This window comes from Pseudomonas sp. TKO26 (genome assembly GCF_003225665.1).
Taxonomy (GTDB): Bacteria; Pseudomonadota; Gammaproteobacteria; order Pseudomonadales; family Pseudomonadaceae; genus Aquipseudomonas; species Aquipseudomonas saponiphila.
The window spans coordinates 390153-500918 of record NZ_QKLN01000001.1; the positions used below are offsets into that span (position 1 = coordinate 390153).

Genomic DNA, 110766 nt, shown 5'->3' on the forward strand with positions numbered 1-110766 from the left:
TGGCCATTGACGGTCAGGTAGCCGTGGACGTTGATGCCGGTCGGCTTGCGGTAGCCGGCGCCTTCCAGCATCGCGGGCCAGAACAGGGCGTGGAAGTTGACGATGTCCTTGCCGATGAAGTGGTACAGCTCGGCGGTGGAGTCCTTGCCCCAGAACGCGTCGAAATCCAGCTCCGGACGACGGTCGCAGAGGTTCTTGAAGCTGGCCATGTAGCCGATTGGCGCATCCAGCCACACGTAGAAGTATTTACCCGGCTCGCCCGGGATCTCGAAGCCGAAGTACGGCGCGTCGCGGGAGATGTCCCACTGCTGCAGGCCGGCATCCAGCCACTCGGCAATCTTGTTGGCCACGGCGTCCTGCAAGGTGCCGCTGCGAGTCCAGCTTTGCAGCATCTGCTGGAAGTCCGGCAGCTTGAAGAAGAAGTGCTGGGAATCCTTGAGCACCGGGGTGGCGCCGGAGATCGCCGACTTCGGATCCTTCAGATCGGTGGGGGCATAGGTGGCGCCGCATTTTTCGCAGTTGTCGCCGTACTGGTCCTCAGTGCCGCATTTCGGGCAGGTGCCCTTGATGAAGCGGTCGGCCAGGAACATTTTCTTTTCCGGGTCGAAATACTGGGTGATGGAGCGCGTGGCGATGTGCCCGGCGTCGCGCAGCTTGAGGTAGATCTGGCTCGACAGCTCGCGGTTTTCTTCGGCGTGGGTCGAGTGGAAGTTGTCGAAGTCCACCAGGAAGTCGGCAAAGTCGGCGCTGTGTTCGGCCTGGACGTTGGCGATCAACTGTTCCGGGGTAATGCCTTCCTTTTCCGCGCGCAACATGATGGCCGAGCCGTGTGCGTCGTCGGCGCAGACATAGATGCATTGATTGCCGCGATGCTTCTGGAAGCGCACCCACATGTCGGTCTGGATGTACTCAAGCATGTGGCCAAGGTGGATGGAACCATTGGCATAGGGCAGGGCGCTGGTGACGAGGATCTTGCGTGGCTCGGACATGGGGCTCGGCTACTTGATGAAACGGAGGTCGGCCACTATAAAGCGCCGAGAAATATATTTCACCCTGTGAGCCCGGTTTTCCACGGCTGTCGTGGCCAGTGACGAGGGCCCCGCATGTTGTTTTGGCATCCCGCCCGCGCCACGGAACAGGTAGGATAGCCGCCTGATTTTCCAGTCTTGTTATCGGAGTTGCCCATGAGCGCCGTCAATCGCGCAGCGGTGGAAGCCGTCCTTCGCCAGTACACCGACCCTTACCTGAACCAGGACCCGGTCAGCGCCGGCTGTGTGCGGGATATCGACGTCCAGGGTGAGCGGGTTACGGTCCGCATGGAACTGGGTTATGCCGCCGGTCTGTTCAAGAGCGGCTGGGCGCAGATGCTGCAACTGGCCATCGAAGGCCTGGATGGCGTCAGTGCGGCCAAGGTCGAGATCACCAGCGTGATCGCAGCGCACAAGGCCCAGGCGCAGATCCCCGGCCTGGCCAACGTCAAGAACGTGGTGGCAGTGGCCTCCGGCAAGGGCGGCGTGGGCAAGTCCACCACCGCCGCCAACCTGGCCCTGGCCCTGGCCCGCGAAGGCGCCAAGGTGGGGATTCTCGACGCTGATATCTATGGGCCGAGCCAGGGCATCATGTTCGGCATCGCCGAAGGCACCCGGCCGAAGATCAAGGACCAGAAGTGGTTCGTGCCGATCGAGTCCCACGGGGTCGAGGTCATGTCCATGGCCTTTCTGACCGACGACAACACGCCGATGGTCTGGCGCGGGCCGATGGTTTCCGGGGCCCTGCTGCAACTGGTGACCCAGACCGACTGGGGCAACCTCGACTACCTGGTGATCGACATGCCGCCAGGCACCGGCGACATCCAGTTGACCCTGGCGCAGAAAGTCCCGGTGGCCGGCGCGGTGATCGTCACCACGCCCCAGGACCTGGCCCTGCTGGATGCGCGCAAGGGAGTGGAGATGTTCCGCAAGGTCAACATCCCGGTGTTGGGCGTGGTGGAAAACATGGCGGTGCACATCTGCTCCAACTGCGGTCATGCCGAGCATCTGTTCGGTGAGGGCGGCGGTGAGAAGCTGGCCAGCCAGTACGGTGTCGAGCTGCTGGCCTCGCTGCCGCTGTCGATGCTGATCCGCGAGCAGGCCGACGGTGGCAAGCCGACGGTGATCGCCGAGCCGGAAAGCCAGATCGCCATGGTCTATCAGGAACTGGCGCGGCACGTCGGCGCGCGCATCGTATTGCAGGAAGCCGCAGCGCCGGCGATGCCCAACATCACCATCAGCGACGACTGAAACCCCAGGCGAGGGCGTCATGTAGGAGCCGGCTTGCCGGCGAAGGCGCCCTCAAGATCGCTTTCGCCGGCAAGCCGGCTCCTACCGTTGCGATGACAGGATCAGACCCGCAGGCCGCCGTCCAACTCCAGGATGCGTCCGGTGTAGTAGTCGTTCTCGAAGATGTACGCCGCCGAGTGGGCGATCTCTTGCGGCTTGCCCATGCGCTTGAGGGGAATCCCCGAGGTCATTTTCTCCAGGGCTTCGGGCTTCATTCCCAAGGTCATCTCGGTTTCGATGAAGCCCGGGGCAATGCCGGCCACGCGGATGCCATAGCGCGCCAGTTCCTTGGCCCAGGTCACGGTGGCCGCCGCGACCCCGGCCTTGGCCGCGGAATAGTTGGTCTGGCCGATATTGCCGGCGCGGGAGATCGACGAGATGTTGATGATCGCGCCGCTGTTGTTCAGCTCGATCATTTTCGCCGCCACCTCACGGGTGCAGAGGAAAACCCCGGTCAGGTTGACGTCGATCACCGCTTGCCACTGGGCCAGGCTCATCTTGGTCATCTCGCCGTCCTTGACCTTGACCAGCAGGCCGTCGCGCAGGATCCCGGCATTGTTGATCAGGCCGTGGATGGCGCCGAAGTCCTCGGCCACCTGGGCCACCGTGTGGCTCACCTGTTCTTCATTGGCGACGTTGCACAGATAGGCGCGGGCCTCGACGCCGAGGGCCTGGCAGGCGGCAACCGCCTGGTCGAGTTTTTCCTGGTTGAGGTCGACCAGGGCCAGTCGCGCGCCCTTGGCCGCGAAATACTCGGCCATGGAGCGGCCCAGACCTTGGCAACCGCCGGTGATAATGATTACTTTGTCAGTGAGTTGCATTCGCATGTCCCGCTAGCAGGTTTTGAGAGGTTGTCCTTTTGGCAGAGCCTCGACCGACTGCCGGGCCTGGCCTGGCTGCAGACGAGAATTGCCCCACTGGCGTAGCTGGAACAATGCCCCAGGCGCCCGTCCGTTTTCGACGGATTTTACAGAAGGAGTCATAAAGTGAGCGTTGAAGCTGCGAAGAATGCACGAGAATTGCTGCTCAAGGAATACCGCGGCGTGTTGTCGACGCACTCCAAGGCCATGCCGGGTTTTCCCTTTGGCTCCGTGGTGCCCTACTGCCTGGATGCCGAGGGGCGGCCACTGATTCTGATCAGTCGCATTGCCCAACACACCCATAATCTGCAGAAGGACTCCAAGTGTTCATTGCTGGTGGGTGAGCGCGACGCCGACGATGTGCAGGCGGTCGGGCGCCTGACCTACCTGGCCGAAGCCGAGAAGCTTGAAGACGATGCAGCCATCGAGGCCGCCGCCGAGCGCTACTACCGCTACTTCCCCGAATCGCAGAACTATCACAAGGCTCACGATTTCGACTTCTGGGTACTCAAGCCGGTCCGGCATCGTTACATCGGCGGCTTTGGCGCGATCCACTGGATTGATCAGGTGACCCTGGCCAACCCGTTCGCCGGCAAGGCCGAGTCGAGCATGGTGGATCACATGAACAGCGATCATGCCAAGGCCATTGCCCATTACGTCGAGCTGAGCGGGCTGCCGCACAGCGAGCCGGCGCAACTGGCTGGAATCGACACCGAAGGCATGCACCTGCGCATTGGCCAAGCGTTGTATTGGCTGCCGTTCCAGGCGCCTTGCAATACGCCGACACAAGTACGCGAAGCCCTGGTTTTCCTGGCTCACGCCGATCAATGGCCGAAAAATCCGGCCGTTGGCGCTTGAATTCACGAATTGGCGACGTCATTTACGGTCTATTGGAAGGCATTCTTCCGCAGAGGAAACCATTTGATGCGCCCTTTTCTGTTGCTCTTTTTACTGTTCCCGGTGCTGGAACTGTTCGTCTTCGTCAAGGTCAGCGCGGCCATCGGGTTCTTCCCGGCGCTGCTGCTGATCATTCTCGGTTCGATGCTCGGTGTGCTGGTGTTGCGCGTGGCTGGCCTGGCCACGGCACTGCGTGCCCGTGAAAGTCTCAACCGCGGCGAACTGCCGGCCCAGCAGATGCTCGAAGGGCTGATGCTGGCCCTGGGCGGCGGCCTGCTGATCCTGCCCGGCTTCATCAGTGATGTGTTCGGTCTGTTGATGCTGCTGCCAATCAGCCGCCGCTTGCTGGCCAACAAGATGCGCCAGCGCGCCGAGGAACAGGCCCTGCGCCAACGCGCCTTCGCCGACGACATGCGCGCGGCCCGCGGCGGCCCCGCGCCGCAACAGCCGTTGGGTCGCGAGCCCAATGTCATCGAAGGTGAGTTCGAGCACCGCGATTCATGAGTTTTCAGCCTTAAAGCACGGCACCTTCGGGTGCCGTGTTCGTTTTGGCGCGGGCAATGTAAAAAAATTCATCAGCCAGCCCTTGTAATAACCTTATGCGCCCTTATGTAACGGTCACCGCAAGGTTTCTGGTGCTGACACCAGACAGACTTCCGCGGCTCGCTTGTCGAGTCGCACCCGGCAAAGCCGGATTTGTTAACCCGCCGGTGTCGACACCGGCCGTTGAAAACCACAATTAGGAGAGATCGACAATGAAGCTTCGTCCTCTGCATGACCGCGTCGTCATCCGTCGCAGCGAAGAAGAATCGAAAACTGCCGGCGGCATCGTTCTGCCTGGTTCGGCTGCTGAAAAACCTAACCGCGGCGAAATCGTCGCTGTAGGTACCGGCCGTGTGCTGGACAACGGTGAAGTACGTGCGCTGGCCGTGAAAGTGGGTGACAAAGTGGTGTTTGGCCCTTACTCCGGCAGCAACACCGTGAAAGTCGATGGCGAAGATCTGCTGGTAATGGCCGAGAACGAGATTCTCGCTGTTATCGAAGGCTGATTTCCCGCGTATTTTCCCGCTACTACACAGTATTTAAGGAATATCGATCATGGCTGCTAAAGAAGTTAAATTCGGCGATTCCGCCCGCAAGAAAATGCTCACCGGTGTCAACGTTCTGGCTGACGCGGTAAAAGCGACCCTGGGCCCGAAAGGCCGTAACGTGATCATCGAGAAGAGCTTCGGCGCTCCGACCATCACCAAGGACGGCGTTTCCGTTGCCAAAGAAATCGAGCTGAAAGATCGCTTCGAAAACATGGGCGCGCAGCTGGTCAAAGACGTTGCCTCCCGTGCCAACGATGACGCTGGCGACGGCACCACCACCGCTACCGTTCTGGCTCAGTCGATCGTCAACGAGGGCCTGAAAGCCGTCGCTGCCGGCATGAACCCGATGGACCTGAAGCGCGGTATCGACAAGGCCACCATCGCCATCGTCAAAGAGCTGAAGGGTCTGTCCAAGCCTTGCGCTGATTCCCGCGCTATCGCCCAGGTTGGCACCATCTCCGCCAACTCCGACAACTCCATCGGCGACATCATTGCCGAAGCCATGGAAAAAGTCGGCAAAGAAGGCGTGATCACCGTTGAAGAAGGCTCGGGCCTGGAAAACGAACTGTCGGTTGTTGAAGGCATGCAGTTCGACCGTGGCTACCTGTCCCCTTACTTCATCAACAAGCCGGACACCATGGTCGCCGAACTCGACGGCCCGCTGATCCTGCTGGTGGACAAGAAGATCTCCAACATCCGCGAAATGCTGCCAGTGCTGGAAGCCGTTGCCAAAGCCGGCCGCCCACTGCTGATCGTGGCTGAAGACGTTGAAGGCGAAGCCCTGGCGACTCTGGTTGTGAACAACATGCGTGGCATCGTCAAAGTCGCTGCCGTCAAGGCACCAGGCTTCGGCGACCGTCGTAAGGCCATGCTGCAGGACATCGCCGTTCTGACCGGCGGTACCGTGATCTCCGAAGAGATCGGCCTGAGCCTGGAAAGCACCACCCTGGAGCACCTGGGTAACGCCAAGCGCGTGATCCTGTCCAAAGAAAACACCACCATCATCGACGGTGCTGGCGTTGAAGCGGACATCCAGGCTCGTGTGACTCAGATCCGTCAACAAGTGGCCGACACTTCGTCCGACTACGACCGTGAAAAACTGCAAGAGCGTCTGGCCAAGCTGTCCGGCGGCGTTGCAGTGATCAAGGTTGGCGCTGGCTCCGAAGTTGAAATGAAAGAGAAGAAAGCCCGCGTTGAAGACGCCCTGCACGCTACTCGCGCAGCCGTTGAAGAAGGCGTGGTACCTGGCGGTGGCGTAGCCCTGATCCGTGCTCTGCAAGGCATCAGCGAACTGAAAGGCGACAACGCCGATCAGGACGTGGGTATCGCTGTACTGCGTCGCGCTATCGAAGCGCCGCTGCGCCAGATCGTTGCCAACTCCGGCGACGAGCCAAGCGTGGTGGTGGACAAGGTCAAGCAAGGCGCCGGCAACTTCGGCTACAACGCTGCTACCAGCGAATACGGCGACATGATCGAAATGGGCATCCTGGATCCAACCAAGGTGACCCGTTCCGCGCTGCAAGCTGCATCGTCCATCGGCGGTCTGATCCTGACCACCGAAGCCGCTGTTGCTGAAATCGTGGAAGACAAGCCTGCAGCTGGCGGCATGCCAGACATGGGCGGCATGGGTGGCATGGGCGGCATGATGTAAGCCAGCCTTACCCCTGTACTGAAAAAGCCCCGCCGGTGAAAGCCGGCGGGGCTTTTTTATGCCCGGGATATGGGGTATCTGAATCTTCGCGGGCCAGCCCGCTCCTACAACGATGGACCTCTGTAGGAGCGGGCTGGCCCGCGAACCGCTTCAGCGCAGGCTCAGCTCATCCGCCGCTGCCTTGGGCGCTTTCCAGCCCAGCAACTGCTGCTTGAAGCCATAACTGGCGCTCTGGTAGTAACTGATCCCGCGCTGGATCAGCGGGTCGCTGTCCGGCACTCGGGATTCCCGGCTGGCGCCCAGCGCCTGGTCATGGCGGCGCAGACCCTGGCGCGGGCTGAGAATCGCCAGGTCCTGTCCGTCGAACAGTCCCAGGTGCTGGTAGTTGCCCACCAGCACCCGAGGCGCTAGCGGGTTGTCCTGCAGCAGGTTGCGGCCGAAAAAGGTCGATTCGTAGTCCAGGTTCAACAAGCCCAGCAGGGTTGGCGCCAGGTCGATCTGACTGGCCAGCTGTGCACTTTCCCGTGCTGGAACCAGCTTGGGTGAATAGATGAACAGCGGAATCTGATAGTTGCTGATGGGCAGGTCTTCCTTGCCCGCGCTGCCCGCCGTGTGGTCGGCGACGAACACGAAGATCGTGTTGTCGAACCAGGGCTTTTGCCGTGCAGCCTTGAGGAACTCGCCGATGGCGTAGTCGGTGTATTTCACCGCGCCATCACGGCCATTGCCGGACTTGATGTCGATCCGCCCATCGGGGTAGGTGTACGGCCGATGGTTGGAGGTGGTCATCAGTTGCAGCAGGAACGGCCGCTGTTGCGCGTAGTCGGCATCGGCCAGCTTCAGGGTCTGGCTATAGAGGTCTTCGTCAGCCATGCCCCAGGCGTTCTTGAAGTGGATTTCGGATTCCTCGACGCTGCTCTGGTCCACCACCCGGTAGCCGTTGCCGCTGAAAAAGGCATTCATGTTATCGAAATAGCCGCGCCCGCCGTACACGAACACGCTGTCGTAGCCCACGGCGCGCAGTTGCTGGCCCAGGCTGGCGAAGCCGCTTTCACGGCCGATGCGTTTGACGATCGAACGCCCGGGAGTGGGCGGGATCGCCAGGGTAATGGCTTCCAGGCCACGGTCGGTGCGGGTCCCGGTGGCGTAGAAATTGTTGAAGTACAGGCTCTGTGCGCGCAACGCATCCAGGTTCGGGGTCAGGTTGCGGTCGTCGCCGTTGCTACCCATGTACTTGGCGCTGAAGCTTTCCAGGGTCACCAGGACGATATTGGGCGTGCGTGGGGTGCCCGGGTTATCGATGGCGCGGCGGATATCCAGCGGGTCCTGGCCGATGAAGCGGGCATTGGGCTCGTTCAACTCGGCACGCATCTGGCGGGCCACCACGTCGGCGGGCAGGCTGCGATAGAACTGTGAATAGTCCAGTTCGTTGTTGCGAAAGGCCGCAAAGAATTGATAGGGGCCGTTGCTCGCCAGCTCATTCTGATAGGCGTTGCCGCCCTGGGCTCGCGGACTGTCCTGGCTGAGCAGTTGCAGACTGGCAGCGGCCACCAGCAACAGGCTCAGGGTGCTGAGCAGGCGACCGCGCAGGGACGGCAAAGGCGCGTTCAGCGCGGCCTGCAGTGGCCTGCGCAGGACCAGGCTGAGGGTCACCGCCGCCAGGGCCAGCAGGCCCATCAGCAGGCCGATGGGGTAGGACTCGAGGATGTTGTTCATGACCTCGTCGGAATACACCAGGTAATCGACGGCGATGAAGTTGAAACGCACGCCGAACTCGTCCCAGAACAACCATTCCGCCATGGCGGTGAAGAGCATGGCGAACAAGCTGATGCTGAACAGGCCCTGTATCAGCCAGCGCAGGCCGCGTCGGCGCCAGAGGCTTGTCGGGCACAGCAACAGGCCCAGCCCCAGAGGCAGGGCGGCGTAGGCCAGGAAGCCCAGGTCATAGAGCAGGCCGACGCCGAACACCGGCAGCCAGCCGCTACCGGCTTCGTTGAGGTGGGTCAGCAGGAGGATGCTGCGGGTCAGCAGGAAAATCGCCAGCCAGGTGCCGGTCAGTAGCAGTACCAGGCGCGCGGGCGCGGTCTTGAGAAGGTCCATCGAGGGGGTGTTCCTTGTGGGCAAACGGTCCGTAGTCTGAGCTTGTCCCTGTGCTCAGGTTGTGAACCCACAGTGAAAAACTCGTCAAGGCATTGATCGGGCAACAGGCCTGCGGCAGCGGTCAGACAGTGCTGGCGGCGAGTCGGACTTGGCCTTAAGCTGCGCGGGCCAAGACGGCCGTAACTGTGTAGGGAGAGAGTTCCGATGCGAATTCTACTGGTTGAAGACAACCGCGATATTCTCGCCAACCTGGCTGACTACCTGGGGCTCAAGGGCTACACCGTGGACTGCGCCCAGGATGGTCTGTCCGGCCTGCACCTGGCGGCCACCGAGCACTACGACCTGATCGTGCTCGACATCATGCTGCCGGGAATCGATGGCTACACCCTGTGCAAGCGCCTGCGTGAAGATGCCCGGCGCGACACCCCGGTGATCATGCTCACCGCCCGCGACCAGCTGGATGACCGGCTGCAGGGCTTCAAGTCCGGTGCCGACGACTACTTGCTCAAGCCTTTTGCCCTCTCGGAACTGGCAGCGCGAATCGAGGCGGTGATGCGCCGTACCCAGGGCGGTGGTCGTCGAGCGCTGCAGGTCGGTGACCTCAGTTATGACCTCGATACCCTCGAAGTCACCCGCGAAGGGCGTCTGCTCAAGCTCAACCCGGTGGGCCTCAAGCTGTTGGCGGTGTTGATGCAGAAAAGCCCCCATGTCTTGCGCCGGGAAATTCTCGAAGAGGCCCTGTGGGGCGATGATTGTCCGGACAGTGACAGCCTGCGCAGCCATGTTCACCAACTGCGCCAGGTGATCGACAAGCCATTCGCCAAGCCGCTGCTGCATACCGTGCACGGTGTCGGCTACCGGCTGGCCGAGGGGCGTGATGGAGTTTAAGCAAAGCCTGGCCCAGCGCATCATCATCGCCTTTGCCTTGATGAGCGCATTGGTGGCGGGGGCCTTTGCCATGGGCATCGTGGCGACCGTGCATCTGGTGGAGGAAAAACTCATCTCCGCCGGCCTCGGGGGCGACCTGCAACGCTTGCTGCTGATGGACAACGTGGCGGACTGGAGCCACCGTCCCGAGCCCGACCAACTGTTCTACTACAGCGGCGGTCGCGGCGATTTCGAATTGCCCAAGGACCTGCGCCATCTCGACCCGGGCTTCCATGAAGTGTTCCGCGAGCAGCTGTCCTACCACGCCATGGTCGAAGTGGTGGATGGCCGGCGTTACGTGCTGCTGCAGGATCAGAGCGATTTCGAAGAGCGTGAGCGGGTGCTGTTCGCCGTGGTACTGGTGGGGTTTGTCCTGAGCCTGGCGCTGGCGGTGTTCCTGGGCTGGATCCTGGCGCGCCGGGTGATGGCGCCTGTGGTGCGTCTGGCCCGCCAGGTACGGCATCGTGATCAGTTACTGGGTCTGGCGCCGCCGTTGGCGCCGGATTATGCCGCGGATGAAGTGGGCGAATTGGCCATCGCCTTCGACGCCACCCTGGGGCGCTTGCGTCAGGCCTTGAGTCGCGAACGGCTGTTCACCAGTGACGTCAGCCATGAATTGCGCACGCCGTTGATGGTGTTGGCCACCTCCTGTGAGCTGCTCCTGGAAAACCCCGGGCTGGACCAGCGCGGACGGGCTCAGGTGGAACGGATTGCCCGGGCCTGCGAGGAGATGCGCGAGCTGGTGCAGACCTTCCTGATGCTCGCGCGTGCCCAGCGAGAAGACGCCGGCATGTCGCCGCAACTGACCCTGACGCAAGCGGCCACCGATTTGATCGGCCTGTGGCGCGAGTCCATCGAGGGCAAAGGCATCGAGTTGATCTTCGAACCCGGCCAGCCCGGCGACGATCGCTACAACGCCACCTTCCTGCATGCGGTGATGGGCAATCTTCTGCGCAACGCCTTGCACTACACCGAGCGGGGCTTTATCCGCCTGAGCCTCGAACCGGGCGGGTTTGTGGTGGAAGACAGCGGTGTGGGCATTCCCGAGGAGAAACGCGAGGCGATGTTCCAGCCCTTCGTGCGCGGCGATGAAAAGCGTGGTGAAGGCTTGGGCTTGGGGTTGTCCCTGGTTCAACGCATCTGCGAGAACCAGGGCTGGAGCGTCAGCCTCACCACCATGATCCCCAATGGCTGTCGTTTTCACGTGCGGCTGCAACCAGCCAATAGCTGAGTTTCCTGATCCGGCCCTGCCATGCAGGGCCTGTCACTTGTCGTTTTTTGTTCCTCTGTGGCCCTAGGCCATTGCCGGCAGCCTGTAAAAATCTGAAATATCTTCCCGTCGGACGGTACGAAGTTTTCACACCGGGATGACCTGTCGCTGACATGCCGCTGCCTAAGGTGGCGTCATCAGCTACAGGAGACCTTGATGATGGCCAAGCCGATCAAGCTGGAATTTTCCGACAAGTACGATGCCCAACACGCCCAGGAATACCTGCAGAAACATCAGGATGGCCTGGCCCGTCGTTTGTCCCATTGGCGTGATGAACACCTGGCCCGCGCGGCCCTGGCCGCTGCCGGCGAGCCCGGGCTGGTGCTGGACCTGCCCTGTGGTGCGGGGCGCTTCTGGCCGTTGCTGGCGCAGAAGGCCAACCGGGTCATCATTGGCGCGGACAATTCTTCGGCTATGCTGAGCACCGCCCTGGCGGCACAGCCTGTCGAAGTGGTAAGACGGGTACGGCCTTTGCAGACCTCCGCCTTTGCCATTGATTTGCCGGACAACGCCGTGGACTGCATTTTTTCCATGCGCCTGTTGCACCATGTGGGCCAGGCCGAGCATCGGATGGCCTTGTTGCGGGAGTTCCAGCGAGTGACCCGCGACAGCGTGATCATCTCGCTGTGGGTTGATGGCAATTTCAAGGCCTGGAGGCGCAAGCGCCTGGAGCGCAAGCGCTTGCCTGAAATGGGCGCTGAGGCTTACCAGAATCGTTTCGTGTTACCGGCGGCCACCGTCGAAAAAGAGTTCAGGCAAGCCGGTTTTCGTGTCCAGGAGCACCTGGATTTTGTTCCGCTCTACGCCATGTGGCGAGTGTACGTATTACGCAAGAGGTAAGGGATGGTTGTTGAATCTGCTTCGCAAATGGATGCTGCGCCCTCGGATCGCTTCGATGATTTCTGGAACAGGCAAGGTGAATGGGTCGAGGAACCCAATCAGCGTCGAGGCGGTGAAAGCGGCGTGCAGCGCATTGTGAGCAGCAGCGGGCGGCTGCTCTATGCCAAGCGCCAGATCGGGCACATTTATCGAAGCGTGCTGCACCCTTTCGGGCGACCGACCGTCTTGCGCGAACTCGCCGCGTTGCAAGGCCTGCGGTTGCTCGATGTGGGGGTTCCGGAACTGGTGTTCTGCGGCGCTCGGCGCGATCCGCAGAATCGCTGGCAAGCCTTGCTGGTGACGGCGGCGCTCGATGGCTATGTTGAAATCGACAACTGGTACGCCGCCGGTGAGCGGGAGCGCCATGGCGAAGTGTTCCATGAGCGCTTGCTGGAGACACTGGCGGTGACCCTGGCGCGCATGCACAAGGGGCGCTGGCAGCATGGGTGCCTGTACGCCAAGCATATTTTCGTGCGGGTGGAAGGCGAGGGCGAGCAGGCCCGGCCACAGATCGCCTTGCTGGATTTCGAGAAGTGCCGGCAGCGCCTGAGCAGCCAACGCGCGGCGGCCCACGACCTCAAGCAACTGCGCCGCCATTCGTCGTGGAACGACACCGATTGGCAAAAGCTCTACTACTTTTACAAAACGGCGTTTGGCAGCTCCATCAAAGGTTTATAGCTATGAAGCTAGAAATTGCACGAGGTGTTTTCCTGGCAGGAGCCTTGGCAGTTGCTTCCTTGGCGCTGGTTGTCTGGGAGCAGCCGCGAACGCAGGTGCTCAGTGCCGTTCAAGGGGAACATTGTCCTTTGCCGCGGGTTGCCAAATCGACAACCGCCGCCCGGCCCGATCATGACCTGCTGTTGTTCATGTTCGGCATGAGCCAGGGCTTGAAACCCCAGAGCTGAACCTATTCCCCCGCCCAGCCAAAGGCCTCGCCATGCGAGGCCTTTGGCTTCTCTGACGCTTGGGCATTGGCGCCGGCCGCGGGCTGGTCAGACCAGATGCAAATGGTTGTCCCAGAGCCCGGCAGGCAGTTCCAGGGGCTTTGCCACAATCTGCTGCTGGCGACAGTCATAGAAGCGGCAACGGCCTTGGCCCGAGGTCACCACGAAGCCATCGGCCACGGCGCCGACCCCGGCGCAGTCCGGCAGCGGGGCATCGACCCGCACCGCGCCGCTGTCCAGATCCCAGATGAAGAAGCGGTTGCCCCGTGGGGCGGTCAGGGCCACCAGTCGCAAGTCGCTGTGCACGGCAACGCTGGCGGTGTAGTGCCCCATGGCCTGCAACTGCTGTTCGGGGACCGGGAAAGCCGTGAAGGGCTGGCCCGGACGCTTGATCGCCAGCAGCTCCGAGGATTCGTGGGCGGCACCCATGAACTGCTGGCCGGTGACAATGGTGCCGTCGCTGGCGATGCCCATGTGGCGCACGCTGTTCATCTGCTGGGCCAGGGTTTCCTTGCTCAGCAGGGTGCCATCACGCTGCATCAGCACCAGGCTCGGCTCCATGGCGTCGAGGTTCATCTCCACCCGGCTTTCGGCCTCGGTGCGGATACCACCGTTGGCCACCACCAGGGTTTCGCCGTCGGGCATCCAGGACACCTGGTGCGGGCCGATGCCATGGGTGGACAACTCGTCGCTGTGCACCAGGCGTTCGCCTTCAAAACGGTAGACCCCCAGCAGGCCGCGCCCCGGATCACGGGTGTCGTTCTCGGTGGCGTACAGCCACTGGCCGTCCTTGTGGATCACCGCGTGGCCGTAGAAATGCCGGTCAGGCTGCGAGCTCAGGGTTTGCAGCAGGGTGCCGTCCCGCAGGTCGATCAGGTAGCTTTCGGTGCCCGGACGCCGGGCCACGAACAGCGCGATCGGCAGTTGTGGGTGGTTGATGATGTCATGGCAACGCTGGCCGACCTGGGTGGCAAACACCTGTTTACCGTCCAGCTGATAACCGACGGCGTAGTGCTTGCCGTCACCATCGTCCCTGGCCGACAGCAGCAGGGGCTGCTTGTCCTTTTGCTTGAACAGCGTCCAGCCACCCAAGGTCACCGCACTGAGCAGCAGGCTGCCCAGTGCCAAAGCCTGACGTCGCAGCATCATCAGTCACCGTCGTTGGCGTTGAAGCCCAGTTGGATGCCCAGCGCCTTGGCCAGTTCGCCTTCGTGCAGGCGGTGGACCACGTTGAGGCTGTCGTACAGATCGTTGAGTTGCTGGCGCCCGGCGTCGTCATTGAGCATTTCAGTGAGCGAGCGCTGGGTGCTGGCAAAGAGTTTCAGCGAGGCGGCGTAGGCGGCGTCGATCTTGTCGGCCAATGGCTTCTGGTCGGCCGGCAACAGGCCCCGCAGGCCCTTGTTGTCGACCCCGGCCCAGACGGTCTGGGCGGCGCTGAGGCTGGCTTCCAGGCCCTGCAGGGACGATTGGCTACGCCAGGCGTCGGCCTGGAACGGCTGGGGGATGCCCTTGGTCTGGCGGCCCATCGGCGTGCCGAGTTTCTTCTTCAGGGTATCCAGGGCGGTGACCTGAACCCGCAGCAGGTCGGCGATGGCCTCGTGGGAGTCGGCGTAGCGCTGATTGGGGAACTTGCTCATCTGCGCGAGCATGCCGTCGTTGGTGTTCCAACTCGACAGGATCTCTTCGGCCAGTTGCTTCTGGCGTTCACCGATGGCGGTCAGCAGCGGGCAGTAGCGGGCTTTCTGCGCGCTGTCGGCCATGTCGATCTTGCTGTCGAAGAGGATGTATTCGTAGGCCGACAGGCCTTGTACCACCACGCTGGACTTGGCCAGGGCCGCGGCATCGATCTGCGGGGTGGCGCTGACCAGTTGCTCGACCTGACGGCCCACCAGGTTCTTCTTGTCCGGCCAGAACTGCACCTGCCAGGAGCGGTTGCCTTCGGCCAGCGGACCGATCAGCAGCGGCTGCAGCTCGGCCCAGGCCTTCTGCGCGTGGAGGAAATCGGCACGGGCGGTGTCCAGGCTTTGCTTGCCTTCACAGAACGCCAGGGCGCTGATGGCCAGCTGGCGGTCGGCATCGACCCAGCGGCTGTAGGTCGGCAGGATGACCTGCTTGGCGATGGCCGCCGAGGTCACGGCTTGTGGATCCTGGGGGGCGCAGGCGCCCAGAGCGAGTGCAGCCAGGCTGGTGAACAGCAGTTTGGGGCGGAACATGTTCGGGCTCCCTTTATTGTGGAAAAACGGTTGAGTCGAGCGTTATAGAGAATTCAGGAAGGCCAGCAGCGCGGCGCGCTGCTCGGCGTTGAACGCGAGCACCTGTTGCTTCGCGCCTTCGGCCTCGCCGCCATGCCAGAGCACTGCTTCCATCAGGTTGCGGGCACGGCCGTCATGCAGGAACTGGGTGTGGCCACTGACGGTTTCAGTCAGGCCAATGCCCCACAGGGGGGCGGTGCGCCAGTCGCGGCCACTGGCCTTGAACTCCGTGCGCTGGTCGGCCAGGCCTTCACCCATGTCATGCAGCAGCAAGTCGCTATAGGGGCGTATGACCTGGTTGGCCAATTCGGGTTCGGCGGCATCGGCTGCCGTGGTGAAACTCGGGGTGTGGCAGGACTGGCAACCGGCCTGGAAGAACAGGTTCTTGCCGGCCAGGACCTGGGGCGAGTCGACGTCGCGGCGCGCCGGTACCGCCAGGTTGCGGGTATAGAACAGCACCAGGCGCAGGATGTTGTCACTGACCTCCGGCTCGCCGTCCGGGCCGTTGCCGTTGGGCGCCTGCTTGCACGCGGTTTGCGCCTCGGTGCAGTCGTCGAAGGGCCGCAGGCTGGTGGTCAGGCCCATGTCGCCGGAAAACGCATGAACATTTTGTTGATTGAGATTGGGTTGTCCGGCTTTCCAGCCAAAGCGCCCGAGCACGGTCTTTTGCTGGGCGTCATCCCAGACCCAGTTGGGGCGCCCGGCGATGGCCCGGGTGCCGGCAGCTGGTTGGGCGTTGGCGAGGATCGCCGCTTCGGGAATGGCTTCCAGCAGCCCCAGGCCGATCATCGGCGGCGCCACTCGGGCGGAGAACCGCGTCTCGGGGTGCATCGGGCCGTAACCCAGATCGGTGATCTGCAGCCTGGGCTTGCGCAGCTCCACCTGGGTGCCGTCCTTGAACCGTACCGGCACGCTGTCGTAATCGACCCGGACCCGGCCTTCGGGAGCGACGCCGGGAATCGCCATGTCCTGCAACTGGCCGCCGTATACCGGTTCGGGCACTACGCCAAGCTGTTCGATGACCTTGGCGTAGGCCGGGGCATCCGGGATCGACAGGCGCACCAGCATGGACACCGCGTTCAGGGCATCCGGCGCGGGCGGATGGCCGCGGCCGTCCTTGATGTGGCAGTTCTGGCAGGCGTTGGTGTTGAACAGCGGGCCCAGGCCGTCGCGGGCGGTGGTGGTGGAGGGGGCGATGACCCAGGGGTTGCGAAAGAAACTGTTGCCCACGCTGAAGTCCAGGCGTCGGGTGGCCGGCAGATTGGCCGAGGGCAGGGAAAACGCGTTGCGATCCGCCTTGTTGACCGTGGTGGCGCCGCCGGCGCGGGCTTCACCGGGTTCGGCCCGGGTAAAGCGTGGAGCGTCATCGCAGGCACTCAGGCCCAGGGCCATGATCAGAGCGAACCAGCGAAGCTGCGACGAAGGCATCGGACATCCTGCAAGACGAGCAAAACAAGGGCGCAAAGTCTAACAGGCTGATGAAGTTTGAATAAGAGGAATTATCGTTTGGTTTGACGCAGGACAAGCTTGCCGAGGGACGGCTCAGCCAAGGCGCTGCAGTCTCGCTGCGACAAAAAAGGCGACCCGAAGGTCGCCTTTTTGGCTCATGCGGTGCTGATCAGAACTCGTGATCGGCGTTGTCCGGGTTCAGGTCGCTGATCCCCAGTTTGCCGGCGGCCTGTTCGATCGAACCGGTCTGCTTGACCAGGGCGGCGATGGCATCGCGCACGATCTGGTTGCCGGACTCGTTGCCTGCGGCGATCAACTGGTCGTAGTGCTCACCCTTGTTGGCGTGGTCGACCATGATCTGGATCTTGGCTTCGGTAGCGGCCAGATCGGCTTTCAGGGCGGCGTCGGCTGCGGGGTCGGCCTTGGCCACCAGGGACGACAGGCTGGCGCCGGTCATCTTGGTGCCGTCGACACGGGTGTATTCGCCCAGGTAGACGTTGCGGATGCCCTTGGCGTCGTAGAAGTGCGAGTTGTGGGTGTTGTCGCTGAAGCAGTCCTGTTCGTCTTCAGGCGAGTTGGCCTCCAGGGACACTTTCATCCGCTCGCCGGCCAATTCGCCCAGGGACAGGCTGCCCATGCCGAAGAGCATCTTGCGCAGGCCGGTTTCGGCCGGTTCCGCTTCCAGGGTGGCGCGGTAGTTGTCGGCCACGTCCGGTTTCCAGTTGCCGACCATTTCTTCCAGGTCGTTGACCAGCAGTTGGGTCACGGCTTTCAGATAGGCGCGACGACGATCGTTGTGGCCGCCGGTAGCACCTGCGCCTTCCAGATAGTCGGACGCCGGACGCGCGCCGGCGCCGGGACCGGTGCCGTTGAGATCCTGGCCCCAGAGCAGGAATTCGATGGCGTGGTAGCCGGTGGCGACGTTGGCCTCGGCACCGCCCAGCTCGTTCAGGCTGGCCAGGGTTTCCGGGGTGATGTCCTTCACGTCGATCTTGTCTTCGCCGACCTGGATCTGGGTGTTGGCGATGATGTTGGCGGTGGCGCCGGGGTTGCCCAGGGCGTGTTCATAGCTCTTGTCGACGTAGTCGATCAGGCCTTCGTCCAGCGGCCAGGCGTTCACCTGGCCTTCCCAGTCATCGATGATGGTGTTGCCGAAGCGGAACACTTCGCTCTGCAGGTAAGGTACGCGAGCGGCCACCCAGGCAGCCTTGGCGGCTTTCAGGGTTTCGTCGTTGGGCTTGGCGAGGAAGGCGTCGATGGCGGTTTGCAGGGTTTTCGCGGTGGATTCGGCATCGCTGTAGACGGCAAATACCATGTCGGCGTAATGCGCGACCACGGCCTTGGCTGCGGCTTCGTCGACCTTGCCGGCGGCGTCGTTGGCCGGGGTGGCGGTGCTGGCAGCCGGGGTCGGCGCTTGAGCGGCAGCCTTGTCGTCTTTGCCTTCGCCACAGCCGGCGAGGGAAATAGCGATGGCCAACAGACTGGCGGTAGCCAGAGGCATACGAATCATGGCGAACATCCTGCTTCGAGAGGGGGAGTGGACGGCGCGTGGGGCGCGCAAAACTGCGACATAATGCGAAAGATTTGCATTATGTGTAAAGGGTCGCGCCTGTAAATATTTCTTATTCAGCGGGGGATTGCGTCAGCCGAGGGGCCGGCGCAATGCCTGTTCAGAGGATGGCCGCGTTACTGCGCTGCGCCTGTTTCAGGTAGGCGCTCAACTCCCGGGCCGGCAGGGGTTTGCTGTAGTGGTAGCCCTGACCTTCATGACAGCCTTCGGAGATGATGTAGGCCTCCTGTTCGGCGGTTTCCACGCCTTCGGCAATCACTTGCATGCCCAGGCTTTTGCCCAGTTGGATGATGGCGCGCACGATGGTGGCATCGTCGTCGTCATCCAGCAGGTCCTGCACGAAGCTCTTGTCGATCTTGATCTTGTCCAGAGGCAGGCTTTTCAGGTAGCTCAGGGACGAATAGCCGGTGCCGAAGTCGTCGATGGCGATCAGCGCCCCGGAGCGACGCAGGCTCAGCAGGTGCTGGGCGGCGGTGCTGATGTCTTCCATCAGGCCGGTTTCGGTCACTTCCAGTTCCAGGCTGCGGGGCGGTAGGCGGTAGATCTGCAGTAGGTTGTTGACCACCCGCGGCAGTTCGGCGTGGTGCAGTTGCACCGTGGACAGGTTGACCGCCATGCGCAGGTCGGTGAAGCCCATGTCGTGCCATTCCCGCAGTTGGCGACAGGCCTGGTCCAGCACCCATTCACCGATGGCGATGATGGTGCCGTTCTGTTCCGCCAGGGGGATGAACAGGTCCGGCGGCACCATGCCGTGCTCGGGGTGCTGCCAGCGGATCAGGGCCTCGACCCCCACTACCCGATGGTCGCGATAGCTGATCTGCGGCTGATAGACCAGAAAGAACTGTTCCCGGATCAGGGCCTCGCGCAGGTCCTTTTCCAGTTCCCGGCGCCGGCGCATCTCGCTGTCGACGCTGGCGATGTAGAACTGATAACGGTTGCGTGAGCGGCTCTTGGCCAGGGTCATGGTCTGTTCGGCTTTCTGCAGGAGTTTTTCCGTGCTGTCGCCGTCTTCCGGGAACAGGGTGATGCCAATGGTGGCGCGCAGGCGGATTTCCTGATGATCCAGAGCAAAGGTGGCTTCCAGGTCGTCGAGGATGCTTTGTGCCAGTTCCGCCGCTTCATAGGGCTGTTCGATATCGGCCTGGACCAGGGCGAATTGATCGCCGCCCAAACGTGCCAGGGCGCCGAGACGGCCGCTGTGACCCCGCAGGCGGTCGGCCAGGGCCAGCAGCAATTGGTCGCCGGTCTGGTAACTGAACTGTTCATTGATGCCCTTGAAGTCGTCCAGACCGACACAGAGCACGGCGACCCTGCGTTGCAGGCGGCCGGCGTCCACCAGGATCTTGTCCAGTTGCTGTTGCAGTTGCTGGCGATTGGGCAGGCCGGTGAGGAAGTCGTATTGGGCCATGCGCAGCAGGCTGTTTTCCGCTTCGTGGCGCAAATGGGTGTTGCGCTCGATGGAGGCCAGCAACTGGTTGGCGGTGTTGATCCAGATGCCCAGCTCGTTCTTTTCGTGGCCCTTGAGCAGGGGTAACTGGTGTTCACTGGGGCGGTCGGGATTGATGTTGGTCAGGTGCTCGATGATTCGTGACAGCGGCTTGGTCAGCAGCCAGTGATAGACCAGGTACAGCACCAGGCCCATGGCCAGGGCGCGCAGGACTCCCGAGACAAAGATGATCACCGAGCTGATGATGAAATCCTGACCATAGGTGGCGGTGTCCAGGGTAATGCTCAGGTCGCCGTAATACTCGCTGTAGGGCCCACGGCCAACCAGTTGGGTGGTGAAGGTACGTTCCTGGCCAAGGATCAGATCCGTGAGCCAGCGACTGGGGGAATGCTGCAGTTCGCGGGTTTTCTCCGCCAGCATGGTTTCGTTGGGGTGGCCAATGGAGGCCATGCGCACCGCGTCATCCTGGAACAGGCCTTCAATGACTTGCATGCCCATTTCCCGATCCAGGCTGTAGACAGCCTGTGTCGATGGGTCGCGAAACATGTCGAGAATGCGCTGGGCATCGTTAGCGACCGCCTGCCGGGTCTTGTAGGCGTCGAAGACGATCTGGGCGCAGCTCAGAACCACGCCGACGATGAGTGCCGACAGCAGCACAACCCGGAGCAACTTCACCGACAAGCTGTTTTTGAGTTCCAGCTTCAAAGGGCTATTCCTTGTTCCGTGCGTGTAGCGTCAAGTTGCCATGAGTATTGGCAATCCCGTGATAGCCGTCAAAGTGACATCAGCGCCGAAAACAGGACGTCTGCGGGCCAGGCCCGGGTGATCAGATTCAGGATTGCGCCAGCTGTGGATAGTGTGTCGGTAGCGACGCCTTGCAACTTGAGGGGCGGCGTTGTTTTTTGCATCAGATTAATCTTAGCGTCTCGGCTGGGCGGGACAAGATGCCAGCTTTGCCAGAGGCAAAAAAAACCCGGCCAGGCCGGGTTTTTTGTACTGCAAACGGACTTAAGCGACGAAGTTCTTGCCTTCGAACTGCTCAGCCACGAATTTCCAGTTGACCAGGTTCCAGAACGCTTCGACGTACTTGGGACGAACGTTGCGGTAGTCGATGTAGTAGGCGTGTTCCCAGACGTCGCAGGTCAGCAGCGGGGTGTCGCCGCTGGTCAGCGGGTTGCCGGCACCGATGGTGCTGGCCAGGGCCAGGGAACCGTCGGCTTTTTTCACCAGCCAGCCCCAGCCGGAACCGAAAGTGCCAACCGAAGTCTTGGTGAATTCTTCTTTGAACTTGTCGAACGAACCGAATGCCGCGTTGATGGCATCAGCCAGGGCGCCGGTTGGTTGGCCGCCGGCGTTTGGCGCGAGGCAGTTCCAGTAGAAAGTGTGGTTCCAGACCTGTGCTGCGTTGTTGAAAATGCCGCCCGAAGAGGTTTTGACGATCTCTTCCAGAGTCTTGCCTTCGAACTCAGTGCCTGGCACCAGGTTGTTCAGGTTCACGACATAGGTGTTGTGGTGCTTGTCGTGGTGGTATTCCAGGGTTTCCTTGGAAATGTGCGGCTGCAGGGCGTCGTGTGCATAAGGCAGCGGCGGCAATTCGAAAGCCATGATGATTCTCCTAATCAGGTCAGTTGCGGTGAGCGCAAGGCCGATCACGGGCGGCCGGACATGCGCCGGGGAGTTTGTACTCTTTGCGGCGCAGGGATCGGATCATAGCACCGGGGGTGCGGCTTAACCACGCAACAACTGTGTGGGATAGAGGTTCCAGAGCCTTTTGCAATAAGTCATGCAGCGCTGATCAACTGCAACGCCACGCTGAACATCATCACCGCCACCAGCAGGTCGAGTATCCTCCAGGTGCTCGGTCGGGCGAGCCAGGGAGCCAGCCAGGCAGCACCCAGGGCCAGGGTGAAGAACCACAGCAGCGAAGCGCTGGCAGCGCCGACCACATAGGCGCCCGGTTCGGTCTGCTGAGCCCCCAGCGAGCCGATCAGCAGCACGGTGTCCAGGTACACGTGGGGGTTGAGCAGGGTTACCGCCAGGGCGCTGAGCATCACTGCCCGCAGGGAGCGCGCAGTCTGGCCTTCGCCCTGCTGCAGGCTTTGCCTGGCGCAGGCCCGGCGCAGCGCCTGGGCCCCATACCAGATCAGGAACGCCGCGCCGCCCCAGCGCGCCACGGCCAGCAGCATCGGGCTCTGGGCGAGCACCGTGGCCAGGCCGAATACGCCGGCGGCCACCAGCAGGGCATCACAGGTGACGCACAGTGCCGCCACCGGCAGGTGGTGCTCACGGCGCAGACTCTGGGCCAGGACGAAAGCGTTTTGCGTACCGATGGCCATGATCAGGCCGGCGGCCACCAACAGGCCGTTGACATAGCTTTGCCACATGATTACTGCTCCTCGCCGGCGGCCAGTTGCTGCAGCACCTGCATCGCCCGCTGGGCATCGGCCTGGCCGACAAACAGGTGATCGTGGTAGTAGCCGGCGATCACGTTGCAACTGATCCCGGCCCGGCCCAGAGCGCCGGCAAAGGCGGCGGTCAGGCCCACCGCTTCGAGTGCCGAATGCACATTGAGGGTGATCCAGGCGGCGACATAATCGAAGACCAGTCCCAGGCGTTCGGCCTCCTGCCGCTGGATGATCACCGTCAGACCTTCCTGTTCGCGAAAGCTGCCCAGCACCTCGGAGCCCTGCAGCAGGCTGTGGTCAGCGAGGCTACAGAACACGTATTCGCCGTCGTTGAGCTGCGGGCTCATGCTGCGCAGCAGGGTTGTGAGGGAAGTTTCACCGGCCATGAACAAAAATCCTTGAACTAAGAGGTATTACCGAGGCTTGAGGCTGGCTATTTTCCGGTTGCATGCCGTATAAGAAAAACCAATATTGCTGATCACTCATTAGGAAAATTGATGTTCGACTACAAGCTGCTTTCTGCCCTGGCTGCGGTGATCGAACAGGCAGGTTTCGAGCGGGCGGCCCAGGTGCTGGGGCTGTCGCAGTCGGCGATTTCCCAGCGCATCAAGCTGCTGGAGGCCCGGGTCGGGCAGCCGGTGCTGGTGCGGGCGACACCGCCGGCGCCCACGGAAATCGGCCGACGCCTGCTCAACCATGTGCAGCAAGTGCGTCTGCTGGAGCGGGACCTGCAAAGCCTGGTGCCGACCCTGGATGAAGAAGGGCTGCCGGAGCGCTTGCGCATCGCCCTCAACGCCGACAGCCTGGCCACCTGGTGGGCCCAGGCCGTGGGGGACTTCTGCGCTGAGCAGCACCTGCTGCTGGACCTGGTGGTGGAGGACCAGACCGTGGGCCTCAAGCGTATGCGGGCCGGGGAAGTGGCCGCCTGTGTCTGCGCCAGCGAGCGTCCAGTGGCGGGTGCCCGCAGCCTGCTGCTGGGGGCCATGCGCTACCGGGCCCTGGCCAGCCCGGCATTTATCGCCCGGCACTTTCCCCATGGCGTGCATGCCGAGCAACTGGCTCGGACCCCGGCGCTGGTGTTCGGTCCCGACGACTTCCTGCAGCATCGCTACCTCGCTTCCCTGGGCGTCAACGGCGGTTTCGAGCATCATCTGTGTCCGTCATCCGAGGGGTTCATCCGCCTCACCGAAGCCGGTCTAGGCTGGGGCCTGGTGCCCGAGCTGCAGGTTCGCGAGCAACTGCAGCGCGGTTCGCTGGTGGAGCTTTTGCCGGATAAACCCATCGATGTGCCGTTGTACTGGCATCATTGGCGCAACGGCGGGCAACTGCTCGGGTTGTTGACCGAGCACCTGGCCCGTCTATCTGCGCAATGGCTGGTGCCCTGGGAGCAGCCATGAGCGTCAAGCGACAAGCCGCAAGTAGACAGCTTGCGCACTGATTTTTAACTTGCAGCCTGTAGCTCCGGGCTCGTCACTGCTTTCTTAGGAAGATTTCATGAAGATTCTGGTTACCGGCGCAAGCGGCTTTATCGGCGGGCGCTTCGCTCGCTTTGCCCTTGAGCAGGGCCTGGAGGTGCGGGTCAATGGCCGGCGTGCCGAAGCGGTGGAGCATCTGGTGCGCCGTGGCGCGCAGTTCATCCCGGGCGACCTGAGCGATGCCGATCTGGTCCGCGAGTTGTGCCGCGACGTTGATACCGTGGTGCATTGCGCCGGTGCCGTGGGCCTGTGGGGGCGCTATCAGGACTTCCACCTGGGCAATGTGCTGGTCACCGAGAACGTGGTCGAAGCCTGCCTCAAACAGCGGGTGCAACGCCTGGTGCACCTGTCTTCGCCGTCGGTCTATTTTGATGGTCGCGATCATCTGGGGCTGACCGAGGAACAGGTGCCCAAGCGCTTCAAGCACCCGTATGCGGCCACCAAGTACCTGGCCGAGCAGAAGGTCTTCGGCGCCCAGGAGTTCGGCCTGGAGGTGATTGCCTTGCGCCCGCGCTTTGTCACGGGGGCCGGCGACATGAGCATCTTTCCGCGGCTGTTGAAGATGCAGCGCAAAGGTCGCCTGGCCATCGTCGGCAATGGCCTGAACAAGGTCGACTTCACCAGTGTGCACAACCTCAACGAGGCCCTGTTCAGCAGCCTGCAGGTCGGCGGCTCGGCCTTGGGCAAGGTCTACAACATCAGCAACGGCGCGCCGGTGCCGCTGTGGGACGTGGTCAACTACGTGATGCGCCAGATGCAGGTGTCGCAAGTCACCCGCTATCGCTCCTTTGGCCTGGCCTACAGCGTCGCGGCGCTCAACGAGGGGTTCTGCAAACTCTGGCCCGGGCGCCCTGAGCCGACGCTGTCGCGCCTGGGCATGCAGGTCATGGACAAGAACTTCACCCTGGACATCAGTCGTGCCCGGCATTATCTGGGGTATGAGCCCAAGGTCAGTCTGTGGGCCGCCCTGGATGAGTTCTGCACCTGGTGGAAGGCTCAGGACATAAGCTGAAATCAAAGACTGAACCCTGTTTGCCCGGTCCGGTCCATTGGCCGGGCTGATTAGCGGTTTATACTCGCCGCACTCAGCCATCACCGCGGTCCATAAAGGTTGCCCCATGCGTAACGATGCACACGATGACTTCGATGACGTTCCAAGTCTGCGCGCCGATCCCCTCGACGACGATGTCTTCCCCACCACCCATGCTGCCCGCGAACGCACCACCGTGCATTCGCGCAGCACCCCGGTGGTCAAGGTCAAGGGTCCCAGCACCGGTCCTTTGTGGGCACTGGTCGGTGCGCTGTTCTTTGCCTTCATCGGTCTGGCCTGGTGGAGCTTCCAGCAGATCTCGCTGATGGAGCAGCAACTGGTGGCGACCCAGGAAAGCTTCGCCAGGATCAGCGAAGAGGCCGCCGGCCGCTTGCAGGACATTTCCGGCAAGGTGGTGGCCAGCCAGACCAATGTCACCACCGACAGCGAAGCGTTGAAACTGCAGATCAAGCAGTTGGAAAACCGCTTGCAGGACCAGAGCCGACAGCAGCAGGGGGTGGCGGGCCAGGCTACCGACCTGGACAAGCGCCTGGCACAGATGAGTGCCCAGACCAGCGAACAGCAGGCGGCCAACAGCCAGTTGCAGGCCCAGGTAAAAGCCCTGAGTGCTGAGCTGGCGAACCTCAAGGGCGCCCAGAACGATGCCGGCAAGCTCGATGCCCAGCTCAAGAGTCTGAATGCCGATCTGGCTGCGCTGAAAAAACAGGGCAACCCGAGCGCCGCCATCGAGCGCCTGGAGCAGGAGCTGGTGGTGCTCAAGAGCGAACAGGACAATCGTCCCGCCGCCGCGCAGAACGGCGCCAGTACTGCCGAGTTCGATGCCTTCCGTGGTCAGGTCACCCGCAACATCAATACCCTGCAAAGCCAGATTCAGAACCTGCAGCAGCAGATCAACAACCGCCCTTGAAGGCTCAGCCCTCCCGCTGCCCATGGAGTCGGGGAGGGCCAGCCAGGGTTTGCTGAATACTCGACCATATCCTGCCGCCGTCTACGCTCTTCACACGCCAACTTGAACGAGGAGCGAGCGATGAGGCGAGTGAGGAAAACTACCTGGCTGGGATGGCTGCTGTGCCTATGCATCGGATCGCTGCAGGCGGCGGTACCGGCGGCCGATGATGGGGTGGCGGCCCGCGCGTTGCTGGAAAAGGCCCTGCGCCATTACCACGAACAGGGTGACAAGGCGTTCGCGGCGTTCAGTCGTCAGGGTGAGTTCGTCGATCGTGATCGTTATGTGTTCGTGGTCGATACCCGGGGCGTGATGCTGGCCAGCGGTGGCCCTTCGTCGGCGCTGATTGGCCGTGATGTCTCCGAGGTACTGGGGCCGGACCTGCGCAAGGCGTTCAAGGACGCGCTGAAGATTCCCGAGGCCAATGGCATCCAGCAGGCCGAATACCGCTGGCAGAACTGGGCCGACGGCAAGATCGAGCGCAAGCATGTGTATTTCCAGCGTATCGGCGAGCGCATCCTGGCAGTGGGGTACTACCTGCCACGGGCCTCGGCCGACCAGGCCAAGGCCTTGCTGGAGCGTGCGGCCACGGCCTTGGAACACGATCGCGCGGGCACTCTCAAAGCCATCAATGATCTGCGGGGCGGGTTTCTCGAAGACGATTTGTATGTGTTCGTGGTCGACCTCGACAGCCGGCGCTATCTGGCCCACGGCACCAACCTGCGGCTGCTCAACACCGATTTCGCCAAGGTCAGGGATCCCGAGGGCAAGCCGGTGGGGGACCCGATCCTGGCGCTCATGGCTCGCCAGGACCAGGGGGAATACCAGTACCGCTGGAAGAATCCGGTGACCGGTAAGGTCGAAGACAAGCACGCCTTTCTGCGCAAGGTGGGCCGGTTGCTGGTGGCGGTGGGGTACTACAGCCCCTGAGTCGCGGTTCCGGGCCGCCAGCCGCTTTGCTCCGGCGGCTGGCTGCGGGGGATCCCTCAGGCCTTGTCTTCACGCCCGCGCAACAGCCGGTTGGGCATGGCAATGGCCGCCGCCAGACCCAGCAGGGAAACCCCGGCGCTGACCAGCAGCAGATGCCGGAAGGTCAGCAGCAGTTCGCTGCGCAAGGCCTCCCGCGCGGGGCCGGGGGCGGCCTTCAGACCTTCCAGCAGGGCGTTGCCGGATGAGCCCTCGCCCATCAGCCCGGCGCCGCTTAAATGGGCCAGGCTGGAGTCTTGCAGCAAGGCCAGCAGCAGCGCCGACATCAGCGCCACGCCCACCGCACCGCCCAGGGCGCGAAACAGGTTGGTGGTGCTGGTGGCGACGCCGATGTCCCGCTGCTCCACCGAATTCTGGCTACCCACCAGGGAGGTGGGGAACTGCATGCCGCTGGCGATTCCGCAGAGCAACATGCACAGGCTGCTCGGCAGCAGCGCCTGGGGCGGCACCAGGGCCATGCCGAGAATCGCCACCGGCATCAGCAGCGCACCACCTAAGATCATGGGTTTATAGCGGCCGGTCACTGAGGTCAGGCGGCCGGCGCAGTAGGCGCCCATGGGCAGGCCCATGGCCAGTGGCAGCAGATGCAGGGCGGCGCTGTCTGCTCCGGCCCCGGTGATGCTCTGGAAGCGCAGCGGCATCAGCACGATCAGCGAGATGGCCTGGAAGCTGGTGAAGAAGATCGTGCACCAGCACAGCAGCGCATTGCGGTTGGCGAACAGGTGCATTGGCAGCAGGGGTTCCCGGGCCCGCCGTTCATGCCAGACGAACAGGGCCAGGACGATGACGGCGAGGGCCAGCAGGTTGAGCACCTCGGCACTGCGCCAGGAATGGCCCTGGCCCACCTGGGTGATGCCCAGCAGCAGGGCGCTGAGACCGATGATCAGCAGCACGGTGCCGAGGTAGTCGATGATCGGTTTGCGCTGGGGCACCGGCAGCCCGACCAGGGTGCGATGGGCCACCCACCAGGCGCCCAGGCCCAGGGGCAGGTTGATCAGAAATACCCAGCGCCAGGAGAGAAACTCGGTCATGTAGCCGCCCAGTACCGGGCCGGCGACGCTGGCCACCGCGTACATGCTGCTGAAGTAGCCCTGGTAGCGACCGCGCTCCCGGGGCGGGACTATGTCGCCGATGATCGCCTGACTCACCGAGATCATGCCGCCGGCACCGATGCCCTGGAAGATCCGCGCCAGCACCAGTTGCTCCATGTTCTGCGCCAGGCCGCAAAACAGCGAAGCCAGGGTGAACAGGCCCATGCCGAACAGCATCAGCCGTCGCCGGCCATAGAGATCGCCGAGCTTGCCGTAGATCGGCACGGCCACGGTCATCGCCACCATGTAGCCGGAGATGACCCAGGCCAGCAGGCTGACATCCTTGAATTGGGCGGAAATCGCCGGCATGGAGACAGCGACGATGGTCTGGTCCAGGGCGCCGAGAAAGATCGCCAGCATCAGGGCGATCAGCACGCTGCGGATGGCCGGTTTGGTCGGGACGGGTTGTTGGAAATGAGTCACGAAAGAACCTGCGGGCGGTAATTGACCCGGTGCGGCACAGCCGGCGGGGATAGGCGTCAGTGTACTCGATAGGGAGCTATCGGATAGCTCGGCAAGCCAGGTCCCCGGTGATTTTCATGCAGGTTTTTTCAACTCGGGGTATCGCGTCAGACAGTCTCGGCCGCCAGGTTTCGGAAAAGCTTTGTGGTACTTGCTGATGCCGGGTAATGGGACGCATTCTGTATAGTGTTGGCCCTGTGCCGGTCGCCTGAACCTTGACTGTACGAACGTTCGTTGGTGTTTGCGGTGCTTGCATTTTTCCTGGGTGAACCTGTCAACTGATCGGTGCAACCTGGCAGTTACCCCGAGCATTTCGCCCATCGGTGCAAATGTCCCCCCGTTACTCTGAGGCCTGGACTGTAGTGATGAACAAGCCTGCCCTTGCGCCCATTCCCGTGTTCAAACTCTATGGCGAAAGCCTGGGCTGGCCCACCCCGGACCTGCTTCATTGCGAACCCATCAGCCAGCGCAGTCGCGAGCACCATTGGGAAATAAAACCCCATCGACACGCCGACCTCTGCCAGTTGCTGTTTATCAGTCGCGGGCAGGCGCAATTGCAGGTCGAAGGCCAGCACAGGCTGCTGGACGAGCCGCTGGTCCAGGTGTTGCCGCCGCTGTCGGTGCACGGCTTTCGTTTTTCCGAAGACATCGAGGGCTTTGTCGTGACCCTGGCCGCGCCGTTGGTCAGCCATTTGCAAGCTCAACTGGGGCCCTCGGCAACCGCCCTGGCGAAGTCGGGCAGCTATCCGGCCGGGGAGGATGCGCACTACCTGAACGTCCAGTTCGCCGCCCTGCAGAACGAATACCAGGGACAGCAACCTGCCCGGGAAATGCTCATGCATGCGCTGGTGAGCACGATAGTGGTCTGGGTCGGGCGCCGCGCTCTGCAGTGCAGCAGCGCCAGTCAGCGTCCGCAGCGCGCACGGGAATATTTCAACGGCTTCATCCAGTTGGTCGAGGCCCACTACCGCGAGCATCTGAAGGTCGAGGATCTGGCGCAGAAACTCGGCATCTCGGTGTCGCACCTCAATGGCACCTGTCGTGAGCTGGCCGGGCAACCGGCGCTGCAGATCATCCACCAGCGCCAGTTGCTGGAAGCCAAGCGCCTGCTGACCTACACCGGGATGACCATCTACGAGATCTCCGATGAGTTGGGGTTTTCCGATCCCACCAACTTCACCCGGCTGTTCCGCCGCCGCGAAGGCATCTCGCCCAAGGTGTTCCGTGATCGGCTCAAGGCCGATCAGGCCGGAGACGACCTGGCCTCGCCGCTCACCTGAGGGCGTTCAGGGTGGCGTTGTGGGGGATGCAGCGTTCCAGGTTGCAACTGGCATAGTTGCGCGGCTGCATGCGGGCCTGCTCGACGCGATAGGCCGCGGTACCGTACAGCGCCAGAGTCACGGTGCAGGTCATGAAGATGGCCAGGTACCTTCTTGTCTTGACGTTCATGGCGAAGACCTCTGAAGCAATACCCCCGTGATTTTAGGGGGTACTGTTATCAGCATAGGTCAGTTGCCGGTGCCTGCCAGACCGCTGGCCGGTCTGATTGGCGAGGTATTCAGCCGATCGATTGCATGGCTAAAGCCCCACGTCCCAGAGCGGTTCCTGGGGGAATCTCAAGACCAGGAAGTCCAGCATGCTGCGCAGGGTGGCGGGCATGTGTTTGCGCGAGGCGTAGACCGCGTACATGTTCATCTTGCGCGGCTCGGCATGGGTTAGCAGGCGCACCAGCTCCGCGCGCTTGATGTGCTCCCCGGCCTGATAGCTGGGGAGCATGGCGATACCGGCGCCGGCCATGGTGGCGCGCAGCAGGGTGCTGGCTTCGTTGGCGCTGATATTGCCCTGTACCGGCACTGACACCTGCTCGCCGTCCTGTTCGAAATGCCACAGGCTCTTGCCGAAGTAGGAGTGGGTCAGGCAGTTGTGCCGGCTCAACTCTTCCACCCGTTGCGGCGCCGGGTGTTCGCGCAGATAGGCCGGGGACGCGCAGATCACCGATCGGCAGACGGTCAGGCGGCGGGCGATCAGGTTCGGGTCCAGGTCATTGCTGGTGCGAATGGCCAGGTCGATGCGCTCATCCACCAGGTTCACCGTGCGGTCGAGCATCTGCAGGTCGATGCTCACGCCCGGATAGCGTTTGACGTAGTCGGCCATGGCATCGGCCAGTTGCGATTGGCCGAACGAGGTACTGACGCTGATGCGCAGCAGCCCGCGGGGCGCGTCGTCAGGCTCGCCGACCGCCGCCTGCATGTCGTGGGACAGCTCCAGCATCTGTCGGCAGCGGGGCAGGATCTCGCCACCGGCGGCGGTCAGGCTCAGCTTGCGCGTGGTGCGGTGCATCAACCGGGCACCGACCCAGTCTTCCAGTTCCGCCAGATAACGTGAAACCACGGGACGCGACAGGTCCAGGTGGTCGGCGGCAGCCGACTGGCTGCCCAGGTCGACGACGGTGACGAAGACCCGCATTGCTTGGAGACGATCCATGATTTGCCCGCTTTCAGAAACAAACTATGTTCAAGCATCGCATTTTTTGTAACGAGTCTGGCAACTAAGCTTTGTCCACTTCTCACCCAGTCCACTGATGCCGGAGCTGCCTTCATGATCGGATTCACCTCACTCAAACGCCTGCTGTTGGCCACCGCCACCCTGGGTTTCGCCGCCCATGCCGCAGCCGCCGAGCCCAGCCTGAAGCTGGATGTCTACAACCCGGGCGCCAATGCCATCTTCCCGGTGACTTCGGTGCTGGTCAGCGGCAAGAAGGACGCGATCCTGGTGGATGCCCAGTTCGGCAAGTCCCAGGCCCAGCAACTGGTGGAGAAGATTCGCGCCAGCGGCAAACACCTGACCACCATCTACATCAGCCACGGTGACCCGGACTACTACTTCGGCCTCGACACCCTGACCGCCGCCTTCCCCGACGCCAAGGTCGTGGCTTCGCAGCCGACCGTGGATCACATCAAGGCCACGGTGGACGGCAAGCTGGCGTTCTGGGGCCCGAAAATGGGCGCTGACGTGCCGGCCAAGACCATAGTGCCGGGCGTGCTCAAGGGCCACAGCCTGACCCTGGAAGGGCAGAAACTCGACGTTATCGGCCTGGACGGCAAGCAACCGGACCGCAGCTTTGTCTGGATTCCTTCGATCAAGGCCGTTGTCGGTGGTGTAGTGGTCGCGGAAAACATCCACGTGTGGATGGCCGATACTCAGACTCCGCAGTCCCATGCGGACTGGCTGAGCACCCTGAAGACCATCGAGGGCCTGCAGCCCAAGACCGTGATCCCTGGGCACTTCCTGGGTGACAGCGCGCGGACCCTGGCCCCGGTGCACTTCACCGCGGACTACATCAAGGCCTTCGACGAGGAGACCACCAAGGCCAAGGATTCCGCCGAGCTGATCGCGGCCATGAAAAAGCGTTACCCGGACCTGGGCGAAGACAGCTCCCTGGAGCTGAGTGCCAAGGTCGCCAAGGGCGAAATGAAGTGGTGAAACCGTTCTGATCCGCCCCTTGCGGGGGCGGATGCTTCTGTACTCTCTTAGCCAACTGGAGACACATCATGAGCAACATCGCAATCATTGGCGCCACCGGCCGTGCCGGTAGCCAACTGCTGGAAGAAGCCCTGCGTCGCGGCCATAGCGTCACCGCCATCGCTCGCAACACGGCGAAGATCGGCCAGCGTGCCGGTGTGGTCACCCGCGAAGTGGATGTGGCCGACAGTGCTGCGCTGCAGGCGGCAGTGGCCGGTCACGACGTGGTGCTCAGTGCCGCGCATTTTTCCACCATCCCGGCCAGTGCCATCATCGACCCGGTGAAAAAGGCCGGGGTCAAGCGTCTGCTGGTGGTCGGCGGGGCCGGTTCGCTGTTGCTGCCCGGCGGTAGCAAGGTCATCGACAGCCCGGGCTTCCCGGAGGAATACAAGGCCGAGGCCAGCGCCGGTGGCGTGTACCTGGACACCTTGCGCAAGGAGCAGGAGCTGGACTGGACCTTCCTCTCGCCGTCGGCGGAGTTCGTCGAAGGTGAGCGTACCGGGCACTTCCGCCTGGGCCAGGACGATCTGCTGGTCAGCGCCGAAGGCCGCAGCTGGATCAGCTTTGCCGACTACGCGATTGCCATGCTCGATGAGGTGGAAAAACCGGCTCATCGCCGCCAGCGCTTCACTGTCGGTTACTGATCAACCGCCGATTGCCTCGCTAGTCGCCAGTTGTAGGCGGCTAGCGGGGTATTGCGGCAAAAGCTGGAGGCCCCTCGCGGGCCTTTTTGCTGTCTACCGGCATCAGGTTTTTCTCGTTCAGCGCTGTCGGGCCTGCTCCACCAGCCAGTCCAGCAGTTCCTGCAAGGCCGCCGAAGGGCCCGGGCGCTCCGGGTACACCAGGTAATATGCCTGCCCCGTGGGCACCTTCAATTCAAAGGGCATGACCAGCCGCCCGGCACTCAGGTCGTCGCCAATCAGCGCCCAATCGCCAATCGCCACGCCTGTGCCCTGGGACGCCACCGACATGGCCAGGTCCAGGGTTTCGAAGTGCTGGCCCTTGCCCAGGGTGTCCAGCGGCGTGCCCGCGGCCTTGAGCCAGGTCTGCCAGTCCCGTTGGTCGTGGGATGGGTGCAACAGCAGGTGCTGTTGCAGGTCGGCGGGGCTTTTGAGTGGCACCGCGCCTTCCAGCAGCGGCCGCGAGCAGACCGGGGTCAGCTGTTCATTGAACAGGTGCCGCGAGCCCAGGGTCGGGGGTGGCGGCGCGCCATACATCACCGCCGCGTCAAACGGCTCGCGGCCGAAATCCACCCCGTGGGCAATGGTCGTGGTCAGTTGCACCGGCACCTCGGGGCGTTCCTTCTGCCACTGCAGCAAGCGCGGCAGCAGCCAGCGCATCACGCAGGTCGGAGCCTTGAGGCGCAGGTGGCGATTGCGCCCGCCGATCTCGTCCACCGCGCCATTGATCAATTCGAACACCTGCTGCACCCGCGGCAGCCATTCCTGACCCTCGGCCGTCAGGCTCAGGCCGCGAGCGTGACGCTGGAACAGCGGATAACCCAGGTGACTTTCCAGCCCGGCGATCTGCCGGCTCACGGCGCCTTGCGTGATGTGCAACTGCTCGGCGGCGCGGGTGAAGTTGCAGCACTGGGCGGTGACCAGAAAGGTATGTAGGGCGGGCAGGGGAGGCAGGCGTTTCATGGGGAGCCAAGGCATGACGTGGGGACATGGCTAGTATGACTTTTTATCCATTGTTGCGGCTACCGGCGCGCCGTTCCAATAGCCCTCTCCCGGCGCCCGGCAGTAGCGCCCGCCGGGTACCCAATCAATAAGAAGGGCGATGAGATGGCGACGTGCGGTGAAGTACTGGTCAAGTTACTCGAGGGCTATGGCGTCGAGCAGGTGTTCGGCATTCCGGGGGTGCATACGGTCGAGCTGTATCGTGGGCTGGCCCGTTCGCCGATCAATCACGTCACCCCGCGGCACGAACAGGGGGCCGGTTTCATGGCCGATGGCTACGCCCGCACCAGTGGCAAGCCCGGCGTGTGTTTCATCATCACCGGTCCCGGCATGACCAACATCACCACGGCCATGGGCCAGGCCTACGCCGACTCGATCCCCATGCTGGTGATCTCCAGCGTGCAGACCCGCAGCCAGCTGGGCGGCGGGCGCGGCAAGCTGCACGAGTTGCCCAACCAGAGTGCGCTGGTCAGTGGCGTCGCGGCGTTTTCCCACACCCTGATGAGCGCCGACGAGCTGCCGGCGGTGCTGGCCCGGGCCTTTGCCCTGTTCCAGGCCGGGCGTCCGCGGCCGGTGCACATCGAGATTCCCCTCGATGTACTGGTCCAACCCGCCGATCACCTGCTGGCCAGCGAGCCGGTGCAGATCGCCCGTGCCGGGGCCGCCCCGGCGGCTGTCGCGCAGATGAGCCAGTTGTTGGCCAACGCCAAGCGTCCGCTGATCCTCGCCGGTGGTGGCGCCATCGAGGCGGCGCAATCCCTGACGCTGCTGGCCGAGCTGCTGCAAGCGCCGGTGGCCCTGACCATCAACGCCAAGGGCCTGTTGCCGTCGGCGCACCCGCTGCTGATCGGCTCCACCCAGTCGCTGGTGGCGACCCGGGCCCTGGTGGCAGAGGCCGACGTGGTGCTGGCCATCGGCACCGAACTGGCGGAAACCGATTACGACGTGACCTTCGCCGGTGGCTTTGAAATTCCCGGCACTTTGCTGCGCATCGATATCGACCCCGACCAGACCGTGCGTAACTACCCGCCGAAAGTGGCACTGGTGGCCGATGCGCAGATGGCCGCCCAAGCGCTGCTGGCAGAATTGTCCCTACAGCCCTTGAGTACCCGGGACGCCAACTGGGGCTCGGTTCGGGCAGCGGCCCTGCGCAGCGAACTCGAGCGTCTCTGGGATGCTCCGACCCGAGCCCAGACCCGGTTGCTGGAAACCGTGCTCGAGGAGTTGCCGGAGATCGTCGTGGTGGGCGACTCCACCCAGCCGGTGTACAGCGGCAACCTGACCTTCAATCCCGAGCAGCCGCGGCGCTGGTTCAACGCTTCCACCGGCTACGGCACCCTGGGTTATGCCTTGCCGGCGGCGATTGGCGCCTGGCTCGGCGGCGGCGCGCAGCCCAGCCAGCGCCGGCCGGTGGCCTGCCTGATCGGCGACGGAGGCTTGCAGTTCACCCTTGCGGAACTGGCCTGCGCGGTGGAGGCGCGGACCCCGGTCATCGTCCTGTTGTGGAATAACCAGGGCTATGAAGAGATCAAGAAATACATGGTCAACCGCGCCATCGAACCGGTGGGCGTCGACATCTACACTCCGGATTTCATCGCCGTGGCCCAGGGCCTGGGGTGCGCTGCCGAGCGTATCGACACCGCCGAGCAACTGCGTGCCGCGTTGCGCATGGCGGTGGATCGCCAGGGCCCGACCCTGATTGAAATCGACCAGAAGCGCTGGACCCAGGGAGTCTCGGCATGAGCGCGCAAGCGGCGTTGAACGGGCTGTACATCGACGGCCAATGGTCCGCGGGCAACGCGCTGTTGCAGGTCATCAGCCCCGTTACCGAGGCCCCGTTGGCGCAGGTGGCGGGGGGCGGTGCCGAGGCCGTGGATCAGGCCCTGCGGGCTGCCACCCGGAGTTTTGCGCGCTGGTCGCACAGCAGCGGCGCCGAGCGCGCCGCGGTGCTGCGCAGGATTGCCCGTGGCGTGGCCGAGCGCCGTGAGCGCCTGATGCACTTGCAGTCGAGCAACAACGGCAAGCCGCAGTTCGAAGCCGCGATGGACGTGGACGATGTGATTGCCACCTTTGACTATTACGCCGGGCTGGCCGAGGGCCTGGATCAGGCTCAAGACGCCGAGGTGGCGCTGCCCAGCGCCGACTTCGGCGCCCGCTTGCGACGCGAGCCCTGTGGCGTGGTCGGGTTGATCGTGCCGTGGAACTTTCCCATGGTCACCACCGCCTGGAAGCTCGCGCCCGCTCTGGCGGCGGGCTGTTGCGTGGTGCTCAAGCCTTCGGAAGTGACTCCGCTGGCGGAGCTGGAGCTGGCGGCGATCATTGCCGACAGCGGCTTGCCCGATGGCGTGTTCAATCTGGTGTGCGGCACCGGCCTGGCTGTGGGCGCACCCTTGGCGGCGGACCCGCGAGTGGCGAAGATCTCGTTCACCGGCAGCAACGCAGTGGGGGTTCAGGTCATGCAGCGGGCGGCAGAAACCGTCAAGGGCGTGAGCCTGGAACTGGGCGGCAAGTCATCGCTGCTGGTGCTGGCCGATGCCGACCTGGACCTGGCGGTAGAGCTGGCCTGTGGCGGCGGCTTCTTTAATGCCGGGCAGATGTGCTCGGCCACCAGCCGGGTGTTGGTCGCCGACGAACTGGCCGATGATTTTCTCTTGCGGCTCAAGGCCCGGGCCGAGGCTATTCGGGTTGGCGACCCGTGCGACCCGGAGGTGACCATGGGACCCCTGGTCAATCAGGCGCAATACCGGCGCGTGCTGGCGCACATCGAGCGCGGCTTGAATGTCGGCGCCAGGCTGGTGTGTGGCGGCGGCCGTCCGGCGGGATTGACCCAGGGCTTTTTCATCCAGCCCACGGTGTTCACCGAAGTGTCGCTGGACAGCGCCCTGTGGCGCGAAGAGATCTTCGGCCCGGTGCTGTGTGTGCGCAGTTTCAGCAGTGAACAAGAGGCGGTCGCGCTGGCCAATGACAGCGAGTTTGGCCTGGTGGCCAGTGTGGTGGGGGCGGACCTGGACAATGCCGAACGGGTCGCCAATGCCCTGCAGGCCGGCCTGGTGTGGATCAACGCGCCCCAGGTGATCTTTCCCCAGACTGCCTGGGGCGGCTACAAGCAGAGCAGCATCGGCCGCGAACTGGGCCCCTGGGGCTTGCAAGCCTTCCAGGAGCTCAAACACGTCATCCGCGCCCTGTAGGAGCCGGCTTGCCGGCGAACCCGGGTTACCCGCCAACCCGCAGGCGCGCCATATCCCGCAAGGGCGGCGCGCCAAACAGTCGGCTGTATTCGCGGCTGAACTGCGACGGGCTTTCATAGCCGACCCGGTAACCCGCCGCCGAAGCCTCCAGCCCTTCGGCCAGCATCAGGCGCCGGGCTTCCTGCAGGCGCAGCTGTTTCTGGTACTGCAACGGGCTCATGGCGGTCATGGCCTTGAAGCGATGGTGCAGGGTCGAGACGCTCAGGTTGACTTCCCGGGCCAGGTCATCGATGCGCAACGGGTGGACGAAATTGCCGTTGAGCCACTTGATGGCCTGGTTGACCCGGTGGCCCTGGCTGTTGGCGGTGGCAATCTCATACAGGCGGTGGCCCTGGGGGCTGCGCAGCAGGCGATAGAGAATCTCCCGGCGCACCAGGGGCGCGAGCATGGCGATGTCTTTCGGGGTGTCCAGCAGGCGGGTCAGGCGCAGCACCGCGTCGAGCATCGCTGGGTCCAGGCGTTCCACGTACAAGCCGCGCCCGGTGGGGCGGGTGGGTACGCCCAGGGGGCCGGCGTCGGCGATCAGCGCATTGATTTCGCCGGGGTCGATGTCCAGGCGCAGGGCCAGGATCGGCTCCTGCGGCGAGACGATCGCCACCTTGCCGCTCAGTGGTACGGAAACCGAGACCACCAGGTAATTCAGCGGGTCGTAGTTGTAGCTTTCATCGGCCAGGCGCACTTCCTTGCGGCCCTGGGCCATGATGCATAGCGCCGGTTGCGCCAGCACCGAGCCGAAGTGATGGGAGCTGCTGTGGCGCGAGACGAACAGCGAGTCGATGGCGGTGGCGTAGCTGCCGTCTTCGACGGTGTTGCGCGCGATGATCGCGGCCAGTTCCACGCGCTGGCGCTCCATCTCCGGAGCCAGGGGCGGCGGCAGGGTATCCAGTGATGACATGGGGCGCCTCGGGGTGTTTGCAGTTGGCACAGCTTAAGTTTGTGCAAGAGTCGCGGGTAGGCGAATCCTGCGTAAAACTTGCCTGATCCTGCTGCTTGCCCGCGCGATAGGCAAGATGCGCCGACGCTCGGGCGCGTCACTTGCTTGAAACGCCGGTGTAACGCTTTTGTCCCCTTCCGTCGCCCAAGCGATGCAGGAAGCTGCTTGTCGCAGGATTGGGCAAATCAACGGCAGAAATCGACTAACGCGCGAAAGGGCCCGCCCCGTATCGTTGATCCTGTCGCAGCCCGTCCCTGGCTGCCTCGACAACACCCTGGGAGGGTCGTACATGTCCACGCATATTCCGCTCAGTCACATGGTCTTTGTCCGAGCTCGGGCCGGGCGCTCCAAGGAACTGGGCGCGCGCTTGAGCAGCCTGATCGAGCCGTCGCGCCAGGCCAGCGGTTGCCTGCACTTTGCCCTGCAGCATTCGCAGTGCGATGCCGACCTGTGGCTGGTATCAGGCTTCTGGAGCAGCCAGCAGGCGATGACCGCCTATTTCAGCTCGCCGGCCATGGCGATCTTTACCGAGCTGGTGCAGGAGCTGGTGGTCAACAGCCTGGATTTTCATACCTTCAGCACGGTGTCGGCGCTGCAAGCCCATGGCGAATACGCCCAACTGCAGCATGCAGCGCTGCACAAGCTGGCCAGTTGAAGGTTTAGAATGGCCGACTTTTCATTGGCCAGGACTTGCAACATGGCACGCAAAGAGTTTGCACACTACGAAGCCGTTTCCGCTGTGGTTCCCGGGGAGGGCGGATACAGCGCCGCCATCGCCGTCAAAGCCCTCGGAGCATCGGGCGCCCCGCGTTTTCACAAGGTCCTGGATCAGCAGAAGTTCAAGACCGCCCATGACGCCGACCAGGCTGCCGCGCAACAACTCGAACAGTTGGCCGACGTCGATCAGGACGGCGAATTGAGCTGGAAAGCCGACTGATTCGCCGCGTTACTTGACCGCCCCCGGGCGGTGCATCTTGAACAATGCTTCCGGCCCCAGCTGGAAGTAATCCGCCGGCCCGCCGCCGCGCAGAATCGGCTCTGCCGCGGCGGTGTCGTAGATCCCGTCCTTGAGCAGCCTCTTGGCAATGTGCACGGCGACCACCTCGCCGAGGATCAGCCAGCTCGGCACCAACTCCTTGTCCGCCCGCTGCAACTGAATGATCTGGGTGACCTTGCACTCGAAGGACACCGGGCTCTCGGCTACCCGCGGCACACTGATGACCTTCGACGCCACGGGCGTCAGGCCGGACAGGGCGAACTCGTCGACCTCAGGGGCAACCGCGGCGCAGCTCTGGTTCATCTGCTCGGCCAGTGGCCGGGTGGCCAGGTTCCAGGCGAATTCACCGGTGGCCTCGATGTTGTTCAGGCTGTCTTTGCGCCCGACGCTGGAGAACCCGATGATCGGCGGAATGTAGTTGAAGGCATTGAAGAAGCTGTAGGGCGCCAGGTTCAGCCGGCCTTGTGCATCCTGGGAGGAGATCCAGCCGATGGGACGCGGGCCGACGATGGCATTGAACGGGTCATGGGGCAGACCGTGGCCCAGGGCGGGTTGGTAGAAGTGGATATCGTCGGACATGGCTCAAGGTTCCTGCTGTGGGGCGAGTGAAGGGCGCCATAGTGCAGTGAGCACTGCTCGAATTCCAGCGTTCCAACCCCCGGTTCGGGCCGCTGATGGAGGATCTTTGCGCAGCACAAAAGACTAAGCCCGGCCGAAGCCGGGCTGTGATGTCAGGTGAATCGATCAACTGATGGTGGCGGAACCGGTACGGTCGTAGCCATCGGCAGCGAAGGTGGCGGAACCGGTGCGGTCGTAGCCGTCTTCAGCGAGGGTGGCGGAACCGGTGCGATCGTAGCCATCGGCAGCGAAGGTGGCAGAACCGGTGCGGTCGTAGCCGTCTTCAGCGAGGGTGGCGGAACCAGTGCGATCGTAGCCATCGGCAGCGAAGGTGGCAGAACCGGTGCGGTCGTAGCCGTCTTCAGCGAGGGTGGCAGAACCGGTGCGATCGTAGCCATCGGCAGCGAAAGTGGCGGAACCGGTGCGGTCGTAGCCGTCTTCAGCGAGGGTGGCGGAACCGGTGCGATCGTAGCCATCGGCAGCGAAGGTGGCGGAACCGGTGCGGTCGTAACCATCGGCAGCGAAGGTGGCGGAACCGGTGCGGTCGTAACCATCGGCAGCGAAGGGGGCGGAACCAGTGCGGTCGTAACCATCGGCAGCGAGGGTGGCGGAACCAGTGCGGTCGTAGCCATCGGCTGCGAAGGTGTTGGCAGCCAGTACCGACAGGGTCAGGGCAAGGATCAGTTTGGTTTTCATGGCAGTGTCTCCGGGTTCGTTGAGGTGTTTGCGTTGGGCTTGATGTGAATCCTACTCCGGTAAATTTGATTAAAAAGCGCAAATAAATGCTTGTTAAAATCGAATTTATCGATGTGTGTAGGGGCGTCACTCACCGCCGATCAGCGCATTCAGGCCTCACTACAGATACGGACCAAGTCGCAACTTGGATTCAGTAGCAGACTAAGAAATCGGCATTAACTGATCGTTAATGGCTCAGTCCACGGGCAGGAAAGGATTAAAAGAAACCATCAACGGTTTTTTCATTCGGCCCCGACCTATTTTTCACCCCCGAGCCTTCAGCCTTCGCGCAGGTCTGCAACCCACGACAGGCCATTTCGAATGCGACCCTTGGAGCTCCTTGATCGATGAACAAACTTCCCCAGATCACCCTGGCCTTCTGGGTCATGAAAATCTGCGCGACAACCTTGGGGGAAACCGCCGGTGACCTGCTGTCGATGACCCTGAATGTCGGATACGCCATCAGCTCGATGATCCTGATCAGCGTATTCCTGCTGACCCTGATCACCCAGCTATGGTCCAAGACCTACAACCCGGTGCTGTACTGGATCGTGATTCTCTCCACCAGCACCGCCGGCACCACCATGTCGGACTTCATGGACCGTACCCTGGGCCTGGGCTATGCCAGTGGTTCGTTGATCCTGATCGGGATTCTGCTGGCGATCTTCGCCGCCTGGCGCCTGAGTGGCGATTCGCTGAACGTCAACAAGATCCAGACCTTTCGCGGCGAGCTGTTCTATTGGATGGCGATCCTGTTTTCCAACACCCTGGGCACCGCACTGGGCGATTACCTGGCGGACGATTCGGGGCTGGGCTTTGCCGGCGGGGCGTTGCTGATCGGCTCGACCATTGCCGTGGTGGCCCTGCTCAAGTACTGCACCAGGCTCTCGTCGGTGTTGCTGTTCTGGGTGGCCTTCGTGCTCACCCGGCCGTTCGGTGCGACCCTGGGCGACTTCCTCACCAAGTCCCATGAAAAGGGCGGCCTGGATTTCGGCACCATCGGCTCGTCGGCGGTACTGGCGGGGATTCTGCTGGTGATGATCGTCGGCGCATCCTGGGCGCAGAACCGCTACGCGCGCCAGGGTGCCGCCGAACTCTCCTGATCTGTAGCAGTCGGCTTGCCGACGAAAGCCTCCCCACAGATCGCGAAACAGCGCCCGGGCCTTGCACCCGGGCGCTGTCGTTTTCAGTCGGTCTCGATCCGCGAATGCTTGCGGGTGTCCTTCATGGTCGCGTAGACCAACAGCGAACAGGCGATGCAGGCGGTGACGTACCAGTAGTAGCCGGTTTCCATGCCGATGCTCTTGAACCACAGGGCGATGTATTCGGCGGTGCCGCCGAAGATCGACACGGTCAGTGCATAGGGCAGGCCCACGCCCAGGGCGCGGATTTCCGTGGGGAACAGCTCGGCCTTCACGACCGCGTTGATCGAGGTATAGCCGCTGACGATGATCAGCGCCGCCATGATCAGGAAGAACGCGCCCCACCAGGTCTGGATGGTGTGCAGGGTGGTGAGGATCGGTACGGTGAACAGGGTGCCGAGGATGCCGAAGGCGATCAGGATCGGCCGCCGGCCGACCTTGTCCGAGAGCGCACCGATCACCGGCTGCAGGCACATGAACAGGAACAGCGTGGCGGCAGAAATGGTGGTGGAGTCGGAAATGCTCATGCCGACGGTGTTCACCAGGTATTTCTGCATGTAGGTGGTGTAGGTGTAGAAGGCCAGGGTGCCGCCCATGGTCAGGCCGACCACGGTCATCAACTCCTTGGGATGACGCAGCAGGGTGCGCATCAGGCTTTCTTTCGGCTTTTCCTTCTTCTTGGTGAAGGACTCGGTTTCTTCCATGCCGCGACGCAGGTACAGCGCTACCACGGCACACAGGGCGCCGATGCCGAACGGAATCCGCCAGCCCCAGGATTGCAGCTCCTCGGTGGTCAGGATGTTCTGCAGCACGATCAGTACCCCCAGGGCGATGAGCTGGCCGGAGATCAGGGTCACGTACTGGAAGCTGGAGAAGAAGCCGCGACGTTCCTTGGTCGCCATCTCGCTGAGGTAGGTGGCCGAGGTGCCGTACTCACCGCCTACCGACAGGCCCTGCATCAGGCGCGCCAGCACCAGCAGGATCGGGGCGCCGACGCCGATGGTTTCGTAACCCGGGGTCAGGGCGATGATCAGCGAGCCGAAGCACATCAGCAGTACCGACGCCATCAAGGCGGCCTTGCGGCCTTTGCGGTCGGCGTACAGGCCCATCAGCCAGCCACCGATCGGGCGCATCAGGAAGCCCACGGCGAAGATCGCCGCGGTGTTCAACAGTTGCGCGGTGGTGTCGCCCTTGGGGAAGAAGACCTTGGCGAAGTACAGCGAGAAAGCGGCGTAGACGTACCAGTCGTACCACTCGACCATATTGCCCACGGAGCCGCTGAAGATCGATTTCAGGCGGCTGGCGGTGGTCTTTTCAGTGGCGGGCACAGCCGCCGACCCAGCAGGCAGGGTATTAGAGATATCCATGACGGATCCTTCTATTCATTGTTTTTGTGGAGCGCGCGCAAGCGCAGCCTGCAGGGGCTGTAGCAGGACCTGTGCCAAGGGTGAAATGCCCGGAATAGAGGGGTTTGAACGGTGGTGATGAGCGGAAATCCGCCGATTGGCGGCGACGCCATGAGCGGAAATATGCCAAGGGGGCGGTGGCAAAGTGCAAGCTTTAAGCCGCAAGCTTAGCGTTTGGCTTGCCGCTTGCCGCTTGCCGCTTGCCGCTTCTGCTGCTGTTGCTGCTGTTGCTGCTTCAGCTGTCTTTGAGGAACATTTCCCGGGTCAGGCCGTGCCGCTGCATTTTTTCATTCAGGGTCCGGCGTGGCAGTTGCAGTTCGTTGAGCACGGCCTTGATCTCGCCCTTGTGGCGGGTCAGGGCGGCGCGCAGGCATTGGGCCTCGAAAGCTTCCTGCTGCGCGGCCAGGGAGGGGCCGGCTTCGAGGACGTCGGCCTGCGGCTCACCGAGGCCCAGCACCTGACGCTCGGCGGCGTTGGCCAGTTCGCGCACGTTGCCTGGCCAGTCGTGACTGAGCAGGCGGCTCAACTGGGCGCCACTCAAGGGCGCGACGCTGCGTCCCAGGCGCTCGGCGGCGGCCCGGGCGAAATGCTCGTAGAGCTGTGGAATGTCTTCGCGACGCTCGCGCAAGGGCGGCAGGCGCAGTTCGGCCACGGTCAGGCGATAGGCCAGGTCTTCGCGGAAACGTCCGGCTCGGGCTTCCTCCAGCAGGTCGGGCTTGGTGGCGGCGATCACCCGCAGGTCGACCTTGATGCTCTGGTTGGCGCCCAGGCGTTCCAGCTTCTGTTCCTGCAACACCCGCAGCAGCTTGACCTGTTGGGCCAGGGGCATGCTTTCGATCTCGTCGAGAAACAGCGTGCCGCCGTCGGCGTATTCCAGCTTGCCGATGCGCTTGCCCTGGGCGCCGGTGAAGGCGCCACTTTCATGGCCGAACAGTTCGGCCTCGAACAGCTGCTCGGGGATCGCCGCGCAGTTCAGGGCCACGAAGGGTTTGCCGGCCCGGGGGCCGAAATCATGCAGGCAACGGGCAACCAGTTCCTTGCCACTGCCGGTTTCGCCGCGGATCAGCACGTTCACCGGCAGGGCGGCCAGGTCCAGCACTTGGCGGCGCAGGGTCTGCAGGGCCCGGGACGCTCCGAGCAAGGTGGCGTCGAGCTTGGCCCGGCTGTCGGCCTGCTGGTGCAGGTGGCGGTTTTCCAGGACCAGGCGGCGCTTGTCCAGGGCCCGGCGCAGGCTGCTGAGCAGGGTGTCGGGGCTGAAGGGTTTTTCCAGGAAGTCATAGGCGCCGTCGCGCATGGCCTCCACCGCCATGGGTACATCACCGTGGCCGGTGAGCAGGATGATCGGCAGGTCAGGGTCCAGGCGCTGGACCTGGGCCAGCAGTTCCAGGCCACTGATACCGGGCATGCGCACGTCGCTGAGGATCACCCCGGGAAAGTTCTTCGGCAGTTGCGCCAGGCAGTCCTCGCCACGGCTGAACAGCTGGACGCTGAACCCCGAGAGGCTCAGCCACTGCTCGACGGCGCTGCGGATACTGGCTTCGTCATCCACCACCATCACCGAGTTCAGCATTGGATATGGGCCTCCAGGTCGATGGGCAGGCTCAGGGTGAACACGGCGCCCTGGTCGCGGTTGGCGGCGCTCAAGCGGCCCCCCAGTTCATGGACGATGGCGTAGGACACCGCCAGGCCCAGGCCCAGGCCATCGCCCACCGGCTTGGTGGTGAAGAACGGGTCGAACACACTCAGCAGGTGTTCTTCGGCGATCCCGCCGCCGTTGTCGGCCACCCGCAGTTGCCACAGCTGGTCCTCGGCTTCGAGGCTGATCTGCAGGTGTTTTTCGGGCTTGTCCTGCATGGCGTCGAGTGCGTTGCGCAGCAGGTTGATCAGCACCTGCTCCAGGCGGATGGCATCGCCGCGTACCCAGGCCGGGCGGGTCAGGTGCAGCTCGACCTGGATGTTTTCGCCACGCAGCCGGGTTTCCAGCAACTGCAGCGACTGGTCCACCACCGCGGCCAGATCCAGGCGTTCGCGCAGGCCGCTGGGGCTCTTGCGGGCAAAGGTCTTGAGATGACTGGTGAGGGCGGCCATGCGCGTCAGCATGTCGTCCAGGGGCCGCAGGGCCTTGTAGGCTTCATCCACTCGGCCGTGTTCCAGCAGCAGCCGCAGCGTGGCCAGTTGCATGCGCTGGGCGGTCAGGGGCTGGTTGATTTCATGGGCCAGGGCCGCGGACATCTGCCCCAGGGCTGCCAGCTTGGCCGATTGCACCAGGCCTTCCTGGGCGGTGCGCAGGTCCCGGGTGCGTTCTTCCACCAGCTGTTCCAGCTCCTGGCGATTGCGCTGGCGGATTTTCCCCAGGCGCCAGCGCTGGCTCAAGAACAGCAGCAGGAACACCAGGGTCAGCCAGGCGCCGGCGGCGGCGAGGCCGGCGTTGCGGCTTTCCTCGAAGACGCTCGCCGGTTTGCGCAGCAGGTGCAGGGTCCAGCCTTCGGCGCTCAGCGGCAGGGATTCCCACAGGTAATTGGCGACACCGTCGGGGCCGTCGACCCGGGCCAGGCTGCTGTTGGCATCGAACCGTTGCAGGGCCGTGTGTTGCAGCGGGGTCAGGGGTTGCTTGTCGTACTGGCGGGTCAGCCGGATGTCCGCCAGATCGTTTTCGGACAGCGGCTGCAACTGCCGATAGCGCCAGCCGGGCTGGTTGGCGATAAAGATGATGCCTCGCGAGTCGCTGACCAGGAGGGTGTCATTGCCCTGGCTCCATTCGTGTTCCAGCTCGGGAAACTCCAGCTTGACCACCATGGCCCCGAGGAAGTCATCGTTGTCGGCCTTGACCGCGCTGGAGAGGAAATACCCGGGAATCCCGCTGGTCACGCCCACCGCGTAGAAGCGTCCGCTGCCCTGGCTGCGGGTCTGCTTGAAGTAGGGGCGGAAACCGTAGTTGTGGCCCACGTAGCTGCTGGGCAACTGCCAGTTGCTGGCGGCCACCGCCAGGCCTTCATGGTTGAGCAACTCCAGGGTCGAGGAGCGGGCGGCGCCGTTGATCTTTTCCAGCTTGCGGTTCAGCTCATCCTGGGTCTGTGCCGTGACCGGCCCCTGCAGCGCCGCACGCAGTTCCGGGTCCAGGGCCAGCACCGCCGGCAGCGCGCGATAGCGCTCGATCAGGGTGTGCAGGGAGTTGGCGTAGAGTCCCAACTGCTCGTTGGCGCGAGCCGCCTCTTCCACCAGTGCCAGGCGCTCGGCGTGGCGCATGGCCAGGCCGGCGCTGATTACGGTGCCGGCGAGAATCACCAGGATGTAGAACGTCAAGCGTAGAGGGCGAGAGATCTGGGCCATGAGTCGGGGCAGGCTGCAATGGGGGCGGGAACGATAGCATGAGCGCCGGGTGTAACGTTGATCGCCGACAGTGTCGCGAAAGGGCGCGGCATAAAAAAAGCGGCGGGCCGTTGTCTCAACAGCGCCGCCGCTTTGGCCAAACCGGAGAAGGGCTTACTGCACTTCTACCGCCAGGCTGTCACTGATCTTTTTCTGCCAGATGGCAGGACCGGTGATGTGCACCGACTCGCCTTTGCTGTCCACGGCGACAGTGACCGGCATGTCCTTGACCTCGAACTCGTAGATCGCTTCCATGCCCAGTTCGGCAAAGGCCAGGACCTTGGACTTCTTGATCGCCTGGGCCACCAGGTAGGCGGCGCCGCCGACGGCCATCAGGTACACGGCCTTGCTGTCCTTGATCGCCTCGATCGCGGTCGGGCCACGCTCGGACTTGCCGATCATGCCCAGCAGGCCGGTCTGCTCGAGGATCTGCCGGGTGAACTTGTCCATCCGCGTGGCGGTGGTCGGACCGGCCGGGCCCACCACTTCGTCGCCGACCGGATCAACCGGGCCGACGTAGTAGATGAAGCGACCTTTCAGATCCACCGGCAGGGTTTCGCCTTTGTTCAGCATCTCGACCATGCGCTTGTGCGCAGCGTCGCGGCCGGTGAGCATCTTGCCGTTGAGCAGCACGGTTTCGCCCGGTTTCCAGCTCTGTACTTCTTCCGGGGTCAGGGTGTCGAGGTTGACCCGACGCGCCGACGGACCGGCTTCCCAGACGATTTCCGGGTAGGCGTCCAGAGGCGGTGCCTCCAGTGCGGCCGGGCCCGAACCGTCGAGCACGAAGTGCGCGTGGCGGGTGGCGGCGCAGTTGGGGATCATGCACACCGGCAGGGACGCGGCGTGGGTCGGGTAGTCCATGATCTTCACGTCGAGCACGGTGGTCAGGCCGCCCAGGCCCTGGGCGCCGATGCCCAGCTGGTTGACCTTCTCGAACAGCTCCAGACGCATTTCTTCGATGCGGTTGGACGGGCCGCGAGCCTTGAGCTCGTGGATGTCGATGGATTCCATCAACACTTCCTTGGCCATCACCGCGGCTTTCTCGGCGGTGCCGCCGATGCCGATGCCCAGCATGCCCGGTGGGCACCAGCCGGCGCCCATGGTCGGCACGGTCTTCAGGACCCAGTCGACGATCGAGTCGGACGGGTTGAGCATGGCCATCTTCGATTTGTTCTCGGAGCCGCCGCCCTTGGCCGCCACGTCCACTTCCACGGTGTTGCCCGGGACGATGGAGTAGTGAATGACCGCTGGGGTGTTGTCCTTGGTGTTCTTCCGGGCACCTGCCGGGTCGGCGAGGATGGAGGCGCGCAGGACGTTTTCCGGCAGGTTGTAGGCGCGACGCACGCCTTCGTTGATCATGTCGTCCAGGCTCATGGTGGCGCCGTCCCAGCGCACGTCCATGCCCACGCGAACGAACACGGTGACGATGCCGGTGTCCTGGCAGATCGGCCGGTGGCCGGTGGCGCACATGCGCGAGTTGATCAGGATCTGCGCCATGGAATCACGGGCGGCCGGCGATTCTTCGCGCAGGTAGGCCTCGTGCATCGCCTGGATGAAGTCCACGGGGTGGTAGTAGGAAATGAACTGCAGGGCGTCGGCAACGCTCTGAATCAGGTCGTCTTGCTTGATCACGGTCATGAGTCGCGCTCCTCTAAAAGACGGGAACATTTAATAAGGTGGCTGCAGCGGGGTACATCGGTCGGTTGCAGGCACCTTCTAAGGCACGCCGGACAGACAACTGGCGCGACGCTAAAAAGGCGCGGCAGTATACCGCGCCTGGGGGCCCGGCACACCCGCCAGCCGGGCAAACGAAAGTCGCCTATCGGATGGGCACTGTTCTTGCCTGGATCGGCGGCGAAACCGCAGGACACGGCTTAAAATTTGGATAGTCATTTGCAGGGCGCAGCACTAAAGTGGCAACTGGCCTGCAGGGTAGGACACTCTTTAAGCCTCCTTTCTCACGGTGAATCGACGATTGACCCATAAAGCCATCCAGAGCTTGTTGTTCAAGCGCTTCAGCATTGCCGCTGGCACGTACGGACTGATCCTGCTGCTGTTCTGGCTGGCGGTTCTTACGGGGCACTATCGCGCCTCCATCAGCAGTGCACTGTTGGGCAGCGCATTGGTGGTGGCCAGCCAGGGGGTGCTGTACTGGGTCTTCACCAGTGGGCGCAACCTGCGCTTTGCCGACCCCAGCCTGACCGAGGTCCAGGTGGTGTTGGGCATTGCCTGGCAGACCTGGCTGATTGCCCATCTGGATCAGGCCCGCGGCGCTTTCCTGGTGTTCTATATCCTGCCGCTGCTGTTCGGTCTGTTTCATTTGTCCCGGCGTGCCTACCTGCGCTGCGCGGCGCTGATCTTCTTCTGTTTTGCCGGGGTCAATCTGTGGGACGGTTTTCGTTTTGTCCTCGAGGACCCGCAACTGACGGCGCTGCAAGTCTGTGTGTTGCTGGTGATGCTGGTGTGGATGTGCCTGTACGCCGCCTATGTGCAAGCTTCGCGCTCACGCATGCGGCAGCGGCGTTTTGCCTTGCAGGCCCATCAGGACACGCTGCGGGGGATGATGCGGCAACTGGAGGACCTGGTGGCCACCGACGAACTCACCGGCCTGTTCAACCGCCGGCACTTCCTGCGCAACGCCAGCCGTGAACTGCAGGCCATGGACCAGGAGCAGGTACATGGGTTGGCGCTGATCGATCTGGATCATTTCAAGCGCATCAACGATCTGCACGGTCATGCGGCGGGGGATCAGGTGTTGCAGGCGTTCGCCGGGGTGGCCAGCGCCTGCCTGCGGGACGGCGATGTACTGGCACGCTACGGCGGTGAGGAGTTCGTGGTCCTGCTGCCCGAGTGTGATGCCGAGCGCCTGACCTCCTGCTGTGAACGGCTGCGCCTGGCCTTCATGGAGGTGCAACTGGTGGGCTTGAATGTGCGTGACCTGAGCCTGTCTGCGGGGATGACCCTGCTGCAGGCCGGCGATGACCTGGACATGGCGCTGCAACGGGCCGACCAGGCGCTGTACCGGGCCAAGCGCGATGGTCGCAATCGTTGCTCGGCGGCCTGGGAAAACCTTGATGCCTGAATTGACCGTCGGTAGCCGGCGCTGGTCGGTGGCGCCGGCCAGCAATCTGCTGGATGCCTTGAACCAGGCCGGTGTGGCGGTGCCCTACAGCTGCCGCGCCGGCAGTTGTCACGCGTGCCTGGTGCAGTGTGTCCAGGGACTGCCCAGCGACAGTCGGCCGGATGCCCTGAGCGATGAGCAGCGCCGTCGCGGCTGGCGCCTGGCCTGTCAGTGCCAGGTGGTGGAGGATCTGCAGGTCGAGACGTTCGATCCGCAGCGCGATGGCCAGCCGGCCAGGGTGATCGGGCTGGACTGGCTGTCTCCCTCGGTCCTGCGCCTGCGCCTGCAACCTGAGCGGCCGTTGCGTTATCGCGCCGGCCAGCATCTGGTGTTGTGGACGGCCACTCAGGTAGCCCGGCCATACTCCCTGGCCAGCCTGCCGGAAGAAGATCGCTTTCTGGAGTTTCACCTGGACTGCCGGCACCCGGGGCAATTCAGCGATGCGGCGCGCCAGCTGCAGGTAGGCGATACCCTCTCGTTGGGCGAGTTGCGCGGTGGCGCCTTGCACTACGACCCGGACTGGCAGCAACGGCCCCTCTGGCTGTTGGCGGCGGGCACCGGGCTGGCGCCACTGTTTGGCATTTTGCGCGAGGCCTTGCGGCAGGATCACCAAGGCCCTATCCGTCTCATTCACCTGGCCCATGACAGTTCCGAGCATTACCTGGCCAAACCCTTGGCTGCGCTGGCGGCGAACCGCCCGCAACTGAGTGTCGAGCTGTGGCAGGGGGCTGAGCTGACGGCGGCTTTGACGCAACTGCGACTTGTTTCCCGGCAAACCCTGGCCTTACTCTGCGGGCACCCCGACAGCGTCGAAGCCTTTGCCCGGCGTCTGTACCTGGCGGGGTTGCCGCGCAATCAACTGCTGGCCGATGTGTTCCTGCCCCGTGGTTGAGCGCTGACTTTTCCAAAGCGAGATCTCCATGACCGATGCCATCGAGCTGCACCGCGAAGGTGGGCTGCTGACCCTGCGCCTGAACCGCCCCGACAAGAAAAACGCCCTGACTCGTGCCATGTACAGTCGCCTGGCCCAAGCCCTGGCCGAGGCGGACGCCGATCCGCAAATCAATGCCTTGCTGATCTGCGGCAGCAGCGAATGCTTTACCGCCGGCAACGATATCGCCGACTTCCTGGAGCAGCCCCCCAAGGACCTCGACAGCCCGGTGTTCCAGTTCATGCGCAACCTGCTCGATTGCCGCAAGCCGGTGGTGGCTGCGGTCGCGGGGGCGGCGGTGGGCATTGGTACCACCTTGCTGCTGCATTGCGATCTGGTCTATGTCAGTCGTGACGCGCGCTTGCGCATGCCGTTCGTCAACCTTGGGCTGTGTCCGGAGTTCGGTTCGAGCCTTATCCTGCCGCGCCTGCTGGGGCGGGCCAAGGCCGCTGAATTGCTGCTGCTCGGCGAAGGCTTCAGTGGTGAGCAGGCTGCAGCCTGGGGCATTGCCACCGCGGCTTTGGGCGATGGTGCAGCGACCTTGGCCAAGGCCCGGGAAGCGGCCTTGCGTTTCAGTCAGCTGGCGCCCGACGCGGTGCAGGTCAGCAAGCGCCTGATGCGGGCGCCGGACCTTGAGCTATTGCGCCAGGTCATCGAGCAGGAAGGGCTGGAATTCACTCGGCGCCTGCAGTCGCCGGAAGCGATTGCCGCGTTGTCCGGGTTTCTCGCCAAGGCTTGAGGACGGCGACATCTGTTCCCTGCGGACATGAAAAAGCCCCGGCGTTTTCGGCGCCGGGGCTTTTCGTGCTGCGGGTCGGTACTCAGACCATCGGGTCGCCGACGTGCAGGATCTTCATGCCGTTGGTGCCACCGGTGGTGTGGTAGCTGTCGCCCTTGGTGAGGATCACCCAGTCGCCTTTCTCCACTACGCCGCGCTTGAGCAGCTCATCGATCGCCGCCTGGCTGACCTGCTCGGGCGGCAGGGAGGCCGGGTCGAACGGGATGGTGTAGACGCCCCGGAACATGGCCGCGCGGGCCTGGGTTTCGCGGTGCGGGGAGTAGGCGTAGATCGGCACCGAAGAACGGATACGCGACATGATCAACGGGGTGTAGCCACTTTCGGTCAGGGCGATGATCGCCTTGACGCCGGGGAAGTGGTTGGCGGTGTACATGGCGGCCAGGGCGATGCTCTGGTCGCAGCTTTCGAACACCTTGCCCATGCGGTGGCTGGAGGTCTTGCTGGTGGGGTGCTTTTCCGCACCGACACAGATCCGCGCCATGGCCTGCACCGCTTCCAGTGGGTAGGCGCCGGCGGCGCTTTCCGCCGAGAGCATCACCGCATCGGTGTAGTCGAGCACGGCGTTGGCCACGTCGGACACTTCGGCGCGGGTCGGCATCGGGTTCTGGATCATCGACTCCATCATCTGGGTCGCGACGATCACTGCCTTGTTGTGGCGACGGGCGTGAAGAATGATTTTCTTCTGGATGCCCACCAGCTCGGCGTCGCCGATTTCCACGCCCAGGTCGCCACGGGCCACCATCACCGCGTCGCTGGCGTTGATCAGGCCGTCGAGGGTTTCATCGTCGGCTACGGCTTCGGCGCGTTCGATCTTCGCCACCAGCCAGGCGGTGCCACCGGATTCGTCACGCAGTTTGCGCGCGTATTCCATATCAGCGGCGTCACGGGGGAAGGACACGGCCAGGTAGTCGACCTGCATTTCGGCGGCGAGCTTGATGTCGGCCTTGTCTTTTTCGGTCAGGGCTGGAGCGGTCAGGCCTCCACCACGACGGTTGATGCCTTTGTGGTCGGACAGCGGGCCACCGACGGTCACCACGCAGTGCAGCTCGGTGGCGGTGGCGGTTTCCACGCGCATTACCACGCGGCCATCGTCCAGCAGCAGTTCGTCATTGACGCCGCAATCCTTGACCAGGTCCGGGTAGTCGATGCCGACGATGTCCTGGGTGCCCTCGGTCAGCGGGTGCACGGTGGAGAAGGTGAACTTGTCACCGATCTTCAGTTCAATGCGCTTGTTGGCAAATTTGGCGATACGGATCTTCGGGCCTTGCAGGTCGCCGAGGATGGCCACGAAACGGCCGTGCTTGGCTGCCAGGTCGCGGACCAGTTGGGCGCGAGCCTTGTGCTCGTCCGGCGTGCCGTGGGAGAAGTTCAGGCGGGCGACATCCAGGCCTGCAAGAATCAACTGTTCGAGAACTTCCGGCGAGTTACTGGCCGGGCCAAGGGTGGCAACGATTTTGGTACGACGAACGGACATGCACGGACTCCTGAGTTCAAGCGCAACGAGAGGCTACTATGCTCCGAAGTTGTAGTCATTGTTCGTTTGCACTACTTAATGCTTTGTTTGTTTAGCGCAACAACCTTGAAGATTTTTGCTGATGAGTCGATACACTGCACAAGACAGGAGATACCCCATGCGATTCGTACTCATTGCTATCCTGGCCGTCAGTGTTGTCGGCTGCACCCGCTGGTCCATGAACCATCATTTGAACAACGCCTATCGCGCCTATGACCGCGGCAATTGCGAGAGCGTGATGCTCGAGTTGAGCCAGGTCGACCGTGACAGCCGTGCGCGGCGCTATATCCAGCCGGAAGTATCGATGCTGCGCGGGCAATGCCTGGAGCGGCAGAAGTTGTTCGTCGATGCGGCGCAGACTTATCAGTTCATCATTACCCAGTACCCCAGCAGCGAGTACGCCTACCGCGCTCGTGCGCGCCTGGACACCTTGCAGCAACTGGGTCACTACCCGGCAAACGGTGCCGCGCAAGTTCGTCGCACTGCGTTGTAAGTCACAGCGCTTCGGGGCAGTGTAAATGCCCCTCGCGCTTGAGCTAACATTTGTACAGGTTGTTCGAACACTGCCCGGTTCCTGCCTGGGCGGTGGCGTTGAAATCCTCCAGACGATTTTCCTCGCACCTCGAATCCGGGCGAACGAGCCGCTCTTGCAGGTCCGTTCCGATGCACTAGTGCGGTCATGCTTAATGGCCTTTCATAGCGATACCCAGCATGTTCACTGAACCGCGGATCGAGCGGCATCAACTGCCGTCCTACTTGAGAGTCTTCAATCGGTTTACCGACAAGCCTGTCGGTTTCCTGGGCAACATCTCCGCAGACGGGCTGATGCTGATCAGCTCGTTGCCGATGCTGATCGGCGCCGCGTTCGAGTTGCGGATCAAAGTCCCCGGCGGTGATGGACAACTGCAGTTCATCGACTTCAGCGCCTGGTGCCTGTGGTGCCGCGAGGACCTGACCCCACATCAGTACGACAGCGGCTTCAGCCTGTTGCGAGCGAACGACGGCTTCGCCGAACTGCAGCAGGCCCTACGGCACTACTTCAGCTTTCACCCCTTGCAGACGTCGGCCTGACAGGCCCGATTGCCGCTACAGGCTGCCGGCCTTCTTCCAGCTCAGATAACGGCTGACCAGATCCGCGCCAAGCTCTCCAGGGCGAGCATCGAGCAGGGCGATGCCGTGTGCGCTCAGTCGTTCGTGAAGTTCGGCGCGGCCGTTCAGGTAATTCACCGCCGAGCTGTAGAGCAGCGCTTCGGGCAAGGTCTGCACCGGGTTCTGACGCAACTGGTCGAGCACTTCCTCGCGCAGGCTGGCCACCAGCACCCGATGCTGGCGACCGATGCGCTTGACCGCGGTCAGCAGTTCCTCATCGTCTTCGTCCCGCAGGTTGGTGACCAGCACCACCAGGGCCCGACGCTTCTGCCGGGCCAGCAGTTCGCTGGCGGCGGCCTGGTAGTCGGCGGGACGCTGGCTGGTGTGCAGATCGTAGACGCCGTTGAGCAGCACATTCAGATGGGCCTGCCCCTTGATCGGCGCCACGTAGCGCGAGCGCTCCCCGGCGAAGGCGTACAGGCCTACGGCATCTCCCTGGCGCAGGGCCACGTAACTGAGCAGCAGGCTGGCGTTGAGGGCATGGTCGAAATGCGCCAGTTCGTCGTCCTGGCTGCGCATGCGGCGTCCGCAGTCGAGCATGAAAATGATCTGCTGGTCGCGTTCGTCCTGATACTCCCGGGCGATGGGTGTGCGTTGGCGGGCGGTAGCTTTCCAGTCGATCTGCCGCAGGCTGTCGCCTTCGCGAAACTCCCGCAGCTGATTGAACTCCAGGCCCAGGCCCCGACGTTGCAACTGGCGCACCCCGAGCTGGCTGAGCCAGTTGTCCACCGCCAGCAATTGCGCACCGTACAGGCGCGCGAAGTCCGGATAGACCCGGGTGCTGCCATGCACCTTGAGCAAACGCCTGGCGCTCCACAGGCCCAGAGGGCTGGGCAGCGCCACCTCACACTGGTCGAAGTCGAAATGCCCCCGTTGCAGCGGCCGCACACTGTAGCCGACCTTGCTGACCTGGCCGGGCTCCAGGCTGACGGATTGCGGCAGATGCTCGAAGCTCAGGCCCTGAGGCGGATGATCGAACAGTTGCACGTGCAGCGCCTGGCCGTAGGGATGGCGGATCTCCAACTGCACGTCGCTCCAGCGCCCCAGGGGCAGGCTGCCGGGCAACTGGCGCCGGACCTCGGGCGAGGCCAGACGGGACAGGCGCAGGGCATCGAGCAGGGCCAGCAGCACCAGCGCCAGCAACAGTCCCCAGGCGATCGAGTCCAGGCGCGGCATGGCCTGGATGCCCAGCGCGCGCATGGCGCCCAGGAGCAGGTCCAGGCTGGTCAGAGTACCCAGCCAGATGAGCAACAGACGGGTCGGTTTCATCGCGCTGCACGGCTCACAAGCGCGGAGCCGGGATCTGTTCGAGCATCTGCTTGAGCACCTGCTCCACCGACAGCCCTTCGATATCCAGCTCCGGGGCGATCCGCACCCGGTGGCGCAGCACGGCCATGGCGCAGCCCTTGATGTCATCCGGAACCACGAATTCGCCGCCACGCAACAAGGCCCGGGCCCGAGCACCGCGGACCAGGGCAATCGAGGCCCGAGGCCCGGCGCCGAGGCTCAGGCCCGGCCAGCTGCGGGTGGCCCGGGCCAGTCGCACGGCATAGTCGAGCACCTGATCGTCCAGAGGCAGGTCACTGGCGATGCGCTGCAGGGCCAGCACGTCCTTGGCCTGGAGCACGGTGCGCAGGGGCTGTACATCGAGCATGTCGGCGCGGGTCGAACGCGCGACCTGGCGGACCATCTCCAGCTCTTCGTCGGCATCCGGGTAGTCCATGCGCAGTTTGAGCATGAAACGGTCCAGCTCGGCTTCCGGCAGCGGGTAGGTACCTTCCTGTTCGATGGGGTTCTGGGTGGCCAGGACCATGAACGGCTGGGCAATGGGCAGGGCTCGGCCTTCCAGGGTGACCTGGCGTTCCTGCATGGCTTCCAGCAGGGCGGCCTGGGTCTTGGCCGGGGCGCGGTTGATCTCGTCCGCCAGCAGCAGGTTGGTGAACAGCGGTCCCTTGCGCAGCTTGAACTGTTCGCTCTGCAGGTCGTACACCGCGTGGCCGGTGACATCGCTGGGCATCAGGTCCGGGGTGAACTGGATCCGCGCGAAGTCACCGCCGAAACAACGGGCCAGGGCCCGCACCAGCAGGGTCTTGCCGAGGCCGGGAACCCCTTCGAGCAACACGTGGCCGCCGGCGATCAGGGCGGTCAGCACGTCATCGATCACCGCTGTCTGGCCAATCAGCACTTTCTGCAGTTCCTGGCGTACGGCTTGGGCCAGCTGGCTGGCGCGCTGGCGCTGCTGGACGGCATGCTCCTGGGGCGGTGTTGCCTCGGAGGTGTCTTGGGATTCGACGGGTTGTTCGCTCATAGGGCATTCCTGAGTGTTTGCAGGTGGGCGACCTGGTGGCTGAAGTCAGCGCTGGAAAGGCGCTGCCCGGACAAGGGTTGCAGGGCCTGTTGCACCGTGCTGACAGGCTGTCGGCTGAGCAGGGCGAGGACCTCCCACTGGGCTTCAGTGGGCAACTGCTCGAAGCCCGGATGGCGGCGGCGCGCCCGACGCCGGATATCCAGGTGCAGCGCCTGCAGCAACGGTGCCTGGCCGCCATGGCGCAGGAGAAAGTCGGCGCTGGCCCGCAGATGTTCGCGCAGTTGACGCCGGGCCTTGGGGGCCGGTGCCTGCAACGGACCCTGGCGGCTGCCGGCCTGCCACAGCCATAGGCCGATCAACAGTGCCAGGGCTACCAGCGCCTGGGGAAAATAGCGCCAGAGCAATTGCCACAGGCTCGGGTGGTCGGTGTTGAACAGCAGGGTCACCGCCGTATCGGTGTTCAGGTACCACAGCAGCCAGGCGTTGTCGTACAGACCGATACTCGGGGTTTTCCAGATGTCGGCATCGGTCAGTACGGTGACCGAGCCCTGGCCATAATCGAGCTGGACCATGTGGGTGGCCGTGGCGCTGTTGGCCCAGGACTGGGCCAGGTTGTCCGGGTCGGACAGATCAAAGGCGGTATCGAAGCCGACGTAGGCCGGGGCCTGTTCGTCTTCCAGGTAGATCTTGGTCAGCTTCGGAAAGGCCTCGTCGGCATCCTGTTGCACCGGCGGCTCCTGATCCTCGCTGAGCTGCTGATGGATCTGCACCCGGTCCAGCAGCAAATCGCCGCTTTGCTCGGTGTCTTCGTCCCACAGGGCTTCGGCGACAAAGATCAGCCGGCCGCCGGCACGGGCCCAGTCCAGCACCTGATCGACCTGGCGCGGACTCATGTTGGAACGCTCGCCGAGCAGCAACAGGCTGTTGCCGACCGGCTTGAGGCTGGCCAGTACTTCCAGGCCGTTGGCATGGTCGACCTTGAGGCCGCGCTCGCGCAAAAACCTCTCGGCAGCCAGATAGGGATTGGCCCGGGCCTCGGGAGACGGGCCGTGATCGACCAGTTCCTGATAGGGCGTGGCGTGGTGGTACAGGGAGTAGCCGGCAGCGCCCAGTACCAGGATCAGCAACAGCGCCAGGCCGCCCCATAGGTAGCGTTTCATGCGCAGGCTCCCGGACCGAACAGGCTGCGCCAGCCATCACACAGTTGTGCTTGCAGGTCGGCGCCGGGCACGCGATGACCGTAGGCCATGTTCTGCCAGTGGGTGGTCAATTCGCGGCTGAAGGCTTCCAGGGACGGTTGCTGCAGCGCCTTGATCCGTTCCAGCACCTGACCTTCGGTGTCGGCCACGCTCAGAGGCAGTTGAAAGTCCTCCAGCAAGCGGCAGAGCAAGGCCCGATACAACAGGCCCAGCGCTTCCCGAGGCTGGCTGGCCCACAGTTCCTGGGCGTGGGCGGCGACATCGGCGGGCAGGGATTGGCTGCTGACGTCCAGGCCGAACAGTTGCTGGGGGATCGCCGCCGGGCGTTTTTTGCGCGGCAGCGGACGGCGGCTGACAAAGGCCCGCAGCCAGTCACGGTAGCGCCACAGCAACCAGCCCAGAGCACTGAGCAGTAAGCCCCAGAGGAGGATTTCCAGGCCCTTGGCGAAGTTGCCGAAGCGATTCTGGTCGAGGTTGTCCAGCAGACTCTTGAGCCAGCCCGGAGGCTTGCCCTTGGCGTCCTTTTTCGCGGTCTGCTCTTCGCCGAAGCGGTAGCGGGTGACCGATTCCTGATTCTTGAACGGCGGTTTATCCAGGATGCCCTGGATGCTGTCCTTCGCCGCCTTGCTGGTCAGGGGTTGCTGCAACAACCGGGGCGCTTCAGGGCCGGCCACGGAACTGTTGGGGTTGGCCGCCCACGGCGCCTGGCCCGGCATCGCCAGCAGCAGGCCGCTCACCAGCAGCAGCGCCGCGACGCCGCTCAGGCGTTGACGCAGGCGGCGAAACACCAGCTCGATGTCCCAGGCCTCGAGCTCGGTGCGGCGATTGAGGTACAGGCTGAAGCCGCAGGCCACGTAGATCGGCTCCCAGATCACCAGCACCAGGGCGTAGAAGGCGTTAGTCAGGTGTTCCAGCCACAGCCAGTCCTGCTGGGCGGCGACGACCAGGCTCTGCCAGTTCCAGTCCAGCTCGACCTGTTGCGGCAACAGCAGGTAGAACAGCACCAGCAGGCCGATCCACAAGGCGCCCTCCAGGTGCATGCCGATCAGCGTCAGCCAGCGCGCAGCCCCGGCGTTGCGTTGCAACAGCACGCCCAGGCGCTGCTGCCGGGCCTCGCCGCCGAGGCCTTCCAGTTGTACCACCGGCAGGACGAAGCTGCGGCTCAGGCTGAAGCGGCGCCAGGTCAGGCTGGCCAGCAATTGCGATTTGAGCAGGCGCGGCCACTGGCGCAGGGCCTGGCCGAGGCTCGGGGTTTCACCGAACAAAGCCTTGGACAGGATAAACAGCGGCAAGGGCTCGAAGGCTGGCTTGAGCCACCAGAACAGCAGCACCGCCAGGGAGGGCGATTGCCACAGCAGCAGGCTCAGCAGGGCGAACACCGGCAGGCTGACGATGGCCCAGCTGGTCATCAGCAAGCGCCGGTGGCGCTGGCTCAGGAGCACGCCCAGGTCCATGGCTTCCCAGGTCGTGCGGGGGCGGATCACCACACTGGCATCACTCAGGCGCATGGGGTGCTCGTCCGGCCAGGGTCAGGTACGCCAGCATCAGGCCCCACAGGCCGGCGCCGACGCTGTATTTGATCCAGGCCGCGGGCCAGGTCATGGAGGACCAGTAGGCTTCTATAAAGGCAGCGATCAGCAGAAACACAATCACCCCGTAGATCAGTTGCACGCTGATCCGCGCGGCCTGCAACAGCGCGTCGCCGCGCCTCAGGCGCCCGGGGGCGATCAGCGCCCAGCCCAGCTTCAGCCCGGCCGCACCGGACAGGGCAATGGCGCTCAGTTCGAAGGCACCATGGCCGATGACGAAGGGCCAGAAGGTCTGGCCGAAGCCGATCTGGGTCAGGTGGCCGGCGATGGCGCCGATCATCAGGCCGTTGAACAACAGGAAGAACACACTGCCCAGGCCAAACAGCAGACCGCTGGCGAAGGTCTGAAAGGCGATGCCGATGTTGTGCATGATGTAGTAGCCGAACATCACCCAGTCTTCGCTGGAGGCGCGCTCGGCGACCCGTCCCAGGCGTGCGCCGCTGGGGGCGTACATGCTCTGCATTTCCGATACCTGCTGCGGGCTCACCAGGCTGTAGACCAGTTCGGGGTAGAGGTACACCAACAGGCCGATACCCAGCAGGCTGCCGAAGAACAGCAGGCTGGCGATCAGAACCAGGCGCCATTCCTGGCGCACCAGGCGTGGAAAGCCGGCCAGTATGAATCCCAGGACATTGGCGCTGATGGCGGTGCGCTGCCGGTACAGTTGCTGGTGGCCGCGCAACGCCAGTTGCTGCAATGGATCGATCAGGTAACTGCTGTAGCCGCGTTCCTGGGCCAGGGCCAGGTGCTGGCACAGGCGGCGGTAGTCCTGGACGAAGGTCTGGCAGTCTTCGCCCCGGGTGCGACCCCGCTCAAGCTGCTCGAGCAGTTGCTCGAACTGCTGCCATTGCGCCTGGTGGCGGCTTTCGAAAAGGCTCTGTTTCATGTGGATCCCAGAAAGCCGCGGGCGATGCCATTGAGTTCGGCTGTCGCCTGGGCTGCGGGCAGGTGCAGCGGCTGCGCGAGGATGCCTGCCAGTTCCCGGGTTCGTTCGGCGGACAGCTGGCCCTGGCGTTCGGCAAAGCCGAGGATCGCCCGCTGTTCATTCAGGCTCAGGGCGAAGGGCGCGGAGCGGGGCGTGGCGTCGGGCAGTTGCGGTCGGCTCAGGGATTGCTCGCGGTAGATCACCAGGGTGCCGGCGGCCAGGTCGCCGAGGCGCTTGAAGGTTGGATGCTGCAGGCAACTGATGGCGCCGAGGAAGTAGCCGAACGGCAACATGTCGGCAAAGCGCAGCAGGTTGCGGGTCAGGGAGGCGCTCCAGCCAATGGGCGTGCCATCGTCCTGAACCACGCGCAGTCCCATCAGCTGCTTGCCGGGCGAGCGGCCCTGGTTCAGCACCTCGAACAGCACCATGTACCACCAACTGATCAGGAACAGCAGGATCGAGCCGAGGCCGATGCCGATCTCGCCGAAAAAGCCCAGCACGATGAACAGCAGGCCCAATACCAGCCCGCGAATGCCCAGGTCGAGGGCAAACGCCAGGGTACGCACCAGCAACCCCGCCGGCCGCAGCGGCAGATCGATACCCTCGGGGGTTTCGACCTGATACCGCGTATCCAGTGGCGGGTGCAGCGATGCGTTCCTTGGCGTTGCTGTCGTCTCAAGCATGGGCAACTTAGAGGCTTGGCCTGGTAGAGAAAAATCCAGCGCAGATGCTAGCAGTGTCCGAGGGGCAAACGACATCATTAACTACGATTTCAGCACGCTGCTCTGCTCGCCGCCCGTTCACGCGGCTGGCCCTGGTGACGCTTGAGCGCCTAGACTGCGGCGGTCTTTCAGTTCAGGAACAGGCCGTGACTTCCCTCTTTTGGTACGACTACGAAACCACCGGCATCAATCCGCGCTGCGATCGCCCGTTGCAAGTGGCCGGTATTCGCACCGACCTGGCGCTCAACGAGATCGACGAGCCGGTCAACCTCTATTGCCAGCCCAGCGACGACATCCTGCCGCACCCGGCGGCCTGCATGATCACTGGCATCACCCCCGGTCGCCTGGCGGCCCAGGGCTTGAGCGAGGCGGACTTCATGACCCGGGTGCACGCCCAGTTGGCGCGCCCGGGCACCTGTGGCGTGGGCTACAACACCCTGCGCTTTGACGATGAGGTGACCCGCTACAGCCTGTATCGCAATTTCTTCGATCCCTATGCCCGCGAGTGGCAGGGCGGCAACAGTCGCTGGGATCTGATCGATGTGGTGCGCACCGCCTATGCCTTGCGTCCCGAAGGCATCGTCTGGCCCGAGGAGCAGGGGCAGGTGACCCTCAGGCTGGAACGGCTGACCGCGGCCAACGGCATCGATCATGGCCAGGCCCACGATGCGCTGTCCGATGTTCGAGCGACCATTGCCCTGGCGCGGTTGATTCGTGACCGGCAACCCAAACTCTATGACTGGCTGTTCCAGCTGCGCAGCAAACAGCGGGTGATGGATCAGATTCGCCTGTTGCAGCCTCTGGTGCATATTTCCGGGCGCTTCTCCGCTGCGCGCCACTACCTCGGCGTGGTGCTGCCCCTGGCCTGGCATCCGCGCAATCGCAATGCGCTGATTGTCTGTGACTTGCATCTGGATCCCCAGGGATTGCTGGACCTGGACGCTGAAACCTTGCGCCAGCGTTTATATACCCGGCGTGATGATCTGGCGGACGGCGAGTTGCCGGTGCCGTTGAAACTCATCCATATCAATCGCTGCCCGGTAGTGGCGCCCTTGAATGTCTTGCGGGGCGAGGATCAACAGCGATTGCACTTGGATATGGAGCAGTACCAGCGCCGGGCCGGGCTTTTGACGGAAACTCAGGAAGTTTGGCGGGATAAACTTTCGCTGATTTATGCTCCCGATGAGTTCGCGGCCAGCGAGGATCCGGAGCAACAGTTGTACGACGGCTTTATTGGCGATCGCGACCGGCGATTGTGTGAGCAAGTACGTGAAGCCGATCCGCTGCATTTGGCTCGGCAACAGTGGCCCTTTGATGATGAGCGCTTGCCGGAATTGCTCTTTCGCTACCGCGCTCGCAACTTTCCGGAAACATTGGATGAAGCCGAGCAAGAGCGTTGGCGGGCATTTTGCCGCCAGCGTTTGCTAGAGCCGAAACTCGGCGCGCCCAATACCCTGGAAAGTTTTGCCCAGGGGCTTGAACAATCGTTGTTAAGTGCAGATCCCCGGCAACGTCAGGTGCTGGATGAATGGCAGGCCCATGTTCAGGACCTGAGTGGGCGCCTGGCTCTTTGAGAGCGGGGCCAGCCCCTTGGGCATTAAGCCCGGACATAAAAAAACGCCAGCATGCTGGCGTTTTTTCATTGCGGCGGTAAGGCCCGGGCGCTCACTGGCGAGACTTAGCCCAGCAGGGTTGCCCAGCCTTCGACCACGTCGCCGCCCCACTTGGCTTTCCACTCTTTCAGAGTCTTGTGGTTGCCGCCTTTGGTTTCGATGACTTCACCGTTGTGCGGGTTCTTGTACTGTTTAACTTTGCGGGCACGCTTGGTGCCAGTGGTTTTTACAGCAGCGCGAGGCGCTTTAACTTTCGACTCCGGATCCAGCAGGGCAATGATGTCGCGCAGGGACTTGGAGTACTCGCCCATCAGGCTGCGCAGTTTGCCTTCGAATTCCAGTTCGGTTTTCAGTTTGTCGTCCTGGGACAGGTTCTTCAAACGTGCTTGCAGTTCTTTAATGGCTTCTTCTGTAGCACGGTATTCGTTGATCAGGGACATGAGGACTACCTTATTGAGCGCTGAGTGACTGGGTGACAGTGTCGCAATAATAGTCAGGGAGTTTGTGCAAGTAAACATAATAACGCTGCTTTATTCGTCGCTCTTAGTGTGTTTAGGCGCAAAAGTCATTTCGCTATTTAATAGATCGAAGGACTCGATTGCGCTATACGCAAATTAGTTGGGCGCTATTGGCAAGTGTCTGCGGCAGTGCTTGCAGTGGTGCCCGATAAGACTCAATCAGGGCGCTGTTGCCAATCTAATCCGGGCCTGCGGCGCAATGAATACTGCAGTTTTGTCGCGTAATGGCTAGAATGGCGGCCTTTGCGAAGTTCTGGAGTTTTCCCCTCATGCGCACCTTTCGGTTGGTGATTTCTTGCCCTGACCGCGTTGGCATCGTTGCCAAAGTCAGTAACTTTCTGGCCTCCCATAACGGTTGGATCACCGAAGCGAGCCACCACTCGGACAATCTCAGTGGCTGGTTCTTCATGCGTCACGAGATTCGTGCCGACTCCCTGCCTTTTGGCCTGGAGGCTTTTCGCCAGGCCTTTGCGCCGATCGCCGAAGAGTTCTCGATGGACTGGCGCATCACCGATACCGCCGAGAAAAAGCGCGTCGTGCTGATGGCCAGCCGCGAGTCCCATTGCCTGGCGGATCTGTTGCACCGCTGGCACAGCGATGAGCTCGATTGCGAAATCGCCTGTGTGATCTCCAACCACGACGACCTGCGCAGCATGGTCGAGTGGCATGGCATTCCTTACTACCATGTGCCCGTCAATCCGCAGGACAAGGAGCCGGCGTTTGCCGAGGTGTCGCGTCTGGTCAAGCAGCACGATGCCGAGGTGGTGGTGCTGGCGCGCTACATGCAGATCCTGCCGCCTGAGCTGTGCCGCGAATATGCGCACAAGGTGATCAACATCCACCACAGCTTCCTGCCGTCCTTCGTCGGCGCCAAGCCTTACCACCAGGCGTCCCTGCGTGGGGTGAAGCTGATCGGCGCCACTTGCCACTACGTCACCGAAGAGCTGGACGCCGGTCCGATCATCGAGCAGGACGTGGTGCGGGTCAGCCACAGCGACAGCATCGAGGACATGGTGCGTTTCGGTCGCGATGTGGAGAAGATGGTCCTGGCCCGCGGCCTGCGCTACCACCTGGAAGACCGGGTGCTGGTGCACGGCAACAAGACCGTGGTGTTCTGATCGAAAAAAAACCAGGAGCCGGGTTCAAGCTCCCGGTCCTGGTTGTTCACATCGAGAGCTCAGCCCGATGACCGATCCACTGGATAAAGCCACTTCCAAGGCTCCCGCCACCCTCGGCGAGGGCTGCCTGAGCCGTTATGACCCGGATGAGCTGGATGCTGAAGACGGCACCGAGTTTCCCGGTGCCGCCCAATTGTGGGAGCAGTTGCAGCAGGAGCCCTCGCTACCTGCGTCCGTAGGCGTCGATTTGCCGGTGAAAGGGCCCTGAGGCCCTTCGTCAAATCCTGAAGCTGCCTACCAGGTGCTTCAAGCGCGCCGATTGCTGTTCCAGATCCGAGCAGGCCCGCAGGGTTGCCTGCAGGTTTTCAACGCCTTCCTGATTCAGCGTGTTGATTTCGGTGATGTCCATGTTGATGGATTCGACCACCGAGGTCTGTTCTTCCGTGGCGGTGGCCACCGACTGGTTCATGCCGTCGATCTCGCCAATGCGCTGGGTCACGCTGCTCAGCCGCTCCCCGGCCTGGTTGGCGATCTCCACGCTGTCCTGGCTGTGGCGCTGACTGTTGCTCATGGTGCTGACCGATTCCCGGGCGCCCACTTGCAACTCCTCGATCATGGTTTGCACTTGCTGGGCCGATTCTTGGGTGCGGTGCGCCAGGTTGCGTACTTCATCGGCCACTACGGCGAATCCGCGGCCGGCCTCGCCGGCCCGGGCCGCTTCGATGGCAGCGTTGAGCGCCAGCAGGTTGGTCTGCTGGGAAATGCTGGTGATGACTTCGAGAATCTGCCCGATGTTCACCGTCTTGCTGTTGAGGGTTTCGATGTTGCTGCTGGAGGCACTGATCATCTCCGACAGCTGGTTCATCGCCTGGATGCTGCGATCCACCACTTGCTGGCCGTCTTCGGCCAGGTTGCGAGCGTCGCTGGCCTGTTGTGAGGCCTGGGCGGCATTGCGGGCGATTTCCTGGGCCGCGGCCCCCAGTTGATTGATGGCGGCGGCGACGCTGTTGGTGCGGCTGGCCTGTTCATCGGAATTGAGCATCGACGAATTGGAGGCGCTGACCACCCGCAGGGCCACTTCGTTGACGTGTTCGGTGGCCGAGGAAACCTCGCGGATCGAACCGTGGATGCGTTCGACGAAACGGTTGAAGGCAGTGCCGAGAATGCCGAATTCGTCCTGGTTGTGGATCTTCAGGCGGCGGGTCAGGTCGCCTTCGCCGTCGGCGATGTCCTGCATCGCCCGGGTCATCACATGCAGGGGTTGCATCAGCAGGCGGATCAGCAGGCCCAGCAGGGCAATGGTCAGGGCCACGGCGGTCAGGGTGGCGATCAGGGCCGAGGTGCGGAACTCGCTGAGCATGGCGAATGCCTTGTCCTTGTCCACCGACAGACCGATGTACCAGTTCACCGAAGACAGACCCTTGATCGGGGTGAAGGTGACGATGCGGGTTTTGCCGTCGACGCTGATCTCGCTGAGTTCATTGCTGATGCGCGGGGTGTCCTGGGGATAGACGTCCTTGAGGGTCTTCATCACCAGGTTCTTGTCCGGGTGCACCAGGATCTTGCCGTCGGCGCTGATCAGGAACGCATAGCCCATGCCGTCGAAGTCCAGAGCGTTGATGCTGTCGGCAATCACTTGCAGGCTCAGGTCGCCACCGACCACGCCAATGCGCTGGCCAGCCTTGATTACGCTGTCGACGATGGAAATGACCAGCTGGCCGGAAGCCAGGTCGATATAGGGTTCGGTCAGGGCCGAGCCGTTGCTGCTCTCGGCGCTTTTGTACCAGGGGCGCGCGCGCGGGTCGTAGCCGTCCGGCATCTTGCTGTCCGGGCGGATGATGAAGGTGCCGTCCTTGTTGCCCAGGTAAGCCCCCATGAAGGTCGAACTCACCGACTTCTGTTCCAGCAGGTTGCTGACCTTGGTCGGATCGGGGTTGAGGGCCACCGACTGGGAGATGTTTTCGATCAGCAAGGCGCGGCCGGCAAGCCAGGTCTGAATATTTTTTGCCGTGACGTCGCCCATTTCCTGAAGATAGTTGTCCAGATCATTGCGAATGGCGTTGCGTTGCAGGTAATCGTTGTAGAGCGTGAATAGTGCAAAGGCAGCTATGACGATCAGCGAGGCGGCAAGCAGGATCTTGTGGCTGAAGCGCAGATTTTTGTTCATGGCTTGGGGGTCCGCTAAGGTCTTTGAGTCCAGGGTATCGGGTTGGAAAAGCGCGTGAAAAGGGCGGTGTAGTAAGTAAGCTGATATCTCCGTCTATCCCAAAGGAATTACCTGACCTTTATTTCAGATACTTCTGATCCATCATTTTTCATATCGACCGTTTAAGGCCAAAGATTAACCTGAGGTGACAAAATGCCTGACTCTTTGCAACTGATTATCGGTGCCGATCTCGGTGGCCAGCCGGTCGCCCAGGCCATGCGCCTGGCCAACCGCCACGGGCTGGTGGCCGGCGCTACCGGTACCGGCAAGACCGTGACCCTGCAGCGCCTGGCAGAAGCGTTCAGTGACGCCGGGGTCGCGGTGTTCGCTGCGGATATCAAGGGCGACCTGTGCGGGCTGGGAGCCGCGGGGGATCCCCAAGGCAAGGTCGCCGCGCGAATTGCCGGGATGCCGTGGCTCAAGCATCGGCCTCAGGCTTATCCGGTAACGCTGTGGGATATCCAGGGGCAATCCGGTCATCCCCTGCGTACCACGTTGAGCGAGATGGGTCCGCTGTTGCTGGGAAGCTTGCTGGAACTGACCGACAGCCAGCAGTCGGCGCTGTATGCGGCATTCAAGGTGGCCGACCGTGAGGGGCTGTTGCTGCTGGACCTGAAGGATCTGAAGGCGCTGCTCAATCACCTCAGGGACAATCCGCAGTTGCTGGGAGACGATGCCGCGCTGATGACCAGCGGCTCCAGCCAGGCGTTGTTACGGCGTTTGGCAATCTTGGAGCAGCAGGGCGCAGAGGCGTTGTTCGGCGAGCCGGCGCTGCAACTCAATGACATCCTGCAACCGGCTGCCGATGGTCGCGGGCGTATTCACCTGCTGGATGCCAGTCGTCTGGTGCATGAAGCACCGAAGGTCTATGCCACCTTCCTTTTATGGCTGCTGGCCGAACTGTTCGAGCAACTGCCGGAGCGCGGGGATGGGGAAAAACCTCTGCTTGCGCTGTTTTTTGACGAGGCGCACTTGTTGTTTTCCGGTACGCCCAAGGCGCTGCAGGACCGCCTGGAGCAGGTGGTGCGGCTGATTCGTTCCAAAGGCGTGGGGGTGTATTTCGTGACTCAGTCGCCCGGGGATTTGCCGGACGATGTGCTGGCGCAGTTGGGGCTGCGGATTCAACACGGCTTGCGGGCCTTCACCGCCAAGGAGCAGAAGTCGTTGCGTGCGGTGGCCGAGGGTTTTCGTCCCAATCCGGCGTTTGACGCGCTGTCGGTGCTGACCGAGCTGGGCATCGGCGAGGCGTTGGTGGGCACCCTGCAGGACAAGGGAACTCCGGAAGTGGTCCAGCGTGTGCTGGTGGCACCGCCGCAATCACGGATCGGGCCGCTGACCGCCGCCGAGCGCCAGGCCTTGATTGCCAGCTCGCCGCTGCAGGGGCGTTATGACCAGCCGATCGATCGTGAGTCGGCGTATGAAGTGCTCATGGGGCGCAAGAATCTGGCGCCCGAGGAGTCCGCAACGGCAGACAAGCCGGGAGAGCAGGAGCCGAGTCTGGCGGATCGCGCCGGTGAGTTTCTCGGCACCGCAGCCGGGCAGGCCTTGAAGTCGGCCATGCGTCAGGCGGCCAATCAGTTGGGGCGGCAATTGGTCAGGGGGTTGATGGGCTCGTTGCTGGGCGGCAGCAAGCGGCGCTGAGGTCTGGCGTCCGGGTCAGCCGCGTGGCTTGGCGTGGCTGGCCAGGCGCTCCAGGGCGGCGCGCAGGTTGGGATCGCTTATGCCTTCGGCGGTGGCCTGGATGGTTTCGGCGGCATTGTTCGACAGATCCATGGTGTGCCCCACCGCGCCCTGTTGGACCGTGGGCGGCTGAACCTTGAACAGAATGCGCGTCAGGTTGCTGAACTCGTTGAAGGCCTGCAACTGGCGCTGCAGGCGCTTCTGTTGGTAGCGCAGGCGCGTGGCCCAGTGACCGTCGGTGACGATCAGCAACAGGCTGCCGTCGCGCCATGAGGCGACATGGCAGTGTTCGCGAGCCGCCGGTTGCAACTGGCTCTCCAGCAGGCGCTGCAGGTGCGCCAGGCGCTGAGCGTGGCCGAGTATGGCTTTCAGAGGCTTGGCTTCGCGAAGAAGAACGGCGGGCGCGCGTGCCGTAAGGGGGCGAAATGCCATGATCAGACACCTGAAGTTACAGAGGCGCCATGGTAGCAGAAACCGCCCGGGCCGCCGGGCTCATCGCTTTTTCGTACTCTGACGACTTTCTCGCCCTTTGCTGATCGTAATCATTAACTTCAGGGGGGAATGGGCTTGAAGTTCGGCAAAAAGCCCTTATTTTAGGTGAGCCCCGTCACAGCGCTGTGCCAGCATCGTGGAATAACGCCACTTTCCTCACCATCGTTTCCGGGTAGAATGCTCGTTCGCATGCGGCCATGAGGGCTGCTCGGGCGACTCACGGGGCCGCCCTCCAACCCTATGTGTGGAAGATCCTGCCGATATGTTTGCGCCTTTGTTAAAGAAACTTTTTGGAAGCAAGAACGAGCGTGAAGTCAAACGCATGCTCAAGACGGTACAGATCGTCAATGCCTTCGAAGAGCAAATGGTGGCCCTTTCGGACGATCAATTGCGTGCCAAGACCGCCGAGTTCAAGGCTCGTATCGCCAAGGGTGAAACCCTCGACAAACTGCTTCCCGAAGCCTTCGCGGTCGCCCGTGAAGCCGGTAAGCGCGTCATGGGAATGCGTCACTTCGACGTGCAGTTGATCGGTGGCATGACCTTGCATGAAGGCAAGATCGCCGAAATGCGTACCGGTGAAGGCAAGACCCTGGTGGCAACCCTGGGCGTCTACCTCAACGCACTGTCCGGCAAGGGCGTACACGTAGTGACGGTGAACGACTACCTGGCTCGCCGTGACGCCAATTGGATGCGCCCGCTGTACGAATTCCTCGGCCTGACTGTCGGCGTGGTCACGCCGTTCCAGCCGCCTGAGGAGAAGCGTGCCGCCTACGCCGCCGATATCACCTACGGCACCAACAACGAATTCGGTTTCGACTACCTGCGCGACAACATGGCTTTCAGCATGGAAGACAAGTTCCAGCGCGAGCTCAATTTTGCCGTGATCGACGAAGTCGACTCGATCCTGATCGACGAAGCGCGTACCCCGTTGATCATTTCCGGTCAGGCTGAAGACAGTTCCCGCCTGTACACCGAAATCAACAAGCTGATCCCGCGTCTGGAACAGCACATCGAGGAAGTGGAAGGCCAGGTCACCAAGGCCGGTCACTTCACCGTCGACGAGAAGACCCGTCAGGTCGAGCTCAACGAAGCCGGTCACCAGTTCATCGAAGAGATGCTGACTCAGGTCGGCCTGCTGGCGGAAGGCGAAAGCCTGTATTCGGCGCACAACCTGGGCTTGCTGACGCACGTCTATGCCGGTCTGCGTGCGCACAAGCTGTTCAACCGCAACGTCGAGTACATCGTTCAGGATGGCCAAGTGGTTCTGGTGGACGAACACACCGGCCGTACCATGCCGGGTCGTCGTCTGTCCGAAGGCCTGCACCAGGCCATCGAGGCCAAGGAAAACCTCAACATCCAGGCCGAGAGCCAGACCCTGGCCTCGACCACTTTCCAGAACTACTTCCGTCTCTACACCAAGCTGTCCGGCATGACCGGTACCGCTGACACCGAAGCCTTCGAGTTCCATCAGATCTACGGCCTGCAGGTGATGGTGATTCCACCGAACAAGCCGCTGGCCCGTAAAGACTACAACGACCTGGTGTTCCTGACCGCGGACGAGAAGTACGCCGCGATCATCAACGACATCAAGGAGTGCATGGCTCAGGGGCGTCCGGTGCTGGTAGGCACCGCGACCATCGAAACCTCCGAGCACATGTCCAACCTGCTTAATAAGGAAGGCATCGAGCACAAGGTTCTGAACGCCAAGTTCCACGAGAAGGAAGCGGAAATCATCGCCCAGGCCGGTCGCCCGGGAGCACTGACCATCGCGACCAACATGGCCGGTCGTGGTACCGACATCCTGTTGGGCGGCAACTGGGAAGTGGAAGTCGCTTCCCTGGAAAACCCGACCCCTGAGCAGATCGCCCAGATCAAGGCCGACTGGCAGAAGCGTCACCAGCAAGTGCTGGAGTCCGGTGGCCTGCAGGTGATCGCTTCCGAACGCCACGAATCGCGTCGTATCGACAACCAACTGCGTGGCCGTGCCGGTCGTCAGGGTGACGCCGGCTCCAGCCGTTTCTACCTGTCCCTGGAAGACAGCCTGATGCGCATCTTCGCCTCTGATCGGGTGAAGAACTTCATGAAGGCTCTGGGCATGCAGTCCGGTGAAGCGATCGAGCACCGCATGGTGACCAACGCCATCGAGAAGGCCCAGCGCAAGGTTGAAGGCCGCAACTTCGACATCCGCAAGCAATTGCTGGAGTTCGACGACGTCAACAACGAGCAGCGTAAAGTGATCTATCACATGCGCAACACCTTGTTGGCTGCGGACAACATTGGCGAAACCATCGCCGATTTCCGCCAGGACGTGCTCAACGCCACCGTCAGTGCGCACATTCCACCGCAATCCCTGCCGGAACAGTGGGATGTGGCGGGTCTGGAAGAAGCCATCCAGAGTGGTTTCGGGGTCAGTCTGCCGATTCAGCAATGGCTTGATGAAGACGACCATCTGTACGAAGAAACCCTGCGCGAGAAACTGCTCAACGAACTGATCGCCGCATACAACGAGAAGGAAGATCAGGCCGGCGCCGAAGCGCTGCGCACCTTCGAGAAGCAGATCGTGCTGCGGGTACTGGACGACTTGTGGAAAGACCACCTGTCGACCATGGATCACCTGCGTCACGGTATCCACCTGCGCGGTTATGCGCAGAAGAACCCGAAGCAGGAGTACAAGCGCGAGTCCTTCACCCTGTTCTCCGAGTTGCTGGACTCCATCAAGCGCGACTCGATCCGCGTACTGTCCCACGTCCAGGTGCGTCGCGAAGACCCGGCCGAAGAAGAGGCGCGCCTGCGTCAGGAAGCCGAGGCGCTGGCTCAGCGCATGCAGTTCGAACACGCCGAAGCTCCGGGTCTTGATCAGCCTGAAGCCCTGGAAGAAGGGGTTGATGTGGACGTCGCCCTGGCCACCGCGCCAGTGCGCAATGAGCAGAAGCTGGGTCGCAACGAGCTGTGCTACTGCGGTTCGGGCAAGAAGTACAAACACTGTCACGGCCAGATCAACTAAGATCCTCGCCAGACACTGAAACACCCACGCCGTGACGGCATCAGCCGTCGCGGCGTTTTTCCATTTGCGACACCGTCTTTTGAGACGACGGTGCAGACACCTGAAAAGAGGAGCGCATTCATGGCTGTTGGTCTTGGTCCTTTGCCTACGTTGCACCCGGTTGCCGGCTTCGAACTCGGTATCGCTTCGGCTGGCATCAAGCGCCCGGGGCGCAAGGATGTGGTGGTCATGCGCTGCGTCGAAGGCTCCACCGTGGCCGGTGTGTTCACCCTCAATGCGTTCTGCGCGGCGCCGGTGATCCTGGCCAAGCAGCGGGTGCAGGGGCCGGTGCGCTATCTGCTGACCAATACCGGCAATGCCAACGCCGGTACCGGCGAGCCAGGCCTGGCCGCTGCGACCCGTACTTGCGCCAAGCTGGCTGAGCTGACCGGAGTGGATGCCAGCGCCGTGCTGCCGTACTCCACCGGGGTGATCGGCGAGCCGCTGCCGGTAGAGAAAATCGAAGGCGCCCTGCAAGCCGCGCTGGATGACCTGTCCGTGGACAACTGGGCGGCCGCGGCCACCGGGATCATGACCACCGACACCCTGCCCAAGGGCGCCAGCCGCCAGTTCCAGCATGATGGCGTGACCGTCACCGTGACCGGTATCAGCAAGGGCGCGGGGATGATCCGTCCGAACATGGCCACCATGCTTGGCTACATCGCCACCGACGCCAAAGTCTCCCGCGAGGTGCTGCAGAACCTGTTGCTGGACGGTGCCAACAAGTCCTTCAACCGCATCACCATCGACGGCGATACCTCCACCAACGACTGCTGCATGTTGATCGCCACCGGTCAGGCCAATCTGCCGGAAATCACCCAGGCCGAGGGGCCGCTGTTCGCTGCCCTGAAGCAGGCAGTGTTCGAGGTGTGCATGGAAGTGGCCCAGGCCATCGTCCGTGACGGCGAAGGTGCGACCAAGTTCGTCACCGTGGAAGTCAACGGCGGCGCTACTCACCAGGAATGCCTGGACGTGGGCTACACCGTGGCGCACTCGCCGCTGATCAAGACCGCGCTGTTCGCCTCCGACCCGAACTGGGGTCGCATCCTCGCGGCCGTGGGCCGTGCCGGCGTGCCGGACCTGGACGTCAGCAAGATCGATGTGTTCCTCGGTGAGGTCTGCATCGCCAGCCGTGGCGCGCGGGCTGCCAGCTACACCGAAGCCCAGGGTGCGGCGGTGATGCAGCAGGAAGAAATCACCATCCGCATCGAGCTGGGTCGTGGTGCTTGCAGCGAAACCATCTGGACCACCGATCTGTCCCACGAATACGTGAAGATCAACGCGGAATACCGCACCTAAGTAGCTCGCCGGCAACCCCGCTCCCGCCCTGTAGGAGCCGGCTTGCCGGCGAAGCGCAGATCCAGTGCCCGGCCCGCAAGGGCTCGGCCCAATGCCTGATCAGAGGAAACAGCGCGGTGAAACGAGTCCATGTGGCTGCGGCCGTTATCCGGGATGCCAGCGGCAAGATCCTGATTGCCCGGCGTGCCGACACTCAACATCAAGGGGGCCTGTGGGAGTTTCCCGGAGGCAAGGTCGAGGTCGGTGAAGCGGTCAATGCCGCACTGGCCCGCGAGCTGCAGGAAGAGTTGGGAATTGCCGTGCAGGCGGCGCGCCCGCTGATCAAGGTGCAGCACGATTACCCGGATAAACAAGTATTGCTGGATGTCTGGGAAGTGTCGGCATTCAGCGGCGAGCCTCACGGCGTCGAAGGCCAGCCCCTGGCCTGGGTCAGCCCTCGTGAGTTGACCGACTATGAGTTTCCCGCGGCCAATCAGCCGATCGTCGCCGCCGCGCGTCTGCCGGCCCAGTACCTGATCACCCCGGAAGGTCTGGAAACCCCGGCGTTGCTACGTGGCATGCAGAAGGCCATTGCCCAGGGCAGCAAGCTGATCCAGTTGCGTGCTCCCGGCGGCTACGACCCGCAATACCGCGATCTGGCGGTGGATGCGGTGGGACTGTGTGCCGGCAAGGCACAGTTGATGCTCAAGGGGCCCTTCGAGTGGCTGGGGGACTTCCCTTCGGCGGGTTGGCATATCACCTCGGCACAGCTGCGCAAGTACGCCAGCGCCGGGCGCCCGTTCGGCAAGGACCGCTGGCTGGCGGCCTCGTGCCACAACGCCGAGGAGTTGTCCCTGGCACAGCAGATGGATGTGGACTTCGTGACCTTGTCACCGTTGCAGCCGACCCAGACTCACCCCGACGCCGAGCCCTTGGGCTGGCAGCAGGCGCAGCAGTTGATCAATGGTTTCAACAGACCGGTGTATCTGCTGGGCGGTGTCGGGCCGGCCGAGTGTCAGCAAGCCTGGGACGTCGGTGCCCAGGGCGTTGCCGGAATCCGCGCCTTCTGGCCGCAGGACTGAAAGACAGCCGCTGCATCAGCGCTGGCGAGCAGCGGTCCATGCAACCGCCGGCTTGCCAGCGAAGGCGTCGTCAGCCGTTGCCCAGGACTCGTGAGTCCTTTCGCCGGCAAGCCGGCGCCTACGCAGAGGGGGCGGGCTTGGCGGCGGCCTGCCAGAGGATTTCCGCGATGCCTTGGCGCTTGGCAATCAGCCGTGCCGCGACAAACAGCAGGTCCGACAGGCGATTGATGTAGGCCAGCCCCACTCCCTGCAAGGGCTCCACGGCATTCAGGTGCTGGCAGCGACGCTCGGCGCTGCGCGCCAGGCTGCGGCAAACGTGGGCTTGGGCGATCAGCGACGAACCGCCGGGCAGGATGAAGTTCTCCAGAGGCCCCAGCTCCTCATTCCAGACATCGATGGCCGCCTCAAGACGCTCCACCTCGGCCGCGTCGAGTGCCTGATACACCGGCATGGCCAGTTCGCCACCCAGGTCGAACAACCGGTGCTGGCAGGGAGCTAGCACCTCGATGATGTCCTTGAGGCCAGGACAGGCAGTAACCTGCTCCTCCAAGCCGGCCAGAAGCAGTCCCAACTGGCTGTTCAAGCTGTCGACTTCACCGATGGCTTCCACTCGAGGATGATCCTTGGCGACCCGGCGGCCGTCTCCGAGTCCGGTTTCGCCTTTGTCGCCGGTGCGGGTGTAAATCTTCGACAAGCGAAAACCCATGCTTAGTTCTCCAGTGCTAGAGGTTCTTGAACCGGGGGCTGGTTGCTGGCCAGGGGCAGGCGCAAGGTAAAGCAGGTGCCCTGGCCCCGGGTCGATTGCACTTCCATTTGCCCCTTGTGGTTGTTGGTGATGATGAAGTACGACACCGAAAGGCCGAGCCCGGTGCCCTGGCCGATCTCCTTGGTGGTGAAGAAGGGCTCGAAGGTGCGCTTGCGCACGCTTTCGCTCATGCCGATGCCGTTGTCTTCCACCTGGATTTCCGCCCAGGGCGGATTCAGCTTGGTGCGCAGGATGATGCGACCGGGTTCGCTGTCGTCCTCGCGTTGGTGAATGGCCTGGGCGGCGTTCTTCAGCAGATTGAGCAGCACTTGCTCCAGTTCGTTGGCGGTGCCGGGCACGGGCCCCAGGTTCGGGTCGAACTGGCGGATGATCGCCTGCCCCTTGAAGTCGAAGCCGATGGCCAGGTCGAAGTCATTGCTGGCGATTTCCACTGCCTGATCGATCAGCGCCGGCAGGTCGCAGGGTGCCATCTGGCGATTGCTGCGGCGGCTGAAACTGAGCATGTGGGTGACGATCTTGGCGGCCCGGGCCCCGGCTTGTTGAATGCCATCGAGCAACTGCGGCACCTCGCGGCTTTCCAGGTAGCGGTTGACGGTTTGCAGTTCGACACCAAGCTGTTGTGCGTGTTCGAGGTTCTTCGGCAATTCCGGGGACAGCCGGCGGCGGATGTTCTGCACGTTGTGCAGGATGGCGCCCAAGGGGTTGTTGATCTCATGGGCCATGCCGGCAGCCAGGCCACCCACCGAGAGCATCTTCTCCGACTGCACCATCATCTCTTCCAGGGACAGGCGCTGGGTGATGTCGTCGATACGGATCACCACGCCGCGGCCGGCGCCGCCCATCAACGGGTAGAAGGTCAGGGCGTAATGCCGGGCCTCATCGTCCTTGACCCAGGTCACCCGTTCGACCTTGGTCACTGTGTGTTGCTCGACGGTTTCCTTGAGTTGCGGCAAAAACGGCTTGAGCGGTTCGAAGGCGAGGAAGATCGGCTGGTTCAGGGCTTCGTCCAGGCGAGTGCCGGACAGGGCACTGGCTTCCTGGTTCCACTGGGTGACATACAGTTGCTCGTCCAGGGCGATCAGGGCCGAGGGCATGGAGTCGATGATGCTGTTGAGGTAGTTCTGAAAACCGGTGAGCTTCTTCTCGATCTTGCTGCGAACCTGGACTTCCAGCTCCAGCTTGCGGTTGGTGTGGCGGGTTTCTTCGGCCAGACCCTGCGCCTGATCGTAGGCTGCCTGGGAGTCGTCGCGCGCGCGCTTGAGTTGCTGCTCCCGCGCTTCGATGCGCGACAGCATGGTGTTGAAGGCTTCCGCCAGGCTACCGATTTCATCGTGGTTGCCGCGGGAGGCGCGCAATGAGTAGTTCTCCTCGCGGGTCACCTGGCGCGACAGTTCCTCGAGCTGATGGATTGGCTGGGTGATCAGGCGCTTGATCTGGCGGGCGATGATCAGCCAGAGCAGGACGCTGAATATCAGGATCCCCAGGCTGGCGGTCAGAGTGCCGGTGTAGAACGCCATCGGCAGTTCGCTGGTGGCGACCAGCAGCAGATGTCCCGGGGCCTGGCCCGGGCGCGGCAGGGTGATGACCTGGTTGCTGCGAAACTCGGTCAATTGCCAGGCTTCGACATGGCGGTAACGTTCGGGCAGCTTGAGGTGTTGGCCGTGTTGCAACTGCGCCAGGCGTACACCCTTGCCGTCATACAGGGCCGCGGCCCGCAGCGGGGAATAGCTGTCGAGTTCATCCAGCAGCTTTTGTGCGTCCTCGGGGGAGTTGAGGGCCTGGGTTGCCAGGATCGGATTGGACACCAGTCGGCCAATGGTCTGCAGGGCCTGGGGCGCCATGCTTTCCTGAGAGATCCAGTAGGCGGCGCTGATAAAGGTCAGGTTGGCGACCAGCAGTACGGTGGTCAGCAAGACGAGCAGGGCGGCCAGGAGCTTTTGGCCCACGGGCAGGTTTTCGAGACGCTGGCGCAATGGCATCGGCTATATCGCTGGAAATGAGCAAGTGGGCAGCGTAGCCGCTGCTCAGGCGCTGGGCAATCCGCGCCGTTGCAGGTGGCTGACCAGGCGTTGCTGCAACTGTTGCAGATGGGGCAGTTGCAAGCGATGACGGGCGGCCGCCTGGCAGGCATATCCGAGCAGGTAGCTGATCTCGGTGCGGCGTTGACTGGCCACGTCCTGGTGCATGGAGGAGTAGTTGGCGGCGGTGGCCTGGATCACCCGTTGCACTTCCTGTTGCAGGTCTTGCGCGGCTGCCGGTTGTCCGCAGCAGTGCAGCAGCTCGCTCAGTTCGGCGCAGAGAGTGGCCACTTCGCATTGGTGTAGCTGCAGGTCTCCGTTGCGGCAGTCGTGCAGCACGGTCAATGGATTGATCGCGCAGTTGAGTGCCAGTTTGCGCCACAGGCGGGTGAGGATCTGGGTGCTCCATTCGTGGGGGATGCCGCTGGCGACCAGATCGTCGAGCCAGATCGGCGGGGTCGGGTGGCTGGAGTCGCCGAGCCAGGTATAGCCATGGCCGGCGAAGACCACGCGCCAGTCACCGTCGCGAAAGGCCCCTTCGGTACTGGAGGCGGCGATACAGCGAGCCTGGGGCACCTGTGCGGCTACGGCGTCCTGGCTGCCAAGACCGTTCTGCAGCAGGATCAGCTCGGCGTCCTGGGTCAGGCGCGGGGCGATGCTGGACACTGCCGCTTCGGCGTCATAGGCCTTGCACGCCAACAACAGGCGGCTGATGGGCGTCGTGCTATTTACGGTTTCCCCGGGAATCGCCAGCAGGCTGCTTTGGCCCTGCTCCACCAGGGTCAGGCCGCCCGCCGCTTGATACGCCTGCAAGCGGGCCTGATTGCGCAGGATCAGGCGTACCGGCAATCCGGCGCGAGCCAGGCGGGTGGCCCACAAAGTGCCGAGGCTGCCGGCGCCGAGAACATGCCAGGTGGTGGACATCAGCTTTTCGCTCTGTTTGGCCGCTCAGGGGAGGGCGCGCGGTGAAGGAGGGGAAAGACCCGTTATAATGAGCGCGGATTTTAACCGCAAGCCGGGCGTGTTCGATGTTTTGAACAGCGCCCCTTTTTATTTGGAGAGATTACATGCCGTCGTTTGACGTGGTATCCGAACTGGACAAGCACGAAGTCACCAACGCGGTGGAAAACGCCGTCAAGGAACTGGATCGTCGCTATGACCTCAAGGGCAAGGGCAGCTTCGAGTTCAAGGACAAGGAACTGACCGTCAACCTGACTGCGGAAGCTGAATTCCAGCTGGAAGCGATGATCGAAATTCTCAAGCTGGCCCTGGTCAAGCGCAAGATCGACGTGCAGTGCCTGGAGGTCAAGGACGCCTATGCCTCGGGCAAGGTGATGAAGCAGGAAGCAGTGCTCAAGGAAGGTATCGATAAGGAGTTGGCGAAGAAAATCGTCGCCCATATCAAGGATGCCAAGTTGAAAGTGCAGGCCGCCATTCAGGGCGAGCAGGTACGGGTCACTGGCAAGAAGCGTGATGACCTGCAAGAGGCCATCGCCGCCCTGCGTGCCAAAGAATTCGGCATGCCGCTGCAGTTCAACAACTTCCGCGACTGACCCTCAGTCTCCGGGAACCTCTAGAGCTTTTTGGCGTCCGAGGCCGGAGCAATGGCAGAAACGATTGCGCTCCAGCGGAGCCGGTCGTTCTGCCGGTCAGTCATGCATGCCAACGCCTTGGGGAATCTGGAGAGATAGATGGATTTGAACGCTGAAGTAGACAACCTGGTCCGGGCTTCCCAAGCCTGGATCCCGATGATCATGGAATACGGTAGCCGGGTGCTGCTGGCAGTGGTCACCCTGGCCATCGGCTGGTGGCTGATCAACAAGTTGACGCACAAAGTGGGTCAATTACTCGCGTTGCGTAATGCCGACCTGGCGTTGCAAGGCTTTATCAGTAGCCTGGCCAACATCATTCTCAAAGTGCTGCTGATCGTCAGCGTGGCCTCGATGATTGGTGTCGAAACCACTTCTTTCGTCGCCGCGATCGGTGCTGCCGGTCTGGCCATCGGCCTGGCCTTGCAAGGCAGCCTGGCGAACTTCGCCGGCGGGGTGCTGATCCTGCTGTTCCGCCCATTTCGTATTGGCGACTTCATTGAGGCCCAGGGCATTAGCGGTAGCGTGGACAGCATTCAGATCTTTCACACGGTGTTGCGTACCGGTGACAACAAGACGGTGATCGTGCCCAACGGCAACCTGTCCAACGGCATCATTACCAACTACAACCGTCAACCCACTCGCAAGGTGGTGTTCGACGTAGGTGTGGACTACGACGCCGATCTGCAGAAGGCTCGTGAAGTGTTGCTGGAGCTGGCGAAAGACGAGCGCGTGCTGGCCGATCCTGCGCCGGTGGCAGTAGTGTCCACCCTGGGTGACAGCGCTATCACCTTGTCTCTGCGGGTTTGGGTCAAGACGGCGGATTACTGGGACGTGATGTTCCGGTTCAACGAACTGTCGCGCGATCGCTTGAAGGCGGCGGGAATCGATATTCCCTTTCCGCAGCGCGTGATTCGTGTGGTTCAGGAAGCGGCTGTGTCATAAGGTGCTTTCAATACTTGGCCATGCGGTCAACTAATGCTGGTCAAGACAAGGGGCTTTAAGCCCCTTGTTTGTTTTCAGGGTTCCCTGGCAACTATCAAGTTCCATTCGAAAGCGGGGGCATAACGAGTGCAAGCAACTTCTTTAGTTAGCTTGCTATTTAAGTTTTGCATCTACGAGTTATTGTTGCCACGCGCAAAAAAGCCGCCGACCTGATCCAGGGCGGCGGCTTTTATTTGAGTTGCGCGTTGGCGCAATCAACTGGGCATTGAAATTACAAGATGCTCAGTGGGTACTCTACGATGATACGAACGTCGTTGTTGTCTGCAGTGTAGTCCTTGTTGTACGCACCGTTGGCACGGTACACGGCGCTACGCAGGCGGAACGACAGGTCCTTGGCTGGACCTTCTTGCATCACGTATTTGGTTTCGAAGTTGAACTCGTTTTCCTTGCCTTCGGTGTTCGACGAAGTGGTGATGTTGTCACCCTTCACGTAACGGGCCATGAAGCTCAGGCCAGGGACGCCGAGGGTCGCCATGTTCAGGTCGTAGCGAGCCTGCCAGGAACGCTCGTCTTCACCGATGAAGTCGGAGATCTGGATGGAGTTGGCGACGAAGATGGTGCCGTTGCCGTCCACACCGTACAGGTAGTTGGTGTCGCCGGTGGAGCGCTGGTGAGCAATGGTGAACTTGTTCGGGCCGATGCTGTAAGCAGCTGCCAGGCTCCACAGTTTGTTGTCCAGCTTGCCGTACAGCTTCTTGCCGTCGTCTTCGGTGCGATAGCCGTTGAAGTCCAGGTTCAGGGACTGGCTATCGGCGATCGGGAAGGTGTAGTTCAGGTTGATGTACTGCTTCTTGAAGTAGTCATCAACCTTGGACGCTGCCACGCCGCCGACGAAGTTGTCGGTGAACTTGTAGGTTGCACCTGCGAAGTCGGCAGAGGTCAGGCCTGGGTTTTTCAGGCCGGTGTCGCCGTTACGACCGTTGATGCTGTCGTTGTACTGACCGGTCTGCGAGCGCAGGGCGGTGAAGTGACCTGCATTCAGCTCCAGGCCTTTGATCTCGTTGCTGGTGATCAAGGTACCGGTGGCGACTTCAGGCAGCAGACGGCTGTCGTCGGTGGAGAATACCGGGCTGGCAACCATCTGGTTGCCGTACTTCAGGACGGTATCGGAGATGCGGAACTTGACCGCGCCACCTACAGCGGAAGAGTCTTTTTCAGGCTCGCCCAGGCTGTTGTTGGCTGCCAGGCCGTTACCGGAACGACCGGCACCACCGTCCAGCTTGACCACGCCCATGGCGAAAGCGTCAACGCCTACACCTACGGTGCCTTGAGTGAAGCCAGAACTGTACTGCAGCAGTTCACTCAGGCCGGTGTCTTGGCGATAGCCGCTTTTGAAGGTGCCGTCTGCTTGCTTGTGGTTACCTGCACCGTTCTTGAAGTCACGGTTCATGTACTCAAGACGGGTTTTCGCGGTCAGGGTGCTATCTTCGATAAAGCCCTTTGCGTCGTCCTGGGAGGACGCGATTGCGAACTGCGAGGTGCCTGCTGATACAGCCAGGGCGATCATGCTCCACTTCATCACGCGCATCGTGATTTGCTCCTTTGGTTTTTAGAAGAGTACTGCCGTCCCACCTGTTTTTTTATCTGGGCGGCTCTTTCTTTTTGTGTCGGCGCAAACTTATATCACGCTGACAATGTTGGCGATACTTGCCTATCTATCCTTTCAGCTTCTTTACGACCCTGTCGCAATTTGCTCGGTCAGTGTCGCAATTTTGCAGCCAGTCTGTATCCGAACCAACAACTTAGGTCGTGTTCTTCGAAGGAACATCACGAGCAATTCAGCTCCCGACGTACACACTCTAAAAAGCACCGCCGGGCAGCCTTGCCACTATTATTATGAGTCTGTGACGAGCCACTTCCGGTACTCCATCGCAGACGATGTCGGGGGCTAATGCAACAAGCGTGCACAAACCAAAGTTGTCTGGCCTTTTTTCTTCCGGGCGGCGTGCCGACCTGTAAAAACCGCATAAAACAGCCATGTAAAGCGCCTTTTTGTTTGGCTTGACGCAAGGAGCTTACTGGTGCAGGACTGTGCAATAAGTCGCACAGCGCGCCAAAATGTTACCGGTTCACACTGCAAGGTGAGTAGACGGCGGATGCTTGAGGAATTTAGCGTAGACCGTCTGTGCGATTTTGGTGCAAAACTTTTGTAATGCTGTGCAGGGTTCATACAGTCATGTGCGGTTATGGTCGGCGACGATGATGGTGTAACGAGTCATATTCTGGGCGGTGGTGATGCCTTGTGCATAAATGGTGCAAGGCATCAAGAAATGTACTGTCGCGGGGCATCTGCGCTGCATTGAGGCTGGCTCCTTGCCGGCTGATTAACGGGCGATGTCCGGCGTGAGCGCTTTGCTCATGAAGCTCGGGACATTCGCAGGTATGCTGCGCGTCTGTCGCCTGGTCAGTGTCACTGATGCTGTGAGCCAGGCTGAAATGAGCTGAGCGGGAGTAAATGCAGTGTTCACTTTAGATTCACGGCTGCAACAAGACACATTGCCCATCGGGGATTTCCCCCTCTGTCGGTTGCTGCTGTCCAATGACGCGAACTATCCCTGGTTCATCCTTGTGCCCCGTCGTGAAGATATCAGCGAGTTGTTTCAACTGGATGTCACCGACCAACTGCAGCTATGGCGGGAAACCACGGCATTGGCCGAAGTGCTCAAGGACTCCTTCGATGCCGATAAGCTGAATGTGGCGACCTTGGGTAACGTGGTAAGTCAGTTGCACATGCATGTGATCGTGCGTAAGCGGGATGACGCCGCTTGGCCGGCGCCAGTCTGGGGCAAGCACCCCGCCAAGCCTTACACCGCGCAGGAAGTTGCGGCGATTCGCAATCGGCTGCGGGTGGTGCTGACCGATGAATTCCATTTTCTGGAGGTTTGAGCCATGAGTCTGGAAGCGCGTATTACTGATCTGGAAAGCCGTCTGGCGTTTCAGGATGACACCATTCAAGCCTTGAGCGATGAGTTGGTATCGCAACAGAAGGTGCTGGAGCGCCTGCAACTGCAGATGAGTGCCTTGCTCAAGCGTCAGGAAGAAATGGCCGGGCAGTTCGAGTCTTTCGAGGAAGAAGCTCCGCCTCCGCACTATTAAAGGAGGGGCGGCATTCTTGCTGCACAAAAAAAACCGCGCCAGAGCGCGGTTTTTTATTGGTGTCGATCAGCGGCGTGGCAGCGCAGCGATCACGTCCTCGGCTTGCAGGCCTTTGTCGCGGTTCATGACCGAGAACTCCACGCGCTGGCCTTCCACCAATACGCGGTGACCTTCTCCGCGGATGGCGCGAAAGTGCACGAAGATGTCATCGCCGGAGTCGCGGGAAATGAAACCGAAACCCTTGGAGGTGTTGAACCACTTCACGGTGCCGGTATCGCGGTTGCTCATATCGTAGCTGGGAGCTGCGGAGGCGGCGGGCGAGGACTTGTAAAAGCTGATGCCCAGGTGCAGAGCCACGGCGACCAGTGCGGTCAGCAAGCTCACCAGGACAGCCGGTTGACCACCGATCACCGGCATCGGCGCCAGCAAGGTGAGGGTTTGCAGGACGACAACCAGTACCAGCAGAGCGCTGACCAGGTTTTGCAGGTGATGGCGCGAACCTTTGTTCCAGTGGGGGATAACTGGAGCGAGGATCAGGTTGAGCAGGCCGAACAGGGCCAGATAGATAGCATCGGGTTGTTGCAGGTAGGGAACCGCGTCAGATCTAAGACTCGGAATCAAAGACAGCAGCAAAGCTGCAATGCCTGTCAGCAGGTGGACGATTTTCAACATTTTGATTAACTCACGTTAAGAAGGAAGCACAAGGAAGAGCTGATCACGCACGGTTCGCTTCTGAATAAATAGGTGAGGCGGTGGTTACGTACGCGGTGTCAGCCTATGCGCGCTGACCGAAGAAATAGGCAACAGCGACACGGGCTCTATTTAACAGCAAAGCCCTGGCCTTCTCAAATCAGCGCCACCGTCCGGCTCGCGCGGGTAGATGTGGGGCGCTCCAGGCTGGATTTGGACAATCGGGCAAACGCCCGATCTAGACATATGGCAGCGGGCTATTCCTGGAACGTCGGTTGTTCCCGGCGGTCTTACCTGACTCAACTCGGCATGGCGCATCCCGAATCTGGCCGCGGGACAATCCACCGCAGGCTGATTGACGATCCCCGGCGGCAGGAGCACGGCTCTCTTGCTAGAGTGGTCCGGCAGCTGATTGGGTGAATTCATCCCGTTAACGGAGAGAAACATGACAATTGATATCGGTATCAGCGAAGAAGATCGTAAATCCATCGTCGACGGCCTTTCCCGTCTGCTTTCGGACACCTACGTGTTGTACCTGAAAACCCATAACTTCCATTGGAATGTCACCGGCCCGCAATTTCGCACCCTGCACCTGATGTTCGAGGAGCACTACAACGAGCTGGCCCTGGCGGTAGACCTGATCGCCGAACGTATTCGTGCCCTCGGCTTCCCGGCCCCAGGCGCCTACTCCATCTATGCGCGACTGTCCTCGATCAAGGAAGAGGAAGGGGTGCCGGCCGCAGAGGAAATGATCAAGCAGTTGGTAGCCGGCCAGGAAGCGGTCACCCGCACCGCTCGGGGCATCTTCCCGTTGCTGGACAAGGTCAGCGACGAGCCAACGGCGGATCTGCTGACCCAGCGCATGCAGGTGCATGAGAAAACCGCGTGGATGCTGCGTTCCTTGCTGGAAAATCGTTAAGCCGCTCATGGCCGATGGCGTCTCGGACGCCATCCGCGCCTTTTGACAAGCTCCGGCATCTATATGGTCATACGGCTGCACAGGGCCGATTTAATGGATATAATCCCGCTCTTTGCTAGATAGCCCGGGCTTTGGCGTGGGCTCTGGCTGTAGTTCAAGCAGTAATCTGGATTGCCGAGACGCCCCCATGCCCATGTACGATTACCAGTGCGCTTCCTGTGGTCATCAGTTGGAAGCCATTCAAAAGATCAGTGCTGCGCCGCTGGTCGACTGCCCTGCCTGCCAGGCACCTGAACTGAAAAAGATGCTGTCCATGCCCGGATTTCGCCTAAGCGGCACCGGCTGGTATGAAACCGACTTCAAGACCGGCTCCAAGAAGAACCTGGCCGGTGGCGACAAAGCTGACTAAGTTGAACGACACGCGCGAGTTCTTGCACTATCCGGCACCTCATGGTGCGCAAGGCCTCCATCGAATTTCGAATTACGAGAAGTGAAACCACTACCATGATGCGCAGCCATTATTGCGGCCAACTGAACGAAAGCCTGGAAGGTCAGGAAGTAACCCTTTGCGGATGGGTCCACCGTCGTCGTGACCACGGCGGGGTGATCTTCCTCGATATCCGTGATCGTGAAGGTCTGGCCCAGGTGGTGTTCGATCCGGACCGCGCTGAAACCTTCGCCGCCGCCGACCGCGTGCGCAGCGAATACGTAGTCAAGATCACCGGTAAGGTGCGCCTGCGCCCGGCCGGTGCCGGCAACGCCAACATGGCTTCGGGCATGATCGAAGTCCTGGGCTACGAACTGGAAGTGCTGAACGAAGCGGAAACCCCGCCGTTCCCGCTCAACGAATACTCCGACGTGGGTGAAGAAACCCGTCTGCGCTATCGCTTCATCGATCTGCGCCGTCCGGAAATGGCCGAAAAGCTGCGCCTGCGTTCGCGCATGACCACCAGCATCCGCCGCTACCTGGACGAAAATGGTTTCCTCGACGTGGAAACCCCGATCCTCACTCGCGCCACCCCGGAAGGCGCTCGCGACTATCTGGTGCCGAGCCGTACCCACGCCGGCAGCTTCTTCGCCTTGCCGCAATCGCCACAGCTGTTCAAGCAGCTGCTGATGGTGGCCGGCTTCGATCGCTACTACCAGATCGCCAAGTGTTTCCGTGACGAAGACCTGCGTGCCGACCGTCAGCCTGAGTTCACTCAGATCGACATCGAAACCAGCTTCCTCGACGAAAAAGACATCATGGGCCTGACCGAAGGCATGATCCGCAACCTGTTCAAGGAAGTGCTGGATCTGGAATTCGGCGAATTCCCGCACATGACTTTCGAAGAAGCCATGCGTCGCTATGGTTCCGACAAGCCGGACCTGCGCAATCCACTGGAACTGGTGGACGTTGCCGACCAGCTCAAGGAAGTGGAATTCAAGGTGTTCAGCGGCCCGGCCAACGATCCGAAATGCCGTATCGCGGCCTTGCGCGTTCCAGGCGGGGCGAGCATGCCGCGCAAGCAGATCGACGATTACACCAAGTTCGTCGGCATCTACGGCGCCAAGGGCCTGGCTTACATCAAGGTCAACGAGCGCGCCAAGGGCGTTGAAGGCCTGCAATCGCCGATCGTCAAGAACATCCCGGAAGCCAACCTGAACGTGATCCTCGATCGCGTGGGTGCGGTCGACGGAGACATCGTGTTCTTCGGTGCCGACAAGGCCAAGATCGTCAGCGAGGCCTTGGGCGCGCTGCGGATCAAGCTCGGTCACGACCTGAACCTGCTGACCTGCGAATGGGCTCCGATGTGGGTGGTCGACTTCCCGATGTTCGAAGAGAACGACGACGGCAGCTTCACCGCCTTGCACCACCCGTTCACCGCGCCCAAATGCTCGCCTGAAGAGCTGGAGGCCAACCCGGCTAGCGCTCTGTCGCGCGCCTACGACATGGTCCTGAACGGCACCGAGCTGGGTGGCGGTTCGATCCGTATCCACCGCAAGGAAATGCAGCAAGCGGTATTCCGCCTGCTGGGCATCAGCGAAGCGGAACAGGAAGAGAAGTTCGGCTTCCTGCTGGACGCCCTCAAGTACGGCGCACCACCGCATGGTGGCCTGGCCTTCGGTCTGGACCGTCTGGTGATGCTGATGACCGGCGCCCAGTCGATCCGTGAAGTGATCGCTTTCCCGAAAACCCAGAGCGCGGCCTGCGTCATGACTCAGGCACCGGGTCTGGTGGATGCCAAGGCTCTGCGCGAGCTGCACATCCGCCTGCGCGAACAGCCCAAGGCTGAATAAGCCGGCCCGACAAGGCGCACCTTCGGGTGCGCTTTTTCTATGGGTCGAGTTTTGTTGCCCCGCCCGCCACGTGGCGCGGGCAATGTTTCAAAGAGAATTTGGAGCAAGTTATGGCAGGTCATTCCAAGTGGGCGAACATCAAGCACCGCAAAGAGCGTCAGGATGCCAAGAGAGGCAAGATCTTCACCAAGTGGATTCGTGAACTGACCGTTGCGGCCCGTCAGGGCGGTGGCGAGCCGGGTTCCAACCCACGTCTGCGCCTGGCCCTGGACAAGGCCCTGGGCGCCAACATGAGCCGCGACATCATTGATCGTGCCATCGCCCGCGGCACCGGCGCGGCCGGCAGCGACGACGTGGTCGAGCTGACCTATGAAGGCTACGGCCCCAATGGCGTGGCGGTGATGGTCGAATGCATGACCGACAACCGCAATCGGACCGCGGCTGCGGTTCGTCATGCCTTCAGCAAGTGCGGTGGCAACCTGGGCACCGACGGCTCGGTGGCCTATCTGTTTGAACGCAAGGGCCAGATCACTTTCGCCGAAGGTGTCGACGAAGATGCGCTGATCGAAGCGGCGATGGAGGCCGATGCCGACGATGTGGTGAGCAACGAAGACGGTTCCATCGACGTGTTCACCTCGTTCGCTGGTTTCTACGGCGTGCGCAATGCCCTGGAGGCGGCTGGCTTCACCGCTGCGGACGCAGAGATCGTCATGCTGCCCACCACCAGTGCCGAGCTGGATCTGGAGGGGGCGGAGAAGGTCCTCAAGCTGATCGACATGCTGGAAGACCTGGATGATGTGCAGAACGTCTACTCCAACGCGGATATTCCGGAGTCGGTGGCCGAGCAGCTCGGCTGATCCGTTTGCACTACCCTTGAAGCCGGACGTGCCACGTCGCGATAAATGTGCGGCAGGGCGCTTCCGGCTTCTGCCTTTTTGCGTTTCCGGTCCTGGTCGGCCGGTCTCCCTACTCAAGCAGCAGGCTTTATGACTCTTATTCTTGGCATCGACCCCGGCTCACGCATTACCGGTTATGGCGTGGTTCGAGACACCGGGCGTGGCTGCGTGTACGTGGCCTCCGGCTGTATTCGCACCGGAGCCGGCGAGTTGCCCGAGCGCTTGCAGATTGTCTATCGCGGTGTGCGTGAGGTGATTCAGACCTACGGTCCGGTGACCATGGGCATCGAGAAGGTGTTCATGGCCCGCAATGCCGATTCGGCGCTGAAGCTCGGCCAGGCCCGGGGGGCGGCGATTGTCGCTGGGGCCGAGGAAGGCCTGGAGATCGCCGAGTACACGGCGACTCAGGTCAAGCAAGCCGTGGCCGGGACCGGCGGTGCCAACAAGGACCAGGTGCAAATGATGGTCATGCACTTGCTCAAACTCACCACCAAGCCGCAGATCGATGCCTCGGATGCCCTGGCCATCGCCATCTGTCATGCCCACACCCGCTCCAGCCTGTTGCCCCATGGTCTGGGAACGGCACGCAGTCGTGGCGGGCGCCTGCGTCTCTGATAGCATCAGCGCAGTCATTTTAGGAGTGGAGCACTGTGCGCCTGGGTAGTCGGCGCCGGCGCTCGCTCAACGAGTCGCCAGCTGCGAGCTGGCCATCGCCTAAGGATCTGAAACGTGATTGGACGCTTGCGCGGCACCCTGGCTGAGAAACAGCCGCCGCACCTGATTCTCGATGTAAACGGGTTGGGCTACGAAGTCGAAGTGCCCATGACCACCCTGTATCGCCTGCCGTCGGTCGGCGAACCCCTGACCTTGCACACCCATTTGGTCGTCCGCGAGGACGCGCAGTTACTCTACGGCTTCGCCGGCAAGCGCGAGCGAGACTTTTTTCGCGAGTTGATCCGTCTCAATGGTGTGGGTCCCAAGCTGGCTCTGGCGCTGATGTCCAGCCTTGAGGTGGATGAGCTGGTGCGTTGCGTGCAGGCCCAGGACACCTCGGCCCTGACCAAGGTGCCGGGGGTTGGCAAGAAGACCGCCGAGCGCCTGCTGGTGGAACTCAAGGATCGCTTCAAGGCCTGGGAAGCCGTACCGAGCATGTTCGCCCTGGTGCCGAACCAGCCGGATGCCCCGGTGCCGGTGGCCAGCGCCGAGTCGGATGCGGTCAGCGCGCTGATCTCCCTGGGCTACAAGCCGCAGGAAGCCAGCAAGGCAGTATCCGCGATCAAAGACAAAGGCTTGAGCAGCGAAGACATGATCCGCCGAGCCCTGAAGGGAATGATTTAAGTGATTGAAGCTGACCGTCTGATCGCCGCCACGGGGCCCCGTGAGCGCGAGGAAATCCAGGACCGGGCGATTCGTCCGGTCAGCCTGGCCGACTACATCGGCCAGCCCAGCGTGCGCGAGCAGATGGAGCTGTTCATCCAGGCTGCCCGTGGGCGCAACGAGTCCCTGGATCACACCTTGATCTTTGGCCCTCCGGGGTTGGGCAAGACCACCCTGGCCAACATCATCGCCGAGGAAATGGGCGTCTCGATCAAGAGCACTTCCGGGCCCGTGCTGGAGCGCCCTGGCGACCTGGCGGCGCTGCTGACCAACCTTGAACCGCATGACGTGTTGTTCATCGACGAGATTCACCGGCTGTCGCCGATCGTCGAGGAAGTGCTGTACCCGGCCATGGAGGACTTCCAGCTCGACATCATGATCGGCGAGGGGCCCGCGGCGCGCTCGATCAAGCTGGACCTGCCGCCGTTCACCCTGGTGGGCGCCACCACGCGCGCGGGCATGCTGACCAACCCGTTGCGGGACCGCTTCGGCATCGTCCAGCGCCTGGAGTTCTACAGCACGGCGGACCTGGCGACCATTGTCAGCCGTTCCGCCGGGATCCTCGGTTTGCCACTGGATCCGGAGGGCGCCTTCGAAGTGGCGCGGCGTGCCCGAGGCACCCCGCGGATTGCCAACCGCCTGTTGCGCCGAGTGCGGGATTTCGCCGAAGTCCGGGCCAAGGGGCATATCACCAAGCCGATCGCCGACCTGGCGCTGAACCTGCTGGATGTCGACGAACGTGGCTTCGATCACCAGGACCGGCGTCTGTTGCTGACCATGATCGAGAAGTTCGACGGTGGTCCGGTGGGGGTCGACAGCCTGGCGGCGGCGATCAGCGAAGAGCGTCACACCATTGAGGACGTGCTGGAGCCTTACCTGATCCAGCAGGGCTACATCATGCGCACTCCCCGTGGGCGGGTAGTGACCCGGCATGCGTATCTGCACTTCGGTCTAAACATTCCGTCACGATTGGGGGACATGCCTGTGGTAGACGAATTCCTCGATGCTGTGGACGATTAATCACCCGCTGCTTGTCGATTTATTCGGGGTTTGTGCTGTCCTAGGGACTGGCATTGCCCAAACTGCATGAAAAGTCGTTCAAGAATGAAAAAACAGTTGCCTGGCCGGATTGGCAACCTGAGGAGTAAGCACTAGAGTATGCGCGCGCAAAACGGGCTTGAGCCGTTCGCACATCGTTGTCGCGTTTATTACGAGGACACCGATGCCGGCGGCATCGTGTATTACGTTAATTACCTTAAGTTTATGGAGCGGGCTCGAACCGAGCGGCTACGACACCTGGGCTTTGCCCAATCGCAGCTGGCAGGGGAGAACCTGTTATTCGTCGTGCATTCCAGCGAAGCGCGTTATCACGCGCCGGCGCGACTGGACGACGAGCTTCTGGTCAGTGCCCATGTCACCGAATTGAACCGGGCCAGCCTGCGCTTCACTCAGCAGGTCAGGCGAGCCGCGGATAATGCGCTGCTCTGTGAGGGGCAGTTCCTGGTGGCCTGTGTGCGCGCCGACACTTTCAAACCCCGCGCCATTCCAGACGCTCTGCGTACGGCCTTTGTCGACGAGAGCAGCGCGGGTACACACTCAGAGCAGGAGATAAAGCGTGGAAGCTAACGTCGTCGACCATTCCTCCATGTGGAGCCTGGTCAGCAATGCCAGCGTTGTAGTGCAGTTGGTAATGCTGACCCTGGTTGCCGCATCGGTGACTTCATGGATCATGATCTTTCAGCGCAGCAACCTGCTGCGCGCCGGTCGACGTGCCCTGGAGAGCTTCGAAGAGCGCTTCTGGTCCGGCATCGACCTGTCCAAACTCTACCGTCAGGCAGGCAGCAACCCGGACCCGGATTCCGGGGTCGAGCAGATCTTCCGTGCCGGCTTCAAGGAGTTCTCCCGTCTGCGCCAGCAACCGGGTGTCGACCCTGAAGCGGTCATGGAAGGCGTAGCCCGCGCCATGCGCGTTGCCATCTCCCGTGAGGAAGAGAAGCTCGAGCAGAGCCTGCCGTTCCTTGCCACCGTCGGTTCGGTCAGCCCGTACATCGGTCTGTTCGGTACCGTGTGGGGGATCATGAACTCCTTCCGCGGCTTGGCCCAGGCCCAGCAAGCGACCCTGGCCACCGTTGCCCCGGGTATCGCCGAAGCCCTGATCGCCACGGCCATTGGCCTGTTCGCGGCCATTCCGGCGGTGATCGCCTACAACCGCTTCGCCGCCCGTGGCGAGACGCTGATCAGCCGTTACTACACCTTCGCCGACGAGTTCCAGGCGATCCTGCACCGTAAAGTGCACACCAGCGAAGAGTGAGCAGGTAGACCCAATGGCCCGAGTTCGCCACAAACGCAAGCCGGTTGCCGAGATGAACGTGGTGCCTTACATCGACGTGATGTTGGTACTGCTGGTTATCTTCATGGTGACCGCACCGATGCTCAACCAGGGTGTGAAAGTTGACCTGCCCAAGGTTTCCAGCGAAGCCTTGCCCCAGGACAACAACACCCAGGTACTGACCATTTCGATCAAGGCTGACAAGACCTACTACTGGAACCTTGGCAGTGAAGTCGACACCGAGAAGCAACAGGACAAGGCGATGACCTTGCCGCAGATGACCGACGCGGTGACCAAGATCATCCGTGCCGGCAACGAAGGCGGCAAACACACCCAGGTGTTCATTCGCGGTGATAAATCCGTCGACTACGGCGCCGTGATGGGTGCCATGGGCGGCCTGCAGAAAGCCGGAGTCGGTAACGTTGGCTTGATTACCGAGGCGCCCTGATGCACCAACAGCGAGAGCCGTCCGCCTCGGAAAGCTACTTCTGGCCTAGTGTCTGGGCGATCGCCCTGCACGTGCTGGTGTTTGGCATGCTGTTTGTCAGCTTCGCCATGACCCCGGAATTGCCTCCGGCCAAGCCGATCGTCCAGGCGACCCTGTATCAGCTGAAATCCAAGAGCCCGGCGACCACCCAGACCAATCACAAGATTGCGGGTGAGGCGAAGAAATCCGCCGCGCGTCAGACCGAGGCCGAGCAACTGGAGCAGAAGAAGGTCGAGCAGGAAGAGATCAAGGCTGCGGAACAAAAGAAAGAAGAGGCTGCTCAAAAGGCCGCGGAAGCGAAAAAGGCCGATGAAGCCAAGAAAGCCGACGAGGCGAAGAAGGCTGATGAGGCCAAGAAAGCTGCGGAAGCCAAGAAGGCTGAAGAGAAGCAATTGGCTGATGTAGCCAAGAAGAAAGCCGAAGAAGAAGCCAAGAAAGCCGCTGAAGAAGAGGCCAAGAAAAAGGCTGCTGAAGAGGCCAAGAAGAAAATCGTCGAAGACGCGAAGAAGAAAGCCGCGGAAGACGCGAAGAAGAAAGCTGAAGCTGAAGAGGCGAAGAAAAAGATCGCCGAAGACGCGAAGAAGAAAGCTGCTGCCGATGCCGCGAAGAAAAAGGCCCAGGAAGCAGCGCGTAAATCTGCCGAAGAGAAGAAGGCTCAGGCCCTGGCGGACTTGCTGTCCGACAAGCCGGAGCGTGAAGCCACCAAGTCGGATGAGGTCGGTGACAGTGTCGCGGGCAGTTTCGATGACCTGATTCGTATCCGTGCAGCGGAAGGCTGGGCTCGTCCTCCTTCGGCACGCAAGGGTATGACAGTGGAACTGCGGATCGGCATGTTGCCTGATGGCACGGTGACCACGGTCAGCGTGATCAAGTCCAGTGGTGATGGTCCGTTCGATGCCTCGGCGGTAGCGGCAGTCAAGAACATTGGGCGTTTGACAGAAATGCAGGGGTTGAGTCCGAAGGATTTTGCTCCCTATCGTTCATTCAAGATGACATTCACACCTGAGGATCTAGCCTTGTGAGAAACCTTCTTCGAGGAATGCTTGTCGTTATTTGCTGTATGGCAGGGATAGCGGCAGCGGATGAAAAAAACATTCTGGTTACCAGTGGCAGTGACCGGGCAACTCCCATCGCCGTAGTGCCATTCGGTTGGCAAGGCGGCAGCGTGCTGCCGGACGACATGGCGCAGATCATCGGTGACGACCTGCGCAACTCGGGGTACTACGCACCTATCCCCAAGCAGAACATGATCAGCCTGCCGACCCAGGCCAGTGAAGTCATTTTCCGCGACTGGAAAGCCCTGGGCGCCCAGTACGTGATGGTCGGCAGCATTGTTCCGGCGGGCGGGCGCCTGCAGGTGCAATACGCGCTGTTCAACGTCGCTACCGAGCAGCAAGTGCTGACCGGCAGCGTGTCGGGCAGTGTTGATCAACTGCGGGATATGTCGCACTACATTTCCGACCAGTCCTTTGAAAAGCTTACCGGCATCAAGGGCGCTTTCTCGACTCGCCTGCTGTACGTGACGGCTGAGCGCTTCTCGGTGAACAACACCCGTTACACCCTGCAGCGTTCGGACTACGACGGTGCTCGGGCGGTCACCCTGTTGCAGTCCCGTGAGCCGATCCTGTCGCCGCGCTTTGCACCCGATGGCAAGCGCATTGCCTATGTGTCGTTCGAACAGAAGCGTCCGCGGATCTTCGTGCAACACATCGACACTGGTCGTCGTGAGCAGATCACCAACTTCGAAGGTCTGAACGGTGCTCCTGCCTGGTCGCCGGATGGCACCCGCCTGGCATTCGTGCTGTCCAAGGATGGCAACCCGGATATCTATGTGATGAACATGGCGTCCCGCCAGATCAGCCGCGTTACCAGTGGCCCGGGCATCAATACCGAGCCGTTCTGGGGCAAGGATGGCTCCACCATCTATTTCACTTCCGACCGTGGCGGCAAGCCGCAGGTCTATAAAAGCAACATCAATGGTGGTGGCGCCGAGCGTGTGACCTTTATTGGTAACTACAACGCCAACCCAAAACTTTCTGCTGACGAAAAGACCCTGGTAATGATTCACCGCCAGGATGGTTTCACCAACTTCCGGGTGGCGGCTCAGGATTTGCAGCGCGGTAGCGTAAAAATCCTTACAGACACCAACCTAGATGAGTCAGCTACTGTTGCGCCCAACGGCACCATGGTAATCTACGCCACCCGCCAGCAGGGCCGGGGAGTCTTGATGCTCGTGTCCATTAATGGACGTGTGAGGCTCCCGCTTCCTACCGCTCAAGGCGAAGTCAGAGAACCGTCCTGGTCCCCTTACCTGAACTGACGCGGCGCTACAAAGTTTCACTTAACACACTGGGGTTCATTAGGAGTTTCACGATGGAAATGTTGAAGTTTGGTAAGTTTGCTGCGCTGGCTCTGGCCATGGCCGTAGCTGTAGGTTGCTCCTCCAAAGGTGGCGACAACGCCGGCGAAGGCGCTGTTGATCCAAACGCTGGTTACGGCGCTAACACTGGTGCTGTTGATGGCTCCCTGAGCGAAGAAGCTGCTCTGCGCGCAATCACCACCTTCTACTTCGAATACGACAGCTCGGACCTGAAGCCTGAAGCCATGCGCGCTCTGGACGTTCACGCCAAAGACCTGAAAGCAAACGGCGCTCGCGTTGTTCTGGAAGGCAACACCGACGAACGTGGTACTCGTGAGTACAACATGGCACTGGGCGAGCGTCGTGCGAAAGCCGTTCAGCGCTACCTGGTTCTGCAGGGCGTTTCCCCTGCTCAGCTGGAGCTGGTTTCCTACGGTAAAGAGCGTCCAGTTGCCACTGGCCACGACGAGCAGTCCTGGGCTCAAAACCGTCGCGTCGAACTGCGTAAGTAATTCGTCATGCGAACGTGCCGTCGTGCTGTAACTATTTTGGCTCTCAGTCTCACGCCGCTAGCGGCGTGGTCTGCGGTTCCTGTGGTCGATAACAACTCCGGCTATAACAATAGCGGGAGCAGCTATCCGCCAGCGGGTTATGGCACGAACGGCGCCTATGCCGGGGGAGGGGTTTCGACCCCTGTCTCGGCACAGGGCGAGCTGTTCCAGCAACTGCAGCAAATGCAGGAGCAGATCGCACGGCAACAGGGTGTGATCGAAGTTCTGCAAAACGATGTAGCGCGCATGAAGCAAGAGAGCCTGGAGCGTTACCAGGATCTTGATCGGCGCATAGGAAGCGGTGTTGCACCTGCCGCGTCTCCTGAGAATTCTTCAGCCGGTGGCGATAGCAGTGCCGCCGGTGCCACAGCCGGAGCTGCTGCTCCAGCACCAGCGGCCAGCAGCGAACCGGGTGATCCGGCCAAGGAAAAGCTCTATTACGATGCTGCCTTCGACCTGATCAAGGCCAAGGACTTCGATAAGGCCAGCCAGGCTTTCTCGGCATTCCTGCGCAAGTACCCCAACAGCCAGTACGCCGGCAATGCCCAGTACTGGTTGGGAGAAGTGAACCTGGCCAAGGGCGATTTGCAAGGCGCTGGTCAGGCGTTCGCCAAGGTTTCCCAGCTGTATCCCAAGCACGCCAAGGTGCCTGATTCGTTGTACAAGCTAGCTGACGTAGAGCGTCGCCTGGGCCATACCGATCGGGTCAAAGGCATTCTGCAGCAGGTGGTGGCCCAGTATCCGGGCACTTCCGCCGCTCAGTTGGCGCAACGGGACCTGCAACGCATGTAAGCGCGTTGGCAACCGTTACAAGAAACCCGCGCTTGTCGCGGGTTTTTTCGTTAGAATTCACCCCCTTTTTTGAAACACGCTTCCTGGGATCTGCGCGATGGCGGGGTTCCTTGAAGTGCCTGACGGAGGCGGACAGCCTGTTTAGCTGTTACGCCCGTGGCGACTATGCAAGACACATTGAGAATCACCGAAGTTTTCTACTCGTTGCAGGGGGAAACTCGGACTGCCGGGCTGCCCACGGTTTTCGTGCGCCTGACCGGATGTCCGTTGCGTTGCCAATACTGCGACAGCGCCTACGCCTTCAGCGGCGGCACCCAGCGTACCCTCGACAGCCTGCTGGAGCAGGTTGCCGGTTTCCGTCCGCGTTATGTCTGTGTCACCGGCGGCGAGCCGTTGGCGCAACCTAATGCCATTCCCTTGCTCAAGCAGTTGTGCGATGCCGGCTATGAAGTCTCGCTGGAGACCAGTGGTGCGCTGGATATTTCCGAGGTGGATCAGCGCGTTAGCCGGGTCCTTGACCTCAAGACTCCGGGCTCCAAGGAAGCGCATCGCAATCGCTACGAGAACATCGAGCTGCTGACGGTCAACGACCAGGTCAAGTTTGTCATCTGTTCCCGTGAGGACTACGACTGGGCGGTGTCCAAACTGATCCAGTACGGCCTTGAGCGGCGTGCCGGCGAAGTATTGTTCTCGCCCAGCCACCATGATCTCAGCGCACGGGATCTAGCCGACTGGATCGTGGCTGACAACCTGCCGGTGCGACTGCAACTGCAGCTGCATAAATACCTTTGGAATGATGAGCCGGGGCGCTGAAATGACTGAGCAAGCACAGAACCAATCTTCGACCGAGAAACGTGCAGTGATCCTGCTCTCCGGTGGACTGGACTCGGCCACCGTAGTGGCCATGGCCCGCGCCGAAGGCTACCGCTGCTACACCATGAGCTTCGATTATGGCCAGCGCCATCGTGCTGAATTGCACGCTGCCGAGCGCGTGGCGCGGGACTTGGGCGTAGTGGAGCACAAGGTTATCGGCCTGAATCTCAATGGCATTGGCGGATCGGCCCTGACCGACAGCTCCATCGATGTGCCGGAAGCGCCCGGTGAGGGAATTCCGGTGACGTATGTGCCGGCGCGCAACACCGTGTTTCTGTCCCTGGCCCTGGGCTGGGCGGAAGTTCTGCAAGCGCGGGATATCTTCATCGGCGTCAATGCGGTGGATTACTCCGGTTATCCAGATTGCCGCCCCGAGTTCGTCGAAGCCTTCGAGCGTATGGCCAACCTGGCCACCAAGGCCGGCGTCGAAGGGCAGGGTTTCCGGATCCAGGCGCCCCTGCAGAACCTCAGCAAGGCTGAAATCATCAAGGCCGGTGTGGGGTTGGGAGTCGATTATGGCCTGACGGTTTCCTGCTATCAGGCGGATGACCATGGCCGTGCATGTGGCAAATGCGACAGCTGCCGCCTGCGTGCAGAAGGGTTCGACGCGGCCGGTGTCAGCGATCCAACGGCTTATTTTTGATTTTTTTCATTTAGGGTGTTGAATTCCCGTTAGAAATCAGTATTATACGCGCCACCACACAGCGGGTCGTTAGCTCAGTTGGTAGAGCAGTTGGCTTTTAACCAATTGGTCGTAGGTTCGAATCCCACACGACCCACCATATTCTGGCGGTTTAGAAAATCCGGAAGGCCCACGAAAGTGAGGATTTCCGGGTTTTTTTTTGCCTGCAATAAACCCGGGCGTGAAGGCATCAAAGCTCGATGCGCTCTGGAAGGCTATCGATGACCTGGGACAGTTGCTCGTTTTGCGGCTCGTCCTGTGGGGGCGTTGTACGGCGTGCCTGGCGGTATTCGCTGGGGGTGCAACCGGTGAACTGCTTGAAGGCCCGGGCGAAGTAGGAAGGGTCCTTGAAACCGACCTCATAGCCGATGCTGGTGACGGGCATCTGGCTGTTGTCCAGGAGCTCCTTGGCGCAATCCATGCGCTTGCTCAGTATGTAGTCCATGAAGCCCAGGCCATTCACTTCCTTGAACAGGCGGCTGAAGCGGAATGTCGTCATGCCGCAGCGCTTGGCCAGTTCCTTTTGATCGACGCTGTCGCGAAAGTGTTGGTCGATATACAGCAGCACGTTGCTCAGGGCCTGATGTTTCTGGTGTTCTGCGGTCAAGCGGATGCTGTCCGGCAAGGACGGTCCATGCTCGACCAGCAACGTCTTGTTGCTAGCGCCAGAGTGACGACGCAGCTCGCAGAGCTGCCTCAGGGCGTGCATGAAACGCTCGGTCTCCGGGCCGGTAAGGGGCAACACCATGTACTCCCAGACCCGCGAGCGCATCGCCCAGATGGCAAGCTCCTCTGAGTGCTGCACGGTGAACATGGCGATGGGAACGGAGGGAACCCTGCGTTTGATCTCCAGCAGCAGGTTGAGGCCCGGCATGTCGGGGCGGTCATAGTGCATGCAGATCATGTCTGGCGTTGGCAGCGTATCTATTGCGGAAACGTTGGCTCCCTTGGCCAGGTGACAGTCACAGGCAGAACGAAAATGCCCGATCAGCTCTTCAGCAGATCGGTTGCGAGTGAGATCAAACCATAGCAGGCATGGTTTCTTGATCGCCTCCGGTTTCATTGCCTTGTTCCTTTCAGCTATTACGCGACCTCTATCTGCGGGGATAGTGCTTTTTCACCACTTGACGATGACGGAGACGAGTCTCGGTGTATTGAAGATCAGATGTGTTCATAGTTGCTCCTTAGCCTTTCGATTCTGTGCCGGGTGGGTGCATGGGAATATTTGTTCTTATTCACCAGCGCAAAAAAGTCCTAGCTATCGACAATAAACTCCTAACCCTGCCGGTTGCCCCTGACTAGCATTCCTTCAAGCGGTGGATCATCTAACCGCTTGAAGTACAGTCCTTAAATGAGGTGGCAAGATGAATCTGAAATCGATCAAAACCTCGGTTGCGGCATTCATCAAGGATGAAGATGGCTTGACCATTGTGGAATATGCAGTGGCTGGCGGGCTGATAACCCTTGGGGCCGTTGCTGCGTTTGTAACCCTGGGCGGCAACGTCAGTACCGCCATTACCAGTCTGGGATGCGCAGTACAGGGCAAGACCTGTTGATCCAAGTGCTTGCGCTGGGGGCTCAGTCCTGTACTGGAGCGGTTCATTGCGTCTGTGCCACCAGCGTAGCGGGGCAGGACGCCGTGGAGCGTTCTCCGTCAGGCTGAGGTCCAGCATGTAGTAGGGATCAGTATGCATATGCGGTATGGCTGGCTCCTGGCTGTGATCCTGCTCGATCCCGAGTGACCGTACAGCGCTAGGCAAGCGCTGTTCGAGTCAGACCCGGCCCGCAGTTTTTCTTCCCTGTCCAGCAGTATCGCTGCTGTGCTGCCTGCCTGAAGATCTAATCCTGATATACAAAACCCAGCTTAGTTCGTTCTGGACCATGCGCCATTCGGTGACCGTGGGGCGAGCGCTGTTTTCGTTCGGTTGGGCTGTATCAGGATCAATTTCTCAATGACTGAGAATGCGTGGTCATGTTGTTTGTGAATTGTTCCCTACTCAAACTTTTACTGGCTGATCAGGCAGTTGGCGCTGGGTTTAGTTGTTTCGGTTTTAGTTGCAATAAAGTCCTAGCGATCAGCAAAAAACTCCTAACCCCCTCAATCTCCTCCTGACTAAGGTTTGTCCCAGGTAGTGCGAAAAGTACTGCTCTTGAAGTCAATCACTTGAGTGAGGCAAACAAAATGAAACTGCAATCGATCAAGACCTCGGTGCTGAAGTTCATCAAAGACGAAGACGGCCTGACCATCGTGGAATATGCAGTGGCCGGCGGGTTGATAACCCTGGGGGCTGTCGCCGCGTTCATCACTTTGGGCACCAACGTGAAAACAGCCATCACCAGCCTGGGCTGTGCCGTCCAAGGCAAGACCTGCTAGCCGCGCCAACTCCACAGAGGATCGCGGTCATGGACAAGGAGCCCTTTATTACTGTGGTGGTGCTGCTGGGGCTGTTGAGTGTGGCGGTGGTGGGCGATCTGCGCCGCCACCGCATTCCTAACGTGCTGATCTTGCTTGGAGTATGCCTTGGGCTGGTTGGCCAGGCTTACACCGCAGGTTTAACCGGGTTGGGAAACGGATTGCTGGGCATGTTGATCGGCTTCGCGGTGTTTCTCCCGATGTATGTCTTTGGGGGGATGGCTGCCGGAGACGTCAAGCTGATGGCCATGGTCGGCACTTTTCTGACTCCGCATGGTGCCTTGTGGGCTGCGTTTCTCAGCCTGATTGCCGGTGGCTTGTGTGGCGTGTTGATAGTGCTGGTACGTGGTCAGGCCCAACAGACCGTGGGGCGTTACTGGCTGATGCTCAGAGCCAGGGCTTACTTCGCGCCTGCAGCCGATGAAGTGGCAGGCAAGCCATTTCCTTACTCGATTGCAGTGTTGCTCGGCACGTTGATCAGCATCTTCTGGTTGCCATTCAGTCACTAGTTCAGGAGAGCACTATGTACGCCATGAGTAATAGCCGTGTGTCCTCCTCTGAACGAGAAGCGGTGCAGCGGCTGGCCCCACAGCCATGCACGATTCTTGAAACCGGACTGGCGGACAACTTTCTCGGCGATCTGGTGTGCAAACATCTTTACGACGCTGGTGTTCTGGACATGTCGCGACTGGTGGAACGCCTGGCGCTGACCGGAGCTGTACTGGAAGAGGTGCTTACCTTCCTGCGCAAGGACCGCCGTGTCGAGATACTCGGCCAGGCTCCTGGCCAGACATTGCGCTACGGGTTGACGGAGCGTGGTCGTGCTGCCGCTCGCGATGCCCTGGCGCGCAGCGGCTACATTGGCGCCGCACCGTTTCCGGTGAGTGCCTATCGCTCCCTGCTCAAGGTCCAGACCATTCACCATGGCCGGATCAGCGCCCATGACATGCATCGCTCCTTCGGCGCGATGGTGCTGGCTCAGGACATGCTCGACCAACTGGGTGTTGCCCTGAACTCCGGGCGCGCCATCATGATTTACGGGCCCGCGGGCACCGGCAAGACCTATGTCAGCAGCCGACTGATCCGGCTGTTTTCCGAATCCATCTGGGTACCGCACGCCATTGCGATCAATGAGGCGGTGATCGAGATCTTCGATCCCCAGGTGCATCGGCGCCTGGATGACGATCAACAGCAGAACAACCTGTTGCTCAATGAAGGGATCGACCGCCGGCTGTTGCACTGCGAGCGCCCGCTGATCATCACGGGCGGCGAGTTGACCATGGAGCAGCTGGACGTTCGCTATGACCCCTTCACCCGCCAGTACCAGGCACCCTTGCAGCTCAAGGCCAGCAACGGCTTGTTCATCATTGACGACATGGGGCGCCAGCGCATGGCCCCGGCAGAATTGTTGAACCGCTGGATCGTGCCCATGGAAGAGAAACGCGACTTTCTCAATCTTGGCGGTGGGCGGCATTGTGAATTGCCCTTCGACCTGATCCTGGTGTTCTCCACCAACATCAATCCCCTGGAGCTGGCGGACGAAGCGTTTCTGCGGCGCATCGGCTACAAGCTGCAGTTCGGTTATCTGAAGCCCGAAGAGTACCGGCGCATCTGGATTCAAGAGACCGAGCGGCTGGGCGTGCCTTACGACCCCCAGGTGCTTGCCTACGTGCTTCAGGAACTCTATAGCGCAGAAAACATGCCTTTGGTGCCTTGCCACCCTCGCGATCTGTTGAACATGGCACTCGACCGTCAGCGCTATCTGGGCGGTTCTGGCCCGCTGTCGACCCGGGAGCTGGAGTGGGCGTGGCGCAACTACTTCGTCCAGCTCGACTTTCTTGGATAAGGAGACACTCCCATGAGCTCTCGCACATTCACCCTCATTGCCTTGTCCCTGATCCTGGGCTTGGGCGCGGCATGGATGGCCAACAACTGGCTCAATGCACGGCTCAATGTCGGTCCCGACGACAACCAGCGCAACGTGGTGGTGGCCACTGTCGAGATTGCCTTCGGGCAGATGGTAGAAGCCCAGCAGGTGGGCGTGGTGCGCATGCCCAAGGATGCGGTTCCGGACGATGCCTTTGACTCCACCGACAAGGTGGTGGGCAAGATCGCCACGTTCTCCATGCTGCGCGGCGACATCATGCGCGCTGCGCGCCTGGCCGAGCACCTGGGGGGCAGCACCCTGGCATCGCTGATCGAGCCGGACAAACGCGCGATATCGGTCCGGGTGGACGATGTGGTCGGCGTCGGCGGGTTCCTGCTCCCGGGCAATCGGGTCGATGTCCTGGCCACTCGCCAGACTGGCAACGATGGCAATGCCGAATCCAAGACCATCCTCGAGGACCTGCGGGTACTGGCCGTGGACCAGACAGCCAGTACCGACAAGACCCAGCCGGTGGTCGTGCGTGCAGTGACCCTGGAGATGACGCCGGTTCAGGCAGAAGTGCTGGTCAAGGGCATGACGGCAGGCAAGCTGCAACTGGCCCTGCGCAATCCGCTGGATAACAACAAGCGGCCTCTGCCCGTCGAGCCGGTGGCCATGGTTCAGGAAGCGCCGGCCCCCGTAGTGAGCAAGCCGCTCGTGCACCGCCGCGCGACTCCTGAGGCTGCCGGAATCACGGTAATCCGCGGTGTCGAGGTCAATGTCATCAAGGCTCTGTAAGCGGTTCGGGCTGGACAGGGACAGAGCGAGAAGGGGAGGGCTTGAAGATGAAATCGTGCATACGGCCGCCGCTCACCGCGTTTCCGTCCCGTCAGCGCGGGGCGATGATCATCCTGGTGGTGATCGCCATGGCCTCGCTCCTGTTGATGGGCGCCCTGGCCCTGGATGGCAGCCATATGCTGCTGAACAAGACACGGCTGCAAAATGCCGTGGACGCGGCGGCATTGAGTGGCGCCAAGACCCTGAGCATGGTGCCGGGCGTGACTGGTGCCGCAAGCCTGACCCAGACCGCCGCGTTGGCCACCTTGACCCTCAATGCCAATGCTTCCGGCAACCAGGAGCTGGCCAAGGCCATTGGCGGTAACGCCTCGGGGTTCGCCAAGGTCGAACTGGCCTCCAGCGTGTATGGACCTTTCTCTTTCCCCGGGCCGGCCAATGCCAGCTATGTCCGGGTCACGGTAGCCAACTATCCCTTGAGCAGCTTTTTCTGGGGCGTGTTCCAGGCCTTGGGCAATGGCGGCAACAAGTCGGTGGCGGCCGTGGCTACTGCGGGCCCGAGCCCGACCAGCCCGTGCGACCTGACGCCGTTGATGGTGTGCGGCGACCCCAGCAAGAACAACCCGGCCACCGGCATGTTCTGGGGCTACAAGTTCGGCGATCTGCAGGTACTGAAAACCGCGGCCAACAACAACTCGGCAATCGGCCCGGGGAATTTTCAACTGCTGGACTTCGGCTCTGGCGGCAATACGGTCAGGCAGGCGCTGGCGGGCGGAATCAATCAGTGCAACAGCGTGGGTTCCACCGTCCTGACCAAGCCGGGCAACACCGTGGGGCCATCCGCCCAGGGGCTCAATACCCGCTTCAACCAGTACAGCGGTGGCCTCAGCGCGTCGGATTATCCACCGGACCTGGTGACTACCGTCAACGCCAAGTCGCTGACTTACACCGGCTCTCCGGCGCAGATCCAGTACAACGGGCAAGCGGTCACTTCGAGCAACGGCAATCTGTCCACGCCCAGTGGTGCCTTGTATGGCTACAACAACTGGGTTCAGGCCTCGGCAGGCTGTGTCGCCGGCACCGGCGGTGGTTGCCAGAGCAACGGCGTGTTCGAGCGGCGGATCCTGAAGATCGTGATCGGCGACTGCTCGGGCAAGAACGACGGCGCCTCGTCAATTCCGGTGCTCGGTTTCGGTTGCTACTTCGTGCTGCAGCCCGAGGCGCAACAGGGCAATTCGGCGCAGATCTTCGGTCAGTTCGTCAGTCAATGCGAAGGCGACAACGTGCCGGGCCCCAACCCGGCGAACACTTCCGGGCCGCAGATCATCCAGTTGTACAAGACCTACATCGACAACAACCAGACGCCGAGTACCGACTCGTAGGAGGGAGTGATGAGACGCAGTGGATACAGACTGCCGACCGCCCAGAGCGGCATGGCGATGGTGGAGCTGGCAATTACCCTGCCGCTGCTGGCGTTGCTGATGCTGACCTTCGGTGAATTCGGGCGCATGTTGTTCCAGTACAACAGCCTGATGCAGGCCAGCCGTGACGCCGGGCGCTTTGCCGCCGCCCAGGCCTGGAACGGCACCCTTGGCACGGTCAGCCTGAGTTCTTCGCTGATCTCCCAGACCCAGAATGTTGCGGTTTACGGCGTCCCCGCCAATCCCAATGGCTACCCCCCCGTGGTTTCCGGCCTGACGACCGGCAATGTGCAGGTCAGCACGGTCGGGACCGACCATGTCCAGGTCAGCATCAACTACACCTTCGTGCCGGTGATCGGCAGCGCGCTGCCTGCTCTCTATGGCAGCAGCGTGCCGCTGGGCCTGGCGTTGACCTCGACTATCGTGATGAGGGCCTTGTGATGAACGTCCGGCACATGCGTGGGGTGTATATCGTCGAATTTGCCATTGCCAGCCTGGTGCTGTTCACCCTGCTGTTCGGTGCCCTGGAAGTCGGCCGGCTGTATTTCACCGTCAACACCCTGAATGAAACGGTGCGCCGCGGCGCTCGCCTGGCGGCGGTGTGCGACATCCAGGACCCGGTCATTCTGCGGCGGGCGATGTTCAACTCGGCGACCAATACCGGCGCCAGCAGCCTGATCGCCAGCCTCACCAGCGCCAATCTGAAACTGGTCTACCTGGATGCAAACGGCGCGGTGGTCGCCAACCCCAACGACCTCACCAGCAGCACCGGTTTTATCGCCATCCGCTATGTCCGGCTGGAGGTGTCGAATTTCAGTTTCAACCTGCTGATCCCCGGGTTTGGCGGGGCGTTCATTTTGCCGATGTTCAAGTCCACCGTGCCGCGCGAAAGCCTGGGTCGACAGCCTGATGCGACGGTCAATCCGGAGATCACACCATGCTAAGTACCCGAGCAGCCCCCGCCACCCCTGCGGCTGACAGATCCGGCATGCGCCTGCTGATCAGTGGGCGAGATGCGCCGGCCTTGAGTCATCTGAAAGCCCTGAGCTCGAAGCTGCCCGGCCTGCAGGTCAGTACGCGCCTGGTGAGCAACGGTCATACCGATCCGTTGTATGGGTTGGAGCAGATGCCGGACTTCCTGTTGTTGAGGGTCAGCCACCTGTGGCGCGAGGAGCTGGCGGCGCTGTTGCTGCATCCGGTGAAGGAGCGTCCGCCACTTCTGGTCTGTGGCCCGCTGGACGAGCGTGAAGGCATGCGCCTGGCGATGCAGGCCGGTGCCCGTGACTTTCTGCCGGAGCCGGTCGCCGCCGAGGAGTTGCAGGCGGCGCTGGGCCGCATGGTGATGGAGGCCCATGCGGAACAGGGGGCAGGGGGCAAGTTGATTGCGGTGATGAATGCCAAGGGCGGATCGGGTGCTTCCATGCTGGCCTGCAATCTGGCCCATCAGCTCAGCGAGCGGGGTGGCCGAACCCTGCTGCTGGACCTGGACCTGCAGTTTGGCAGCGTGACCCACTGTTTTGACGTCATGCCGACCCACAGTCATGTGGAGGTGCTGCAACAGGTCGAGAGCCTGGATGGTATTGCCTTGCGCGGCTATTGCAGCCATTTCAGCCCCACCCTGCATGTACTGGGGGGGCGTACCGGGGAACTGTTCCTGGCTCAGGACATCCGCATTGAACAGCTCGAAGGTTTGTTGCGCCTGGCGCGCAGCACCTATGACTGGGTGGTGGTGGATCTGCCGAGGCAGATCGACCATCTCACCGGCATCACCCTGGAGCATGCCGATCACGTCTTCATCGTGCTGCAGCAGAGTCTCAGCCACCTGAAGGACGGCACCCACCTGCTGCGCATTCTGCGCGACGACCTGGGGGTGCAGAACAACCGTCTGCAGGTGGTGGTCAATCGCTACGACAAGTCCTCGGCCGTCAGCCTCAAGGACATTGGCGAGGCATTGCGCTGCACCGATCTGCACAAACTGCCCAACGACTATGCGGTGGTGGGCGAGAGCCAGAACACCGGCGTGCCGCTGGAGCTGCACGCGCCGCGTGCCGGCATCAGCGCGGCCCTGCGCGATTTGAGTCAGCGCCTGATCGGTATCCAGGCCGAGGAGCAGGGTCTGCTCAAACGTACTTTCAGCCGTCTGTTCGGAGGGTAAGCCATGCTCAGCGACTTTCGAAATCGCCTGCGTCAGCAATCCAGCAAGCCAGCCCCGGCAGATGGGCCTGCCGCAGCCATCAGCAGCGAGGACTGTGTCAGCGTGCTCATGGCCTGGGAAGCCAGCGTGCCCGATGTGCTCTACGAGACTCGGACCAAACTCAGTTCGATGGAGACCGAGTGGCGGGAGAAGATCTACCAGCAGTTGCTCAAGGTCATGGACCTGTCCTTGCTGGATACGCTGGAGCCGGCCGACGCCGGGCGGCAGATCCGCGAGCTCAGCCTGCGGCTGCTCGACGAGCACTCGGCGCCGGTCAGTGCCAGCAGCCGTCAGCTGATCATCAAGCAGATCACCGATGAGGTGCTGGGGCTTGGGCCATTGGAGCCGCTGCTGGCCGACCATACGGTGTCCGATATCCTGGTCAACGGCCATGCCTCGGTGTACGTGGAGCGCTTCGGCAAGTTGCAGAGGACCGATGTGCGCTTTCGTGACGATCATCATCTGCTGAACATCATCGATCGCATCGTTTCCAGCCTGGGGCGGCGCATTGATGAGTCTTCGCCCCTGGTGGACGCGCGCCTGAAGGACGGTTCGCGGGTCAACGCGATCATTCCGCCGCTGGCCATCGACGGGCCGAGCATGTCGATCCGCCGCTTTGCCGTGGACCTGCTCAATACCGAGAGCCTGGTGCAGATGGGCACCCTGACGCCGGCCATCGCGCTGATGCTCAAGGCCATCGTCCGTGGTCGGCTCAATGTGCTGATTTCCGGCGGGACCGGCAGTGGCAAGACCACCATGCTCAATGTGCTGTCCAGCTTCATCCCGCATAACGAGCGGATTGTCACCATCGAGGACTCGGCCGAGCTGCAGTTGCAGCAACCCCATGTGGTGCGCCTGGAAACCCGCCCATCGAACATTGAAGGCCGTGGTGAGGTGAGCCAGCGGGAACTGGTGCGCAACAGCCTGCGGATGCGCCCGGACCGCATCGTGATCGGTGAGGTACGGGGTGCCGAAGCGCTGGACATGTTGACCGCGATGAACACCGGACACGATGGGTCGCTGACCACCATTCACGCCAACACCGCGCGTGATGCCCTGGGGCGGATCGAGAACATGGTTTCGATGACGGGGGCGACGTTCCCGATCAAGGCCATGCGCCAGCAGATCGCCTCGGCCATTGGTGTGGTGATCCAGTTGGAGCGCCAGGAAGACGGTACGCGGCGCCTGGTCAGCGTGCAGGAGATCAATGGCATGGAGGGTGAAATCATCACCATGACCGAGATCTTCAGCTTTGTGCGCAGTGGCATCGGTGAGAAGGGCGAGGTTGTCGGCGAGTTCCGTCCCACCGGAATGGTGCCGGCGTTTCGCAACGTGCTGGCCAAGCGTGGCATTGAATTGCCGCTGAGCCTGTTCCGGCCGGAATGGATGGAGGACCAGCCATGAGTCAGATCCCCAGCGAATTTATCCTAGCGTTTCTCGGCATGGTGTTTACCGCCATGTTTCTTCTCAGCCAGGGCTTGGTCATACCGGTGTTCGGTGAGGCGAGCAAGGTGCGCAAGCGTATTCGCGGCCGGCTCAATCTGCTGGAGCGCGCGAGCAACCTGCCGAACATGCAGTCGATACTGCGGCAGAAATACTTGCGTCGCCTGTCACCGCTGGAGGCTCGCCTGGAGCAACTGCCCGCAATGGAAAGCCTGGCACAGATGATCGAGCAGTCCGGTCACGAGTACCGTGCCTATCGGGTGCTGTTGCTCGGTGTGGTGCTGGGGAGTGCCGTGGGTTTGCTGTTGTGGGTGCTTCTGCAAATCTGGTGGGTGGCGCTGCCGGTGGCGATGGCGGTGTTCTGGTTGCCGGTGCTGAAGATCTCCCGCGACCGCAGCAAGCGTTTTGCCGAATTCGAAGAAGGCTTGCCGGATGCGCTGGATGCCGTGTGCCGGGCGCTGCGCGCCGGACACCCGTTCAATGAAACCCTGCAACTGGTCGCCGATGAGCACAAGGGCCCGGTCGCGCATGAATTCGGCCTGACGTTTTCCGACATCAACTACGGCAATGACGTGCGCCGGGCGATGCTTGGCCTGCTGGAGCGCATGCCGAGCATGACGGTGATGATGCTGGTGACCACTGTGCTGATCCACCGTGAAACGGGGGGCAATCTGACGGAAGTGCTGGAGCGCCTGAGCAGCCTGATCCGCGGGCGCTTTCGCTTTCAGCGCAAGGTCCGGACGCTCTCGGCCGAAGGGCGCATGTCGGGCTGGATACTGGTGTCGATGCCCTTCGTACTGGCGGCGGCGATCGTCTTCTCGAGCCCGACTTATCTGCCTTTGCTGTTCCAGGAGCCACTGGGCCAGAAGCTGGTCATCGGGGCGTTCGTCGCGATGCTGATCGGCATTTTCTGGATACGCAAAATCATCCGGATTCAGGTTTGAACATCGGCGTTCGCAGGGGGTGAGGTCATGGATTATCTATTGAGTCTGATCAATCGCGTGGTGGGCAACGAAGCACTCGCGCGCCTGCTGTTCTCCGCGGCCATCGGCCTGAGCGTGGTGTTCGCGGTGGCGACCCTGGTGCTGCTGGTGATGGGGCTGCAAGACCCGGTGCAGCGTCGCCTGTTGCTGATCAAGCGTGGCCATGGCGCGGTGACCCGGGAGGCACCGAGCAACCTGCAGTTGATGCTTGAACAGGTCGGCCAGCGTTTTGTAGCGCAAGAGCAGGACCAGGTCTCCGCGACCCGGACCCTGCTGATACACGCCGGGTATCGCTCGCCTGCGGCGGTGCAGATGTACTGGGCCCTGCGCTTGCTGTCGCCGTTGCTCATGCTGGGCCTGGTGGTCCTGGTGCTGCCGCTGATTCCGAAGCTGTCGCTGCTCCTGGGGATCTTCCTGCTGGTTCTGGCGGCCGGTATCGGCTGGTTGGCTCCGGCGATCTATGTCAGTGCGCGGCGGCAGGCGCGCACGACCCGCTTGCTGGTGGCCTTTCCGGATGCGCTTGATTTGATGGTGGTCTGTGTCGAGTCCGGCCTGGCCTTGCCCCAGGCCATCGAGCGGGTGTCCGAGGAAATGGCCGTCAGCCAACCGGATCTGGCCCTGGAGCTGGCGCTGGTCAACTCTGAAATCCGTGCCGGTATTCCCAGCACCGAAGCCCTCAAGCGCCTGGCGGATCGGACCGGGCTGGAGGACATTCGGGGCCTGGTGAGCCTGCTGGCGCAGAGCATCCGCTTTGGTACGAGCGTGGGGACTACCTTGCGGATCTATGCCGAGGAGTTTCGTGACCGGCGTACTCAGCTGGCGGAGGAAAAGGCTGCAAAAGTCGGGACCAAGTTGATCTTTCCACTGATTTTCTGCCTGTGGCCGAGCTTTTTCCTGGTGGCCATAGGTCCGGCAATCATTGGCGTATTCAAGGTCTTCGGGAAGTTATGAAGGACGCGAGGCACGGTAGATGCCTGCCAGCCTGCTCCATCAGCGGATGGGGCAGGTGCAGGAGGTCGGGTCGAACGATGGCCGCCGAGCTTGAGGCACGTCGCTGACAGTAACGGTTTATTTCCCCTTGCCCGAGTATTCCTTGTAGTACTCGGGGATCGCGTGTTTGTAGCTCTCCATCCAGCGCTGCAGGCTCAACTCCCGCTCACCGGGGGTCGCCGGTTGCGGGGTGTTCGACGCCACCTGATTGCGGTTCTGCAATTGCAACCAGGTTTCGGTTATGTGCTGCTGTGGGGAGGATGGACCGGGTTGAATGGCCTGAGCCGCGAGGGGAAGCAGCAAGAGGCCCAGGCAACTGAGCATGTTGTGTTTCATCACTACCTCTGCGTTGTCGAGGGGGTGGCTTCGGGTTGCGCCGGATCACCGGCGGTCGCTACCCGATCAGTGGGCGCCGTGGTCCTGAGTTTTTCTGCGCGGGCCTTGGCTTCGGTGACTTGCCCCGGACTCAGGCCGACACGGCTGACCACTTCCGAGGCTTGTTTCCAGTTCCCTTGATAGATCAGCAAGGTCACCAGATTCAGGGCCGCCAATTGATCCGACTGCTTGAGCTCCATGGCGGTGATGAACTCGAAACGGGCTTCTTTCAGGCGTCGCTGATTGAGGTAGACCACGCCCAGGTCGTTGCGGATCTTCTCGTCGGTGGGAGAAAGCCGGGCTGCGCGTTGCAGGTACACCAGCGCCTGTTCGTTATCGCCGCGCCCCGCAGCCAGTTGTCCCAGGCCATGTTCGCCTTCTGCGGCCAGGCAACCACTGAGCAGGCTGCGGTACAGCGGGTCGGCTTCGCGTTGTCCCAGCAGGCGGTAGATCTTGGCTTTGCGCAGGCGCACTGCCGGAAGGTCATCGGGCAGGCGTTGCAGGTTGGCCAGGCCAGCATGCAGTTTGCCGCCGTTGATCATTTCGTCTGCCAGGCTGAGTGACAATTCCTGGTCGGAGTTGATCTTGGCGCATTCTGGCGGAGCGCTCAGCGACGACCAGGATGCGCCTCCAGATGAGGCGCAGCCACTGAGCATCGCCAGCCCTATCGCCACTATCATGGTTTTCATTTTCCGCTCCCGAAAAGCGCTCGATGCTCGGGTCATGACCTCCAGGCACGGCCTGCCGAGCCCCGGACTGCTCAACTTCATCACCTGGGAGGAGGCAAGGTGCTGGTTCATTGCGATAGTCCACTGCGCCGATCAAAGTCGCCGTCTTCCAGGAAGTACATGCGGAACCAGTTCGGATCGTAGTTGCGCAACGGCTCGCCCGGTAGCGAAGGCAACTGGGCATTGGCGGCCAGTGGTTGCACCAGATGGGGGGTAACCACCATCAGCAGTTCCTTCTCTTCACGATTGATCGTGGAGTTGCGAAAGAACGCGCCGATGATGGGAATGTTGCCCAGGCCCGGCAGCTTGTTCACGCTGGAGCTGTTGTTGGTGCTGATCAGGCCGCTGATCACGAAGCTCTCGCCGTCAGCCAGGGAAATGCTGGTGTCGGTTCGCCGCACGATCAGTGCCGGTACTCGGGTGCTGGAGATGATCACGCCGTTGTTGTAATCGAGTTCGCTGACTTCCGGCGCCACTTTCAGGGTGATGCGGTTGCTGCTGATGACCGTGGGGGTCAGGGTCAGGCGGATACCGAATTCCTTGTACTCGATGGAAATGTTGTCGCTGCCCGAACTTGGCACTGGGATCGGCACCTCGCCACCAGCGAGGAAACTCGCACTCTGCCCGCTCAGGGCCACCAGGCTGGGGCGAGCCAGGGTATAGGCGAAGCCGCTGCCTTCAAGTGCGTTGATGACCCCCAGCACATTGCCGCCACCGAAGCCGATATTGAAGCTGCCATTATTCAGCGGGATGCGGGGGGCCAGGTTGCCGACCTGCCCGGGCGTCACTGTGACGCCGGGAACCGATCCGGGCGAGCCAAACAGAAAATTGCCGCTCTTGCCGAAGATCGAGGTGCTGGCTTCCTTCAGTTTGGTACGACTGACTTCGACAAAGCGGATGTCGGTCTGCACCTGGCTGGGCAGCAAGGGGCTTTCAGAGGGGGGGAGCTGCGAGCCCAGCAGCGACTGGGCGGCTTTGCCCTGGACGAAGATCATGCTTTGCCGTGGCGCACTGGAACAGGCGCTCCAGACCATCAGGCTGGTGGCACCGGGTGCAATGCCGGTCAGCAGGTAGGAGTCATTGCCGTTGAGGTGTACGTCGACGATTTTCGGATCACCCACCGCCAGCCGGGTGATGGCCACGGGAGAGCGTATGGCTGTCTGCATGCCCTCGCTGACTTCAAGCACTGCCGGTAGTGGTTCCAGCCCAGCACAATTGCTCGCTGCCGCCAGGGTCACTCCTGTGGGTAAAGCCGCGAAAATGAGTGTCCATGTCACTCGCCTGAGCATCTGCAAGCAATCACTGTTCATTTACTGCTTCCTTGATTGGCTGGGAGGGTCAGCCGGGACAGTCGGGCGCCACGAATCATTCGTCAGAGCACTCTGAAATAGGCTTTTCCTTGCTGATCCCAGATAACTGTTTCGTTATCTGACGTTAGCGTAGAAAGTTCAAAATGCTATTAATTGTAAAAAAAAACTCTCTATGTACTGAGCGCCCACCGAGCCGCGCAAGCATTGGCTTTGCTACAGCCCGCGAAACGCTTGGAAAGGCCGGCGGATGGGCATTTCCCGAGGCATGGCCGACGCGTCAATCCCCGCTCAGTTTCAGCTAAGTTTTCCTTCGTAACCTCTGTCCCGCGCCAATTCAGGCGCAGTTAGGAAGAGGTGCTAGATGAAGCCATTGATCCAGGCCAATTGGCTGAACAAGGTGCCCGAAGTGACGCTGTCCTTCTGGGTGATCAAGATCATGTCCACCACGGTCGGGGAAACCTGTGCCGATTATCTGGCTGTTGATGCCGGCCTGGGGCAGGGGGTGACCAGCATCGGCATGGCGCTGT

108 protein-coding genes, 1 tRNA gene and 1 pseudogene (2 of these 110 running past the window's edge) are annotated in these 110766 nt (G+C 61.9%); 68 read left to right on the forward strand and 42 right to left on the reverse strand.

Features of this window, described 5'->3' with window-relative positions:
* Positions 1-989, reverse strand: partial view of a methionine--tRNA ligase gene (gene metG, locus DNK59_RS01930; RefSeq protein WP_092311037.1) — the 5' end (the start) only. The gene continues 1063 nt to the left of window position 1, outside the view; only the first 989 of its 2052 coding nucleotides appear in the window; it begins with the start codon at positions 987-989; its stop codon lies beyond the left edge, outside the window.
* 195 nt (positions 990-1184) lie between these two features.
* Here metG and apbC point away from each other — a divergent pair, with 195 nt between their 5' ends.
* Positions 1185-2279, forward strand: a complete 1095-nt coding sequence (apbC, locus tag DNK59_RS01935) for an iron-sulfur cluster carrier protein ApbC (protein WP_110722109.1) — start codon at positions 1185-1187, stop codon at positions 2277-2279.
* 101 nt (positions 2280-2380) lie between these two features.
* On the opposite strand, the gene DNK59_RS01940 is transcribed toward apbC, so the two are convergent.
* Complete coding sequence (locus DNK59_RS01940; protein WP_092311043.1) at positions 2381-3139, reverse strand: SDR family oxidoreductase; 759 nt, start codon at positions 3137-3139, stop codon at positions 2381-2383.
* A 165-nt stretch (positions 3140-3304) separates the two neighbouring features.
* On the opposite strand from DNK59_RS01940, the gene DNK59_RS01945 reads away from it, so the two are divergent.
* The 4 genes from DNK59_RS01945 (at position 3305) to groL (ending at position 6817) form a co-directional block, all read left to right on the forward strand.
* The gene (locus DNK59_RS01945; RefSeq protein WP_092311046.1) at positions 3305-4036 is read left to right on the forward strand and encodes a HugZ family protein; all 732 of its coding nucleotides are present in this window, start codon (positions 3305-3307) and stop codon (positions 4034-4036) included.
* Positions 4037-4102: 66 nt separating this feature from the next.
* Complete coding sequence (locus tag DNK59_RS01950; RefSeq protein ID WP_011063094.1) at positions 4103-4579, forward strand: FxsA family protein; 477 nt, start codon at positions 4103-4105, stop codon at positions 4577-4579.
* A 251-nt stretch (positions 4580-4830) separates the two neighbouring features.
* The gene (locus tag DNK59_RS01960; protein ID WP_011063093.1) at positions 4831-5124 is read left to right on the forward strand and encodes a co-chaperone GroES; all 294 of its coding nucleotides are present in this window, start codon (positions 4831-4833) and stop codon (positions 5122-5124) included.
* 49 nt (positions 5125-5173) lie between these two features.
* Positions 5174-6817, forward strand: a complete 1644-nt coding sequence (groL, locus tag DNK59_RS01965) for a chaperonin GroEL (RefSeq protein ID WP_092311049.1) — start codon at positions 5174-5176, stop codon at positions 6815-6817.
* Between the two features lie 150 nt (positions 6818-6967).
* Here groL and DNK59_RS01970 read toward each other — a convergent pair whose 3' ends face one another.
* Positions 6968-8917: an LTA synthase family protein gene (locus DNK59_RS01970; protein WP_110722111.1), complete on the reverse strand. Its 1950-nt coding sequence runs from the start codon at positions 8915-8917 to the stop codon at positions 6968-6970.
* Positions 8918-9121: 204 nt separating this feature from the next.
* Between DNK59_RS01970 and colR the strand changes: the two genes are divergently transcribed.
* The 5 genes from colR to DNK59_RS01995 all read left to right on the forward strand — a co-directional run bounded on the left by colR (position 9122) and on the right by DNK59_RS01995 (position 12898).
* On the forward strand, positions 9122-9805 hold the full coding sequence (gene colR, locus DNK59_RS01975; RefSeq protein ID WP_047305857.1) for a two-component system response regulator ColR: 684 nt from the start codon (positions 9122-9124) through the stop codon (positions 9803-9805).
* A complete protein-coding gene (locus tag DNK59_RS01980) occupies positions 9795-11075 on the forward strand; it encodes a HAMP domain-containing sensor histidine kinase (protein WP_110722112.1) in 1281 nt (426 codons plus the stop codon). Before colR ends, DNK59_RS01980 begins: the two co-directional genes overlap by 11 nt.
* Positions 11076-11273: 198 nt before the next feature.
* Positions 11274-11954 carry a class I SAM-dependent methyltransferase gene (locus DNK59_RS01985; protein ID WP_110722243.1) on the forward strand — a complete coding sequence of 227 codons (681 nt, stop codon included), beginning with the start codon at positions 11274-11276 and terminating at the stop codon, positions 11952-11954.
* Positions 11955-11957: 3 nt separating this feature from the next.
* Positions 11958-12671, forward strand: a complete 714-nt coding sequence (locus DNK59_RS01990; protein ID WP_110722113.1) for a lipopolysaccharide kinase InaA family protein — start codon at positions 11958-11960, stop codon at positions 12669-12671.
* A 2-nt stretch (positions 12672-12673) separates the two neighbouring features.
* On the forward strand, positions 12674-12898 hold the full coding sequence (locus DNK59_RS01995) for a hypothetical protein (RefSeq protein WP_092311061.1): 225 nt from the start codon (positions 12674-12676) through the stop codon (positions 12896-12898).
* Between the two features lie 87 nt (positions 12899-12985).
* On the opposite strand, the gene DNK59_RS02000 is transcribed toward DNK59_RS01995, so the two are convergent.
* From DNK59_RS02000 to DNK59_RS02035, 8 genes are all read right to left on the reverse strand, one after another.
* A complete protein-coding gene (locus tag DNK59_RS02000) occupies positions 12986-14083 on the reverse strand; it encodes a DUF1513 domain-containing protein (protein ID WP_110722244.1) in 1098 nt (365 codons plus the stop codon).
* A 2-nt stretch (positions 14084-14085) separates the two neighbouring features.
* On the reverse strand, positions 14086-15150 hold the full coding sequence (locus tag DNK59_RS02005) for an imelysin family protein (protein ID WP_110722114.1): 1065 nt from the start codon (positions 15148-15150) through the stop codon (positions 14086-14088).
* A gap of 42 nt (positions 15151-15192) precedes the next feature.
* Entirely contained in the window at positions 15193-16617 is a 1425-nt protein-coding gene (locus DNK59_RS02010) for a di-heme oxidoredictase family protein (RefSeq protein ID WP_110722115.1), read from the reverse strand.
* A 190-nt stretch (positions 16618-16807) separates the two neighbouring features.
* A complete protein-coding gene (locus DNK59_RS02015) occupies positions 16808-18148 on the reverse strand; it encodes an imelysin family protein (RefSeq protein WP_110722116.1) in 1341 nt (446 codons plus the stop codon).
* A 160-nt stretch (positions 18149-18308) separates the two neighbouring features.
* Positions 18309-20360: a bifunctional diguanylate cyclase/phosphodiesterase gene (locus DNK59_RS02020; RefSeq protein WP_110722117.1), complete on the reverse strand. Its 2052-nt coding sequence runs from the start codon at positions 20358-20360 to the stop codon at positions 18309-18311.
* Between the two features lie 303 nt (positions 20361-20663).
* Positions 20664-21260: a superoxide dismutase gene (locus DNK59_RS02025; RefSeq protein ID WP_016966196.1), complete on the reverse strand. Its 597-nt coding sequence runs from the start codon at positions 21258-21260 to the stop codon at positions 20664-20666.
* A 176-nt stretch (positions 21261-21436) separates the two neighbouring features.
* Entirely contained in the window at positions 21437-22039 is a 603-nt protein-coding gene (locus DNK59_RS02030) for a LysE/ArgO family amino acid transporter (protein ID WP_110722118.1), read from the reverse strand.
* 2 nt (positions 22040-22041) lie between these two features.
* Positions 22042-22446: an ACT domain-containing protein gene (locus DNK59_RS02035; RefSeq protein ID WP_110722119.1), complete on the reverse strand. Its 405-nt coding sequence runs from the start codon at positions 22444-22446 to the stop codon at positions 22042-22044.
* A 111-nt stretch (positions 22447-22557) separates the two neighbouring features.
* Between DNK59_RS02035 and DNK59_RS02040 the strand changes: the two genes are divergently transcribed.
* From DNK59_RS02040 to DNK59_RS02055, 4 genes are all read left to right on the forward strand, one after another.
* Positions 22558-23457, forward strand: coding sequence for a LysR family transcriptional regulator ArgP (locus tag DNK59_RS02040; protein WP_110722120.1), 900 nt, complete (start codon positions 22558-22560; stop codon positions 23455-23457).
* A gap of 97 nt (positions 23458-23554) precedes the next feature.
* Positions 23555-24547, forward strand: a complete 993-nt coding sequence (locus tag DNK59_RS02045; protein WP_110722121.1) for an NAD(P)-dependent oxidoreductase — start codon at positions 23555-23557, stop codon at positions 24545-24547.
* A 106-nt stretch (positions 24548-24653) separates the two neighbouring features.
* The gene (locus DNK59_RS02050; RefSeq protein ID WP_110722122.1) at positions 24654-25493 is read left to right on the forward strand and encodes an ATPase; all 840 of its coding nucleotides are present in this window, start codon (positions 24654-24656) and stop codon (positions 25491-25493) included.
* 120 nt (positions 25494-25613) lie between these two features.
* The gene (locus DNK59_RS02055; protein WP_110722123.1) at positions 25614-26462 is read left to right on the forward strand and encodes a cache domain-containing protein; all 849 of its coding nucleotides are present in this window, start codon (positions 25614-25616) and stop codon (positions 26460-26462) included.
* Between the two features lie 56 nt (positions 26463-26518).
* Here DNK59_RS02055 and DNK59_RS02060 read toward each other — a convergent pair whose 3' ends face one another.
* On the reverse strand, positions 26519-28033 hold the full coding sequence (locus DNK59_RS02060; RefSeq protein WP_110722124.1) for an MDR family MFS transporter: 1515 nt from the start codon (positions 28031-28033) through the stop codon (positions 26519-26521).
* 404 nt (positions 28034-28437) lie between these two features.
* Here DNK59_RS02060 and DNK59_RS02065 point away from each other — a divergent pair, with 404 nt between their 5' ends.
* Positions 28438-29352 carry a helix-turn-helix domain-containing protein gene (locus DNK59_RS02065; protein WP_110722125.1) on the forward strand — a complete coding sequence of 305 codons (915 nt, stop codon included), beginning with the start codon at positions 28438-28440 and terminating at the stop codon, positions 29350-29352.
* Here DNK59_RS02065 and DNK59_RS31875 read toward each other — a convergent pair.
* Together DNK59_RS31875 and DNK59_RS02070 are read right to left on the reverse strand one after the other, a co-directional pair.
* Positions 29345-29521 (reverse strand): hypothetical protein, encoded by a 177-nt coding sequence (locus DNK59_RS31875; protein WP_016968420.1) that lies wholly within the window; start codon positions 29519-29521, stop codon positions 29345-29347. The genes DNK59_RS02065 and DNK59_RS31875 overlap by 8 nt on opposite strands.
* A 129-nt stretch (positions 29522-29650) precedes the next feature.
* Positions 29651-30556: a LysR family transcriptional regulator gene (locus DNK59_RS02070; RefSeq protein ID WP_110722126.1), complete on the reverse strand. Its 906-nt coding sequence runs from the start codon at positions 30554-30556 to the stop codon at positions 29651-29653.
* A gap of 114 nt (positions 30557-30670) precedes the next feature.
* Between DNK59_RS02070 and DNK59_RS02075 the strand changes: the two genes are divergently transcribed.
* Positions 30671-31555 carry an MBL fold metallo-hydrolase gene (locus tag DNK59_RS02075; RefSeq protein ID WP_110722127.1) on the forward strand — a complete coding sequence of 295 codons (885 nt, stop codon included), beginning with the start codon at positions 30671-30673 and terminating at the stop codon, positions 31553-31555.
* Between the two features lie 68 nt (positions 31556-31623).
* On the forward strand, positions 31624-32238 hold the full coding sequence (locus DNK59_RS02080) for an NAD(P)-dependent oxidoreductase (protein WP_110722128.1): 615 nt from the start codon (positions 31624-31626) through the stop codon (positions 32236-32238).
* Between the two features lie 117 nt (positions 32239-32355).
* Here the strand turns inward: DNK59_RS02080 and DNK59_RS02085 are convergent, their stop codons facing one another.
* On the reverse strand, positions 32356-33237 hold the full coding sequence (locus DNK59_RS02085; RefSeq protein ID WP_110722245.1) for a LysR substrate-binding domain-containing protein: 882 nt from the start codon (positions 33235-33237) through the stop codon (positions 32356-32358).
* Between the two features lie 144 nt (positions 33238-33381).
* Between DNK59_RS02085 and DNK59_RS02090 the strand changes: the two genes are divergently transcribed.
* Together DNK59_RS02090 and DNK59_RS02095 are read left to right on the forward strand one after the other, a co-directional pair.
* On the forward strand, positions 33382-35019 hold the full coding sequence (locus tag DNK59_RS02090) for a 5-guanidino-2-oxopentanoate decarboxylase (protein ID WP_110722129.1): 1638 nt from the start codon (positions 33382-33384) through the stop codon (positions 35017-35019).
* On the forward strand, positions 35016-36464 hold the full coding sequence (locus DNK59_RS02095; protein ID WP_110722130.1) for an aldehyde dehydrogenase family protein: 1449 nt from the start codon (positions 35016-35018) through the stop codon (positions 36462-36464). Before DNK59_RS02090 ends, DNK59_RS02095 begins: the two co-directional genes overlap by 4 nt.
* Before the next feature lie 25 nt (positions 36465-36489).
* On the opposite strand, the gene DNK59_RS02100 is transcribed toward DNK59_RS02095, so the two are convergent.
* Positions 36490-37419: an AraC family transcriptional regulator gene (locus DNK59_RS02100; protein WP_092311110.1), complete on the reverse strand. Its 930-nt coding sequence runs from the start codon at positions 37417-37419 to the stop codon at positions 36490-36492.
* 328 nt (positions 37420-37747) lie between these two features.
* Here DNK59_RS02100 and DNK59_RS02105 point away from each other — a divergent pair, with 328 nt between their 5' ends.
* Both DNK59_RS02105 and DNK59_RS02110 read left to right on the forward strand, forming a co-directional pair.
* Complete coding sequence (locus tag DNK59_RS02105; RefSeq protein WP_110722131.1) at positions 37748-38113, forward strand: putative quinol monooxygenase; 366 nt, start codon at positions 37748-37750, stop codon at positions 38111-38113.
* A gap of 9 nt (positions 38114-38122) precedes the next feature.
* Positions 38123-38395: a hypothetical protein gene (locus DNK59_RS02110; RefSeq protein WP_092311116.1), complete on the forward strand. Its 273-nt coding sequence runs from the start codon at positions 38123-38125 to the stop codon at positions 38393-38395.
* Between the two features lie 9 nt (positions 38396-38404).
* Here DNK59_RS02110 and DNK59_RS02115 read toward each other — a convergent pair whose 3' ends face one another.
* Together DNK59_RS02115 and DNK59_RS02120 are read right to left on the reverse strand one after the other, a co-directional pair.
* Entirely contained in the window at positions 38405-39034 is a 630-nt protein-coding gene (locus DNK59_RS02115; RefSeq protein ID WP_110722132.1) for a flavin reductase family protein, read from the reverse strand.
* A 165-nt stretch (positions 39035-39199) separates the two neighbouring features.
* Positions 39200-39769 carry a heme utilization protein gene (locus tag DNK59_RS02120; RefSeq protein WP_110722133.1) on the reverse strand — a complete coding sequence of 190 codons (570 nt, stop codon included), beginning with the start codon at positions 39767-39769 and terminating at the stop codon, positions 39200-39202.
* 386 nt (positions 39770-40155) lie between these two features.
* Between DNK59_RS02120 and DNK59_RS02125 the strand changes: the two genes are divergently transcribed.
* Positions 40156-40911, forward strand: a complete 756-nt coding sequence (locus DNK59_RS02125) for a hypothetical protein (protein ID WP_110722134.1) — start codon at positions 40156-40158, stop codon at positions 40909-40911.
* A gap of 83 nt (positions 40912-40994) precedes the next feature.
* On the opposite strand, the gene DNK59_RS02130 is transcribed toward DNK59_RS02125, so the two are convergent.
* The 4 genes from DNK59_RS02130 to DNK59_RS02145 form a co-directional block, all read right to left on the reverse strand.
* Positions 40995-42317: an MFS transporter gene (locus tag DNK59_RS02130; RefSeq protein WP_110722135.1), complete on the reverse strand. Its 1323-nt coding sequence runs from the start codon at positions 42315-42317 to the stop codon at positions 40995-40997.
* 274 nt (positions 42318-42591) lie between these two features.
* Complete coding sequence (locus DNK59_RS02135; protein ID WP_110722136.1) at positions 42592-43926, reverse strand: sigma-54 dependent transcriptional regulator; 1335 nt, start codon at positions 43924-43926, stop codon at positions 42592-42594.
* On the reverse strand, positions 43920-45686 hold the full coding sequence (locus DNK59_RS02140; RefSeq protein ID WP_110722137.1) for an ATP-binding protein: 1767 nt from the start codon (positions 45684-45686) through the stop codon (positions 43920-43922). Before DNK59_RS02140 ends, DNK59_RS02135 begins: the two co-directional genes overlap by 7 nt.
* A 153-nt stretch (positions 45687-45839) precedes the next feature.
* A complete protein-coding gene (locus DNK59_RS02145) occupies positions 45840-47363 on the reverse strand; it encodes a fumarate hydratase (protein WP_016963246.1) in 1524 nt (507 codons plus the stop codon).
* Between the two features lie 337 nt (positions 47364-47700).
* On the opposite strand from DNK59_RS02145, the gene DNK59_RS02150 reads away from it, so the two are divergent.
* The 3 genes from DNK59_RS02150 to DNK59_RS02160 are packed head-to-tail and all read left to right on the forward strand — an operon-like array spanning position 47701 to position 50516.
* Positions 47701-48807: a diguanylate cyclase gene (locus DNK59_RS02150; RefSeq protein ID WP_110722138.1), complete on the forward strand. Its 1107-nt coding sequence runs from the start codon at positions 47701-47703 to the stop codon at positions 48805-48807.
* A complete protein-coding gene (locus DNK59_RS02155) occupies positions 48800-49738 on the forward strand; it encodes an iron-sulfur-binding ferredoxin reductase (RefSeq protein WP_110722139.1) in 939 nt (312 codons plus the stop codon). The genes DNK59_RS02150 and DNK59_RS02155 overlap by 8 nt, the downstream gene beginning before the upstream one ends.
* A 28-nt stretch (positions 49739-49766) precedes the next feature.
* Positions 49767-50516 carry an enoyl-CoA hydratase-related protein gene (locus DNK59_RS02160; protein ID WP_110722140.1) on the forward strand — a complete coding sequence of 250 codons (750 nt, stop codon included), beginning with the start codon at positions 49767-49769 and terminating at the stop codon, positions 50514-50516.
* Positions 50517-50598: 82 nt separating this feature from the next.
* On the opposite strand, the gene pyk is transcribed toward DNK59_RS02160, so the two are convergent.
* Positions 50599-52050, reverse strand: coding sequence for a pyruvate kinase (gene pyk, locus DNK59_RS02165; protein WP_092311146.1), 1452 nt, complete (start codon positions 52048-52050; stop codon positions 50599-50601).
* Between the two features lie 157 nt (positions 52051-52207).
* Between pyk and DNK59_RS02170 the strand changes: the two genes are divergently transcribed.
* Together DNK59_RS02170 and DNK59_RS02175 are read left to right on the forward strand one after the other, a co-directional pair.
* The gene (locus tag DNK59_RS02170; RefSeq protein ID WP_060840750.1) at positions 52208-52582 is read left to right on the forward strand and encodes a hypothetical protein; all 375 of its coding nucleotides are present in this window, start codon (positions 52208-52210) and stop codon (positions 52580-52582) included.
* A gap of 218 nt (positions 52583-52800) precedes the next feature.
* Entirely contained in the window at positions 52801-53160 is a 360-nt protein-coding gene (locus tag DNK59_RS02175; RefSeq protein WP_092311149.1) for a PilZ domain-containing protein, read from the forward strand.
* Between the two features lie 15 nt (positions 53161-53175).
* On the opposite strand, the gene DNK59_RS02180 is transcribed toward DNK59_RS02175, so the two are convergent.
* The 6 genes from DNK59_RS02180 to DNK59_RS02205 are packed head-to-tail and all read right to left on the reverse strand — an operon-like array spanning position 53176 to position 59942.
* Positions 53176-54507, reverse strand: coding sequence for a DUF58 domain-containing protein (locus tag DNK59_RS02180; RefSeq protein WP_110722141.1), 1332 nt, complete (start codon positions 54505-54507; stop codon positions 53176-53178).
* Between the two features lie 13 nt (positions 54508-54520).
* A complete protein-coding gene (locus DNK59_RS02185) occupies positions 54521-55546 on the reverse strand; it encodes a MoxR family ATPase (RefSeq protein ID WP_110722142.1) in 1026 nt (341 codons plus the stop codon).
* Positions 55543-56706 (reverse strand): DUF4350 domain-containing protein, encoded by a 1164-nt coding sequence (locus DNK59_RS02190; RefSeq protein ID WP_110722143.1) that lies wholly within the window; start codon positions 56704-56706, stop codon positions 55543-55545. The genes DNK59_RS02185 and DNK59_RS02190 overlap by 4 nt, the downstream gene beginning before the upstream one ends.
* On the reverse strand, positions 56703-58253 hold the full coding sequence (locus tag DNK59_RS02195; RefSeq protein ID WP_092311161.1) for a DUF4129 domain-containing protein: 1551 nt from the start codon (positions 58251-58253) through the stop codon (positions 56703-56705). The genes DNK59_RS02190 and DNK59_RS02195 overlap by 4 nt, the downstream gene beginning before the upstream one ends.
* Positions 58240-59220, reverse strand: a complete 981-nt coding sequence (locus DNK59_RS02200) for a stage II sporulation protein M (RefSeq protein WP_110722144.1) — start codon at positions 59218-59220, stop codon at positions 58240-58242. The genes DNK59_RS02195 and DNK59_RS02200 overlap by 14 nt, the downstream gene beginning before the upstream one ends.
* The gene (locus tag DNK59_RS02205; protein WP_092311167.1) at positions 59217-59942 is read right to left on the reverse strand and encodes an RDD family protein; all 726 of its coding nucleotides are present in this window, start codon (positions 59940-59942) and stop codon (positions 59217-59219) included. Before DNK59_RS02205 ends, DNK59_RS02200 begins: the two co-directional genes overlap by 4 nt.
* A gap of 185 nt (positions 59943-60127) precedes the next feature.
* Here DNK59_RS02205 and sbcB point away from each other — a divergent pair, with 185 nt between their 5' ends.
* On the forward strand, positions 60128-61555 hold the full coding sequence (sbcB, locus tag DNK59_RS02210) for an exodeoxyribonuclease I (protein ID WP_092311170.1): 1428 nt from the start codon (positions 60128-60130) through the stop codon (positions 61553-61555).
* A gap of 104 nt (positions 61556-61659) precedes the next feature.
* Here the strand turns inward: sbcB and mvaT are convergent, their stop codons facing one another.
* Positions 61660-62034 carry a histone-like nucleoid-structuring protein MvaT gene (mvaT, locus tag DNK59_RS02215; protein ID WP_060840742.1) on the reverse strand — a complete coding sequence of 125 codons (375 nt, stop codon included), beginning with the start codon at positions 62032-62034 and terminating at the stop codon, positions 61660-61662.
* A gap of 347 nt (positions 62035-62381) precedes the next feature.
* Here mvaT and purU point away from each other — a divergent pair, with 347 nt between their 5' ends.
* Positions 62382-63230: a formyltetrahydrofolate deformylase gene (gene purU / locus DNK59_RS02220; protein WP_047305937.1), complete on the forward strand. Its 849-nt coding sequence runs from the start codon at positions 62382-62384 to the stop codon at positions 63228-63230.
* A 67-nt stretch (positions 63231-63297) separates the two neighbouring features.
* Positions 63298-63498: a hypothetical protein gene (locus tag DNK59_RS02225; RefSeq protein ID WP_092311173.1), complete on the forward strand. Its 201-nt coding sequence runs from the start codon at positions 63298-63300 to the stop codon at positions 63496-63498.
* A 9-nt stretch (positions 63499-63507) separates the two neighbouring features.
* Here DNK59_RS02225 and DNK59_RS32330 read toward each other — a convergent pair whose 3' ends face one another.
* Complete coding sequence (locus DNK59_RS32330) at positions 63508-64272, reverse strand: methyl-accepting chemotaxis protein (protein ID WP_371920245.1); 765 nt, start codon at positions 64270-64272, stop codon at positions 63508-63510.
* Between the two features lie 93 nt (positions 64273-64365).
* A pseudogene (locus DNK59_RS32335) lies at positions 64366-65397 on the reverse strand (cache domain-containing protein); the annotation flags it as partial.
* Positions 65398-65589: 192 nt separating this feature from the next.
* Here DNK59_RS32335 and DNK59_RS02235 point away from each other — a divergent pair.
* A complete protein-coding gene (locus DNK59_RS02235) occupies positions 65590-67077 on the forward strand; it encodes a helicase HerA-like domain-containing protein (RefSeq protein WP_110722146.1) in 1488 nt (495 codons plus the stop codon).
* Positions 67078-67092: 15 nt separating this feature from the next.
* Here the strand turns inward: DNK59_RS02235 and DNK59_RS02240 are convergent, their stop codons facing one another.
* Entirely contained in the window at positions 67093-67548 is a 456-nt protein-coding gene (locus tag DNK59_RS02240; RefSeq protein ID WP_110722147.1) for a DUF721 domain-containing protein, read from the reverse strand.
* 322 nt (positions 67549-67870) lie between these two features.
* Between DNK59_RS02240 and secA the strand changes: the two genes are divergently transcribed.
* The 3 genes from secA (at position 67871) to DNK59_RS02255 (ending at position 73011) form a co-directional block, all read left to right on the forward strand.
* A complete protein-coding gene (gene secA, locus DNK59_RS02245) occupies positions 67871-70612 on the forward strand; it encodes a preprotein translocase subunit SecA (RefSeq protein WP_110722148.1) in 2742 nt (913 codons plus the stop codon).
* Between the two features lie 120 nt (positions 70613-70732).
* Positions 70733-71950 (forward strand): bifunctional glutamate N-acetyltransferase/amino-acid acetyltransferase ArgJ, encoded by a 1218-nt coding sequence (argJ, locus tag DNK59_RS02250; protein WP_092311185.1) that lies wholly within the window; start codon positions 70733-70735, stop codon positions 71948-71950.
* Between the two features lie 116 nt (positions 71951-72066).
* Positions 72067-73011 carry a Nudix family hydrolase gene (locus DNK59_RS02255; protein WP_110722149.1) on the forward strand — a complete coding sequence of 315 codons (945 nt, stop codon included), beginning with the start codon at positions 72067-72069 and terminating at the stop codon, positions 73009-73011.
* Positions 73012-73129: 118 nt separating this feature from the next.
* Here the strand turns inward: DNK59_RS02255 and DNK59_RS02260 are convergent, their stop codons facing one another.
* Genes DNK59_RS02260 through DNK59_RS02270 form a run of 3 tightly spaced genes read right to left on the reverse strand, consistent with a single transcriptional unit; the run spans position 73130 to position 76719 of the window.
* Positions 73130-73717, reverse strand: a complete 588-nt coding sequence (locus DNK59_RS02260) for a cob(I)yrinic acid a,c-diamide adenosyltransferase (protein WP_110722150.1) — start codon at positions 73715-73717, stop codon at positions 73130-73132.
* 2 nt (positions 73718-73719) lie between these two features.
* Complete coding sequence (locus DNK59_RS02265) at positions 73720-75756, reverse strand: ATP-binding protein (RefSeq protein ID WP_092311194.1); 2037 nt, start codon at positions 75754-75756, stop codon at positions 73720-73722.
* Between the two features lie 45 nt (positions 75757-75801).
* The gene (locus DNK59_RS02270; RefSeq protein WP_110722151.1) at positions 75802-76719 is read right to left on the reverse strand and encodes a putative 2-dehydropantoate 2-reductase; all 918 of its coding nucleotides are present in this window, start codon (positions 76717-76719) and stop codon (positions 75802-75804) included.
* Between the two features lie 143 nt (positions 76720-76862).
* Between DNK59_RS02270 and DNK59_RS02275 the strand changes: the two genes are divergently transcribed.
* Both DNK59_RS02275 and DNK59_RS02280 read left to right on the forward strand, forming a co-directional pair.
* Positions 76863-77348 carry a YajQ family cyclic di-GMP-binding protein gene (locus DNK59_RS02275; RefSeq protein WP_011063029.1) on the forward strand — a complete coding sequence of 162 codons (486 nt, stop codon included), beginning with the start codon at positions 76863-76865 and terminating at the stop codon, positions 77346-77348.
* Positions 77349-77486: 138 nt separating this feature from the next.
* On the forward strand, positions 77487-78329 hold the full coding sequence (locus DNK59_RS02280; protein ID WP_092311200.1) for a mechanosensitive ion channel family protein: 843 nt from the start codon (positions 77487-77489) through the stop codon (positions 78327-78329).
* A 271-nt stretch (positions 78330-78600) separates the two neighbouring features.
* On the opposite strand, the gene DNK59_RS02285 is transcribed toward DNK59_RS02280, so the two are convergent.
* Positions 78601-79917 (reverse strand): OprD family porin, encoded by a 1317-nt coding sequence (locus tag DNK59_RS02285; protein ID WP_110722152.1) that lies wholly within the window; start codon positions 79915-79917, stop codon positions 78601-78603.
* 932 nt (positions 79918-80849) lie between these two features.
* Here DNK59_RS02285 and DNK59_RS02290 point away from each other — a divergent pair.
* Positions 80850-81275 carry an HIT domain-containing protein gene (locus tag DNK59_RS02290; protein WP_092311203.1) on the forward strand — a complete coding sequence of 142 codons (426 nt, stop codon included), beginning with the start codon at positions 80850-80852 and terminating at the stop codon, positions 81273-81275.
* Between the two features lie 3 nt (positions 81276-81278).
* Positions 81279-81485 carry a SlyX family protein gene (locus tag DNK59_RS02295; protein ID WP_110722153.1) on the forward strand — a complete coding sequence of 69 codons (207 nt, stop codon included), beginning with the start codon at positions 81279-81281 and terminating at the stop codon, positions 81483-81485.
* Positions 81486-81551: 66 nt separating this feature from the next.
* Here DNK59_RS02295 and DNK59_RS32270 read toward each other — a convergent pair whose 3' ends face one another.
* Entirely contained in the window at positions 81552-82157 is a 606-nt protein-coding gene (locus tag DNK59_RS32270; protein WP_092311209.1) for a cold-shock protein, read from the reverse strand.
* A 463-nt stretch (positions 82158-82620) separates the two neighbouring features.
* Between DNK59_RS32270 and DNK59_RS02305 the strand changes: the two genes are divergently transcribed.
* The 17 genes from DNK59_RS02305 (at position 82621) to DNK59_RS02385 (ending at position 95820) form a co-directional block, all read left to right on the forward strand.
* On the forward strand, positions 82621-83094 hold the full coding sequence (locus DNK59_RS02305) for a Dps family protein (RefSeq protein WP_110722154.1): 474 nt from the start codon (positions 82621-82623) through the stop codon (positions 83092-83094).
* A 187-nt stretch (positions 83095-83281) separates the two neighbouring features.
* Positions 83282-83503, forward strand: a complete 222-nt coding sequence (locus DNK59_RS02310) for an FmdB family zinc ribbon protein (protein ID WP_010457489.1) — start codon at positions 83282-83284, stop codon at positions 83501-83503.
* A 95-nt stretch (positions 83504-83598) separates the two neighbouring features.
* Positions 83599-85374, forward strand: a complete 1776-nt coding sequence (gene aspS / locus DNK59_RS02315; RefSeq protein ID WP_092311212.1) for an aspartate--tRNA ligase — start codon at positions 83599-83601, stop codon at positions 85372-85374.
* Between the two features lie 110 nt (positions 85375-85484).
* Entirely contained in the window at positions 85485-86231 is a 747-nt protein-coding gene (locus DNK59_RS02320) for a YebC/PmpR family DNA-binding transcriptional regulator (protein ID WP_092311215.1), read from the forward strand.
* A 129-nt stretch (positions 86232-86360) separates the two neighbouring features.
* On the forward strand, positions 86361-86885 hold the full coding sequence (ruvC, locus tag DNK59_RS02325; protein WP_092311218.1) for a crossover junction endodeoxyribonuclease RuvC: 525 nt from the start codon (positions 86361-86363) through the stop codon (positions 86883-86885).
* Positions 86886-86999: 114 nt separating this feature from the next.
* The gene (gene ruvA / locus DNK59_RS02330) at positions 87000-87608 is read left to right on the forward strand and encodes a Holliday junction branch migration protein RuvA (RefSeq protein ID WP_092311221.1); all 609 of its coding nucleotides are present in this window, start codon (positions 87000-87002) and stop codon (positions 87606-87608) included.
* Positions 87609-88667 (forward strand): Holliday junction branch migration DNA helicase RuvB, encoded by a 1059-nt coding sequence (ruvB, locus tag DNK59_RS02335; protein WP_060840722.1) that lies wholly within the window; start codon positions 87609-87611, stop codon positions 88665-88667.
* Between the two features lie 138 nt (positions 88668-88805).
* Complete coding sequence (ybgC, locus tag DNK59_RS02340; protein WP_092311224.1) at positions 88806-89273, forward strand: tol-pal system-associated acyl-CoA thioesterase; 468 nt, start codon at positions 88806-88808, stop codon at positions 89271-89273.
* The gene (gene tolQ / locus DNK59_RS02345; RefSeq protein WP_011063016.1) at positions 89263-89958 is read left to right on the forward strand and encodes a protein TolQ; all 696 of its coding nucleotides are present in this window, start codon (positions 89263-89265) and stop codon (positions 89956-89958) included. Before ybgC ends, tolQ begins: the two co-directional genes overlap by 11 nt.
* 13 nt (positions 89959-89971) lie before the next feature.
* On the forward strand, positions 89972-90424 hold the full coding sequence (gene tolR / locus DNK59_RS02350; protein WP_011063015.1) for a protein TolR: 453 nt from the start codon (positions 89972-89974) through the stop codon (positions 90422-90424).
* Complete coding sequence (gene tolA / locus DNK59_RS02355) at positions 90424-91485, forward strand: cell envelope integrity protein TolA (protein ID WP_016963210.1); 1062 nt, start codon at positions 90424-90426, stop codon at positions 91483-91485. Before tolR ends, tolA begins: the two co-directional genes overlap by 1 nt.
* Before the next feature lie 17 nt (positions 91486-91502).
* Complete coding sequence (tolB, locus tag DNK59_RS02360; protein WP_015636767.1) at positions 91503-92783, forward strand: Tol-Pal system beta propeller repeat protein TolB; 1281 nt, start codon at positions 91503-91505, stop codon at positions 92781-92783.
* Positions 92784-92836: 53 nt separating this feature from the next.
* Complete coding sequence (gene pal / locus DNK59_RS02365) at positions 92837-93334, forward strand: peptidoglycan-associated lipoprotein Pal (protein ID WP_003227510.1); 498 nt, start codon at positions 92837-92839, stop codon at positions 93332-93334.
* A 6-nt stretch (positions 93335-93340) separates the two neighbouring features.
* On the forward strand, positions 93341-94165 hold the full coding sequence (ybgF, locus tag DNK59_RS02370) for a tol-pal system protein YbgF (protein ID WP_092311230.1): 825 nt from the start codon (positions 93341-93343) through the stop codon (positions 94163-94165).
* 165 nt (positions 94166-94330) lie between these two features.
* The gene (gene queE, locus DNK59_RS02375) at positions 94331-94978 is read left to right on the forward strand and encodes a 7-carboxy-7-deazaguanine synthase QueE (protein ID WP_110722155.1); all 648 of its coding nucleotides are present in this window, start codon (positions 94331-94333) and stop codon (positions 94976-94978) included.
* A 1-nt stretch (position 94979) separates the two neighbouring features.
* Positions 94980-95681 (forward strand): 7-cyano-7-deazaguanine synthase QueC, encoded by a 702-nt coding sequence (queC, locus tag DNK59_RS02380; protein ID WP_110722156.1) that lies wholly within the window; start codon positions 94980-94982, stop codon positions 95679-95681.
* Positions 95682-95744: 63 nt separating this feature from the next.
* A tRNA-Lys gene (locus DNK59_RS02385) sits at positions 95745-95820 on the forward strand.
* 90 nt (positions 95821-95910) lie between these two features.
* Here the strand turns inward: DNK59_RS02385 and DNK59_RS02390 are convergent.
* Positions 95911-96783: a response regulator transcription factor gene (locus DNK59_RS02390; RefSeq protein ID WP_110722157.1), complete on the reverse strand. Its 873-nt coding sequence runs from the start codon at positions 96781-96783 to the stop codon at positions 95911-95913.
* Between the two features lie 301 nt (positions 96784-97084).
* Here DNK59_RS02390 and DNK59_RS02395 point away from each other — a divergent pair, with 301 nt between their 5' ends.
* From DNK59_RS02395 to DNK59_RS02450, 12 genes are all read left to right on the forward strand, one after another.
* A complete protein-coding gene (locus DNK59_RS02395; RefSeq protein ID WP_092311242.1) occupies positions 97085-97276 on the forward strand; it encodes a Flp family type IVb pilin in 192 nt (63 codons plus the stop codon).
* A 626-nt stretch (positions 97277-97902) separates the two neighbouring features.
* On the forward strand, positions 97903-98094 hold the full coding sequence (locus DNK59_RS02400) for a Flp family type IVb pilin (protein WP_016967360.1): 192 nt from the start codon (positions 97903-97905) through the stop codon (positions 98092-98094).
* A gap of 29 nt (positions 98095-98123) precedes the next feature.
* Positions 98124-98642, forward strand: a complete 519-nt coding sequence (locus DNK59_RS02405; protein WP_092311245.1) for a prepilin peptidase — start codon at positions 98124-98126, stop codon at positions 98640-98642.
* Positions 98643-98656: 14 nt separating this feature from the next.
* Entirely contained in the window at positions 98657-99979 is a 1323-nt protein-coding gene (locus DNK59_RS02410; RefSeq protein WP_110722158.1) for an AAA family ATPase, read from the forward strand.
* A gap of 12 nt (positions 99980-99991) precedes the next feature.
* Positions 99992-100798, forward strand: coding sequence for a Flp pilus assembly protein CpaB (gene cpaB, locus DNK59_RS02415; RefSeq protein WP_110722159.1), 807 nt, complete (start codon positions 99992-99994; stop codon positions 100796-100798).
* A 47-nt stretch (positions 100799-100845) separates the two neighbouring features.
* Entirely contained in the window at positions 100846-102177 is a 1332-nt protein-coding gene (locus DNK59_RS02420; RefSeq protein ID WP_110722160.1) for a TadE/TadG family type IV pilus assembly protein, read from the forward strand.
* Positions 102178-102186: 9 nt separating this feature from the next.
* Positions 102187-102657: a TadE/TadG family type IV pilus assembly protein gene (locus tag DNK59_RS02425; RefSeq protein WP_092311260.1), complete on the forward strand. Its 471-nt coding sequence runs from the start codon at positions 102187-102189 to the stop codon at positions 102655-102657.
* Positions 102657-103160: a TadE/TadG family type IV pilus assembly protein gene (locus tag DNK59_RS02430; protein WP_110722161.1), complete on the forward strand. Its 504-nt coding sequence runs from the start codon at positions 102657-102659 to the stop codon at positions 103158-103160. The genes DNK59_RS02425 and DNK59_RS02430 overlap by 1 nt, the downstream gene beginning before the upstream one ends.
* Complete coding sequence (locus tag DNK59_RS02435; RefSeq protein ID WP_110722162.1) at positions 103154-104371, forward strand: AAA family ATPase; 1218 nt, start codon at positions 103154-103156, stop codon at positions 104369-104371. The genes DNK59_RS02430 and DNK59_RS02435 overlap by 7 nt, the downstream gene beginning before the upstream one ends.
* Before the next feature lie 3 nt (positions 104372-104374).
* Complete coding sequence (locus DNK59_RS02440; RefSeq protein ID WP_110722163.1) at positions 104375-105814, forward strand: CpaF family protein; 1440 nt, start codon at positions 104375-104377, stop codon at positions 105812-105814.
* Positions 105811-106797, forward strand: a complete 987-nt coding sequence (locus DNK59_RS02445; protein WP_110722164.1) for a type II secretion system F family protein — start codon at positions 105811-105813, stop codon at positions 106795-106797. The genes DNK59_RS02440 and DNK59_RS02445 overlap by 4 nt, the downstream gene beginning before the upstream one ends.
* A 27-nt stretch (positions 106798-106824) precedes the next feature.
* A complete protein-coding gene (locus DNK59_RS02450) occupies positions 106825-107787 on the forward strand; it encodes a type II secretion system F family protein (protein ID WP_092311270.1) in 963 nt (320 codons plus the stop codon).
* 117 nt (positions 107788-107904) lie between these two features.
* On the opposite strand, the gene DNK59_RS02455 is transcribed toward DNK59_RS02450, so the two are convergent.
* The 3 genes from DNK59_RS02455 to DNK59_RS02465 form a co-directional block, all read right to left on the reverse strand.
* The gene (locus DNK59_RS02455) at positions 107905-108162 is read right to left on the reverse strand and encodes a DUF3613 domain-containing protein (protein ID WP_092311273.1); all 258 of its coding nucleotides are present in this window, start codon (positions 108160-108162) and stop codon (positions 107905-107907) included.
* A gap of 2 nt (positions 108163-108164) precedes the next feature.
* Positions 108165-108890: a lipopolysaccharide assembly protein LapB gene (locus tag DNK59_RS02460; RefSeq protein ID WP_110722165.1), complete on the reverse strand. Its 726-nt coding sequence runs from the start codon at positions 108888-108890 to the stop codon at positions 108165-108167.
* A gap of 107 nt (positions 108891-108997) precedes the next feature.
* Positions 108998-110239: a type II and III secretion system protein family protein gene (locus tag DNK59_RS02465; protein ID WP_110722166.1), complete on the reverse strand. Its 1242-nt coding sequence runs from the start codon at positions 110237-110239 to the stop codon at positions 108998-109000.
* 361 nt (positions 110240-110600) lie between these two features.
* On the opposite strand from DNK59_RS02465, the gene DNK59_RS02470 reads away from it, so the two are divergent.
* Positions 110601-110766 carry the start of a hypothetical protein gene (locus DNK59_RS02470; RefSeq protein ID WP_092311282.1) on the forward strand. It continues 602 nt past the right edge of the window, so the window shows 166 of its 768 coding nt (coding positions 1-166); its start codon is at positions 110601-110603; the stop codon falls past the right edge of the window.

What these genes read in the sequence shown, in the direction of transcription:
- DNK59_RS02455 (WP_092311273.1), bottom strand. Translation starts at nt 108,162, where the DNA reads ATGAAACACAACATGCTCAGTTGCCTGGGCCTCTTGCTGCTTCCCCTC.
- DNK59_RS02200 (WP_110722144.1), bottom strand. Translation starts at nt 59,220, where the DNA reads ATGAAACAGAGCCTTTTCGAAAGCCGCCACCAGGCGCAATGGCAGCAG.
- DNK59_RS02320 (WP_092311215.1), top strand. Translation starts at nt 85,485, where the DNA reads ATGGCAGGTCATTCCAAGTGGGCGAACATCAAGCACCGCAAAGAGCGT.
- DNK59_RS02160 (WP_110722140.1), top strand. Translation starts at nt 49,767, where the DNA reads ATGACCGATGCCATCGAGCTGCACCGCGAAGGTGGGCTGCTGACCCTG.
- DNK59_RS02120 (WP_110722133.1), bottom strand. Translation starts at nt 39,769, where the DNA reads ATGAAAACCAAACTGATCCTTGCCCTGACCCTGTCGGTACTGGCTGCC.
- DNK59_RS02265 (WP_092311194.1), bottom strand. Translation starts at nt 75,756, where the DNA reads ATGCCATTGCGCCAGCGTCTCGAAAACCTGCCCGTGGGCCAAAAGCTC.
- DNK59_RS02410 (WP_110722158.1), top strand. Translation starts at nt 98,657, where the DNA reads ATGTACGCCATGAGTAATAGCCGTGTGTCCTCCTCTGAACGAGAAGCG.
- DNK59_RS02305 (WP_110722154.1), top strand. Translation starts at nt 82,621, where the DNA reads ATGACAATTGATATCGGTATCAGCGAAGAAGATCGTAAATCCATCGTC.
- DNK59_RS02260 (WP_110722150.1), bottom strand. Translation starts at nt 73,717, where the DNA reads ATGGGTTTTCGCTTGTCGAAGATTTACACCCGCACCGGCGACAAAGGC.
- DNK59_RS02205 (WP_092311167.1), bottom strand. Translation starts at nt 59,942, where the DNA reads ATGCTTGAGACGACAGCAACGCCAAGGAACGCATCGCTGCACCCGCCA.
- DNK59_RS02310 (WP_010457489.1), top strand. Translation starts at nt 83,282, where the DNA reads ATGCCCATGTACGATTACCAGTGCGCTTCCTGTGGTCATCAGTTGGAA.
- pyk (WP_092311146.1), bottom strand. Translation starts at nt 52,050, where the DNA reads ATGTCCGTTCGTCGTACCAAAATCGTTGCCACCCTTGGCCCGGCCAGT.
- DNK59_RS02140 (WP_110722137.1), bottom strand. Translation starts at nt 45,686, where the DNA reads ATGGCCCAGATCTCTCGCCCTCTACGCTTGACGTTCTACATCCTGGTG.
- tolB (WP_015636767.1), top strand. Translation starts at nt 91,503, where the DNA reads ATGCTTGTCGTTATTTGCTGTATGGCAGGGATAGCGGCAGCGGATGAA.
- DNK59_RS02185 (WP_110722142.1), bottom strand. Translation starts at nt 55,546, where the DNA reads ATGAGCGAACAACCCGTCGAATCCCAAGACACCTCCGAGGCAACACCG.
- DNK59_RS02035 (WP_110722119.1), bottom strand. Translation starts at nt 22,446, where the DNA reads ATGGCCGGTGAAACTTCCCTCACAACCCTGCTGCGCAGCATGAGCCCG.
- DNK59_RS02270 (WP_110722151.1), bottom strand. Translation starts at nt 76,719, where the DNA reads ATGTCCACCACCTGGCATGTTCTCGGCGCCGGCAGCCTCGGCACTTTG.
- DNK59_RS02390 (WP_110722157.1), bottom strand. Translation starts at nt 96,783, where the DNA reads ATGAAACCGGAGGCGATCAAGAAACCATGCCTGCTATGGTTTGATCTC.
- ruvC (WP_092311218.1), top strand. Translation starts at nt 86,361, where the DNA reads ATGACTCTTATTCTTGGCATCGACCCCGGCTCACGCATTACCGGTTAT.
- DNK59_RS02115 (WP_110722132.1), bottom strand. Translation starts at nt 39,034, where the DNA reads ATGTCCGACGATATCCACTTCTACCAACCCGCCCTGGGCCACGGTCTG.
- DNK59_RS02280 (WP_092311200.1), top strand. Translation starts at nt 77,487, where the DNA reads ATGGATTTGAACGCTGAAGTAGACAACCTGGTCCGGGCTTCCCAAGCC.
- colR (WP_047305857.1), top strand. Translation starts at nt 9,122, where the DNA reads ATGCGAATTCTACTGGTTGAAGACAACCGCGATATTCTCGCCAACCTG.
- pal (WP_003227510.1), top strand. Translation starts at nt 92,837, where the DNA reads ATGGAAATGTTGAAGTTTGGTAAGTTTGCTGCGCTGGCTCTGGCCATG.
- DNK59_RS02095 (WP_110722130.1), top strand. Translation starts at nt 35,016, where the DNA reads ATGAGCGCGCAAGCGGCGTTGAACGGGCTGTACATCGACGGCCAATGG.
- DNK59_RS02125 (WP_110722134.1), top strand. Translation starts at nt 40,156, where the DNA reads ATGAACAAACTTCCCCAGATCACCCTGGCCTTCTGGGTCATGAAAATC.
- DNK59_RS02100 (WP_092311110.1), bottom strand. Translation starts at nt 37,419, where the DNA reads ATGTCATCACTGGATACCCTGCCGCCGCCCCTGGCTCCGGAGATGGAG.
- DNK59_RS02295 (WP_110722153.1), top strand. Translation starts at nt 81,279, where the DNA reads ATGAGTCTGGAAGCGCGTATTACTGATCTGGAAAGCCGTCTGGCGTTT.
- DNK59_RS02055 (WP_110722123.1), top strand. Translation starts at nt 25,614, where the DNA reads ATGAGGCGAGTGAGGAAAACTACCTGGCTGGGATGGCTGCTGTGCCTA.
- DNK59_RS01980 (WP_110722112.1), top strand. Translation starts at nt 9,795, where the DNA reads ATGGAGTTTAAGCAAAGCCTGGCCCAGCGCATCATCATCGCCTTTGCC.
- DNK59_RS02440 (WP_110722163.1), top strand. Translation starts at nt 104,375, where the DNA reads ATGCTCAGCGACTTTCGAAATCGCCTGCGTCAGCAATCCAGCAAGCCA.
- DNK59_RS02170 (WP_060840750.1), top strand. Translation starts at nt 52,208, where the DNA reads ATGCGATTCGTACTCATTGCTATCCTGGCCGTCAGTGTTGTCGGCTGC.
- DNK59_RS02420 (WP_110722160.1), top strand. Translation starts at nt 100,846, where the DNA reads ATGAAATCGTGCATACGGCCGCCGCTCACCGCGTTTCCGTCCCGTCAG.
- aspS (WP_092311212.1), top strand. Translation starts at nt 83,599, where the DNA reads ATGATGCGCAGCCATTATTGCGGCCAACTGAACGAAAGCCTGGAAGGT.
- queC (WP_110722156.1), top strand. Translation starts at nt 94,980, where the DNA reads ATGACTGAGCAAGCACAGAACCAATCTTCGACCGAGAAACGTGCAGTG.
- DNK59_RS02460 (WP_110722165.1), bottom strand. Translation starts at nt 108,890, where the DNA reads ATGAAAACCATGATAGTGGCGATAGGGCTGGCGATGCTCAGTGGCTGC.
- groL (WP_092311049.1), top strand. Translation starts at nt 5,174, where the DNA reads ATGGCTGCTAAAGAAGTTAAATTCGGCGATTCCGCCCGCAAGAAAATG.
- DNK59_RS02155 (WP_110722139.1), top strand. Translation starts at nt 48,800, where the DNA reads ATGCCTGAATTGACCGTCGGTAGCCGGCGCTGGTCGGTGGCGCCGGCC.
- DNK59_RS02175 (WP_092311149.1), top strand. Translation starts at nt 52,801, where the DNA reads ATGTTCACTGAACCGCGGATCGAGCGGCATCAACTGCCGTCCTACTTG.
- DNK59_RS02445 (WP_110722164.1), top strand. Translation starts at nt 105,811, where the DNA reads ATGAGTCAGATCCCCAGCGAATTTATCCTAGCGTTTCTCGGCATGGTG.
- DNK59_RS02000 (WP_110722244.1), bottom strand. Translation starts at nt 14,083, where the DNA reads ATGCTGCGACGTCAGGCTTTGGCACTGGGCAGCCTGCTGCTCAGTGCG.
- DNK59_RS02225 (WP_092311173.1), top strand. Translation starts at nt 63,298, where the DNA reads ATGACCGATCCACTGGATAAAGCCACTTCCAAGGCTCCCGCCACCCTC.
- mvaT (WP_060840742.1), bottom strand. Translation starts at nt 62,034, where the DNA reads ATGTCCCTGATCAACGAATACCGTGCTACAGAAGAAGCCATTAAAGAA.
- tolR (WP_011063015.1), top strand. Translation starts at nt 89,972, where the DNA reads ATGGCCCGAGTTCGCCACAAACGCAAGCCGGTTGCCGAGATGAACGTG.
- DNK59_RS02015 (WP_110722116.1), bottom strand. Translation starts at nt 18,148, where the DNA reads ATGATTCGTATGCCTCTGGCTACCGCCAGTCTGTTGGCCATCGCTATT.
- DNK59_RS02130 (WP_110722135.1), bottom strand. Translation starts at nt 42,317, where the DNA reads ATGGATATCTCTAATACCCTGCCTGCTGGGTCGGCGGCTGTGCCCGCC.
- DNK59_RS01985 (WP_110722243.1), top strand. Translation starts at nt 11,274, where the DNA reads ATGGCCAAGCCGATCAAGCTGGAATTTTCCGACAAGTACGATGCCCAA.
- DNK59_RS02045 (WP_110722121.1), top strand. Translation starts at nt 23,555, where the DNA reads ATGAAGATTCTGGTTACCGGCGCAAGCGGCTTTATCGGCGGGCGCTTC.
- DNK59_RS02180 (WP_110722141.1), bottom strand. Translation starts at nt 54,507, where the DNA reads ATGAAACCGACCCGTCTGTTGCTCATCTGGCTGGGTACTCTGACCAGC.
- DNK59_RS02240 (WP_110722147.1), bottom strand. Translation starts at nt 67,548, where the DNA reads ATGGCATTTCGCCCCCTTACGGCACGCGCGCCCGCCGTTCTTCTTCGC.
- DNK59_RS02110 (WP_092311116.1), top strand. Translation starts at nt 38,123, where the DNA reads ATGGCCGACTTTTCATTGGCCAGGACTTGCAACATGGCACGCAAAGAG.
- DNK59_RS02195 (WP_092311161.1), bottom strand. Translation starts at nt 58,253, where the DNA reads ATGCGCCTGAGTGATGCCAGTGTGGTGATCCGCCCCCGCACGACCTGG.
- DNK59_RS02430 (WP_110722161.1), top strand. Translation starts at nt 102,657, where the DNA reads ATGAACGTCCGGCACATGCGTGGGGTGTATATCGTCGAATTTGCCATT.
- DNK59_RS31875 (WP_016968420.1), bottom strand. Translation starts at nt 29,521, where the DNA reads ATGAACGTCAAGACAAGAAGGTACCTGGCCATCTTCATGACCTGCACC.
- DNK59_RS02025 (WP_016966196.1), bottom strand. Translation starts at nt 21,260, where the DNA reads ATGGCTTTCGAATTGCCGCCGCTGCCTTATGCACACGACGCCCTGCAG.
- cpaB (WP_110722159.1), top strand. Translation starts at nt 99,992, where the DNA reads ATGAGCTCTCGCACATTCACCCTCATTGCCTTGTCCCTGATCCTGGGC.
- ybgF (WP_092311230.1), top strand. Translation starts at nt 93,341, where the DNA reads ATGCGAACGTGCCGTCGTGCTGTAACTATTTTGGCTCTCAGTCTCACG.
- DNK59_RS02405 (WP_092311245.1), top strand. Translation starts at nt 98,124, where the DNA reads ATGGACAAGGAGCCCTTTATTACTGTGGTGGTGCTGCTGGGGCTGTTG.
- DNK59_RS01950 (WP_011063094.1), top strand. Translation starts at nt 4,103, where the DNA reads ATGCGCCCTTTTCTGTTGCTCTTTTTACTGTTCCCGGTGCTGGAACTG.
- DNK59_RS32330 (WP_371920245.1), bottom strand. Translation starts at nt 64,272, where the DNA reads ATGCTCAATTCCGATGAACAGGCCAGCCGCACCAACAGCGTCGCCGCC.
- DNK59_RS32270 (WP_092311209.1), bottom strand. Translation starts at nt 82,157, where the DNA reads ATGTTGAAAATCGTCCACCTGCTGACAGGCATTGCAGCTTTGCTGCTG.
- DNK59_RS02065 (WP_110722125.1), top strand. Translation starts at nt 28,438, where the DNA reads ATGAACAAGCCTGCCCTTGCGCCCATTCCCGTGTTCAAACTCTATGGC.
- DNK59_RS02285 (WP_110722152.1), bottom strand. Translation starts at nt 79,917, where the DNA reads ATGCGCGTGATGAAGTGGAGCATGATCGCCCTGGCTGTATCAGCAGGC.
- queE (WP_110722155.1), top strand. Translation starts at nt 94,331, where the DNA reads ATGCAAGACACATTGAGAATCACCGAAGTTTTCTACTCGTTGCAGGGG.
- DNK59_RS02030 (WP_110722118.1), bottom strand. Translation starts at nt 22,039, where the DNA reads ATGTGGCAAAGCTATGTCAACGGCCTGTTGGTGGCCGCCGGCCTGATC.
- DNK59_RS02435 (WP_110722162.1), top strand. Translation starts at nt 103,154, where the DNA reads ATGCTAAGTACCCGAGCAGCCCCCGCCACCCCTGCGGCTGACAGATCC.
- DNK59_RS01990 (WP_110722113.1), top strand. Translation starts at nt 11,958, where the DNA reads ATGGTTGTTGAATCTGCTTCGCAAATGGATGCTGCGCCCTCGGATCGC.
- DNK59_RS02075 (WP_110722127.1), top strand. Translation starts at nt 30,671, where the DNA reads ATGATCGGATTCACCTCACTCAAACGCCTGCTGTTGGCCACCGCCACC.
- DNK59_RS02070 (WP_110722126.1), bottom strand. Translation starts at nt 30,556, where the DNA reads ATGGATCGTCTCCAAGCAATGCGGGTCTTCGTCACCGTCGTCGACCTG.
- purU (WP_047305937.1), top strand. Translation starts at nt 62,382, where the DNA reads ATGCGCACCTTTCGGTTGGTGATTTCTTGCCCTGACCGCGTTGGCATC.
- DNK59_RS02465 (WP_110722166.1), bottom strand. Translation starts at nt 110,239, where the DNA reads ATGAACAGTGATTGCTTGCAGATGCTCAGGCGAGTGACATGGACACTC.
- DNK59_RS02190 (WP_110722143.1), bottom strand. Translation starts at nt 56,706, where the DNA reads ATGAAACGCTACCTATGGGGCGGCCTGGCGCTGTTGCTGATCCTGGTA.
- DNK59_RS02010 (WP_110722115.1), bottom strand. Translation starts at nt 16,617, where the DNA reads ATGCCTTCGTCGCAGCTTCGCTGGTTCGCTCTGATCATGGCCCTGGGC.
- DNK59_RS02135 (WP_110722136.1), bottom strand. Translation starts at nt 43,926, where the DNA reads ATGCTGAACTCGGTGATGGTGGTGGATGACGAAGCCAGTATCCGCAGC.
- DNK59_RS01940 (WP_092311043.1), bottom strand. Translation starts at nt 3,139, where the DNA reads ATGCAACTCACTGACAAAGTAATCATTATCACCGGCGGTTGCCAAGGT.
- DNK59_RS02040 (WP_110722120.1), top strand. Translation starts at nt 22,558, where the DNA reads ATGTTCGACTACAAGCTGCTTTCTGCCCTGGCTGCGGTGATCGAACAG.
- DNK59_RS01995 (WP_092311061.1), top strand. Translation starts at nt 12,674, where the DNA reads ATGAAGCTAGAAATTGCACGAGGTGTTTTCCTGGCAGGAGCCTTGGCA.
- DNK59_RS02090 (WP_110722129.1), top strand. Translation starts at nt 33,382, where the DNA reads ATGGCGACGTGCGGTGAAGTACTGGTCAAGTTACTCGAGGGCTATGGC.
- DNK59_RS02235 (WP_110722146.1), top strand. Translation starts at nt 65,590, where the DNA reads ATGCCTGACTCTTTGCAACTGATTATCGGTGCCGATCTCGGTGGCCAG.
- DNK59_RS02105 (WP_110722131.1), top strand. Translation starts at nt 37,748, where the DNA reads ATGTCCACGCATATTCCGCTCAGTCACATGGTCTTTGTCCGAGCTCGG.
- DNK59_RS02050 (WP_110722122.1), top strand. Translation starts at nt 24,654, where the DNA reads ATGCGTAACGATGCACACGATGACTTCGATGACGTTCCAAGTCTGCGC.
- DNK59_RS02275 (WP_011063029.1), top strand. Translation starts at nt 76,863, where the DNA reads ATGCCGTCGTTTGACGTGGTATCCGAACTGGACAAGCACGAAGTCACC.
- DNK59_RS02005 (WP_110722114.1), bottom strand. Translation starts at nt 15,150, where the DNA reads ATGTTCCGCCCCAAACTGCTGTTCACCAGCCTGGCTGCACTCGCTCTG.
- argJ (WP_092311185.1), top strand. Translation starts at nt 70,733, where the DNA reads ATGGCTGTTGGTCTTGGTCCTTTGCCTACGTTGCACCCGGTTGCCGGC.
- DNK59_RS02395 (WP_092311242.1), top strand. Translation starts at nt 97,085, where the DNA reads ATGAATCTGAAATCGATCAAAACCTCGGTTGCGGCATTCATCAAGGAT.
- DNK59_RS02400 (WP_016967360.1), top strand. Translation starts at nt 97,903, where the DNA reads ATGAAACTGCAATCGATCAAGACCTCGGTGCTGAAGTTCATCAAAGAC.
- DNK59_RS02085 (WP_110722245.1), bottom strand. Translation starts at nt 33,237, where the DNA reads ATGAAACGCCTGCCTCCCCTGCCCGCCCTACATACCTTTCTGGTCACC.
- DNK59_RS01970 (WP_110722111.1), bottom strand. Translation starts at nt 8,917, where the DNA reads ATGGACCTTCTCAAGACCGCGCCCGCGCGCCTGGTACTGCTACTGACC.
- tolA (WP_016963210.1), top strand. Translation starts at nt 90,424, where the DNA reads ATGCACCAACAGCGAGAGCCGTCCGCCTCGGAAAGCTACTTCTGGCCT.
- secA (WP_110722148.1), top strand. Translation starts at nt 67,871, where the DNA reads ATGTTTGCGCCTTTGTTAAAGAAACTTTTTGGAAGCAAGAACGAGCGT.
- DNK59_RS02145 (WP_016963246.1), bottom strand. Translation starts at nt 47,363, where the DNA reads ATGACCGTGATCAAGCAAGACGACCTGATTCAGAGCGTTGCCGACGCC.
- DNK59_RS02080 (WP_110722128.1), top strand. Translation starts at nt 31,624, where the DNA reads ATGAGCAACATCGCAATCATTGGCGCCACCGGCCGTGCCGGTAGCCAA.
- ybgC (WP_092311224.1), top strand. Translation starts at nt 88,806, where the DNA reads ATGCGCGCGCAAAACGGGCTTGAGCCGTTCGCACATCGTTGTCGCGTT.
- DNK59_RS02450 (WP_092311270.1), top strand. Translation starts at nt 106,825, where the DNA reads ATGGATTATCTATTGAGTCTGATCAATCGCGTGGTGGGCAACGAAGCA.
- apbC (WP_110722109.1), top strand. Translation starts at nt 1,185, where the DNA reads ATGAGCGCCGTCAATCGCGCAGCGGTGGAAGCCGTCCTTCGCCAGTAC.
- DNK59_RS01960 (WP_011063093.1), top strand. Translation starts at nt 4,831, where the DNA reads ATGAAGCTTCGTCCTCTGCATGACCGCGTCGTCATCCGTCGCAGCGAA.
- DNK59_RS02425 (WP_092311260.1), top strand. Translation starts at nt 102,187, where the DNA reads ATGAGACGCAGTGGATACAGACTGCCGACCGCCCAGAGCGGCATGGCG.